This is a genomic window from Flexivirga caeni (genome assembly GCF_003724155.1).
Lineage (GTDB): Bacteria > Actinomycetota > Actinomycetes > Actinomycetales > Dermatophilaceae > Flexivirga > Flexivirga caeni.
Genome location: NZ_RJJQ01000007.1, coordinates 56,936 through 170,099 on the forward strand (window position 1 = coordinate 56,936; position 113,164 = coordinate 170,099).

109 protein-coding genes, 1 tRNA gene and 1 pseudogene (2 of these 111 cut by a window edge) are annotated in these 113,164 nt (G+C 68.4%); 41 read left to right on the forward strand and 70 right to left on the reverse strand.

Annotation, left to right across the window (positions count from 1 at the left end; genetic code table 11):
- The 11 genes in view from EFY87_RS08260 to fdhD are tightly spaced (at most 58 nt apart) and all read right to left on the reverse strand, a layout consistent with a single transcriptional unit that may run on beyond the window.
- Positions 1-193 carry the start of a MerR family transcriptional regulator gene (locus EFY87_RS08260; RefSeq protein WP_123271005.1) on the reverse strand. Its footprint begins 407 nt before the window's first position, so only the first 193 of its 600 coding nucleotides appear in the window; it begins with the start codon at positions 191-193; its stop codon lies beyond the left edge, outside the window.
- A gap of 14 nt (positions 194-207) precedes the next feature.
- A complete protein-coding gene (locus EFY87_RS21125) occupies positions 208-330 on the reverse strand; it encodes a hypothetical protein (protein ID WP_281276181.1) in 123 nt (40 codons plus the stop codon).
- A 41-nt stretch (positions 331-371) separates the two neighbouring features.
- A complete protein-coding gene (locus tag EFY87_RS08265; protein ID WP_123271155.1) occupies positions 372-860 on the reverse strand; it encodes a bifunctional nuclease family protein in 489 nt (162 codons plus the stop codon).
- A gap of 10 nt (positions 861-870) precedes the next feature.
- The gene (ftsR, locus tag EFY87_RS08270) at positions 871-1,551 is read right to left on the reverse strand and encodes a transcriptional regulator FtsR (RefSeq protein WP_123271006.1); all 681 of its coding nucleotides are present in this window, start codon (positions 1,549-1,551) and stop codon (positions 871-873) included.
- Positions 1,548-2,027 (reverse strand): FHA domain-containing protein, encoded by a 480-nt coding sequence (locus EFY87_RS08275; RefSeq protein ID WP_123271007.1) that lies wholly within the window; start codon positions 2,025-2,027, stop codon positions 1,548-1,550. Before EFY87_RS08275 ends, ftsR begins: the two co-directional genes overlap by 4 nt.
- Before the next feature lie 56 nt (positions 2,028-2,083).
- Positions 2,084-2,473 (reverse strand): glycine cleavage system protein GcvH, encoded by a 390-nt coding sequence (gene gcvH / locus EFY87_RS08280; RefSeq protein ID WP_123271008.1) that lies wholly within the window; start codon positions 2,471-2,473, stop codon positions 2,084-2,086.
- 58 nt (positions 2,474-2,531) lie between these two features.
- Positions 2,532-3,278 carry a DUF881 domain-containing protein gene (locus tag EFY87_RS08285; RefSeq protein ID WP_123271009.1) on the reverse strand — a complete coding sequence of 249 codons (747 nt, stop codon included), beginning with the start codon at positions 3,276-3,278 and terminating at the stop codon, positions 2,532-2,534.
- Between the two features lie 9 nt (positions 3,279-3,287).
- Positions 3,288-3,620 carry a small basic family protein gene (locus EFY87_RS08290; RefSeq protein ID WP_123271010.1) on the reverse strand — a complete coding sequence of 111 codons (333 nt, stop codon included), beginning with the start codon at positions 3,618-3,620 and terminating at the stop codon, positions 3,288-3,290.
- Entirely contained in the window at positions 3,617-4,531 is a 915-nt protein-coding gene (locus EFY87_RS08295) for a DUF881 domain-containing protein (protein WP_123271011.1), read from the reverse strand. Before EFY87_RS08295 ends, EFY87_RS08290 begins: the two co-directional genes overlap by 4 nt.
- A complete protein-coding gene (locus EFY87_RS08300) occupies positions 4,528-5,118 on the reverse strand; it encodes a CDP-alcohol phosphatidyltransferase family protein (RefSeq protein ID WP_123271012.1) in 591 nt (196 codons plus the stop codon). The genes EFY87_RS08295 and EFY87_RS08300 overlap by 4 nt, the downstream gene beginning before the upstream one ends.
- A 45-nt stretch (positions 5,119-5,163) precedes the next feature.
- Positions 5,164-6,030: a formate dehydrogenase accessory sulfurtransferase FdhD gene (gene fdhD, locus EFY87_RS08305; protein ID WP_245988543.1), complete on the reverse strand. Its 867-nt coding sequence runs from the start codon at positions 6,028-6,030 to the stop codon at positions 5,164-5,166.
- 113 nt (positions 6,031-6,143) lie between these two features.
- Here fdhD and EFY87_RS08310 point away from each other — a divergent pair, with 113 nt between their 5' ends.
- The 5 genes from EFY87_RS08310 to EFY87_RS08330 all read left to right on the forward strand — a co-directional run bounded on the left by EFY87_RS08310 (position 6,144) and on the right by EFY87_RS08330 (position 10,743).
- A complete protein-coding gene (locus tag EFY87_RS08310; protein ID WP_123271013.1) occupies positions 6,144-6,647 on the forward strand; it encodes an HNH endonuclease in 504 nt (167 codons plus the stop codon).
- A gap of 79 nt (positions 6,648-6,726) precedes the next feature.
- Entirely contained in the window at positions 6,727-8,262 is a 1,536-nt protein-coding gene (locus tag EFY87_RS08315) for a S53 family peptidase (protein ID WP_123271014.1), read from the forward strand.
- A 44-nt stretch (positions 8,263-8,306) separates the two neighbouring features.
- Entirely contained in the window at positions 8,307-9,746 is a 1,440-nt protein-coding gene (locus tag EFY87_RS08320; protein ID WP_123271015.1) for an amidohydrolase family protein, read from the forward strand.
- A gap of 90 nt (positions 9,747-9,836) precedes the next feature.
- A complete protein-coding gene (locus EFY87_RS08325) occupies positions 9,837-10,139 on the forward strand; it encodes an NIPSNAP family protein (protein ID WP_123271016.1) in 303 nt (100 codons plus the stop codon).
- A gap of 10 nt (positions 10,140-10,149) precedes the next feature.
- Complete coding sequence (locus EFY87_RS08330; RefSeq protein ID WP_123271017.1) at positions 10,150-10,743, forward strand: RBBP9/YdeN family alpha/beta hydrolase; 594 nt, start codon at positions 10,150-10,152, stop codon at positions 10,741-10,743.
- Here EFY87_RS08330 and EFY87_RS08335 read toward each other — a convergent pair.
- A complete protein-coding gene (locus tag EFY87_RS08335; RefSeq protein WP_123271018.1) occupies positions 10,665-11,186 on the reverse strand; it encodes a hypothetical protein in 522 nt (173 codons plus the stop codon). The genes EFY87_RS08330 and EFY87_RS08335 overlap by 79 nt on opposite strands.
- Positions 11,187-11,741: 555 nt before the next feature.
- A complete protein-coding gene (locus tag EFY87_RS20285; RefSeq protein ID WP_158607554.1) occupies positions 11,742-12,107 on the reverse strand; it encodes a hypothetical protein in 366 nt (121 codons plus the stop codon).
- Between the two features lie 212 nt (positions 12,108-12,319).
- On the opposite strand from EFY87_RS20285, the gene EFY87_RS08340 reads away from it, so the two are divergent.
- The 4 genes from EFY87_RS08340 (at position 12,320) to EFY87_RS08355 (ending at position 16,478) form a co-directional block, all read left to right on the forward strand.
- A complete protein-coding gene (locus tag EFY87_RS08340) occupies positions 12,320-12,643 on the forward strand; it encodes an SDR family oxidoreductase (RefSeq protein ID WP_158607555.1) in 324 nt (107 codons plus the stop codon).
- Between the two features lie 75 nt (positions 12,644-12,718).
- Positions 12,719-13,519, forward strand: a complete 801-nt coding sequence (locus tag EFY87_RS08345) for a 3-keto-5-aminohexanoate cleavage protein (protein ID WP_123271020.1) — start codon at positions 12,719-12,721, stop codon at positions 13,517-13,519.
- The gene (hglS, locus tag EFY87_RS08350; RefSeq protein WP_220093564.1) at positions 13,516-14,904 is read left to right on the forward strand and encodes a 2-oxoadipate dioxygenase/decarboxylase; all 1,389 of its coding nucleotides are present in this window, start codon (positions 13,516-13,518) and stop codon (positions 14,902-14,904) included. Before EFY87_RS08345 ends, hglS begins: the two co-directional genes overlap by 4 nt.
- 176 nt (positions 14,905-15,080) lie before the next feature.
- Complete coding sequence (locus EFY87_RS08355) at positions 15,081-16,478, forward strand: HNH endonuclease signature motif containing protein (RefSeq protein ID WP_123271022.1); 1,398 nt, start codon at positions 15,081-15,083, stop codon at positions 16,476-16,478.
- Positions 16,479-17,018: 540 nt separating this feature from the next.
- Here EFY87_RS08355 and EFY87_RS08360 read toward each other — a convergent pair.
- The 10 genes from EFY87_RS08360 to xerD all read right to left on the reverse strand — a co-directional run bounded on the left by EFY87_RS08360 (position 17,019) and on the right by xerD (position 25,521).
- Positions 17,019-17,092 (reverse strand) — tRNA-Pro (locus tag EFY87_RS08360).
- 66 nt (positions 17,093-17,158) lie between these two features.
- Positions 17,159-18,607 carry a ribosome biogenesis GTPase Der gene (gene der, locus EFY87_RS08365; RefSeq protein WP_123271023.1) on the reverse strand — a complete coding sequence of 483 codons (1,449 nt, stop codon included), beginning with the start codon at positions 18,605-18,607 and terminating at the stop codon, positions 17,159-17,161.
- A 33-nt stretch (positions 18,608-18,640) separates the two neighbouring features.
- Positions 18,641-19,300: a lysophospholipid acyltransferase family protein gene (locus EFY87_RS08370; RefSeq protein WP_123271024.1), complete on the reverse strand. Its 660-nt coding sequence runs from the start codon at positions 19,298-19,300 to the stop codon at positions 18,641-18,643.
- Complete coding sequence (cmk, locus tag EFY87_RS08375; RefSeq protein ID WP_123271157.1) at positions 19,275-19,967, reverse strand: (d)CMP kinase; 693 nt, start codon at positions 19,965-19,967, stop codon at positions 19,275-19,277. The genes EFY87_RS08370 and cmk overlap by 26 nt, the downstream gene beginning before the upstream one ends.
- The gene (locus EFY87_RS08380; protein ID WP_342769108.1) at positions 19,960-21,105 is read right to left on the reverse strand and encodes a prephenate dehydrogenase; all 1,146 of its coding nucleotides are present in this window, start codon (positions 21,103-21,105) and stop codon (positions 19,960-19,962) included. The genes cmk and EFY87_RS08380 overlap by 8 nt, the downstream gene beginning before the upstream one ends.
- Entirely contained in the window at positions 21,102-22,016 is a 915-nt protein-coding gene (locus tag EFY87_RS08385) for a pseudouridine synthase (protein WP_123271025.1), read from the reverse strand. The genes EFY87_RS08380 and EFY87_RS08385 overlap by 4 nt, the downstream gene beginning before the upstream one ends.
- The gene (gene scpB, locus EFY87_RS08390; RefSeq protein WP_123271026.1) at positions 22,013-22,642 is read right to left on the reverse strand and encodes an SMC-Scp complex subunit ScpB; all 630 of its coding nucleotides are present in this window, start codon (positions 22,640-22,642) and stop codon (positions 22,013-22,015) included. The genes EFY87_RS08385 and scpB overlap by 4 nt, the downstream gene beginning before the upstream one ends.
- Complete coding sequence (locus tag EFY87_RS08395; protein ID WP_123271027.1) at positions 22,639-23,550, reverse strand: segregation and condensation protein A; 912 nt, start codon at positions 23,548-23,550, stop codon at positions 22,639-22,641. The genes scpB and EFY87_RS08395 overlap by 4 nt, the downstream gene beginning before the upstream one ends.
- Positions 23,551-23,555: 5 nt before the next feature.
- Positions 23,556-24,410: a ParA family protein gene (locus EFY87_RS08400; protein WP_281276182.1), complete on the reverse strand. Its 855-nt coding sequence runs from the start codon at positions 24,408-24,410 to the stop codon at positions 23,556-23,558.
- A 187-nt stretch (positions 24,411-24,597) separates the two neighbouring features.
- Complete coding sequence (gene xerD / locus EFY87_RS08405) at positions 24,598-25,521, reverse strand: site-specific tyrosine recombinase XerD (protein ID WP_281276183.1); 924 nt, start codon at positions 25,519-25,521, stop codon at positions 24,598-24,600.
- A gap of 57 nt (positions 25,522-25,578) precedes the next feature.
- Between xerD and EFY87_RS08410 the strand changes: the two genes are divergently transcribed.
- The 3 genes from EFY87_RS08410 to EFY87_RS08420 all read left to right on the forward strand — a co-directional run bounded on the left by EFY87_RS08410 (position 25,579) and on the right by EFY87_RS08420 (position 31,543).
- Positions 25,579-26,199, forward strand: a complete 621-nt coding sequence (locus tag EFY87_RS08410; protein WP_123271028.1) for a hypothetical protein — start codon at positions 25,579-25,581, stop codon at positions 26,197-26,199.
- 109 nt (positions 26,200-26,308) lie between these two features.
- Positions 26,309-30,145 (forward strand): Pls/PosA family non-ribosomal peptide synthetase, encoded by a 3,837-nt coding sequence (locus EFY87_RS08415; RefSeq protein ID WP_220093565.1) that lies wholly within the window; start codon positions 26,309-26,311, stop codon positions 30,143-30,145.
- A 90-nt stretch (positions 30,146-30,235) separates the two neighbouring features.
- Positions 30,236-31,543: a M1 family metallopeptidase gene (locus tag EFY87_RS08420; RefSeq protein ID WP_245988544.1), complete on the forward strand. Its 1,308-nt coding sequence runs from the start codon at positions 30,236-30,238 to the stop codon at positions 31,541-31,543.
- Here the strand turns inward: EFY87_RS08420 and hisS are convergent, their stop codons facing one another.
- Positions 31,544-32,881: a histidine--tRNA ligase gene (gene hisS, locus EFY87_RS08425; RefSeq protein ID WP_123271030.1), complete on the reverse strand. Its 1,338-nt coding sequence runs from the start codon at positions 32,879-32,881 to the stop codon at positions 31,544-31,546.
- Between the two features lie 8 nt (positions 32,882-32,889).
- Positions 32,890-33,585 (reverse strand): MBL fold metallo-hydrolase, encoded by a 696-nt coding sequence (locus EFY87_RS08430; protein WP_123271031.1) that lies wholly within the window; start codon positions 33,583-33,585, stop codon positions 32,890-32,892.
- 212 nt (positions 33,586-33,797) lie between these two features.
- Here EFY87_RS08430 and EFY87_RS08435 point away from each other — a divergent pair, with 212 nt between their 5' ends.
- The 3 genes from EFY87_RS08435 to EFY87_RS08445 are packed head-to-tail and all read left to right on the forward strand — an operon-like array spanning position 33,798 to position 37,146.
- A complete protein-coding gene (locus EFY87_RS08435; protein ID WP_245988545.1) occupies positions 33,798-34,469 on the forward strand; it encodes a peptidylprolyl isomerase in 672 nt (223 codons plus the stop codon).
- Complete coding sequence (locus EFY87_RS08440) at positions 34,466-35,848, forward strand: DUF349 domain-containing protein (RefSeq protein ID WP_123271033.1); 1,383 nt, start codon at positions 34,466-34,468, stop codon at positions 35,846-35,848. Before EFY87_RS08435 ends, EFY87_RS08440 begins: the two co-directional genes overlap by 4 nt.
- Positions 35,845-37,146 (forward strand): M18 family aminopeptidase, encoded by a 1,302-nt coding sequence (locus EFY87_RS08445; RefSeq protein WP_123271034.1) that lies wholly within the window; start codon positions 35,845-35,847, stop codon positions 37,144-37,146. Before EFY87_RS08440 ends, EFY87_RS08445 begins: the two co-directional genes overlap by 4 nt.
- A 10-nt stretch (positions 37,147-37,156) precedes the next feature.
- Here EFY87_RS08445 and EFY87_RS08450 read toward each other — a convergent pair whose 3' ends face one another.
- Positions 37,157-37,585, reverse strand: coding sequence for a hypothetical protein (locus tag EFY87_RS08450; RefSeq protein ID WP_123271035.1), 429 nt, complete (start codon positions 37,583-37,585; stop codon positions 37,157-37,159).
- Between the two features lie 83 nt (positions 37,586-37,668).
- Between EFY87_RS08450 and EFY87_RS08455 the strand changes: the two genes are divergently transcribed.
- The 3 genes from EFY87_RS08455 (at position 37,669) to EFY87_RS08465 (ending at position 44,220) form a co-directional block, all read left to right on the forward strand.
- Positions 37,669-40,695: an ABC transporter permease gene (locus tag EFY87_RS08455; protein ID WP_158607556.1), complete on the forward strand. Its 3,027-nt coding sequence runs from the start codon at positions 37,669-37,671 to the stop codon at positions 40,693-40,695.
- A 2-nt stretch (positions 40,696-40,697) separates the two neighbouring features.
- Positions 40,698-41,423 (forward strand): ABC transporter ATP-binding protein, encoded by a 726-nt coding sequence (locus EFY87_RS08460; RefSeq protein WP_123271037.1) that lies wholly within the window; start codon positions 40,698-40,700, stop codon positions 41,421-41,423.
- Positions 41,424-41,529: 106 nt separating this feature from the next.
- The gene (locus EFY87_RS08465) at positions 41,530-44,220 is read left to right on the forward strand and encodes an ABC transporter permease family protein (protein ID WP_158607557.1); all 2,691 of its coding nucleotides are present in this window, start codon (positions 41,530-41,532) and stop codon (positions 44,218-44,220) included.
- A gap of 164 nt (positions 44,221-44,384) precedes the next feature.
- Here the strand turns inward: EFY87_RS08465 and EFY87_RS08470 are convergent, their stop codons facing one another.
- From EFY87_RS08470 to EFY87_RS08485, 4 genes are all read right to left on the reverse strand, one after another.
- A complete protein-coding gene (locus EFY87_RS08470; protein ID WP_123271039.1) occupies positions 44,385-45,656 on the reverse strand; it encodes an ATP-binding protein in 1,272 nt (423 codons plus the stop codon).
- Positions 45,657-45,869: 213 nt separating this feature from the next.
- On the reverse strand, positions 45,870-47,372 hold the full coding sequence (gene glpK, locus EFY87_RS08475) for a glycerol kinase GlpK (protein WP_123271040.1): 1,503 nt from the start codon (positions 47,370-47,372) through the stop codon (positions 45,870-45,872).
- Between the two features lie 10 nt (positions 47,373-47,382).
- Positions 47,383-48,225 (reverse strand): MIP/aquaporin family protein, encoded by an 843-nt coding sequence (locus EFY87_RS08480; protein WP_123271041.1) that lies wholly within the window; start codon positions 48,223-48,225, stop codon positions 47,383-47,385.
- A 59-nt stretch (positions 48,226-48,284) separates the two neighbouring features.
- Entirely contained in the window at positions 48,285-50,012 is a 1,728-nt protein-coding gene (locus tag EFY87_RS08485) for a glycerol-3-phosphate dehydrogenase/oxidase (RefSeq protein ID WP_123271042.1), read from the reverse strand.
- Between the two features lie 173 nt (positions 50,013-50,185).
- Between EFY87_RS08485 and EFY87_RS08490 the strand changes: the two genes are divergently transcribed.
- Together EFY87_RS08490 and glpK (EFY87_RS08495) are read left to right on the forward strand one after the other, a co-directional pair.
- Complete coding sequence (locus EFY87_RS08490) at positions 50,186-50,956, forward strand: IclR family transcriptional regulator (RefSeq protein WP_123271043.1); 771 nt, start codon at positions 50,186-50,188, stop codon at positions 50,954-50,956.
- A complete protein-coding gene (gene glpK / locus EFY87_RS08495; protein ID WP_220093566.1) occupies positions 50,953-52,467 on the forward strand; it encodes a glycerol kinase GlpK in 1,515 nt (504 codons plus the stop codon). Before EFY87_RS08490 ends, glpK (EFY87_RS08495) begins: the two co-directional genes overlap by 4 nt.
- A gap of 3 nt (positions 52,468-52,470) precedes the next feature.
- Here the strand turns inward: glpK (EFY87_RS08495) and EFY87_RS08500 are convergent, their stop codons facing one another.
- The 8 genes from EFY87_RS08500 to ruvC form a co-directional block, all read right to left on the reverse strand.
- Positions 52,471-54,780: a RelA/SpoT family protein gene (locus EFY87_RS08500; RefSeq protein WP_123271045.1), complete on the reverse strand. Its 2,310-nt coding sequence runs from the start codon at positions 54,778-54,780 to the stop codon at positions 52,471-52,473.
- Positions 54,781-54,825: 45 nt separating this feature from the next.
- Positions 54,826-55,371, reverse strand: a complete 546-nt coding sequence (locus tag EFY87_RS08505) for an adenine phosphoribosyltransferase (RefSeq protein ID WP_342769109.1) — start codon at positions 55,369-55,371, stop codon at positions 54,826-54,828.
- On the reverse strand, positions 55,358-56,512 hold the full coding sequence (secF, locus tag EFY87_RS08510) for a protein translocase subunit SecF (protein WP_123271047.1): 1,155 nt from the start codon (positions 56,510-56,512) through the stop codon (positions 55,358-55,360). Before secF ends, EFY87_RS08505 begins: the two co-directional genes overlap by 14 nt.
- Positions 56,512-58,563, reverse strand: a complete 2,052-nt coding sequence (gene secD, locus EFY87_RS08515; protein ID WP_245988546.1) for a protein translocase subunit SecD — start codon at positions 58,561-58,563, stop codon at positions 56,512-56,514. The genes secF and secD overlap by 1 nt, the downstream gene beginning before the upstream one ends.
- Positions 58,564-58,926 carry a preprotein translocase subunit YajC gene (locus EFY87_RS08520; RefSeq protein WP_123271048.1) on the reverse strand — a complete coding sequence of 121 codons (363 nt, stop codon included), beginning with the start codon at positions 58,924-58,926 and terminating at the stop codon, positions 58,564-58,566. It lies immediately after the preceding gene.
- 131 nt (positions 58,927-59,057) lie between these two features.
- Positions 59,058-60,167 carry a Holliday junction branch migration DNA helicase RuvB gene (ruvB, locus tag EFY87_RS08525; protein ID WP_425459357.1) on the reverse strand — a complete coding sequence of 370 codons (1,110 nt, stop codon included), beginning with the start codon at positions 60,165-60,167 and terminating at the stop codon, positions 59,058-59,060.
- The gene (gene ruvA / locus EFY87_RS08530) at positions 60,164-60,757 is read right to left on the reverse strand and encodes a Holliday junction branch migration protein RuvA (RefSeq protein WP_123271050.1); all 594 of its coding nucleotides are present in this window, start codon (positions 60,755-60,757) and stop codon (positions 60,164-60,166) included. Before ruvA ends, ruvB begins: the two co-directional genes overlap by 4 nt.
- On the reverse strand, positions 60,754-61,287 hold the full coding sequence (ruvC, locus tag EFY87_RS08535; protein ID WP_123271051.1) for a crossover junction endodeoxyribonuclease RuvC: 534 nt from the start codon (positions 61,285-61,287) through the stop codon (positions 60,754-60,756). Before ruvC ends, ruvA begins: the two co-directional genes overlap by 4 nt.
- A gap of 311 nt (positions 61,288-61,598) precedes the next feature.
- Here ruvC and EFY87_RS20885 point away from each other — a divergent pair, with 311 nt between their 5' ends.
- Together EFY87_RS20885 and EFY87_RS08550 are read left to right on the forward strand one after the other, a co-directional pair.
- On the forward strand, positions 61,599-62,102 hold the full coding sequence (locus EFY87_RS20885) for a hypothetical protein (protein ID WP_245988547.1): 504 nt from the start codon (positions 61,599-61,601) through the stop codon (positions 62,100-62,102).
- A 74-nt stretch (positions 62,103-62,176) separates the two neighbouring features.
- The gene (locus EFY87_RS08550; RefSeq protein WP_158607558.1) at positions 62,177-63,115 is read left to right on the forward strand and encodes a phosphotransferase; all 939 of its coding nucleotides are present in this window, start codon (positions 62,177-62,179) and stop codon (positions 63,113-63,115) included.
- A gap of 18 nt (positions 63,116-63,133) precedes the next feature.
- Here EFY87_RS08550 and EFY87_RS08555 read toward each other — a convergent pair whose 3' ends face one another.
- Positions 63,134-63,526, reverse strand: a complete 393-nt coding sequence (locus EFY87_RS08555; protein WP_123271053.1) for a PPOX class F420-dependent oxidoreductase — start codon at positions 63,524-63,526, stop codon at positions 63,134-63,136.
- 127 nt (positions 63,527-63,653) lie between these two features.
- On the opposite strand from EFY87_RS08555, the gene EFY87_RS08560 reads away from it, so the two are divergent.
- Together EFY87_RS08560 and EFY87_RS08565 are read left to right on the forward strand one after the other, a co-directional pair.
- Positions 63,654-63,893: a FitA-like ribbon-helix-helix domain-containing protein gene (locus tag EFY87_RS08560; RefSeq protein WP_123271054.1), complete on the forward strand. Its 240-nt coding sequence runs from the start codon at positions 63,654-63,656 to the stop codon at positions 63,891-63,893.
- Positions 63,890-64,306: a type II toxin-antitoxin system VapC family toxin gene (locus EFY87_RS08565; protein WP_123271055.1), complete on the forward strand. Its 417-nt coding sequence runs from the start codon at positions 63,890-63,892 to the stop codon at positions 64,304-64,306. The genes EFY87_RS08560 and EFY87_RS08565 overlap by 4 nt, the downstream gene beginning before the upstream one ends.
- Here EFY87_RS08565 and EFY87_RS08570 read toward each other — a convergent pair.
- From EFY87_RS08570 to pdxT, 4 genes are all read right to left on the reverse strand, one after another.
- Positions 64,303-64,878 carry a hypothetical protein gene (locus tag EFY87_RS08570; protein WP_148043290.1) on the reverse strand — a complete coding sequence of 192 codons (576 nt, stop codon included), beginning with the start codon at positions 64,876-64,878 and terminating at the stop codon, positions 64,303-64,305. The genes EFY87_RS08565 and EFY87_RS08570 overlap by 4 nt on opposite strands.
- Positions 64,835-65,710: a serine hydrolase domain-containing protein gene (locus EFY87_RS08575; RefSeq protein ID WP_123271057.1), complete on the reverse strand. Its 876-nt coding sequence runs from the start codon at positions 65,708-65,710 to the stop codon at positions 64,835-64,837. The genes EFY87_RS08570 and EFY87_RS08575 overlap by 44 nt, the downstream gene beginning before the upstream one ends.
- Positions 65,711-65,718: 8 nt before the next feature.
- On the reverse strand, positions 65,719-66,489 hold the full coding sequence (locus tag EFY87_RS08580) for a YebC/PmpR family DNA-binding transcriptional regulator (RefSeq protein ID WP_123271058.1): 771 nt from the start codon (positions 66,487-66,489) through the stop codon (positions 65,719-65,721).
- A 90-nt stretch (positions 66,490-66,579) separates the two neighbouring features.
- A complete protein-coding gene (pdxT, locus tag EFY87_RS08585) occupies positions 66,580-67,167 on the reverse strand; it encodes a pyridoxal 5'-phosphate synthase glutaminase subunit PdxT (RefSeq protein ID WP_123271059.1) in 588 nt (195 codons plus the stop codon).
- 300 nt (positions 67,168-67,467) lie between these two features.
- Between pdxT and EFY87_RS08590 the strand changes: the two genes are divergently transcribed.
- The 3 genes from EFY87_RS08590 to EFY87_RS08600 all read left to right on the forward strand — a co-directional run bounded on the left by EFY87_RS08590 (position 67,468) and on the right by EFY87_RS08600 (position 71,933).
- Entirely contained in the window at positions 67,468-68,514 is a 1,047-nt protein-coding gene (locus EFY87_RS08590) for an LGFP repeat-containing protein (protein ID WP_220093567.1), read from the forward strand.
- A 10-nt stretch (positions 68,515-68,524) separates the two neighbouring features.
- Positions 68,525-69,613 carry an LGFP repeat-containing protein gene (locus EFY87_RS08595; RefSeq protein ID WP_123271060.1) on the forward strand — a complete coding sequence of 363 codons (1,089 nt, stop codon included), beginning with the start codon at positions 68,525-68,527 and terminating at the stop codon, positions 69,611-69,613.
- 193 nt (positions 69,614-69,806) lie between these two features.
- Positions 69,807-71,933 (forward strand): MMPL family transporter, encoded by a 2,127-nt coding sequence (locus tag EFY87_RS08600; protein WP_123271061.1) that lies wholly within the window; start codon positions 69,807-69,809, stop codon positions 71,931-71,933.
- 417 nt (positions 71,934-72,350) lie between these two features.
- Here the strand turns inward: EFY87_RS08600 and EFY87_RS21130 are convergent, their stop codons facing one another.
- Positions 72,351-73,550 (reverse strand): peptidoglycan-binding domain-containing protein, encoded by a 1,200-nt coding sequence (locus EFY87_RS21130; protein ID WP_123271062.1) that lies wholly within the window; start codon positions 73,548-73,550, stop codon positions 72,351-72,353.
- 694 nt (positions 73,551-74,244) lie between these two features.
- Between EFY87_RS21130 and EFY87_RS08610 the strand changes: the two genes are divergently transcribed.
- On the forward strand, positions 74,245-74,535 hold the full coding sequence (locus EFY87_RS08610) for a hypothetical protein (RefSeq protein ID WP_220093568.1): 291 nt from the start codon (positions 74,245-74,247) through the stop codon (positions 74,533-74,535).
- 37 nt (positions 74,536-74,572) lie between these two features.
- On the opposite strand, the gene EFY87_RS08615 is transcribed toward EFY87_RS08610, so the two are convergent.
- From EFY87_RS08615 to EFY87_RS08640, 6 genes are all read right to left on the reverse strand, one after another.
- A complete protein-coding gene (locus tag EFY87_RS08615) occupies positions 74,573-76,582 on the reverse strand; it encodes a vWA domain-containing protein (protein ID WP_123271064.1) in 2,010 nt (669 codons plus the stop codon).
- Positions 76,572-77,900 carry a bifunctional metallophosphatase/5'-nucleotidase gene (locus EFY87_RS08620; RefSeq protein ID WP_123271065.1) on the reverse strand — a complete coding sequence of 443 codons (1,329 nt, stop codon included), beginning with the start codon at positions 77,898-77,900 and terminating at the stop codon, positions 76,572-76,574. The genes EFY87_RS08615 and EFY87_RS08620 overlap by 11 nt, the downstream gene beginning before the upstream one ends.
- Complete coding sequence (locus EFY87_RS08625) at positions 77,897-79,318, reverse strand: sigma 54-interacting transcriptional regulator (protein WP_220093569.1); 1,422 nt, start codon at positions 79,316-79,318, stop codon at positions 77,897-77,899. The genes EFY87_RS08620 and EFY87_RS08625 overlap by 4 nt, the downstream gene beginning before the upstream one ends.
- Before the next feature lie 47 nt (positions 79,319-79,365).
- Positions 79,366-79,746 carry a DUF779 domain-containing protein gene (locus EFY87_RS08630; protein WP_123271067.1) on the reverse strand — a complete coding sequence of 127 codons (381 nt, stop codon included), beginning with the start codon at positions 79,744-79,746 and terminating at the stop codon, positions 79,366-79,368.
- A 78-nt stretch (positions 79,747-79,824) separates the two neighbouring features.
- Entirely contained in the window at positions 79,825-81,348 is a 1,524-nt protein-coding gene (exaC, locus tag EFY87_RS08635; protein WP_123271068.1) for an acetaldehyde dehydrogenase ExaC, read from the reverse strand.
- A gap of 98 nt (positions 81,349-81,446) precedes the next feature.
- A complete protein-coding gene (locus EFY87_RS08640) occupies positions 81,447-82,706 on the reverse strand; it encodes a sigma-54-dependent transcriptional regulator family protein (protein WP_123271069.1) in 1,260 nt (419 codons plus the stop codon).
- A 77-nt stretch (positions 82,707-82,783) separates the two neighbouring features.
- On the opposite strand from EFY87_RS08640, the gene EFY87_RS08645 reads away from it, so the two are divergent.
- The gene (locus EFY87_RS08645; RefSeq protein ID WP_123271070.1) at positions 82,784-83,578 is read left to right on the forward strand and encodes a deoxyribonuclease IV; all 795 of its coding nucleotides are present in this window, start codon (positions 82,784-82,786) and stop codon (positions 83,576-83,578) included.
- A gap of 28 nt (positions 83,579-83,606) precedes the next feature.
- Here the strand turns inward: EFY87_RS08645 and EFY87_RS20900 are convergent, their stop codons facing one another.
- Entirely contained in the window at positions 83,607-84,359 is a 753-nt protein-coding gene (locus EFY87_RS20900; protein WP_245988548.1) for a VOC family protein, read from the reverse strand.
- Positions 84,356-84,829, reverse strand: coding sequence for a globin domain-containing protein (locus EFY87_RS08655; protein ID WP_123271071.1), 474 nt, complete (start codon positions 84,827-84,829; stop codon positions 84,356-84,358). Before EFY87_RS08655 ends, EFY87_RS20900 begins: the two co-directional genes overlap by 4 nt.
- 130 nt (positions 84,830-84,959) lie before the next feature.
- Between EFY87_RS08655 and EFY87_RS08660 the strand changes: the two genes are divergently transcribed.
- From EFY87_RS08660 to EFY87_RS08670, 3 genes are read left to right on the forward strand one after another with little or no spacing between them, the layout of a single operon-like run.
- The gene (locus tag EFY87_RS08660) at positions 84,960-85,916 is read left to right on the forward strand and encodes an alpha/beta fold hydrolase (RefSeq protein WP_123271072.1); all 957 of its coding nucleotides are present in this window, start codon (positions 84,960-84,962) and stop codon (positions 85,914-85,916) included.
- Positions 85,917-85,959: 43 nt separating this feature from the next.
- Positions 85,960-86,484, forward strand: a complete 525-nt coding sequence (locus tag EFY87_RS08665) for a GNAT family N-acetyltransferase (protein WP_158607559.1) — start codon at positions 85,960-85,962, stop codon at positions 86,482-86,484.
- A 2-nt stretch (positions 86,485-86,486) separates the two neighbouring features.
- Positions 86,487-87,437: an LLM class F420-dependent oxidoreductase gene (locus tag EFY87_RS08670; RefSeq protein ID WP_123271074.1), complete on the forward strand. Its 951-nt coding sequence runs from the start codon at positions 86,487-86,489 to the stop codon at positions 87,435-87,437.
- A gap of 10 nt (positions 87,438-87,447) precedes the next feature.
- Here the strand turns inward: EFY87_RS08670 and EFY87_RS08675 are convergent.
- From EFY87_RS08675 to EFY87_RS08720, 10 genes and pseudogenes are all read right to left on the reverse strand, one after another.
- Positions 87,448-88,366: pseudogene (locus EFY87_RS08675) on the reverse strand (IS5 family transposase).
- 209 nt (positions 88,367-88,575) lie between these two features.
- On the reverse strand, positions 88,576-88,890 hold the full coding sequence (locus tag EFY87_RS08680; RefSeq protein WP_123271075.1) for a MazG nucleotide pyrophosphohydrolase domain-containing protein: 315 nt from the start codon (positions 88,888-88,890) through the stop codon (positions 88,576-88,578).
- 136 nt (positions 88,891-89,026) lie between these two features.
- Positions 89,027-89,371 (reverse strand): type II toxin-antitoxin system PemK/MazF family toxin, encoded by a 345-nt coding sequence (locus EFY87_RS08685; protein ID WP_123271076.1) that lies wholly within the window; start codon positions 89,369-89,371, stop codon positions 89,027-89,029.
- A complete protein-coding gene (locus tag EFY87_RS08690) occupies positions 89,365-89,613 on the reverse strand; it encodes a ribbon-helix-helix protein, CopG family (RefSeq protein ID WP_123271077.1) in 249 nt (82 codons plus the stop codon). Before EFY87_RS08690 ends, EFY87_RS08685 begins: the two co-directional genes overlap by 7 nt.
- Before the next feature lie 71 nt (positions 89,614-89,684).
- Complete coding sequence (pdxS, locus tag EFY87_RS08695; protein WP_123271078.1) at positions 89,685-90,578, reverse strand: pyridoxal 5'-phosphate synthase lyase subunit PdxS; 894 nt, start codon at positions 90,576-90,578, stop codon at positions 89,685-89,687.
- 228 nt (positions 90,579-90,806) lie between these two features.
- Positions 90,807-91,382, reverse strand: a complete 576-nt coding sequence (locus EFY87_RS08700) for a hypothetical protein (RefSeq protein ID WP_123271079.1) — start codon at positions 91,380-91,382, stop codon at positions 90,807-90,809.
- Positions 91,382-92,542 carry a glycosyltransferase family 4 protein gene (locus EFY87_RS08705; RefSeq protein WP_245988549.1) on the reverse strand — a complete coding sequence of 387 codons (1,161 nt, stop codon included), beginning with the start codon at positions 92,540-92,542 and terminating at the stop codon, positions 91,382-91,384. Before EFY87_RS08705 ends, EFY87_RS08700 begins: the two co-directional genes overlap by 1 nt.
- An 8-nt stretch (positions 92,543-92,550) precedes the next feature.
- Entirely contained in the window at positions 92,551-93,510 is a 960-nt protein-coding gene (locus tag EFY87_RS08710) for a phosphatidylinositol mannoside acyltransferase (RefSeq protein WP_123271081.1), read from the reverse strand.
- Positions 93,507-94,142 (reverse strand): phosphatidylinositol phosphate synthase, encoded by a 636-nt coding sequence (gene pgsA, locus EFY87_RS08715; protein ID WP_123271082.1) that lies wholly within the window; start codon positions 94,140-94,142, stop codon positions 93,507-93,509. The genes EFY87_RS08710 and pgsA overlap by 4 nt, the downstream gene beginning before the upstream one ends.
- Positions 94,143-94,178: 36 nt before the next feature.
- A complete protein-coding gene (locus EFY87_RS08720; protein ID WP_123271083.1) occupies positions 94,179-94,724 on the reverse strand; it encodes an HIT family protein in 546 nt (181 codons plus the stop codon).
- 89 nt (positions 94,725-94,813) lie between these two features.
- On the opposite strand from EFY87_RS08720, the gene EFY87_RS08725 reads away from it, so the two are divergent.
- Positions 94,814-95,248, forward strand: a complete 435-nt coding sequence (locus EFY87_RS08725; RefSeq protein WP_123271084.1) for a nitroreductase family deazaflavin-dependent oxidoreductase — start codon at positions 94,814-94,816, stop codon at positions 95,246-95,248.
- On the opposite strand, the gene EFY87_RS08730 is transcribed toward EFY87_RS08725, so the two are convergent.
- Positions 95,245-95,736: a GNAT family N-acetyltransferase gene (locus tag EFY87_RS08730; RefSeq protein ID WP_158607560.1), complete on the reverse strand. Its 492-nt coding sequence runs from the start codon at positions 95,734-95,736 to the stop codon at positions 95,245-95,247. The two genes, EFY87_RS08725 and EFY87_RS08730, sit on opposite strands and share 4 nt — an antisense overlap.
- A gap of 183 nt (positions 95,737-95,919) precedes the next feature.
- Here EFY87_RS08730 and EFY87_RS08735 point away from each other — a divergent pair, with 183 nt between their 5' ends.
- The gene (locus tag EFY87_RS08735; protein ID WP_123271086.1) at positions 95,920-96,315 is read left to right on the forward strand and encodes a VOC family protein; all 396 of its coding nucleotides are present in this window, start codon (positions 95,920-95,922) and stop codon (positions 96,313-96,315) included.
- Here the strand turns inward: EFY87_RS08735 and EFY87_RS08740 are convergent.
- From EFY87_RS08740 to EFY87_RS08750, 3 genes are all read right to left on the reverse strand, one after another.
- Complete coding sequence (locus EFY87_RS08740) at positions 96,246-98,090, reverse strand: MerR family transcriptional regulator (protein WP_123271087.1); 1,845 nt, start codon at positions 98,088-98,090, stop codon at positions 96,246-96,248. The genes EFY87_RS08735 and EFY87_RS08740 overlap by 70 nt on opposite strands.
- A 10-nt stretch (positions 98,091-98,100) precedes the next feature.
- Positions 98,101-98,889 (reverse strand): alpha/beta fold hydrolase, encoded by a 789-nt coding sequence (locus EFY87_RS08745; protein ID WP_245988550.1) that lies wholly within the window; start codon positions 98,887-98,889, stop codon positions 98,101-98,103.
- Between the two features lie 62 nt (positions 98,890-98,951).
- Positions 98,952-100,202, reverse strand: coding sequence for an ATP-binding protein (locus EFY87_RS08750; protein WP_123271089.1), 1,251 nt, complete (start codon positions 100,200-100,202; stop codon positions 98,952-98,954).
- A gap of 67 nt (positions 100,203-100,269) precedes the next feature.
- Between EFY87_RS08750 and EFY87_RS08755 the strand changes: the two genes are divergently transcribed.
- Positions 100,270-101,529, forward strand: a complete 1,260-nt coding sequence (locus EFY87_RS08755) for a tetratricopeptide repeat protein (protein WP_123271090.1) — start codon at positions 100,270-100,272, stop codon at positions 101,527-101,529.
- A gap of 81 nt (positions 101,530-101,610) precedes the next feature.
- Here EFY87_RS08755 and thrS read toward each other — a convergent pair whose 3' ends face one another.
- Together thrS and EFY87_RS08765 are read right to left on the reverse strand one after the other, a co-directional pair.
- Positions 101,611-103,590 (reverse strand): threonine--tRNA ligase, encoded by a 1,980-nt coding sequence (gene thrS / locus EFY87_RS08760; protein WP_123271091.1) that lies wholly within the window; start codon positions 103,588-103,590, stop codon positions 101,611-101,613.
- A 163-nt stretch (positions 103,591-103,753) separates the two neighbouring features.
- A complete protein-coding gene (locus tag EFY87_RS08765) occupies positions 103,754-104,836 on the reverse strand; it encodes a serine/threonine-protein kinase (protein ID WP_158607561.1) in 1,083 nt (360 codons plus the stop codon).
- A gap of 225 nt (positions 104,837-105,061) precedes the next feature.
- Here EFY87_RS08765 and EFY87_RS08770 point away from each other — a divergent pair, with 225 nt between their 5' ends.
- The 5 genes from EFY87_RS08770 (at position 105,062) to EFY87_RS08790 (ending at position 110,937) form a co-directional block, all read left to right on the forward strand.
- The gene (locus tag EFY87_RS08770; protein ID WP_245988551.1) at positions 105,062-106,351 is read left to right on the forward strand and encodes a cytochrome P450; all 1,290 of its coding nucleotides are present in this window, start codon (positions 105,062-105,064) and stop codon (positions 106,349-106,351) included.
- Positions 106,348-107,487: a glycosyltransferase family 4 protein gene (locus EFY87_RS08775; protein ID WP_123271094.1), complete on the forward strand. Its 1,140-nt coding sequence runs from the start codon at positions 106,348-106,350 to the stop codon at positions 107,485-107,487. Before EFY87_RS08770 ends, EFY87_RS08775 begins: the two co-directional genes overlap by 4 nt.
- Before the next feature lie 79 nt (positions 107,488-107,566).
- Positions 107,567-109,531 carry an aconitate hydratase gene (locus tag EFY87_RS08780; RefSeq protein ID WP_123271095.1) on the forward strand — a complete coding sequence of 655 codons (1,965 nt, stop codon included), beginning with the start codon at positions 107,567-107,569 and terminating at the stop codon, positions 109,529-109,531.
- Complete coding sequence (locus tag EFY87_RS08785) at positions 109,521-110,126, forward strand: endonuclease (protein ID WP_123271096.1); 606 nt, start codon at positions 109,521-109,523, stop codon at positions 110,124-110,126. The genes EFY87_RS08780 and EFY87_RS08785 overlap by 11 nt, the downstream gene beginning before the upstream one ends.
- Before the next feature lie 88 nt (positions 110,127-110,214).
- On the forward strand, positions 110,215-110,937 hold the full coding sequence (locus EFY87_RS08790) for a GAF and ANTAR domain-containing protein (RefSeq protein ID WP_123271097.1): 723 nt from the start codon (positions 110,215-110,217) through the stop codon (positions 110,935-110,937).
- A gap of 21 nt (positions 110,938-110,958) precedes the next feature.
- Here the strand turns inward: EFY87_RS08790 and EFY87_RS08795 are convergent, their stop codons facing one another.
- A complete protein-coding gene (locus EFY87_RS08795) occupies positions 110,959-111,762 on the reverse strand; it encodes a SigB/SigF/SigG family RNA polymerase sigma factor (RefSeq protein ID WP_123271098.1) in 804 nt (267 codons plus the stop codon).
- Between the two features lie 175 nt (positions 111,763-111,937).
- On the opposite strand from EFY87_RS08795, the gene EFY87_RS08800 reads away from it, so the two are divergent.
- Positions 111,938-112,207, forward strand: coding sequence for a DUF7218 family protein (locus EFY87_RS08800; protein ID WP_123271099.1), 270 nt, complete (start codon positions 111,938-111,940; stop codon positions 112,205-112,207).
- Here EFY87_RS08800 and EFY87_RS08805 read toward each other — a convergent pair.
- Positions 112,185-113,164, reverse strand: the 3' portion of a protein-coding gene (locus EFY87_RS08805) for an enolase C-terminal domain-like protein (protein ID WP_158607562.1). Its footprint extends 190 nt past the window's final position; only the last 980 of its 1,170 coding nucleotides appear in the window; its start codon lies off the right edge, out of view — the gene reads right to left on this strand; it ends in the stop codon at positions 112,185-112,187. The two genes, EFY87_RS08800 and EFY87_RS08805, sit on opposite strands and share 23 nt — an antisense overlap.

The following is a 113,164-nucleotide window of genomic DNA, read 5'->3' on the forward strand; positions in this document are numbered from 1 at the left end:
GGCCGGTGCGTGCCCAGTAGTCGAGCTGGCGGTAGGTCACGCCGGCCGCGCCACACACCGCAGGGCCCCGATAGCCGATCTGCTCGGTCATCTCCTCGGGCAGGTCATGCGGGAAGAGCGCTTCCTGCATGGGCGCCGGCACGTTGGAACGCACCTCGTGCGCTTCACCCTTGCTGACCACGACATCCTCCATCACTCACTGCTTCATCAGACCTGGAACATCGGGTCCGGTGCGGACCCGAACATCAGGCCGCGACACGCGCATGATGCTCCGCCACGGTATGGCGCCATACCCGCCGAATCAACGACCGCTGCGCGTGTCGCGACCATCGATTCAACATTAAAGTTCACCTTGAACGTTAGAGAAGAGCTCATGGCTCGCTCGGGCCCTCGTCGTGAGATTCAAAGTCCTCGGCCGACACATTGTCGAGAAATTCGCGGAACTTCTCGACTTCGTCGTCCTCCTCGACCGGCACGTCGACGCCGGCCTCGTCCAGCACCTCGTCGTCGACGAAGAGCGGCACCTGGGCACGCAGGGCGACCGCCACGGCGTCGGACGACCGCGAACTGATGCGCGTGTCCTGGTCGATGACGAGTTCCGCGAAGAAGACGCCTTCTTCCATCCGGGTGATCACGACACTCGACAGGGTGTGGCCCAGACCGGTGAGCACATCCAGCAGCAAGTCGTGCGTGAGCGGTCGCGGCGGGGTGACACCCTGTTGGGCGTAGGCGATTGCGGTGGCCTCCGGGGCGCCGATCCAGATCGGGACGTACCGCTCGCCGTCGCGCTCGCGCAACAGCAGGATCGGTTTGTTGGTCGGCATCTCGACCCGCACGCCCATCACGTCCACCTGTTTCACGGACACCACGCTACTCCCGGGCGAGGTCCGCCCGCACCAGCGCGAGATGCAGCTCCAGGCATTGCCGCACCAGCTCTTCGGTGTCGAAGTCGTGCGACGAGCCGGCGAGGCCGCCGACCAGTGCTGCCTCCCGTTCGGCCGCCAGCCGGAACGGGCGCAGGTGGCGTGCCTCGAGCCCGTAGGAGAACAGCGTGGCCGCAGCGTGCGCGACGTTCAGATCGAACCCGGTGAAGAGCTTCTCGCCGTCGGCGTGGATCAGCCCGAAGGATTCGAGGTCCACCAGCGCCCGCGCATCGAGGCCGGTCGCCCGTTGCAGTTCGGCGCGAGTCAGCCGCACGTGCGGCTCGGCCGCTTCGTCGCGGGACGCCACCGCCAGGGCCGGATCGGTGGTCTGCGCCGGTGCCTGCGGCAGCTCGTCCTGCTCCGCCGGGCGCAACCCGCGATCGTAGGCGTCCAGCGCTTCCGCGATCACCTTCAGCGGCCAGTACTTGTCGCGCTGGCACTGCAGCACGAAGCGCAGCCGGTCGACATCGCGCTCGGCATACCGGCGATAACCGGATGCGGTCCGTTCGGGAGAGACCAGGCCCTGGGCGTCCAGGAAACGCACCTTGGACAGGGTCAGGTCCGGGAACTCCTCCTGCAACTGGGTCAGGACCGCGCCGATGGACAGACCGGGCGCCCCGGTGGTCACGACGTCGGTGCGCCGTAGAAAACCAGGCGGAACTTGCCGACCATGACCTCGTCACCGGTGCGCAGGTCCTGTGAGTCGACCAGCGCGCCGTTGACGTAGGTGCCGTTGAGCGAGCCGACGTCGGTGACGGCGTAACCGGCGTCGGTGCGGCGGAAGACCGCGTGCCGGCGCGACACGGTGACGTCGTCCAGGAAGATGTCGCTGCTCGGGTGGCGTCCGACACTGACCTCTGCGTCGTCCAGCAGGAAGCGGGCGCCGGCGTTGGCGCCACGCAGTGCCAGCAGCAACGCCGTGCCGGGACGCAGCGCGTCGATGGTCGCCTGGTCCGTCGCGGACAGGCGGACGTCGGAGCTGACGCTCGGGCGTGCCGCCGCGCCGTCGGTCGCGGAGATGCGTGCGGTCGCGTCGCTCCCGATCTCCTGCGCCGGCGTTGCGGCGACGTTCTCGGGTGAGAAGCCGCTGTCGTCGTTGCTCATGGACTCCACCTCGGGGGTCGTGGGGCCGGGATCTGTCGGAAAGGTCGATCGTACGCTCAGGTCAGTGTCGCCTTGTAGGCGTCCACGTCCTGCAGCCCGGCCAGCGCCCCGTCGTCGGCCAGCTTCAGCTCGTACATCCAGCCCTCGCCGTACGGGTCGTTGTTGACGAGTTCGGGCGTAGCGTCCAACTGCTCGTTGATCGCGGTGATCTCCCCCGCGAGCGGCGCGTAGAGGTCGCTGACCGACTTGGTCGACTCGACCTCGCCACAGGCGTCGCCGGCCGCGACGGAGTCGCCGACCGCGGGCAGGCTCACGTAGACGACGTCACCGAGTGCGTCCTGCGCGAAGGCGGAAATGCCGACGCGCACGACGCCGTCACCGCGGTCCTTCACCCACTCGTGGTCGGAGGTGTAGCGAAGGTCGGCAGGGTATTCCAGGTCGCTCATGAGTCTCCTTGGACACGAAATGGATTCGGGCACAGCCGGGTGCGGACGTCCCGGGTCACTAGTTGTCAGGCTGAGCGTAACGAGGGCTGGTCGCGGGCCGCAACGCGGTCACCGCAACCCGCGACTCGGATGTCACCACGGGCGTGGCGTGCAGTTGCTTCAGTCCGTCGACCACGCCGCCGGGGATCGCCATCGCGGTCGCCATCGTGTGCGGGTCGCCGATCGCCACGATGACGTATGGCGCATGCACCGTGGTGCCGTCGATCACCATCCCGGTGCCGCCGGATGCGGCGAAGTAGGTGGCGGCGATTACCCGCACCCCGTTGATCTGCATCGCCTCGGCGCCCGCGTCGCGCAGCTCCTCGACCGCGTTGAGTATGTCGCTGGGTCGCACGTTGTTGCCGGGGTCGCCGATGGTGAGGCGGATCCCGGGGCCGGTGGCGGGCAGCGTTCCGGCGAGGATGCCGAGGGTCTCCAGCCGTTGAGTGGCGGCCTGCAGCGCGGCCTGGTCGCCGGTGCCCGATTCGAGCTGCTTCTTGGTGGCAGTGAGCTCGTCCGCCTCCTTGCTCAGCTTCAGCGACTGCTGGTTGACGCTGTCGAGCAGCGCGACCAGGTCCTCCTGGCGCAGATTTTCCAGCCCGGACGAGCGGGTCTCGTGCACCTGCGCCACCATGGCGAAGCCGAGCAGCATGGCGAGCACGCAGATGTAGAGGTTGGCGCGGGTGAGGCGTGGCCGGCCGGCACGCCACAGTCGCGCCCAGCCGGCGCGGACACTCTCCTCCCGCTCGCGAGCCGGGGCGGTCATCGGTGTTGCCTACGCATGGAACAGGTGCCGGCGGATGGCGGCGACATTGCTGAAGATGCGCACGCCCAGGACGACCACCACGCCGGTGGACAGCTGGGAGCCGACGCCGAGTTGATCGCCGAGGTAGACGATGAGCGCTGCCACGACCACGTTGGACAGGAACGACACGACGAACACCTTGTCGTCGAAGATCCCGTCGAGCACCGCGCGCACCGCGCCGAACACGGCGTCGAGCGCGGCGATCACCGCGATCGGCAGGTAGGGCTGCAGCCCGAGTGGCACGTCGGGGTGCAGGACGATGCCGATGACGAGACCGACGAGCAGGCCGATGGCCGGGATCATGACCCTCCTCGGGACGTGGACGGTGCCGGCTGCACCGACGCGTGAGCGAGTGGTGCTGTCACCGCGGCCGGGAGATCGACCGCATCCTTGGTCGCCAGGTCTTCCCGGATGCCGTAGTCACTCACCAGGGCACGCAGGTAGGCGCCTCCCGAATCCGCGCGGAAGCTGTCGGCGACGCCGGGACCACCGATCACCGAGATGGCGTATGGCGGGCTGAGCGCCCGGAAGTTGACGAGGATCGCCTGGCCGGCGAAGCGGATCGCGGTCTGCGTGGTCAGCCGCTGGCCGTTGATCGACACCGCCTCGGCGCCGGCCTCCCACAGCCCGTTGACGACGATCTGCAGATCGGTCGAGGTCAGGCGCCCGGTGTCGGACGTGTCGGTGCGCGGGTTGCCCTGCGCATCGGTGCCGGCGCCGGCGGCGTCGTTGACGGTGAGCACCAGGCCCGGGCCGTGTGCGGGCGCCGAGCCGGTCGTGAGCTCCAGCGTCGTGAGCCGCTTCGCCAGCGAGGTGTCGTGCTGGCGGGTGAGTGCGGCTTCCTGCAGCCGGCTGATCTGCCGCCGCGTCGTGTCGATGGTCCGGCTGTCGGCGGCGATGTCGTGCTGCCGCGCCCTGATGCCACCGATCAGCTCCGTCCGGCGGGAGTCGGTGGCGGCCTGCGGCACCCGCAGCGCGTGAGCCGCCACGGCCAGGCAGGCACCGATGACAACGAGGGTCACGATGAGCAACGGCGAGCGCAGCCCGGTCGAGGCCGGCTTCCCCGCTGCCGCACGCCTGTCCGCAGCCGCCTGGTAGCCGGGGTCGAGCGGGGTCCGCATCAGGTTGTTGATCAACGACATCGACCAGGCCGGATCGGCCGCGGGCGCGGGCGGATCCGTCGCCCCGTCGGTGGGTCGCTGCGGCGAGGTCATCGAGCCAGCGACTGCGTCGCCCGCCGGACCATGCCGCGCACCTGGCCGACATACATCACCCCGGCGAGCCAGTAGAGGACCGTGCCCCACCACACGAACGACCAGCCGATCGGCCGGGCCGTGTGCCCCCACGGGTTGTCGAGGCTGCCGAGCAGCACCAGGGGGAAGCCGTAGATGAGGCAGAAGGTGGCCGCCTTGCCGACGAAGTGCACCGGCGGGATCGGCAGGTGGTGTTTGCGCAAGGCCGGGCCGAGCGCGAAGACCATCAGCTCGCGCAGCACGAGCAGGCCGACCAGCCACCACGGGATGATGTGCTTCCAGGCGAGCGCGAAGATCGTCGACAGGATGTAGAGCCGGTCGGCGGCCGGGTCGAGGAGTTGCCCGAGGCGGGTGACCAGGCCGTACTTGCGGGCGATCTTGCCGTCCAGGTAGTCGGTGACACCGGACGCGGCCAGCACCCAGAGGGCCCACAGCCGGTGATCGGTTGCCATCAGCCATAGGAACACAGGGACACCGATCAGCCGGCCGATCGACAGCAGGTTGGGCACTGTCCAGATCTGCCGGTAGAGCGGCGTCGTGTCGGTCACGGGTCCCAGGTTAGGTGAACCCGCCAACGGTGCGGACGCGGCGCGCTACGGGAACGCCACCCGGCCGGGGTGGCTGCACACCGTCAGCCGGCGGCCGCGGGCGTACGCGATCAGGGTCACGCCCAGCCGCTCGGCCGCTTCGATCGCGAGGCTGGACGGCGCCGAAATACACGCGAGCACGGGTATGCCGGCCATTGCGACCTTCTGCACGATCTCGAACGACGCACGCGAGGACACCATCGCGATGCTCTGCCCGGTCGGATATGCGTGGAGCAGCGCCCAGCCGGTGATCTTGTCGACCGAGTTGTGGCGGCCGATGTCCTCCCGGATGACGACCGCATCGCCCGTCGGCCCGAACAGCCCGGCGGCGTGCACTCCCCCGGTGCGTTCGAAGATCGGCTGGCCGTGCCGGAGCAGGTCCGGCAGCTCGGCGATCCGCCCGGCCGGCACGAGAGGACCGTCCGCGCTGAGCGCTATTGCGTCATACGCAGGGGAACGGGCGATGGCGTCGATACTGGTCTTCCCGCACAGCCCGCAGCCGCCGTGCGACACGAGACTGCGCTGGGCGGTCGCAGGGACACCGGAGCGCGAACGCAGCTGCAACTGAAGGACGTTCAGCACGGTCGTGTCGGCGCAGTAGCGCGCGGCGAGCACGTCGTCCGCGCCGGTGATGATGCCTTCGGCCTGCAGCAGTCCGTGGGCGAGCTCGATGTCGTGACCGGGGGTGCGCATCGTGACGGTGAGCACCTCGTCGTCGACCCGGATTTCGAGCGGCTCCTCCACCGCGACGGTCTCGACGCGGGAGCTGACCCCGTGGTCGAGATCGATGCGCACGACCTTGTGCCGGCTGGTGATCCGCCCCATGTGTGCCGCCATACCTCCGCCCGGTCGTCCGCCCGGGCGACGGACCACGCCCATGCAGGATAAGCCTCCCTTCCAGGAAATTCGGCAGCTGTTCGCCAATAATGGGATGCAATCGCGCTCCGATGCGGTGACCATTTCCAGGTGGTGGAAGGAGGTCAACTATGTCGGTCCTGGTCCTGAACGCGGGTTACGAGCCGTTGCACACGGTGTCGGTCAAGCACGCCATGAACATGCTCTGGCGCGGCGTCGCAACGGTCGAGGAAGCGCACCCGGAGGAGACCTTCGGACCCTTCCCGAAGCCGACCGTGCTGCGGTTGCTGCGCTACGTGAAGATGACCTGGGCCTACGCCAAGCGCGGCGGCCTGAAGCTCACCGAGGAGAGCGTCAAGATCACCTGGGAGCAGTTCTCCCGCGGGACGCCGGTCTACAGCCAGGCGGGTGTGCTCAAGCGCGACCACGGCCAGTGCGGTTACTGCGGTCTGCCAGTGGCGACGACGATGGACCACGTCCTGCCGAAGTCGCGCGGCGGCGCCACCGACTGGGAGAACGCCGTCGCCGCCTGCGTGCCGTGCAACCAGCGCAAGGCCGACCGCACGCCGGAGGAAGCCGGCATGCCGCTGCTGTGGGAGCCGTTCGTGCCGACCCGCGAGGACCTGGCCTGGTAGCCGGCGGCCGTATGACGAGGCACAACTCGGCACGGGCGGAACGCTCCGGTTGTCGGTGGGTGCGGACATACTCGATGGCATGAACATCGAACTGGTCGAACTCCCCGGCAGCGTTCGTTCCACGTGGGCCGGCGCCCTTGCCGACCTGTCGCCGGAGACCACCGTCGTCGCCACGCTCGTGCTCCGGCGACGGGGCGCGCTCCCGCCATACCAGCCCGGGCAGGCGCCGCTGACCAGCAGCGAACTGGCCGAGCGGTATGGCGCCGACCCGGCTGACGTCGCCGCCGTCCGGGCGGCCGTCACGGAGGCAGGACTCACGGTGCTCGGCGAACGTCCGGAGTCCCGCACCGTGCGGGTGTCCGGGCCGGCGCCGGTGATCGCCGCGTTCTTCGGCACGCAGCTGCACGCTGCACACGAGTCGAGCGGCGACCGGACATGGCGGGTGCGCGACGGCGCCCTGTCCGTGCCGGCTGCGCTGCGCGGGGTGGTCACCGCGGTGCTCGGACTCGACAACCGGCCGCAGGCTGCTACGCGCCACATCGTCGCCGATCCGAAAGCGGTCGCCACGTCATACACGCCGCTCCAGCTGGCCACGATCTACGGCATGCCGCAGGCCGACGGCACCGGGCAGACGATCGCGATCGTCGAGCTCGGCGGCGGCTTCGGGCAGTCCGATCTCGACACCTACTTCAGGGGTCTCGGGCTGGCGACGCCGACAGTCACCGCGCGGGAGGTCGACGGAGCGAAGAACACCCCGGGCCGGGCCCCGCAGGGTGCCGACGGGGAGGTGCTGCTCGACATCGAGGTCGCTGGGGCAATCGCCCCGAAGGCGTCGGTCGTGGTCTATTTCGCACCCAACACCGACGCCGGCTTCCTCGACGCGATCACGGCCGCGACGCATGCCTCCCCCGCGCCGGTCGCCATGAGCATCTCCTGGGGCCAGAGCGAGGACCAGTGGACCGCGCAGGCGCGCACCGCCATGGACGACGCGTTCGCCGACGCCGTCGCGCTCGGCATCACCGTGACCGTCGCCGCCGGCGACAACGGCAGCGCCGACAACGACACCAGCGGCAGCGGCACGCACGTCGACTTCCCGGCGTCGAGCCCGCACGTGCTCGGCTGTGGTGGGACGTCCCTGCATGCCAGCGGCGGTCGGGTGCAGAGCGAAACCGTCTGGAACGACGGCGGATCCGGCGGTGCGACGGGTGGCGGAGTGAGCGATGTCTTCGCCCTGCCGGCCTGGCAGTCGGCCGCGGGCGTGCCGCAGCCCACCAGCGCCACGGGCGGGCGGGGCGTGCCCGATGTCGCCGGAGACGCGGACCCGCAAACCGGTTACCAGGTCTACGTGGACGGCAGCGCCACAGTCATCGGCGGCACGTCTGCGGTGGCGCCGTTGTGGGCCGGCCTGATCGCCCGCATCGCACAGGTCACCGGCAAGCGGCCCGGTCTGGCCCAGACCGCGCTGTATGCCGGTGTTGCCCCGGGCAAACCGGTCACCGCGCTGCGCGACATCACGTCGGGCAGCAACGGCGCCTTCTCGGCCGGCCCGGGCTGGGACGCGTGCACCGGCCTCGGCGTGCCGGACCCGTCGACAGTCACCGCATTCGGCGGCTGAGACGTCCTGGACGCCCGCACCGCCGGGCACCAGGATCGGGGTCCATGACACGCACGCTGTTCACCGCGCCCCACATCGTGGCGTTCCAGGACGACGGCCATCGCCTGCTGCGCGACGGCTGTGTGGTGATCGAGGACGACCGCATCGTCCATGTCGGGAAGACGTATGACGGATCGGCCGACGTCATACGGCACCTGCCGGACCGGATCATCACGCCTGGATTCATCGACACGCACTCCCACCTGCACACCTCGCCGATCGACAAGTCGGTGCAGGAGGACTACGGCCCACGCCAGTTCTGGTTGACCGGACTGATCGAAATCCTGCCGGCGGAGGACGCCGGGCTCACGCAGGCTGGCATGCGCAGCTGCGTCGACTACTCGCTCATCGAACTGGCGCGCTCCGGCACCACCACGGTGCTGCATCTCGGCGACGAGGCGGAATATGTCGCCGAGCGCCTGGACGCGGTGGGCCTGCGCGGGTATGTCGCGCCGTCGTTCCGCTCCGGCCGCTGGTTCACGCCCGACGGGCGACGGGTCGACTACGAGTGGGACGAAGCCGCTGGGCGTGCGGGGCTCGACCGGGCCGTCGATTTCATCTCCGCCCACAACGCGGAGCAGGACGCGCGGGTCCGGGGCTTCCTCGGCCCGGCCCAGGTCGACACGTGCACCGCGGAGTTGCTGCGCGACACGAAGCAGGCCGCACGCGAGCTGGGGGTGCCCGTGTCGTTGCACGCGGCGCAGGGCGTCTGGGAGTTCCAGGAGATGACCCGGCGGCACGGCCGCACCCCGATCGAGTGGCTCGCCGACATCGACTTCCTCGGCCCGGACACAGTGCTCGGCCACGCAATCTTCGTCACGGGGAACAGCTGGGTCAATTTCGCCGGGGACGACCTCGGCCTGCTCGCGAGCAGTGGCACCTCGGTGTCCTACAACGCCTGGTGTTTCGCCCGGCGCGGCATCCTGATGGAGTCGTTCCCGGAGTATGTCGAAGCCGGTGTCAACATGTGCCTCGGCACCGACACCGCACCGCAGTCGATGCTGGAATCGCTGCGCTGGACGGCGATCTCCGGGAAGATCACCTCGCGGCGGGCCGACACCTCGACCGCGAAACGGGTCTTCGACGCGGCGACCGTCAACGCGGCGAAACTGCTCGGTCGTGACGACCTCGGCAGGATCAGCACCGGCGCGAAGGCCGACCTGCTCTTCTGGCGCACCGACTCCTTCGGCATGGCTCCGCTGCGGGACCCGATCCGCAACATCGTCTACTACGCCCAGCCGTCCGACCTGGCGGATGTGCTGGTCGATGGTGTTCCGGTGGTCGAGGACGGCACGGTGCTGCGGACCGACTCCGCAGCAGCAGCCCGCGGGGTGCAAGCGGCCGGTGAGCGGGTATGGCGCCACTGGCACGAAGGCGACTGGGCGGGCCGAACACTCGACGAGGTGTCGCCGATGACGCTCCCGGAGTTCGCTGAGCCTGAGTGACGGCATACTTCGGCGGCCACCGAAGGCTTCCGGACGGATGCTGTGGCGATGAGGGTGCCGCCGAGGCGTCCCGTACCGGGAGGCTGCGCCATGATCACTTGCTGCATCCAGTATCGGATCGACCCGCTGCAGGTCGCTGCATTCGAGGAGTACGCGACCCGCTGGGCGCCGATCATCGAGCGATGTGGTGGGTCGCTCGTCGGTTACTACTTGCCGAAGGAGGGCGCGACCGACTTTGCGCTCGCGTTGATCGACTTCGAGTCGCTCGCGTCATACGAGGCCTATCGGGCGCGCCTGGCCGCCGACCCGGACGCGCGGCAGAACATCGCGGACGTGTCGGCAGCCGCGGCGATCCGTGCCGAGAGCCGGTCGTTCCTGCGGCGCGCGAATTGAGTTCGATGCCATGCGCGGCTTCCTGCTGCTGCACGGCTACGGCAACCACCGGCCACGCGGTCACTGGCAGCGGTGGCTGGCCGGGCAACTGCGTCACCGCGGCGAGCGAGTCCGCTATCCGCAACTCCCGGATCCGGACGACCCGCAACCAGCCGCCTGGCTCGACGTGCTCGACGCGGAGTTGGACGAGTTGGGCAACGAACGCGTCGTCGTGTGCCACAGCCTGGCGTGCAGCCTCTGGTATCTCGCGGCCTGCACCGGCCGGCTGAGCCGTCCCGCGGATCGCCTGCTGCTGGTCGCCCCGGCGAGCCCTTCGGTGCTGAGCGAGCTGGGGCTGGCGCGGTTCGCGCCAGAGCTCTGGAAGGCGAATGTGCTTGCCGCATCGGCGCGTTCATCGGTCCGGCTCGTGGCGTCCGACAACGACCCCACCTGCCCGGAGGCGCCTGCCGCCGAGCTCTACGGACGTCCGCTTGGGCTGGACGCCGAGACGCTGCCCGGCGCCGGACACCTCACGACCGCCGACGGTTACGGTCCGTGGCCCGCCGCGTTGGGCTGGTGCCTCAACCCCGCAGCTCGGTTCGCCAGCGGGGCGCCGGGCAGCTGAGTCGTCAGACGCCCTGTCGCGTCAAGGGTTCGAGCAACTCGACGACGTCTGCTCGGCCGAAGTGGCGCGCCCAGCCGCGCCTCGGCAGCACCCAGCGCCACCAGCTGCTCGGCGATCTCGCAGCGGCCATGCAGCCGCGCGAGGCCGACCGGCGTGTAGCGGCGTCGGGGAGCGACCTCGGCGAACCTGCTGGTGATGTCGACGCCGTGGGCAGCACCCAGCGCCACCCGCGCACGCTGGTCGTGGGTGATCGCCCAGGCGAGCAGTCCGCGCAACAGGTCCGCCGGGGACGCGAGCGACTCCCCCAGCAACCGGTGCCACGGACCGTTCGTGTCACGGCCCAGGCCGTAGCCGAACAGCAGCACCAGGTGGTCGTCGCGGGCGTCGAACATCCGGTTGTACAGCGTCTGCTCGTCGTTCGGATCCGCGCCAGCGTCGAGCAACGCCCCGGCAAGAGGTATGGCATGCGGGTGCTCCGTGTCGGCGTGCTCGCCACCGCCGAACCCCTGTCAGCACCGTGAACGGGGTCGGCAGTCCGTGCCAGAACCGGGCGTCATTCGGGTCGGCACCAGCCTTGAGGAGTAGGCGTGCGGTCTCGAGGGTTGCGTCTCTGCCGATGCCGGGGTCGTGGCGGGCATACGCCTGATAAAGCAGCGGCGACCAGCCGTGCGGACCGCCGGTCGATGTCGCAGCGGAGCGCCGTGCCGCGAGATGCCGGCGCACCGCGCTCCCGTCGGCGCACGCTGCTGCGACATACAGGTTCTCCGCCGGGAGTCCGGGATGCGCGGCGAGCAGTAGCTTCGCGGTGACCGGGTCAGCGGGGTGGTCGCCGCTGACCGTCAGGCAGGCGGCGCGCAGGAACTGGTCCGCCACCGGCTCTCCCGTGGGTGGGGGTCGGTCGGGGTTCCACCGTTTCGCGGTGACGACCTGCACGTATCGGCGCAGCCCGTTCCAGGTGGCGAATCCGTGCTCGCGGGCCAGCACGAGTTGCGCGGCTGTCAGCGGGAACGTCTCTGAGGCAGGTGACGCTGGATGGGCGCGACCAAGTCGTTCGAGCGCGTCGGGGTCGTGAGCTCGCGCGGCACGCTGCAACTCACGCGCCTGCGTGCGGAGCTGGTCGAGGTCTGGGTCCACGGGTAGCGTCCTGGGGTAGCGAGGCAGTCGCCAACGCAACCTCCTTCCGTGGTGCCGACCGGTCCGACCAGGTAGATGCTCTCCTTCAGCCGCTCTGCCTGATCCGCGCGGGAAAGCGACTGCCGGCCGGCACGCCTGGCGACTTCGGCGTCCTCCACAACACCGTTGCCCGGGGTGGGATCCGCGTCGAGCGACTTCGAACCCGCATTGTCGCCGGGATCGTCGATCATGGGCGCACCCTCCAACTCTCGTGTCCGTGCCGCGCCATACCGCGGGCCCGGCCGGGCCCGCTCAGGACGACAGCGGACAGTAGAACACCAGACCGCTGCTCATTGTTTGTCGTAGACGACCGCGCGGCGCTCGCGCGCGTCGTTGGATCGCACGCGCACGACTGTGGCGCGATCATCGGATCGCCACTTCTCGTGGTCAATTGGCTTCGATAGTGCACCAACCGGCTCGTCATCATCTCTGCGAGCGGACCACTCAGGGCGCCAGTCAGCTGCTGGCGAAGGCTGCGGCCGCCGACTTCGCTCCGTACGGCATCCGCGTGAACTCCGTGCCCGGCAGAGTCATTGATGCGACCGAGCAGAACCGCGACCTCATGCGGACCCCGGAGAGCATCGCGCCGTTCGTCGAGGCCATCCCGCTCGGGTGGGTGGGGCAGGCAGTCGAGGTTGCTCGGGTCGTGCTCTTCCTGTCGAGGGACGAGGCCTCGTATGTGGCCGGTGCGGAGATCCTCGTGGACGGCGGATACATCGCGGTCTGACTGCAGCCGGTTCTCGACGGGACTGCGAACTGCATCCGGCTCGGGCACGACGTGCCGGGGTGCAAGAGTGGTGGCATGTTTCTGCAGGCGTGCCTCAATGGCGCTCGTCGGCCACCCGAACATCCGGCAATCCCCGTCTCACCCGGCCAGGTGGCTGCCGACGTGCTCGCGGTCGCGGCAGCCGGTGCGGAGTCGATACACGTGCACGTCAAGGACGAGGACGGTGCGGACACGCTGGCGGCTGCACCACTGGCACGGGTGCTCAGCGCGGCGCGAGCCTGCGCACCCCGCCTGCCGATCGGTACGACGACCGGAGCCTGGGCCGTCCCGGACCCGGCACGCAGAGTCGCTGCCATCAGGTGCTGGACGGCCCAGCCGGACTTCGCGTCCGTCAACTGGCACGAGGACGGAGCTGACGACGTAGCGAAGGCGCTCCTCGATCAGGATGTCGAGATCGAGGCCGGACTCTGGCATCCCGCGGCAGTTGGCAACTGGTCGAAATCACCTGTCCGCGAACGCTGCTCACGCATCCTGCTCGAAATCCCGGACGGGCCGGGCACGGACGAGACCGTCGCGATCGCTCGGCAGTTGCTGACTCTGATCGAACATGCCACGGGTGACCGCATCCCGGTGCTGCTGCACGGCGAGGGGACGAGCTGCTGGCCGGCGTTGCGCGAGGCCGTCCGGCTCGGCCTGCCCACCCGCATCGGGCTAGAAGACAGCCTCGTCCTTCCCGACGGGAACTCAACACCCGACAATGCTGCGCTGGTCAGAGCCGCCCGTCGCATGATTGAGGCGGCCCCATCCCGGCCGGACGAACGGACACGGACGGCCCACGTTTCTCCATCGACCCGAGGGACAGGAATGCGACCATGACCATGGTGACGAGCACGCGGCTGCGCACTCGGTTCGCTGCCGCACTGTCCGGGCTCTATGGTCGCGAGGTGCCGGCCTATACGACGCTGGTCGAGGTCTCGCGCCAGGTCAACGAGGACGTCCTGTCGGCCGGTGGTCCTGCCGCTGGGCGCCTCGGCGGCGCGCACCGGGTCACCGCAGAGCGGCATGGAGCCATCCGGGTCGGCAGCCCGACCGAGCCGGCCCAGGTCGCCCGGATCTTCGGTGCGTTCGGTATGACGCCAGCGGGCTTCTACGACCTGCGCGACGCCCGTCCGGAGCCGATCCCCGTCATCGCCACCGCATTTCGGCCCGCTGACCCCGCCGAGCTCGCGCAGAACCCGTTCCGGGTCTTCACCTCGATGCTCGTCCCGCAGGACCGCAGGTTCTTCGACGCCGATCTGGAGCAACGACTGGTCCGCTTCATCGACCAGCGGGAGTTGTTCTGCCCGGAGCTGCTGTCCCTGGCGGACCGGGCCGAAGCAGAGAGCGGGCTCGAGGAAACCGACGCAACCCGCTTACTGGATCTGGCGACCGCCGCATTCGCGCTGTCAGCCGACCCGGTCGATCGGGCCTGGTATCACGAGCTGGAACGAGTTTCCGCGGTGGCTGCAGACATCGGCGGAGTCAGCACGACGCACATCAATCACCTGACGCCACGTGTTCTGGACATCGATGACCTTTACCGCCGGATGCAGGCCCGAGGGATCGAGATGATCGACCAGATCCAGGGGCCGCCGCGATGGAACGGTCCCGACGTCCTGCTGCGGCAAACCTCGTTCCGTGCGCTGGCGGAGGCCCGCCGCTTCCGCGAGCCGGACGGGTCGATCAGCAGCGGTGACCTCCGTGTCCGGTTCGGCGAGGTCGAGGCCAGAGGGATCGCGCTGACCTCCCGCGGCCGGACGCTGTATGACGAACTGCTGGCCGAGGTGGATCGCCGGCTCGCCGATGACCCGGTGGCCGTCCCGCAGCAGGTTGCGGCGCAGGTCTGGTCGGAGGGTATGCCGCACACCGAGACTGCGCTGCATTCCCAAGGCCTGGGTTTCTTCACGTACTCGCTCACCGCCAGTCGGCCGGCCGGCGGAGCGCCGCTCGACCTCGCCATGCTGATCAACACCTGTGCGGTGACGTTGCACCCGATCGTCTATGAGGACTTCCTGCCGCAATCCGCCGCAGGGATCTTTGCCTCCAACCTCTCCGGCAACGGCAGCGTCGACCAGGACCGCGGCGGCGCGCCACGCGACATGGCCTGGCTGTCTGCCGCGATCGACCGTGAGGTCCGTGACCCCAACCTCATCTACCAGGCGCAGACCGATGCCTCGCTCCGCGCCCTGCGGGAGACGTTGCGCATCCCCGACCTCGCCTGACGATCGAGCCCACGAGCGACGCTCACGACGCTCGGCATGGCCGGCTGATGCACCTCGCGGCGCCTGCTATCCAGGAGGGTTCGGAAATAACTCTTATAGAACTCTTGTGCTATCAGGGTGCGTTCAAGTAAACTACAGGTACGGTGAAAAATACTGAACGGCAAGGAGGTCCGTGTATGACGACCAACAATCCCGGGCCTCTGCTGCCCGGCGAGGTTGAGGTTTCGGGAGCACGCGGCGGTGACGTTTCCGGCGACATTGACGGTATGCCGACCATGTCCGATGTGACGCCCGCTCCGGTGGTGCCGGGTCGTGCTGCGGAGATTCTGGAGATGGCTCGGGAGTTCCGAGCCGCTCTGGATGAGGTACCGGGTGCGTTGTACCAGCTCGGGGAAGAAGGACTGTCGGACCTGATGACCCATTTGATGGGCGTGCATGTTCGTGCTGCGCAGGTGGCGACGGTGGTGGTGGCGGAGGCCCATATTCGGGGTGAGGTGAACACGTCGGTGTCGGCGTCGGGGGTGCAGTGGATCACCGCTCACGCGGTCGAGGCGGGCACGATGGTGGAGCCGCGGGATGCGAAGACGATGGCCGTGGTTGCCGAAGCCTACGGCGACCGCCGCAATGCCGTGGTGGCGGATGCTGTCCGGGAAGGCAGATGCACCCTGGCGGTGGCCCGGGCGGCGTTGTCGAACACGGACAAGGTGGCCCCGGTGTTGCCGGGCGCGTCGCGGGATGAACTGTTGGGTCACTTCCTGCACCTGGATCCGGCGTTGGGGTCTCGTGGGGTGTCGGCGTTGACGCGGATGATCATCGCCCAGTACGCCCCCGACACCCTCTCCGCGCAGGACGCGAAACTGGAGGCAGTCGAAACCTTGAGCTGGTTCACGACGCCGACGGGGATGACCCGCCTGACCGCAGAACTCGCTCCCGCGAGTGCGGCGGTGATGAAGTCCGCGATCCTGGCCCTGTCGGCACCCCAACCAGTCCCGTGCGATGAACACCCGAGTGTGACGGTGGCGGATGAGCGGACCCCGGGGAAACGTCGCGCGGACGCGCTCACCGAACTGATCACCGCCGCCGCGAAGGTGCTGGCCGGGGATGCGTCTCCGACCGGTGCGGCGGCGACCGCGCTGGTCACGATGGACCTGGATGTCCTGACCGAGGGTGTGGGGCATGGCCAGGTTGTGGCGACCGGTGACGTCCTGGATGCGGGTGCCGCCCGCCGGTTGGCGTGTGATGCGCAGGTCATCCCGATCGTCCTCGGCGCCCGGAGTGAACCCCTTGATGTGGGGCGCAAAGAGCGGCTGGTCACCAAAGGCTTACGCACCGCCGTCATCACCCGGGACCACGGGTGCACCTTCCCTGGGTGTGACCGGCCACCGGGCATGTGCGAAGTCCATCATGTGAACCCATGGTGGGCCGGCGGGGAAACGTGTTTGATCAATTCGGCGATGTTGTGTGCTTTCCATCACCACCTGGTCCACCGGCTGGGTCTACTCGCGGCCGTCACCGCGGCCGGGGTGTGCTGGGACTTGACCCCCGACCGGATGCCCACCCGCGACGCAGCCTGAGCTAGCGCCACCACCGCAGCCTGAGCAGCACGGCCCTGGCAGCGCACCTGCCCGAGCAGTGCCGGACCAGCTGCCTGAGCGGCACCGGACCAGTTCGGCAAGCCTGGCCCCTGCAGCGCCTGACGCTGGCCGGCGAGGATCCCGCAGCCTGCCCCGCCAGGCCAGTCAGGACCACGTCTCACCGAGCGGGGTAGAACCCGCCGACCGGCATACGACCTCGGGCTGCGCGCTCCTCTCGCCGAGCGGGGTAGAAGCCCACCGAACGGGGTACAACCACGCACACTCAAGCACCGGATATCTACCCCGCCTCGACACCGAAGTACCCCGCTCGGCGAAGAGCCCGTGTGCCGCCGCGCCCACGGTGGCACTCCCGGACGAGAAACTGCCAACCTGACACTGTCGCGAAGCGTCGCTGGTGAGGGGTCAACATCCTGAACTCCGGAGGTCAGGAAAGAGGTCAACCACAATTGCAACGCCCTGCCACTGAGAGCGAATCTCCCCCAGAAACAGGAAAACCGTTGCAACGCAACGGTTTCTCTGTCGGGATGACAGGATTTGAACCTGCGACCCTCTGACCCCCAGTCAGATGCGCTACCAAGCTGCGCCACATCCCGTTGCCCCTTGGGGGGCGACCGAAACGATATCGCACGACCTACCGTGCGACCCAATCGGCAGCCGCCTCAGCGGCGCCGCTTCTCGCGCACCCGCACGGAGACCTCGATCGGCGTGCCTTCGAAGCCGAACTCCTCGCGCAGCCGCCGCTCCAGGAAGCGCCGGTAGCCCGCCTCGATGAAGCCGGATGCGAAGACGACGAACCGCGGCGGCCGGGTGGACGCCTGGGTGGCGAAGAGGATGCGCGGCTGCTTGCCGCCGCGGACCGGGTGCGGGTGCGCGGCGACGACCTCGCCGAGGAAGGAGTTGAGCCGGCCGGTGGGCACGCGCTGGTCCCAGGAGTCGAGTGCGACCTCCAGTCCGGGCACGAGTCGGTCGACGTGCCGGCCGGTCATCGCGGAGATGTTGGCGCGCGGTGCCCACGAGACCTGGGACAGATCGCGCTCGATCTCCCGCTCCAGGTAGTGCCGGCGTTCCTCGTCGAGCAAGTCCCACTTGTTGAAGGCGAGCACCAGCGCCCGGCCCGCGTCGATCACCTGCTGCACGACCCGGATATCGGCCTCGGCAATGTTCTCCTCAGCGTCGATCAGGACCACGGCGACCTCGGCCTTCTCGATTGCCGCCTGCGTGCGCAGCGACGCGTAGAAGTCGGCGCCCCGGGTCAGGTGCACGCGGCGGCGGATGCCGGCCGTGTCGACGAATCGCCATGGTTTGCCGCCGAGTTCGATCAGTTCGTCGACCGGGTCACGGGTCGTGCCGGCGACGTTGTCGACGACGACGCGGTCCTCGCCTGCCAGCTTGTTGAGCAGCGACGACTTGCCGACGTTGGGGCGGCCGACGAGGGCCACGCGGCGTGGCCCTCCGCGCTCGTATGCCGCAACGGCCGACTTCTCCGGCAGCACCTCCAAGAGCGCGTCCAGCGCGTCACCGGTGCCGCGGCCGTGCAGCGCCGAGACCGGCCAGGGCTGACCCAGGCCGAGCGACCACAACGCAGCCGCTTCGAGTTCGGTCTTCTGGTCGTCGACCTTGTTGGCGACCAGCACGACCGGACGGCCCGATCGCCGCAGCAGCCGCACGACCGCTTCGTCGGTGTCGGTCGCGCCGACCTTCGCGTCGACGACGAAGAGCACCGCGTCGGCGAGCTCGATCGCGACTTCGGCCTGCTCCGCAACCCTCAGGTGTATGCCGCTGGCGTCGACCTCCCAGCCGCCTGTGTCGACGAGGGTGAAGTTGCGCCCGGACCACTCGGCGTCATACGCGACCCGGTCGCGCGTGACGCCCGGGATGTCCTCGACGACGGCCTCCCGGCGACCGAGGACCCGGTTGACCAGCGTCGACTTGCCGACGTTGGGCCGGCCGATGATGGCGACCACGGGTCGGCCGGGCTGCTCGCCGTCGTCGGCTGCGTCGAGACCGTCAGTCGCCAGTAGCGCGCGGTCCTCTTCGCTGAGGTCGAAGTCGTCGAGCCCGACTCGCAGGGCCTTCTCGACCGACTCGTCGTGGGGGGAATCAGACATTGGTCCATCATCCCTGACAACGGGCGCAAACCGTTATTCGGGCGTGCCCTCCGGCAGCGCGAGGCCGGTTTCGCGGGTCGCCGCCTGCACGTGCGCAGCCAGCCGGGCACGCAACTCCTCGGTCGAGAGTCGCAACCGCTCCCGGCCGGGCACCCCGCGGTGCTTCTCCAGCGTGAACGCGTCACCGACGACCACGCGCACGCGGCCGCGCAGCTTCGGCCACGAGTCGCGCCCGCCGGTGCCCTTGGTGCCCAGCACCGCGACCGGCACGATCTGGGCGCCGGTCGCCTGTGCAAGGAACGCGGCACCCTGCTGCGCAGTCTGCACCGCTCCCCCACCGCGGGTGCCCTCGGGGAAGATGCCGAGTCCGCCGCCGCCTGCCAGCACCTCGCGCGCTGCGCCGAGGGCGTCGCGGTCGGCGCTGTTCTGGTCGATCGGGATCTGGCCGGTGGCTCTCAGGAACACACCCCACGCGGACGAAAAGTAGGACCGCTTCACCAGGAAGCGCAACGGCCGCGGGGTGAAGATGAAAACCATTGGGCCATCGAGGAATCCAACATGGTTGGACACCACGATGACCGGACCGGTAGCCGGTACGCGCTCCTCATGCAGGGGCTGCACGTCATACAGCAGGTGGGCGAGCCGCACACCCAGCCAGCGGGCTCCATCAACCAGCCGTGGTCGATAGGTCATCGGTGGCCTCCTTCACGACGTGGAGCACGGCGTCGACGGACTGGGCGAAATCGATGTCGGACGTGTCGATGGTGACCACGCCGTCGGCGGCCGTCGTGAACTGCGAGACCGTCGAGTCGGTGCGGTCACGGTCCACGATCTGCGACCGTGTCGCCTCGGTGGCCACACGCAACTGCCGGGACCGGCGCTGCATCCGCGCATCCTCGCTGGCCGTCATCAAGATCCGCACCGCCGCATCGGGGGCAACAACCGTGGTGATGTCACGCCCCTCGGCGACACAACCGCCGGTCGCCGCGCATCCCTCGGCGATCAGGTCCCGTTGGCGTTGCTTCATGTTCGCGCGCACGTCGAGGTTGGTCGCGACCCGCGACACCACCGAGGTCACTGCGTCTTCGCGGATCTCGCGGTCGATCCGCCGGTCCCCGACCCCGACCGACGGAGCGGCGGGATCCATGCCCATCCGCAGGTCGAACGTTTGCGCGTGCGCGCTGACCGCTGCGGAGTCGTCAAGGTCGATCGCCGAGGCAACGCAGGACCACGCCAGCGCCCGGTACATCGCGCCCGTGTCGAGATAGCTGATGCCCAGTCGCGTCGCCACGGTCTTCGACACGCTCGACTTCCCCGTCCCCGACGGGCCGTCGATCGCAATGATCAGCGGGTCATTCATGAACACTCCATCCCTTCTCCTCCAACACTTCTCGCAGTCGATCGAGCGCCGCGGGAACCACCGACAGCTCGATCAGACCGACCATCGCGCCGACCCCGTGCTCCATGCGCAGGTCCTCCAAGTTGATGCCCGCGTCACCCACGTCGTTGAAGAGCCGCGCGAACGACCCCGGCTCGTCCGGGATCGGCACGATCACCGTCGCGTAGTTGGTCGGCGCCGCCCCGTGCTTGCCCGGAATCCGTGCGTGGCCCAGCTGACCGTCGGAGATCAGCCGCGCCACAGCACCGCGCGAGCCGTCCGCGGAAGCCTCGCCAGCCAACCCGGCCAGTGCCGCCGCAACGGTTGTCAGCCGGTCAATGACCCGGTTCAGCACCGGCGCCACCGCCCCCGCGTTGCCGGCGAGGATCTGGGTCCACAACATCGGATCACTGGCCGCGATGCGGGTGACGTCACGAATTCCCCCGCCGGACAACGCAATTGCATCCTCGGGCAACTCCCGCAACTGCGCGGCCACCACGGACGCCGCCAGTTGCGGAACATGGGAAACCACGGCTACCGCCGCGTCGTGCTCGGCCGCCGGCATGGTGGTGACTGCTGCGCCGGTGGCCGTCGCCAACTCATGGACAGCCTCGACCGCTTCCGGATCGGACTCGGGCAGCGGGCAGATCACCCAGGTGCGCCCCTCGAAGAGATCCTGCTGCGCCGCCACCGCACCGGAACGCTCCCGGCCCGCCATCGGGTGGCTCCCGACATACCGACGCAGATGCCCGGGCTCGGCCAGGGACCGTATGTCGTCCGCGACGCGTTCCTTCACGGAGGCGACGTCGGCAACGACCGCGTTCGGCCAGCGCGTCAGCTGGCCGACCACCACCTGCGCCGCCACGTCCGGCGGCGCCGCCACCAGGATCACGTCGGCGGGTTCGCCGTCGGCGACGACACCCGCGCCGAGATCGGCCGCCAGCGCCTGTGCAGTCGGCGACGGATCGGTCAACAGCACACGAAAACCCTTGTGAGAGAGCGCAAGACCGATGGACGCGCCGATCAGTCCGGTGCCGACGATGCGGACGGTTGAGCGGTTCGGCCTCGATACGCCTCCCCCGCTTCGCCCCTCCGGCACGCGACCAGCGCTGGTGCTCACAGCCCGGCCGCCTTGTAGAGCCCGGCGACCTCCGACTTCGTGAGCGGACGCAGCTTGCCGGGGCGCAACTCGCCGAGGTGCACGGGGCCGACGTCGGTGCGCGATAGGGACTCGACCGGGTGCCCGACGGCTTCGAGCATGCGGCGGACGATGTGCTTGCGCCCCTCGTGCAGCACGACCTCGACCAGCGCCCAGCCGGGCGTGGAGTCGACGACTTTGAACGAGTCGACCGCGACCTTGCCGTCATCGAGTTCGACCCCGCCACGCAACTGCTTGCCCAGGGTGCGCGGCACCGGCCCGGGAATCATCGCGACATACGTCTTGGGCACGCCGTACGACGGGTGCTGCAGGCGATTGGCCAGCTCGCCGTCGTTGGTCAGCAGCAACAGGCCTTCGGTCTCGACGTCGAGCCGGCCGACGTGGAAGAGGCGCTCCTTGCGCTGCTCGACGTAGTCGCCGACCGACGGGCGTCCCATGTCGTCGCTCATCGTCGACACGACCCCGAGCGGCTTGTTGAACGCGAGGTAGACGCGTGACTCGTCCAGCTGGACCCGCTCGCCGTCCACGTGCACCGTCTGGCGCAGCGGATCGATGCGAACCCCGAGTTCCTGCACGACGTTTCCGTCGACCTGCACGCGGCCCTGCCGGATCAGATCCTCGCACACCCGGCGCGAGCCGACACCGGCCGCCGCGAGCAGCTTCTGCAGCCGCACGCCGTCCGGGTCGTGCACGTCGATGTATGGCGCAGCCGCCTTCGCCGGCTGCCCGTTCGGCCGCCGCTGGCTCGCGCCCGTCCGGGTCCGGGCCGGCCGTCCCGCGCCGCCGCTGCGACCGGCACCGCCGGAGCGTCCGCCGTTGCCGTGACCCCGGGCTGCGTTGCCCGACTGATTGTTTCGTCTGTTGCCTGTCATCCGTGTCCCTGCGCGATCAGTTCGTCCACCACATCTGCGTCCGGCAGGTATGGCGCCAGTGCCGGCAGCTCGTCGAGCGAGGAAAGCCCGAGTCGCTGCAGGAAGTAAGGGGTCGTGCCATACAGCATCGCACCCTGCTCGCCCTCGGTCCCGATCTCGACGATCAGGCCACGGGTGAGCAGCGTCCGCACCACGCCGTCGACGTTCACGCCCCGCACCGCGCTGATGCGCGAACGCGAGATCGGCTGTCGGTAGGCGATCACCGCGAGCGTCTCCAGCGACGCCTGCGTAAGCTTGGCCTGCTGTCCGTCCAGCAGGAACTTCTCCACGGCCGGGGCATAGTCCGGACGGCTGTAGACCCGCCACCCCTGGTTGATGCAGCGGAGCGTGAATCCACGCTGCTGCTGGGCGTATTCGCGTTCCAGCTGCTCGATGATCTCGGTCACATCGGGCTCCGGCAGCTCCAGCGCAGTCGCGAGCTCGTGCGCCGTCACCGGCTGGTCGACGACCATCAGCACCGCCTCGATGGCGCTGCGCGCGCCGCCGGGCATCGCGTCCAGGTCGAGCGCCGGCTGTTCCTCGGCGGGTGGGTCTGCTGTGCGCGGGTCGTCGCGCTCGTCGGTCATCGCTCCTCCTCCGTCGTGCTCTCCCCCGGTCCGGCAGCGCCGTCCGCGGTGTCGTGGTCGAGTTCGTCGAACTCGGCGCTCACTTCGACCCGGCCACGTTCGTCGCCGGTCCAGTGCACGATCAACTCCCCCAAGGCTTCCGGCTGATCCATGGTGATCGCCGACTCCTTGTAGAGCTCCAGCAACGCGAGGAAACACGCCACGATCACCAGGGTCGAGTCCGCGTCCGCGACGAGCGAGCGGAAGCTGGCTTGCCGCCGGTCGCGCAGTTCGGCGATCACGATCGCGGCCTGCTCGCGCACGCTGACCGCCGGGGCATGCAGGTGGGTGAGGCCGACGGTCGGTTCCGGGCGTGGCGTCATCGCGTTCGCGGCGATCCGCGCCAGCTGGTCCGGCGTGACGTTCATGATCAGCTCGGGCAGTAGCTTCGCGAACCGCTCCTCCAGGCCCGCCTGCCGGGCCGTCATCCGGCCGGCCGACGCCATCCGCTCGGCGAATTCGGCGGAGACCTCCTTGAACGCGCGGTATTGCAACAGCCGGGCGAAGAGCAGGTCGCGTGCCTCGATCAGCGCCAGGTCGTCGTCATCGTCCGCGCGCAGGTCGGGCAACAGCCGGGCAGCCTTGATGTCCAGCAGCGTCGCGGCGATGAGCACGAACTCCGACGCTTGGCCGAGGTCCCAGTCGGCCTGCTGCTCCTGGGCGGCACGCAGGTGGGCGATGAACTCATCGGTCACCTTCGCCAGGGCGATCTCGGTGACGTCCAGCTTGTGCTTGGAGATCAGCCCGAGCAGCAGCTCGAACGGCCCGGAGAACACATCCAGGTGCACCTCGAACGGCGCGGCTACTGCGCGACGAGTGAGGACCCCGCCGGGCACCGCCTCGGCGGGTGCCGCAGGGGTGAGGCTCATCGGACTCAGGCCGCGTCGCCGCGCGCGACCAGCTCGCGGGCGAGCTGGCGATATGCCTCGGCCGCACCGTGTGCCGAGGCGTACGTGGTGATCGGCTCGGCGGCGAGGGTCGCGTCCGGGAATTTCACCGTGCGGCTGATGACCGTATGGAAGACCTTGTCGCCGAAATGGTCCACGACCGACCGGATCACGTCGCGGCTGTGCAGCGTGCGGCCGTCATACATGGTGGCGAGGATGCCGTCGATCTCCAGCCGCGGGTTGAGCCGGTCGGTGACCTTGTCGATCGTCTCGACCAGCAGTGCGACACCGCGCATCGCGAAGAACTCGCACTCCAGCGGGATCAGCACCCCATGGGCGGCGGTCAGCGCGTTGACGGTGAGCAGCCCGAGCGAAGGCTGGCAGTCGATGAGTATGACGTCGTAGTCGTCCAGCACGGGGCGCAGCACGCGGGCGAGCACCATTTCGCGAGCGACCTCGCCGACCAGTTGCACCTCGGCCGCCGACAGGTCGATGTTCGCGGGCAGCACGTCGAGGTTCGGGTCGACGGTGTGCTGGATGACGTCGTGGATGTCGTCGTCGCGCGACACCAGCAGGTTGTAGACGGTGGTGTCGAGCTCGTGCGCCCGGATGCCGAGGCCGACGGACAGCGCACCTTGCGGGTCGAAGTCGACGAGCAGCACCTTGCGGCCGTATTCGGCCAGGGCAGCACCGAGGTTGATGGTGCTGGTGGTCTTGCCGACGCCACCCTTCTGGTTGCACATCGCGATGACGCGCGCCGGCCCGTGGCTTTTCAGCTCCGGTGGCTTGGGAAAGGTGGGCAGCGGGCGCCCGGTCGGCCCGATCTGCTCCTTCGAACTCACTGCGTGCTCCCGTTACTCGTTCGGCCTCTCGGCGATCGCGATCCAACCTATTACATCGGCGCGCACCTCGCCGCGCGCGGTCGTACCGGGGCCGCGCGCGGCGAGGTGCGGCTTCCTCACCGAGCGACGGCGAGATTGCACCGTCGCTCGGCGAAGAAGCCGTCATTCACGAGATCTCGGGGAGGCGTCACCTCGCGCGGGGGTGTGAGCTGGCGAATACCTCGCGCAGCTGCTGGACGGTGACCATGGTGTAGATCTGCGTGGTCGTGACCGATGCGTGGCCGAGCAGTTCCTGCACCACGCGCACGTCGGCACCGCCGTCCAGCAGGTGGGTGGCGAACGAGTGCCGCAGCGTGTGCGGGCTCAGGTGTCCGGGCAGGTCCGCGCGCGCCGCTGCCGCCTGGATGATGTTCCACGCGGACTGTCGCGAGAGCCGGCCGCCGCGCTGGTTGAGGAACAGCGCCGGTGTGCCTGCGCCCTTCGCGGCGAGCGCCGGGCGCGACCGCGTCAGGTATGCCGTGAGCGCGTCTCGCGCGTAGCGACCGAGTGGTAGCACGCGTTCCTTGCCGCCCTTGCCCAGCACGCGCACCGACGCGGACGCGAAATCGAGGTCGTCCACGTCCAGGCTCACCGCCTCGGTGACCCGCGCGCCGATGCCGTAGAGCAGCTCCAGCAGCGCCCGGTCGCGCAGCGATGCGGGCGTGTCCCCCACACTCGCCGCGGCCAGTAGGCGCTCCACCTGGTCCAGCGGGATCGCCTTGGGTAGCCGGCGCGGCGGTTTGGGCGGCGCGACCGCCGCGGCGACGTCCTGCGCGGTGTCGCCCTCCATGGTCAGGAACTTGTGGAAACCGCGCACCGCGACGAGTGTCCGGGCCGCCGAACTCGCAGCCAGCGGTGGGTGGTCGGGGTCGCCCTCCCGCAAGGTTGCCAGGAAGTCGGCGATGTCGAGTTCGGTGACCTGGGCAGGGTCGTCGATCTGCCGGGACGCCAGATGGTCGGCATACCTGCGCAGGTCGCGCTCGTAGGCGCGCAGCGTGTGCCGCGACGCGCCGCGCTCCACCCGCAGGTGATCCAGCCACCCGCGCATCGCCCGCTGCACCGCAGAACTCACGGAACGACACTCTCACGCGCAGCGTCTGCACCACGTGACGGGCCAAGGAGGACACCGGTGAAGCTCTATGCCGAGCGGCGATCGCGGGCTGCACGTCAGCTGGCATACGACGTGGTCACGGTGCTCTGGGTGGCCTGCTGGGTATGGCTCGGCCTGCGCGTGCATCAGCAGGTCTCCGGCTCCCAGGGCGGCGCCCGCAAGATCGAGAAGAGCGGCGGGGACCTGGCCGGTCATCTCCACGATGCCGCGAGTGTCCTGGGGCACGCACCGCTGATCGGCACGCAGGTGCGGAGGCCGATCGACAGTTCGGCCCGCGCGGCGACCTCACTGCAGCACGCGGGCGGTGAGCTGGCGGACAATCTCGGAAAGCTCGGCGCCGCAATCGGTTTCGAGGTCGCTCTGGTGCCGGTCCTGGTGGCGGTCCTCGGCTGGCTCGTCCTGCGGATCGGCTACGCCCGGCGCGCGGGCCGGGCCACCGCCCTCGCCGCACAGGAGAGTGGCTCGGACCTGCTCGCGCTCGCTGCGCTCAGCCGGCTTCCGGCGGATGCTCTGGCCGCGCTGGGCTCCGGACTGACCGCCGGGTGGCGCGACGGCGACCCCGGGGTCATCGACGCGCTCGCCGCGGCATACCTCGACCATCTCGGGTTGCGAACGAGCGCCCGAACTGCGGAGCGCTGACCGGACCCGCAACCCGGAGTTCACGGGCACGCCGCCCGAAGTTCAGCGATTCTTCCCCGCACCCGGGAGAATGTGACCGACCACGCCACTGCCCCGCCGGAGGAACTCGGTGACACTGCACCGCGGACGGTTCGCGGCTCCTGCGCGCACCCTCGCCGACATCTTTCGCGAGACCGTCGCGGAATGCCCCGACGCACCGGCACTCGACAACGGCGCGGCCGTGCTGACCTACGAAGAACTGGCCGAACGCGCCGACGAGGTCGCGGGCCGGCTGACGGAGGCCGGCATCGGGCGCGGCGACCGGGTCGGCGTGCGCATCCAGTCCGGCACGCTCGACCTGTATGTCGCGATCGTCGGCACCCTGCTCGCGGGGGCGGCATACGTGCCCGTCGACGCGGACGACCCGGATGAACGCGCCGATCTGGTCTTCGGCGAGGCCGGCGTGGCCGGCGTCCTCACCGACGATCTGGCACTCGGCATACGCCGCCCCGGAGATCCGCGACCGGACGCGGCACCCGAGGTCACCGACGACGCGTGGATCATCTTCACCAGCGGCTCGACCGGCAAGCCCAAGGGCGTCGCGGTCACCCACCGCAGCGCGGCCGCGTTCGTCGACGCCGAGGCCAGGCTCTTCCTGCAGGACCATCCGATCGGCACCGACGACCGCGTCATGGCCGGGTTGTCGGTCGCGTTCGATGCCAGTTGCGAGGAGATGTGGCTCGCCTGGAGGTATGGCGCCTGCCTCGTCCCGGCACCCCGGTCACTCGTGCGCAGCGGCATGGATCTCGCGCCGTGGCTGGTGGCCAACGACGTCACGGTGGTCTCGACGGTGCCGACGCTGCTGGCACTGTGGCCGGCCGACGCGCTCGCGAAGGTGCGCCTGCTGATCCTGGGCGGCGAGGCGTGCCCGCCGGAACTCGCCGACCGCTATGCGACGCCCGCGCGGGAGGTGTGGAACACCTACGGCCCCACCGAGGCGACCGTCGTCGCGTGCGCCGCACAACTGCACCCCGCGGAGCCGGTGCGCATCGGACTGCCGCTCGACGGCTGGGATCTCGAGGTCGTCGACCCGACGGGACAGCCGGTGGCGGACGGTGCGACCGGCGAGCTGATCATCGGCGGCGTCGGTCTGGCACGCTACCTCGACCCGGTCAAGGACGCCGAGAAGTACGCACCCATGCCGACACTCGGCTGGGAACGCGCCTACCGCTCGGGCGATCACGTCGTGCGCGATCCGGCCGGGCTGTTCTTCGCCGGCCGGATCGACGAGCAGATCAAGCTCGGCGGCCGGCGCATCGAGCTGGGTGAGATCGACTCGGCACTCACCGCGCTGCCCGGTGTCGGCGGTGGCGCCGCGGCGATCCGTACGACCGGGTCCGGCAGCAAGATCCTGGTCGGCTACGTCACCCTCGACGGCGATTTCGACCTCGCCACCGCGATGACACGGCTGCGCGCCGAACTCCCGGCCACAATGGTGCCGCGGCTGGCCGCCGTCGACACGCTGCCGACCCGCACCTCGGGCAAGATCGACCGCGACGCGCTGCCGTGGCCGGTCGCCACCCTGCGCGCCGGCGGCGAACAGCGCCAGGAACTTACCGGCACGGCGGCGACCGTCGCGCAGCTGTGGCTGGACGTGCTCGGTGCCGTGGTCGACTCCGGCAAGGACGACTTCTTCGAGCTCGGCGGCGGTTCGCTGACCGCGGCACAGATGGTTTCCCGGCTGCGTGCCCTGCAGCCGGAGGTCACCGTCGCCGACATTTACGACCACCCCACGGTCGCCGCCCTTGCGGCGCACCTGGACGCGATGAGCTCGCCCGCCAACGTGCGCGACCGGGAGGTGCCCCCGACACCCGCGAAAGCCCAAGCGGCGCAACAGTTTGCGCTGCTGTGCACCCGAACCCTCGCGGGTCTGCGCTGGGTCACCTGGGTGCTGCTGGGGGTCCGCATCGCCGGGCCGCTGCTCGACCGGCTCCGCTGGCCGGTGCCGACGGCGCCATGGTGGCTGGTGATCGTGCTGGCCGCGATCTTCCTCACCCCGGTCGGCCGGATCCTGGTGTCGGCCGGGCTGATCCGGGTCACGCTGCGCGGCATCGGCCCGGGTGTCTATCCGCGCGGCGGCAAGGTGCATCTGCGGCTCTGGCTGGCCGAGCGGATCCACGACGACTCGGGCGCGACCGGCTTGTCCGGCGCGCCGTTGATGACCTGGTACGCCCGCCTGCTCGGCGCGAAGATCGGCCGGGACGCCGACCTGCACAGCCTGCCGCCGGTGACCGGCCTGCTGCGAGTGGGCCGCGGCGCCTCGATCGAGCCGGAGGTGGACCTGAGCGGCCACTGGCTCGACGGCGACCGGCTGCACATCGGCACCGTCACCATCCGGCGCGATGCCCGCGTCGGCACCCGGTCCACGCTCACCCCGGGCTGTGTCATCGGTCGCCGCTCCGAAATTGCCGCTGGATCAGGGGTTTTCGGCGAGGTGCCGGATGACCAGTTCTGGTCCGGCGCGCCGGCCAGACGCTCGGGCCGGGCGCGCGGCGCCTGGTCGGAGACGCATCCGCCGCACCGGCCGGTCTTCGCCTGGCTGTATGCCGCACTGGCGATCGTGATCAGCGGCTGTCCGGTGCTCGCCACCGCCTTCGGGGTGTGGATCGGGCTGCTGGTGCAGGGGCACCGCCACGTGTGGCCGTTCGGTGTGCTGTCGGTCGTCGCCGGCGGGGTCTGCGGCATCGCGATGCTCGCCGTGCTGGTCTGGGCACTGGTGCGGTTGCTCGGCGTCGGGCTGCAGCCGGGCCACCACCCGGTGCACAGCTGGCAGGCGCTGCGCGCGTGGGGCACGCTGCGCACGATGGACGAGGCGCGCGGCTGGCTCTACCCGATCTACGCCAGCACCCTCACGCCATACTGGCTGCGGGCCCTGGGCGCGAAGATCGGCGCCGAGGTGGAGGCCTCGACCGTGCTGCTGATCCCCAAGCTGGTGACGGTCGGCGACCGCGCCTTCCTGGCCGACGACACCCTGGTCGGCCCGTACGAACTGGCCGGCGGCTGGCTGCGCACCGAGCGGACGAAGGTCGGAAAGCGTTCGTTCGTCGGCAATTCCGGCATGACGGCACCAGGTCGCAAGCTGCCCAAGGGCAGCCTGGTGGCGGTGCTGTCCGCCGCGCCCGGACGGGATGACAAGCCGAAGTCGGGGACCTCCTGGATCGGCAGTCCCCCGGTGCGGCTGCGGCGCACGGCATCCGAAGGCGACGACTCGCGGACCTACCGGCCAGCCGGCCGGCTCAAGGTGGCGCGGGCGCTGGTCGAGGTGTGCCGCCTCATCCCCTGGCTCGGCGGCTTCGCGCTCTCGGCGGCCGCGGCGCTGCTCTGGCTGTGGCTGCAGGACCACTGGGGGCTGTGGGTGCTGTTGCTCGGCGGCGTCACCCTGATGGTCGGCGGCGCGATCGCGTCCGGGGTCGCCGTGGCCGCGAAATGGCTGCTGGTCGGCCGGGTCCGGCGCGGGGAGCATCCGCTGTGGAGTTCGTTCGTATGGCGGGGCGAGCTCGCCGACGCGTTCGTCGAGCAGCTCGCGGCACCCTGGCTCGCGCGGGCCTCCACGGGCACGCCGGTGCTGAACCTCTGGCTGCGGGCGATGGGTTCGACGATCGGCCGCGGCGTCTGGTGTGAGACCTACTGGCTGCCGGAAGCCGACCTGATCGAGTTGCGGCCCGGGTCGACGATCAACAAAGGCTGCGTGGTGCAGACCCACCTCTTCCACGACCGCGTGTTGTCGCTCGACACCGTCAAGCTGCGCACCGGCGCCACCATCGGACCGCACAGCGTGATCCTTCCGGCCGCCGAGCTCGGCCGGAACTCCACCGTCGGTCCGGCCTCGCTGGTGATGCGCGGCGAGACGGTGCCGGACAAGACGCGCTGGGTGGGCAATCCGATCGGTCCGTGGGCGGATGAGTAGCACAGGAACGGCCGGGGTCCCCGCGAAGTATCGGAGCGAGGCACGAGCGGAGAACTTCGTGGGGTGGAGCGCATGGTTGTATGGGCGCTCGTGAGTAGTCAGCCAACCGCCGATCCCTACCTGCCCGGCCACGGAGACCCGCGTTTCACCGTCGATCACTACGACCTGGAGTTCGACTACGCGATCGTCGGCAACCGGCTGTCCGGCAAGGCGACACTCACCGTGCGTGCCCTGGCGGACGACCTCGACACGCTGACGCTGGATCTGCATGCGCTGAAGGTGGTTTCGGTGCGCGGCTCGCGACTCAAGCGGCATACCCACCACGGCCGCCGCCTGGCACTCAAACTGGCCGAGCCGCTGGCGGCGGGGGCGACGGCGAAGTTCACCATCGCCTATCGCGGCGTGCCGCGGGTCGTCCCCGACAAGGTCGGCGAGGCCGGCTGGGAGGAGCTGGAGGACGGCGTCATCGTCGCCTCCCAGCCCGGTGGCGCCCCGTCCTGGTTCCCGTGCAACGACCGCCCGGACGCCAAGGCGACCTATCGCATCCAGCTCGCCGCGCCGTCCGACTACTACGTCGTCGCCAACGGGGTGCGCACCGGGCGGCGGCGCACGTCGAGCCAGACGGTCTGGACCTACGAGCAGCGCGAACCGATGGCGCCATACCTCGCCACCGTGCAGATCGGCCGGTATGCCGAGCACGAACTCCCGGGCGCACGGGTGCCGCTGTCGGGCGTGGTCGCCCCGGCGCTGCGCAGCCGGTTCGACGACGCGTTCGCCGACCAGCCGCGGATGATGGCGACGTTCGAGAAGCTCTTCGGGCCGTACCCATTCGCCAGTTACCGTGCCGTCGTCACCACCGACGAGCTGGAGATTCCCCTGGAAGCACAAGGGCTTTCGGTGTTCGGCTCCAACCTGCTCAGCCGGGACTGGGACGCGCAACGGCTCATCGCCCACGAGCTCGCACACCAGTGGTTCGGCAATGCGGTCACGTTGCGGACGCTGCGTGACATCTGGTTGCACGAAGGATTCGCCTGCTACAGCGAATGGCTCTGGTCGGAGGCGGCCGGGCTGGAGACCACTGACCAGCGCGCCCGCGTGCACTGGGGCCGGCTGTCGGAGCTGAAGCAGGACCTCGTGCTCGGTGATCCCGGTGTCCACGACGTCTTCGACGACCGCGTCTACAAGCGAGGAGCGCTGGCATTGCACGCGATTCGCCTCACCGCCGGGCACGCGACGTTCTTCGGGCTCGCGCGCGCCTGGGTCGAGCGGCACCGCTACGGCAACGTCACCACCGACGACTTCACCGCACTGGCCGGCGAACTGTGCGGGCCGTCCATCGCCGCGCTGATCGACCAGTGGGTCTACCAGGAGCCACTGCCGCCGCTGCCGGCCGCGTAGTCACTCGCGGGCGGCAGGCAGCACCAGCGACGGCCGCAGATCCTCGGCGGGAGGCGCCCACCTCGCGGCGTCGACGGGCACCTGCTCGCCACTGCGGATGTCCTTGACCTGATCGCCGTCGGCGCCGGTGAACCACACGAACGGGATGCCGCGCCGGTCGGCGAACTGAATCTGCTTGCCGAACTTCGCCGCCTTGGGCGCCACCAGCGTCGGTATGCCGCGGGCCCGCAGCGCCGCCGCCACCCGCATCGAGTCACGGCGCGACTCCTCGTCGTTCACGGCGACGAGCACCGCGACGGGTGTCTCCCGCGACGCGGTCAGTCCCCGCTCGTCCAGCAGCAGTCCGAGCAGCCTGGTCACGCCGACCGAGATGCCGACCCCGGGGAAGGTGCGCTTGCCGTCGCTGGCGAGGGCGTCATACCGTCCGCCGCCGCCGACCGACGGTGCGCCCTCCTCGCCGGCCAGCCGGATCTCGTAGACGGTGCCGGTGTAGTAGTCCAGGCCGCGCGCGATCGTCAGGTCGGCCAGCAGCAGCCCCGGTGCGTGCTCCGCGGCCGCCTCCATCACCGCGCTGAGCTGCGCCAGGCCCTCGTCCAGGACGGGGTGCTCGACGCCGAGCGCGCGCACCTGGTCCGCGAACGAGGTGTCATCGGCCTGGATCTGAGCCAGCGCCAGGCACGCATCCGCGTGCTCCGCCGCCAGCCCGGCATCCTCGATCAGCCGGTCGCGCACGGCAGCTGCGGGCAGCTTGTCGAGCTTGTCCACGATGCGCAGGACGATGGTGATGTCCTCGATGCCGAGCCCGCGGTAGAAGCCCTCGGGGATCTTGCGGTTGTTGACGTGGATGCGGAACTCGCCGACCGGCAGGCGGGAGAACGCATCCGCGACCACCAGCGGCAGCTCGACCTCGTAGTGGAACGGCAGCTTTCCGGTGTCCACGATGTCGATGTCGGCCTGAATGAACTCGCGATAGCGCAGTCGCTGGGGACGTTCGCCGCGCCATACCGGCTGGATCTGGTAGCGCCGGAAGGGGAAGGTGAGCTTGCCGGCGTTCTCCAGCACGTAGCGGGCGAACGGCACCGTGAGGTCGAAGTGCAGCCCCATCGCGGGGTCGTTTCCGCCTCCTCCGCTCACCGGGCTGACGCCGTAGATCTCCTTGTCCGCGTCCTCCCCCTGCCCGCCGAGCCGATCCAGCGGCTCGACGGCGCGAGTGTTGATCGAGGCGAAACCGTGCAGCTCGAAGACCTCACGCAGCGTGTCCAGGAACTGTTGCTCAATGATGCGCTGGGAGGGCAACCGCTCGGGGAACCCGGAGAGCGGCGTAACCGTGTTGGCCATGAATTTCCTTACAGGTTCTGCAGATACGGGTTGATGGCGCGTTCGCGCGCCATGGTGCTGCCGGGGCCGTGGCCGGGCAGCACCAGTGCGGTGTCGGGCAGCGTGAGCACGACGTCCCGCAGTGACCGGGTCATCGCCGCGCCGTCGCCGCCGGGCAGGTCGGTGCGTCCGATGGAGCCCGCGAAAAGCGTGTCGCCGGTCAGCTGCGTCGAGGTGACCTCCGACTCCGGCGGCAGCCCGTCCGGGATCTCATCGATGCCGAAGAGCACCGACCCCTCGGTGTGGCCGGGCGTATGTCGCACCTCGAACGTCATACCCGCCAGGTGCAGCGTCTCGCGGTCGCGGATCTCGACGACGTCGGACGGCTCGGTCCAGGTCGGCGCCTTGCCGAACTGCTGCTCGAACATCGCGATCAGTTCCGGACCGAGCGAGGAGAGCGGGTCGGTCAGCCGGTAGCGGTCCTCGGAGTGGATGTAGGCGCCGACCGCGCCGCCGCAGACCGGAGTCACCGAATAGACGTGGTCGACGTGCCCGTGCGTCAGCAGCACCGCCGCCGGCCGCAGCCGCAGCTCGGCGATCGCGTCCCGCAGCGTCTCGACGACCCCGATGCCCGGATCGACGATGACGCACTCCTCGCCCTGCCCGGGCGCGATCACATAGCAATTGGTGCCGAAAACTGTCGCGGGAAAGGAGGCGGTAAGCACCCGGCGAGCCTATCGGGAGCCCGGCGGGGCCGCCGACGACGTATCGGCGGGAGACTATCCAGTGGAAATCCATGACGGACCGCATAGACTTACCGACGTTTGCCGCCGACCCCTGCTTGCGTGCGCTCGTCACGGGGAGAACCTGCCGAGGAGAGCCACTCTTGCGTCTGATCCGGACACGGTCCGTCCTGGGCGCGGCGTGCCTTCTCACGGTGACCGGTGTGACCGGGTGCGGGTCGAGCACGAGCAACCCAGGCGTCGGCAGTGCGTCATCTTCCGGCACCCCGAGCGTCGGCGTGTCCGGCACGAGCCTGCGCTGCTCGAAACCACCGGCCCCGGCACAGTCCGCGCCGCAGCTGAAGCTGCCGTCCAAGAAGGCTGCCGAGGGCAGGACGTTCACCGCCGTCGTGCAGACGACGTGCGGCAACGTCACTTTCCGGCTGTATGGCGCGAAGGCCCCCCAGACCGTCGCGTCCTTCCTGCAGTTGGCCGGTGGCTATTGGGACAACAGCCCCTGTCACCGGCTGACGACGCAGGGCATCTACGTCCTGCAGTGCGGCGATCCGACCGGCACCGGCAGCGGTAGCCCCGGCTACGTCTTCGGCATCGAGAACGCACCGGCCGATGGCGACTACCCGGCCGGCACCGTGGCCATGGCACGCGGGAGCAGCCCGGACAGCAACGGCGGGCAGTTCTTCATCGTCTACAAGGACACGAAGCTGCCGGTCGACAGCGGCGGCTACTCCATCTTCGGCAAGGTCACCCACGGGATGAAAGTCATCAACGCGGTGGCCGCAGCCGGCACCAACAGTCCGACGGGCGACGGCGCCCCAGCCCAGCCGATCAGCATCCTCAAGGTCACCGTCACGGAGAAGAAGGCATGAACGAGCGACCCGAACAGCCCACAGACGCCGCGGCGGCCAAGCCGGCTGCGCCGTCACCGGCATCCATCAAGCCGCACCGGCCCACCCCGGCGGCCCCGCAGGCACCGGTTGCGGCGCCTCTCGTCACGAGCAACTCGGCGACCTTCGGCCGGGTCGCCGAGGACGGGACGGTCTTCGTCCGCACGCCCGACGGCGACCGCGAGGTCGGCTCCTACCCGGATGCCACGCACGCGGAGGCGCTCGCCTACTTCGCGCGCAAGTATGACGAGCTGGCCGCATCGGCACACCTGCTGCTGCAGCGAGTGGTGCAGACCGACCTGTCGGTGCACGACGGGCAGGACGCGCTGCGGTCGCTGCGCGAGCAGGTCGGGTCGGCGCGTGTCGTCGGCGACCTGGCCCACCTGGACGCGACCGTGGAGCAGATCGCGACCGCCCTGAAGGCAAAAGCTCAAGTTGAAGGTGAGGCTCGCGCGGCGGCCCGCGCCGAGGCCGCGGCCGAGCGCGAGAAGCTGGTCGCGGAGGCCGAGCAGCTCGCTGCGCAGCCGCCGAACAAGATCCAGTGGAAGTCGAGCACCGCACGAATGCGCGAGCTGCTGGATGAATGGAAGACGCTGCAGCGTTCCGGCGCCAAGCTGGACAAGCCGACTGAGAACGCCCTGTGGCAGCGTTTCAGCCACGCCCGGAACAGTTTCGACAAGACCCGCCGCACGCACTTCGCCAAGCTCGACGAGGAGCACAGCGAGGTGAAGGCACGCAAGGAACGCCTGATCGCCGAAGCCGAGCGACTGTCGGCGTCCAAGGACTGGGGTCCCACGGCCACGGCGTTCAAGCGGCTGATGAGCGAATGGCGTCAGGCGGGGCGCGCCTCCCGGTCGGACGACGACAAGCTGTGGGCCCGGTTCAAGGCCGCACAGGACGCGTTCTTCGCGGCCAAGGATGCCGTCGCCGCCGAGGAGAACAAGGAGTTCGAGGCCAACCTGCAGGTCAAGGAGCAGCTGCTCAAGGAGGCGCAGGCGCTGCTGCCGGTGAAGAACCTCGGCGCCGCCAAGGCGGCGCTGCGCGGCATCCAGGACCGGTGGGATGCCGCCGGCAAGGTGCCGCGCAGAGACATGACCCGCATCGAGCAAGCCATGCGCAAGGTCGAGCAGACCGTGCGCGACGCCGAGGATTCGAAGTGGAAGAAGTCCGACCCGGAGCTGACCGCCCGCGCCCAGTCGATGGTCGACCAGCTGGAGAAGGCGGTCGCGGATCTGCAGGCCGAGCTGGCCACGGCACGCGCAGCAGGCAACGAGAAGAAGATCGCCGAGCTGCAGGACTCGCTGCAGGCCCGACAGGCGTGGTTGCAGCAGGCCCGCGGAGGGCTGCGGGGCGCCAAGTGACGCGCGCCGACACGACCGGGTATGAGGCCGGCGCCGGCCTGATCGACTACCTGGATGCGTCGCCGACCCCGTTCCACGCATGTGCACAGTCGGCCCGGCTGCTCACCGCTGCCGGGTTCCGGCAGGTCGCCGAGACCGAGGCGTGGCCGGCCGAGCCGGGCGGCTACTTCCTCATCCGCGGCGGGTCGCTGCTGGCCTGGTCGACGCGCCACTCCGCCGGGCCGACGACGGCGATCCGGCTGGTCGGCGCGCACACCGACTCGCCGAACTTCCGGATCAAGCCGCAGCCCGACCTCGCGCGGGCGGGCTGGCAGCTGCTGGGCGTCGAACCGTATGGCGGGCTCATCGCGCCCAGCTGGATGGACCGCGATCTCGGGCTCGCCGGGCGGGTCGCCGTCCGCGACAGCGGCGGGGTGAGCGAGCGGCTGTTCCACGCCGCGGAGCCATTGCTGCGGATCTCCCGGCTCGCCATCCACCTGGACCGCTCGGCGCGCGAGGGCGAGCAGCTCAACCCGCAGCAGCACCTCGTGCCGCACTGGGGGCTGGGGCAGCACGCCGGGGACTTCACCGGCTACCTCGCCGATCAGCTACAGGTCGCCGAGAGCGACGTGCTCGCTTGGGACGCCATGACGTTCGACCTGCAGCCGGCCGCGTTCTTCGGGCGCGACCGGGAACTCATCGCGGGCGCGCGCATGGACAACCTGGCGACGTCATACGCCGGCACGGTCGCCCTCATCCGGGCGCACGACGCAGCGCCCGCCGCGCCGACCACCCAGGTGCTGGCGCTCTTCGACCACGAGGAGATCGGGTCGGTGTCCGAGCGGGGGGCCCAGTCCGCACTGCTGATGACGACCTTGGAGCGGATCACCCATACCCTCGGCGGCGGCCGTGAGGAGCTGCACCGCGCACTCGCGGCCAGCGTCATCGCGTCGGGTGACATGGCGCATGCCACGCACCCCAACTACGCGGACCGGCACGAGCCGCAGCATCAGATCGCGATGAACGGCGGTCCGGTGCTCAAGGTGAACACCAACCTGCGGTATGCGACGGATTCGGTGGGTGCTGCAGCATTTTCGCTGGCCTGCGAGCAGGCGGGCGTGCCGGTGCAGCGGTTCGTGGTGCGTTCGGACCTGCCGTGCGGCTCGACCGTCGGCCCGATCACCTCGGCGCTGACCGGGGTGACAACGGTCGATTTCGGCGCACCCACCCTGTCGATGCATTCGGTGCGTGAACTGGTCGGCACGCAGGACCAGCGGATGTATGCCGACGCCCTCACGGCGTTCCTCTCCCCCGCCTGACCGCTCGCGATCAGCTCGCCAGCGCGCCCAGCAGGTCGTCGCCGGCGAAGACCTGGATGCGGCCGCGGGTCGCGAGGTGGATCGGCCATCTCGGGTGCCGGTCGCGCATCGCCATCGTCAGCGCACCTGCCCACCGGCGGTCACCCTCGGTCATCTCGGTCGGTCCCGGCCGGGAAAGCAGCATGGGCACCTGCGCCACGCCGATCTCCTCGTGGACGCGGCCGACGAGGTCGGCGATCGCCTGCACGTCGCGCTGTGCCGGCAGCATTGGTAGGTCGTCGATCGGCACCAGCAGGTTGGACTGCTGCCCTTCCTCGTCGAGGAAGATCAGCCACAGCGAACGACGCTCGAACCCGTCGTCGCCCATGAGGTCCTCCCATCGGTCGAAGAGATCGCTCTCGGTGCGGATCGGTCGGGTGCTTTCCGGTGAAATAGTCATGCCACGAGAGCATGCCCCGACTCGCCATACCCCCGCAGAAGTTATCCACAGGGACCACGTCGGCACGACGCCCACGGCGGTCGGTGGCGAGTTCACCTGACCCGTTCCGGGCTGAGAGTGGTGGTGCGACCGCCGGGACTGCGTCGAACCCCTTGACAACCTTATCGAGGGAGAGTAGTTATGCTATACGGATTGAACGTCCCGGAATTCCTCCGGATCCTTCAGTTGCAGGGAAAAGATCGCGTTTCTTGGAATTTCTCGCGGCCAAGCGGCTGGTATTGAGAGAAATTGGGGATGGGGACCAAGTGGGGTTGCTGGAGATCGTCTGGGCTCAAGTAATTCGACGCGGCTCGCGTTCGCTGGCATTGTTTCTGGGGTTGTTGGTGGCGTGTGCGGGATTCACGGTGTTGACGGCGCAGTCGCGCTCGCAGGAGTTGGTGACGCGGGGGAAGGTGACGACGGCGGGCCGGTCGGCGTATGACATTTTGGTTCGGCCACAGGGCGTACAACTGCCAATGGAGAAGAAGGGTGGCCTGGTGCAGGCGGGGTTCCTGAGTGGGATTCATGGCGGGATCAGCCTGGCGCAGTGGCATCAGATTGAGAAGATTCAGGGGGTTGAGGTTGCGGCGCCGGTGGCGGTCATCGGGTATGTCGTTCCCCGGGTTGCCGTGCCAGCGGCTAAGCACGTCAACCTGAATCCTGGTAACGGGTCAAAGCTGTTCAGACTTGACACGACCTGGCACACCGATAACGGTGCCAGCACGGAGGACGGTCGACCGTCATTTCTGTATGTCACGTCCGGGAACCTCACGACGAATGCCACCCAGAGCATTGCCTACCAGACAATTGATGGCGTCCGTCGCAAGATTCTCGCGGTTCCTACGACGAACCAAGTCACAGTCCACTCTCCGCCGACCCAGGTAAGCGCGCTCACGAAAACGCAGTACGAGTCCATCGTCGCAGGGGACGGACCGCAGAGCGGAAGTGCGCTGGGCGCGGTGGTCGGATTTCCGTTTCTTCTTGAAGCGGTCGATCCCGCGGCCGAAGCGAAGCTGGCCGGCTTGAAGGGAGCGATGGTCTCAGGGAAATATCTGGGTTCAGGAAATATCTCGACGGCGGTGGTTGGAGGTCAGTCGTCGCAGCAGGTTCCTGTGGTGGTGGCGTCATCTCCGGCGACCCATATATCTCTCTCCTACAAGATTCAGGAGTTGTCGAGCTCAGCGGTGCGGCATGTGCAACTCGGCAAAGGATTTGATTCTTTGTTGAACTCGCCAGGAGTGACTGTCGGGTCTGGTTCATTCAACCAAGACGCGGCATATCAGGAGCTGCTGCGAGCCATGAAGAATCCAGGATCAGCGCTTGGGGACACGGGCTTCGCAGCACGCGACTTGTCGGACATGTATGTTGCGGGACCGACGTCGTATACGGGCAAGTCATTGAGTGGCGCCAAGGTTCTCGCAGCTCAACCACAGCGAACGAACCTTGGCGTGTGGCAGGAGCCGCCGGCCGGCGGTGGGAGTTTCACCATTGGGTCCATTGTGCCGGCGGGCGCGGACGACACCGCTTTCCGGAACCTGACAGGCTATCAATGGGACACCACCAATACCAGTCGTCTCGGAAGCCCCACGGTCGCCTATCAGGGAACATTTGATGCGTCGAGGCTGCCGGGGTATTCGGCGTTGACGCGGGTGCCGTTGGGGACGTACGCGTCGACGGTGGTGACTGGGGCGACCGCGAAGGACCGCAAGATCCTGGGTGACAAGGCGTTGCCGCCGTCGCCGAATATTGCCGGGTATGTGCAGCCCGCGCCGTTGATGATCACGTCGTTGTCGTCGCTGCCGGCGTTCGAGTCGGGGTCGGCGTTCTGGAACCCGGTCACCACAGACAAGCCGGGCACAGCGGCGTCCCCAGTGAACGCTGCGGCTCCGATTTCCAGCATCCGGATCCGCGTCAACGGGGTCACCGGGGTGGGTGCCGCGTCGCGGGCAAGGGTCCGGTTGGTGGCACAGCAGATCGAGGCGAAAACCCACTTGCTGGTCGACGTGACGATCGGGTCTTCCCCGGCCCCACAGACGATCGTGTTGCCCGCGGGCGAGCACGGCCGGCCACAGTTGACGTTGCACGAGAACTGGGTGAAGAAGGGTGTCACGGTCGCGATCCTGACCGCGGTCGACAAGAAGTCAGTCGCGTTGTTCCTGCTGGTGCTCGTGGTGTGCGCCCTGTTCGTGGCCAATACGGTCGCGGCGTCGGTGCGCGCACGCCGCACCGAGCTGGGGGTGCTGGCCTGCCTGGGCTGGCGCAAGTCACGGCTGGTGGCGCTGGTCGGGATCGAGATCGCCGGTGTCGCTCTGGCGGCGGGGATCGGCGGCGGTCTGATCGCGTGGGCAGCCGGGTCCGCCTTCGGGCTGCCGGTCAGTCCCGGCCGGGCTGCCCTGGCCATACCGGCCGCGCTGATCGTTGCCCTGGTTGCCGGTGTCATCCCGGCAGTTTCCGCGGCCCAGGCATCGCCGATGGAAGCGGTCCAACCCCAGGTGTCCGTGCCACGGCGGGCGTCCAGCCCGCACACGGTGATCGGCCTGGGCTGGGTCAACGCCACCCGCCGACCCGGCCGGTCGGTGCTGGCCGCGGCAGGGCTGGCCATCGCCGTGGCCGCGCTCGGAGTCATCGCGGGCATCCTGACCGTGTTCCGCGGCAACGTCGTTGGCACCCTGCTCGGAAACACCGTATCGGTGGAAGTTCGCGGGTCGGACAAGGCCGCCGTCATCGCGATCCTGATCCTGGCCGGGATCGGAGTCGCGAACGTGTTGTTCCTGGAGATCCGGGAACGCGGCACCGAACTGGCGACCTTGCAGGCGATCGGCTGGCGCGAATCGGACCTGACGGCACTGCTGCTGACCGAGGGGGTACTGATCGGGGTAGCCGGCAGCGTGGTCGGTGCCGGACTGGCACTCGTCATACTCGCCGTCGTCATCGGGTCCCTGAGCACCGGTCTGGTGTGGTCGGTCCTGGTGGCCGCCCTGATCGGGATCGTGATCAGTGTCGCCGCCACCATCCCTCCGGTCGCGACGATCCGCCGGTTGCCGACCGCGACCCTGCTCACCGAGGAATGACGATGACCACACCGACACCCGACACGGCCACCACCGGCACCGGCGACAGCGGCCAGGTCGCGGTACGCGTGCGTGGCCTGATCAAGAAGTTCGCCACCCTGGACGCCACGATCACCGCCGCCGACGACATCGACCTGGACATACCCGCCGGGTCAATCACCGCGGTCACCGGCGCGTCCGGGTCTGGCAAGTCAACCCTGCTGCACCTGATCGGCGCACTGGACGCGCCCGACGCCGGCACGATCGAAGTCTTCGGCACCACGGTCAGCCAACTCCACGGGCGTGCCCTGGCCGACTACCGCGGATCCATCGGATTCGTGTTCCAACGATTCAACCTGTTGCCCACCCTGACCGTGCTGGACAACGTGACCGCAGCCGCGTTACCCCGACACCGCCGCCGCGCCGACACCAAGGAGCGCGCCCACGACCTACTCGCAGCGGTCGGCCTCAACGGCCGCGAACACACCCTGGCCACCCGGTTGTCCGGCGGGCAGCAACAACGTGTCGCGATCGCCCGTGCCCTGATCAACGAGCCGAGACTGCTACTGGCTGACGAACCCACCGGCAACCTCGACTCCACCACCGGGACAGGCATCGTCGAACTGCTCTTCGACCTACGCGAACAACGCGGCACGACCATCCTGTTCGCCACCCACGACCCCACGCTCGCACGACGCGCGGATCGCACCATCAGCATCAAAGATGGGCAACTTCAAGGCCGTGAGTAGGCCGGGCCGACAGTTGTCTTCAGATGGGAACTCCCCGCATGCGCGCCGCCTGACTCTGGAAGCGGCACGTGAGCGGCGGGGCCACCTACAACGGCTGCTGTCACCGATGATCCGTCGCGAGAGGAACCGTGGCGAGTCCGGCGACCAGATGAACCTCGCGGCCATCGCGCGGCGGCATCGTTTCGGACAATCGGTGCTGTTCGCGGTGACGGTGTGTCTGCTGGTGGCGACGGCAGCGGTGGATCCGTTGCTGACCCGGTCGTTCGGTGCGGCGTTGGTGTCGTTTCACGAACACCAGCAAGGCGTCGCGGGTAGCTCCGTGGTGCTGCAGTCCGGCGGCATGGTTCCGCTCCCCGTGAAGCAGCTGGAGCACGCAGTCGATGCACGTGTGCGGGCGGTGACTGCCCAGCCGATCGCATCGAGCACCGCTCTGATCAATGACCTGGCCAACGTTGACGAGGTCCGGCTGCAGCACACGGACGGCCAGTGCGCTCACGTGCACATCATCCGAGGACGCTGCCCGACAGCGCGCAACGAGGTGATGGTTTCGCAAGCAGCGGTCAGCCAGACCACCCGACTCAAGGTTGGAGCGTCAGTGCCCGTGTCGGGTGCCTACGGATACCCCACCGCGTACCACCCGAATCCGCGAAAGACGCTGCGGATCGTCGGCATCTTCACTGCCTCGGATGCTGACCCGTTCTGGGGCGGTGCCTCCATCGGTGACTACGTGCCGCCCGCACAGGCCGGCATTCCCGGCCCTGTCGAGTACTGGCTCACCGATAGTGCCACCTTTTCGGGGCCTTTGCCCGTGGCTCAAGGGTTCCCGATCGTGGTGGACCCGGCCACGTTCAGCTGGCTCGGGATCACCCACACACTGTCCTATCCGGTGAATCCGGCCAAGCTGACTCCCGCCCGGTTGACGGCCGCAGTGGCCGGCATACAAGCTACAGAAGACACGGTCGGTACCTCCGTCAGCGTGACCGAATCACTCTCGGCGGTCTACACCGCGGTCCGGGTGGACCTTCACCAAGTGGGTCAGATCCTGCCGTTCCTTCTGCTGCAACTCGGCCTGGTCCTGCTGATCCTGCTGGTGCAGGTCACCTCATACTTCGCGACCGTCCGCCGTGGCGAGGCGGCCGTGCTGAAGATGCGGGGCAACGGCACAGCGGGGATCCTGCGACTGGGCGCGCAAGAGTTCGCGCCCGCAGCCAGCGCCGGCGTGGTCGGCGGGCTGGCCCTCGCGTATGTCGTGGACGGTCTCGTCCGCCACTTGTGGTTGCCAGGAACCGTTGCGGCGGCATGGGATTGGACCGCGATGGTGGCAACATTCGCGGCTGCAGCACTCGCCGGCGTCGTGTGGCTTTCCTGCTGGTGCCTGATGGCGCGCGAGTCGATCAGTTCGCTGTTACGGTCGCGACCCTCCCTGGGGCATCGGGCGCATGTGTCGACCCCGGCCGCGGTGCTGGGGGTGATGTGCGTGAGCGGGGTTGCGCTGACCGTGACGCATAACCTGACTGGTGCGCCTGTCCAGCTGGCACCTGTGCTGCTGGCAGGGCTGGTCGCGATCGCGCTCGGCGCGCTGCTCCCCCCGCTCGCCGCGTGGCTGGTGCGCAGGTTGCTCCGTCGCAGACGAGCCGCGGGCGCTCTCGCGGTCGCGCAACTCTCCCGCCGCGCCGGAGCATCGACCGCAGTGGCCACGCTGATCATCACCTCGGCCTTGCTGACGCTGAGCGTGAGCCTGTTCGCACGCGCCGCCGACAACCGCGCCGCACGCGCGGCCGCCGATCTGGGCGCTGCCGCCGTGGTGAACGCGACGGTCGGCGCCGACGTCATGAACGGGCAATCCTTCATGAACGCCGTCGACGCGGTGGACCCGCACCACCGCTATTTCACCCCCGCAGTGCAGATCAACGCTTCCTCACCGACGAGCAACACCACCATCGGAGTTGTCCCCGCACAAATGGCATACATCGGCACCCGCGTTGGCTTGTCGCGACGCATCCCCTGGTCCGCACTCGCCACCGGCGGGCCAGCGTCGCGACCGAACGCGCTCATCGCGACATGGACCACGAATGCCGCTGTCGGATCGACGGTTGCCGCCCCGACAATGGATGATGCCAACGGCCTTTACCACGTGGTGGGGGCTGCGCCATACATCCCAGGAGTGGGCGCCAGCACGATCGTCGTGGACCTCAGGACGATGTTGAGCGCGGGCGACCGCCAGGACAACCTGTCCTACCAGGTCTTCTCAGCCACCCAGGACCCGCGGCGATTGGCGACACTCCAATCCGCTTTACGCACAGCAGGATTCGCATCCACCCAGGTGCGCACAACACAGCAAGTCCGCGCCGGGTACGCCGCAACAGCGACCGCATGGGCAACGAACCTGAGCATCGTGGTGTCCGCGCTGTCCGTGCTCGCAGCCCTGACGAGCGTCGTACTCGTCGCAGTCGCCTCCAGAGCTGACCGCCAACGCGACCTGCGCGCATTGCGCACCGGCGGAATCTCCCAGCGGGTCCTGCAACGAGCGACCGTAGACGAGTTCGTCCTCCTCGCGTTGGCCGGCAGCGTGATCGGTGCGCTCACAGCGCCCGTCGCGGCCTGGCTGACCGGACCCACCATGCTCTGGTGGTCGACACCACCCGCGCAACCCCTGACCCGAACCAGCTTCCAATGGCAATCCGGCGCTATCGCCGCGCTCAGCCTGATCGTGCTCCTCGTGCTCGTCGGCACCGTGTTCGGCACACGGCTGGCACGATCAGTCGGCACAGAACCCCAAGGCCACGGCGCGAAGTGACCAACCTGGCGAGCGCAAGGGAAGCGTCCTGACCAGTCCGCACTGACACCCACGAGAGCATGCCCCGACTCGCCATACCCCCGCAGAAGTTATCCACAGGCAAGCGCCCCGGCAGCGTCCGCTACAGCAGTCAGCGCCGGCCCGTCCAGCTCGCCGCGGTGTGCCTACGGACCGAGGAGGGCGAGCGGGATAACTGCGATGCCGTCCTTGCGGCGGTACGCGCGCTGCCCGGTGCTGAGCACCGCGGCATCCATCAGGCGCGGTCCGACTTGCTGCTTCAACCAGCGCAGGTGTTTCACGTCGTCGTCGCCAATATTGTCCGACAGCTTCACTTCGAGTGCGACGAGGTTGCGATCGTCCGTCTCGACGATGATGTCGATCTCGCGGTCGCCGTTCTTGGTGCGAAGATGACCGACACGGGCATCTATAGCGTCGGCATAGGTGCGGACCGACTGGACGGCGAGCGACTCGAAGAGCGCGCCGAGCCAGGTGCCAGTGCTCGGAGTAGGCACCGCACCTTCACCCATCAGGAGCCCGTGTGCGCCGACGCCGACCATACGGGCCGCCAGCGCTGGGTCGACGAGATGGTGCTTCGGCGAAACGGTCAGGCGTTTCAACGGCGCGAAGGTGGGGATCCACGCCTCAACCGGGTCGAGGATGAAGAGCCGGGTCAAGTGCTCCCGGTATCCGTCGACGGTCGCTCGGGCCGGCTTGTCCGGCTCCCCGACAGTTGCCGCGTCGAGGATCTTCGTGTAGTCGGTTGTCGAGGCGGTCGCGGCGCCATACGCGCGCAACCAGGCACGGAGAGTTGCAGGGCGCCGGACAGTGACACCGTTCTCCGTGAGGTCGTGGTCGACGATGCGCGTGAGGTAGCCGTCGAGTTGACGATCACGGTATCTAGCCTCGAGGCTCCGGATTCCGGGGAATCCGGAACTGAGGATCTCCTCGACGTAGTCCCGGAGTGCCAGCCTGGTCGTTCCCGCGATCGTCGCCGTGCCCGCGTGCAAGTCCCGCAGTGACACCGTTGGCTCTTGGATGCCCCGCTCGCTCAGCGACATCGGCCGCATGGCAAGACGGATGATCCTGCCCGCGCCGCTGTGGAGTCGCGCGCCTGGTGCGACACCCGCGGAGCCAGCGAGCAGGAACCGACCTGCCGCCAACGGATCCTCATCGACCGCAGCTCGCACGCGATCCCAGACGTGTGGCTCCAGTTGCCACTCGTCGATGAACACCGGAGGCTCTGCGTTGACGACCATGTTGTAGTCGCCATGAACGATGGCTCGGATTTGCGGGTCGGTGAGCGACAGCACCGTCCGAGCTCGTCGATTTCCGGTTGCGGTCTTGCCGACACCCTTGGCACCCTCGAGCGTCACTGCGGCGATTCCACCCAGCACGTCATCGAGGACGGTGTCGATGACTCGAGGCTTATATCGCATCTCGCCAACTTAGCATCTGGTCGGCTTTGTACTAGGCATTTCGTCGCCTCTGAACTAGGCATCTCGTCGCCTCTGAACTAGGCGTTTCGTCACACCAAGTCTTCACAGACACCCACGAGAACGTGCCCCGACTCGCCACAGGCAAGCGCCCCGGCAGCCGGCAGGAGCGGATCCCAGCAGCCGCCGGGGCGCGCGCCACGGACAGGATCGAGCTCAGTCGATGTCCACCCAGTCCAGAGTCCGCTTGACGGCCTTCGACCAGCCCGCGTAGCCCTCGGTGCGCTCCTGGTCGCTCCACTGTGGGTCCCAGCGCTTGGATTCGTTCCAGTTCTGGACCAGGTCCTCCTTGGTCCGCCAGAACCCGACCGCGAGGCCGGCCGCGTAGGCGGCGCCCAGCGCGGTGGTCTCCGCCACGACCGGCCGCGAGACCGGGACGCCGAGGATGTCCGCCTGCAACTGCATGCACAGGTCGTTGGCGGTCACGCCGCCGTCGACCTTCAGCACGTCCACGTCGATGCCGGAGTCCTTCGCCATCGCGTCGGCCACGTCCTTGCTCTGGTAGCAGATCGCCTCGAGCGTGGCGCGGGCCAGGTGCGCGTTGGTGTTGAACCGGGACAGCCCGACGATCGCGCCTCGCGCGTCGGCTCGCCAGTAAGGCGCGAAGAGCCCGGAGAACGCCGGCACGAAGTACATCCCGCCGTTGTCGGGCACCTGCCGGGCCAGCACCTCGATCTCCGAGGCACCGGAGATGATGCCCAGCTGGTCGCGCAGCCACTGCACCGCCGATCCGGTGACCGCGATCGAGCCTTCCAGCGCATACACGGCCGGCTCGTCGCCGAACTTGTAGCACATGGTCGTGAGCAGGCCGCTCTCGCTGCGCACCAGCTCGGTGCCGGTGTTCATCACCATGAAGTTGCCGGTGCCGTAGGTGTTCTTCGCCTCGCCGGGCTTGAAGCAGACCTGCCCGACGGTCGCCGCCTGCTGGTCGCCCAGGTCGCCGGTCAACGGGACTCCGGCGATGCTGCGCAGCGTCACCTCGCCATACCCGCTCGGATCCGACGACGGCCGGATCTGCGGCAGCATCTGCCGCGGAATGTTGAAGAACGAGAGCAGTTCCTCGTCCCAGTCCAGGGTCTCCAGGTTCATCAGCATGGTCCGGCTGGCGTTCGTCACGTCCGTGACGTGCGACTGGCCGCCGGTGAGGTTCCAGATGACCCAGGTGTCGGTGTTGCCGAAGATCGCGTCACCGCGTTCGGCAGCCTCACGGACACCGTCCACGTTCTCCAGGATCCACTGGATCTTGCCGCCGGAGAAGTATGCCGCCGGCGGCAGGCCCGCCTTGCTGCGGATGACCTCGCCCCTGCCGTCATTCTCCAGCGCACGGGCGATGCGGTCGGTCCGCGTGTCCTGCCAGACGATCGCGTTGTAGTAGGGGCGGCCGGTATGGCGATCCCACACGATGGCGGTCTCCCGCTGGTTCGTGATCCCCACCGCCGCCAAGTCGGATGAGGAGAGCCCAGCCGTGTTCAGTGCCGTCTGGATGACCGAGGAGGTCCGCTCCCAGATCTCCACCGGGTTGTGCTCCACCCAGCCCGCCTGCGGCAGGATCTGCTCGTGTTCGAGCTGGTGTTTGGCCACTTCGTTGCCGCCGTGGTCGAAGATCATGAACCGGGTGCTGGTGGTTCCCTGGTCGACCGCGCCTACATAGTCTGCCATTGCGTGTCTCCTAGTTACTGTGAGGGCGAGTGAGTGCTTCGTCGACGTCGCCGGGCTCCTGCGCCTGGTCGTCGTCGGGCAGCGCATTGAGGTATGGCGCCAGCCCGAACTTCCAGAGCGCACCGCCGACCAGTGCGCCGATCAGCGGGGCGATGATCGGGACCCAGAAGTAGAGGTTTCCGTATTGATCGGACCACGCGTGGGAGTAACCGGTCAGGAACGACGCGAGCCGCGGGCCGAAGTCACGGGCCGGGTTGATCGCATACCCCGCGTCGGTGCCCCATGCGAAGCCGATCGCGACCACGATCAGGCCGATGATGAACGGCGCCAGGTTGGCCACGTGCGGCGTGTTCTTGGCGGCGGTCACCGCGAAGATGAGGAACACGAGGATCGCGGTGCCGATCACCTGGTCGCGGAACGCACCCCACTCGTGCACCGGCAGGCTGCCATTGCCGGGCAGGGTGGAGAAGATGCCCTGCGACTTCAGGGTGTGTCCGGGGTCGAACTTGCCGATCACCTCGGTGTAGTTCCAGCGCACGATCAGGGCCGCGACGAACGCCCCCGCAGTCTGCGCGAGCGAGTAGGGCAGCACCTTCTTCCAGGAGAATCCCCCGAAGACGGCCTGCGCGAGCGTCACCGCCGGGTTCAGGTGCGCGCCGCTGATCCGGCCCGCCACGTAGATTCCGAAGGTGACACCCAGACCCCAGGCCCAGGCGATGCTGTCGTGTGCCCCGATTCCGCCGGCGACCACCTGGGCGACGACGCCCACACCAAACAGGATCAGGATGAATGTTCCCAGGAACTCGGCGACCAGTTCGCCGGTCAGGGTGTCTTTCTTGATGAGTCCGGCCATGCGGCCATCTCCTCGCTATCAGAGGGTTGTAATGCGGTCTGGACTGCAGGTAGCCGGTGTCAGCGTGTTGCCACCACCTTCCGCAACCCGTGTCGCACCTCGGGGGCCTTGAGTCGAGCAACGTCGCTGTCGGCGTCGTTGTCGAGGGTCTGCGAGAGCCGCTCGGCCTCCACTCGCGCGACGTAGCTGTCGACCTCGCGGTGAGTCGTCTCGTCGTCCCAGCCCAGCACCTGCGCCATGATCTCGGCCGCCTCCTGCGCGCAATCGGCACCCCGGTGCTTGGTGTCGATCGAGATGCGGGTGCGCCGGGCCAGCAGGTCGTCCAGGTGCAGCGCGCCTTCGTCGGTGACGGCGTACTTCAGTTCGGCACGCAGGTACTGCTCCGCCGCGGTCACCGGCTTCAGCAGGCTCTCGTCGTCCTCTGCCAGGGCGAGCACGTCGTGCAGCATCGAGCCGTAGCGGTCGAGCAGGTGCGTGATCCGCCAGGTCGGCAGGCCGCACTCGGTCGCGAGCTCGTCGGTCAGGTTCTGCATGGCGGCATACCCGTTGGCGCCCAGCAGCGGGGTGCGGTCGGTGACCGATGCGGCGATCGAACCCAGGTCCTCCTGCGTCGCATCGACCGCATCCTTGGCCATCACCCGGTAGGTGGTGTACTTGCCGCCGGCGATCGAGACCATCCCCGGGTGCGGCCGGGCCACCGCGTGCTCGCGGGACAGCTGCGAGGTCTGCTCACTTTCTCCGGCCAGCAGCGGACGCAGGCCGGCATACACCCCGAGGATGTCGTCCTTGGTGATCGGCGAGGCGAGCACCGTGTTGACATGGTCCAGGATGTAGTCGATATCGGTGGCCGTCGCCGCCGGGTGCGCGAGATCCAGGCCCCAGTCGGTGTCGGTGGTGCCGATGATCCACTCCTGCTGCCACGGTATGACGAAGAGCACCGACTTTTCCGTGCGCAGGATCAGCCCGACCTCGCCGGCGATGCGATCGCGCGGGACCAGGATGTGCACGCCCTTGGACGCGCGGACCCGGAACCGGCCGCGGCCGCCGGTCATCTGCTGCAGGTCGTCGGTCCACACCCCGGTGGCGTTGATCAGCACCTTGCTGCGGACCTCGGCGGTGCGGTCGGTCTCGACGTCCCGGATGACGGCACCGACCACCCGGTCGGCCTCCTTGAGCACCTCGACGACCTCGGTGGAGTTGCGCACGTGCGCTCCGTAGTACGCGGCAGTCCGCGCGACGGTGAGGGTATGCCGCGCGTCGTCGGTCTGCGCGTCGTAATAGCGCACGGCGCCGACGAGCGCGTCGGACTTCAGGCTCGGGAAAAGCTTCAGCGCCCCGCCGCGCGTGAGGTGCTTCTGCCGTGGCACCGAGCGAGCGCCGCCCATCTGGTCGTACATCGCCAAACCGGTTGCCACGTAAGGACGTTCCCACCCACGATGGGAGAGGGGGTAAAGGAACGAGACCGGATGCACCAGGTGCGGCGCGATGGTGGTCAGCATCAGCTCTCGTTCGTGGAGAGCCTCGGCGACCAGGCTGAAATTCAGCTGCTCCAGGTAGCGCAGGCCACCGTGGAAGAGCTTGCTGCTGCGCGAGGAAGTGCCGGAGGCGAAGTCCCGGGCCTCCACCAGACCAGTGCGCAGGCCACGCGTCGTCGCGTCGAGGGCGGCGCCGCACCCGGTCACCCCACCGCCAACGACCAGCACGTCGAACTCGCCCGTGGCCAGTTCGTCCCACGAACGGGCGCGTTCCTGGACATCGAGTTTCGCGCTGAACGGCTGTAAGAACATGGGTCTCCATTCCCTCGCAAGTTTGCGGCGCCGGTGACCGTCGTCGGTGAACCGAAGGTGATCGGGGTCACCTCGACGCCGCTTCGACGCTATGTGCAGTGCGCCACACTGCACCAGAGCCGGCGTTCGGCATCGCCGAACGCCGGACCCAGATGGCCGCTTAGGATAGGTCGGTGGCGAAGTCCGTGCAGTCGGTCCTGCGAGCGGCGAGCATGCTGCGGCTGATGGCCGCGGAGGTGGAGCCGGTCACCCTCAAGGATGTCGCCACCGGGCTCGGGCTCGCCAAGGCGACCGCGCACGGCCTGCTGCAGACGCTGGTGGAGGTCGGTTTCGTCCGGCAGGACGAGGCCGGGCGCTACCTGATCTCCGCTGACCTGCCCGAACTCCACTCCGACCAGCTCGACCTGAACGAATTGCGGTCCATCGGGCTCAACTGGACCGACGCGCTCGCGGCCCGCACCGGCGAGTCGGCCCGGCTGGCCGCCTTCCGGGACGGTGCGATGGTCGTGGCGCACCACGTGTTCCGGTCCCGCCCCACCCGGCAGCGCCTGCAGATCGGCAGCGCACTGCCCGTGCATGCCACCGCCTTGGGGAGGGTGCTGCTGGCCTTCGACCCCGGTGCCGCCCGCAGCATCCAGGGCCGCGAGCTGGAACGCTTCACCAGCCGCACGATCACCGACCGCACCCGCCTGATGGCCGGCCTGCCTGCGGTGCGGGAGCAGGGCTGGAGTTTCACGCTCGGCGAGGACGAGCCCGGCCTCGCCGCGATCGCGGCTCCGGTGCGCGACCGCGGCGGTTACGTCATTGCTGCTGTGGAGGTGCACGGCTCCGCCGACGACGTGTGCGAGCGGCGCGACCAGCCGCGCGCCGAGCATGTCGCCGAGGTGGTCAGAGCGGCCCGGCGCATCTCCGCGCTCGTCGGCCGGGAGGGCCGGTCACCATGATGACCTCGGGTTTCGTCGCTTCCATCGACCAGGGCACCACCTCCACCCGCTGCGTCGTCTTCGACGCACACGGCCGGATGGTCGCCCTCAGCCAGCAGGAGCACCGGCAGTTCTATCCACAGCCGGGTTGGGTGGAGCACGACGCGGCAGAGATCTGGGAGCTGGTACGCGTCCTGCTGCCCGAGGCGATCCGCGACGCCGGGATCGACCCGAGCCAGGTGAGCGCGTTGGGCATCACCAACCAGCGTGAGACGGCCGTGGTCTGGGACCGTCATACCGGCAAGCCGGTGCATCGGGCCATCGTGTGGCAGGACACCCGGACCTCCGGCCTGCTGCCCAGGTATGCCGCCCAGGCAGCATTCATCACCGACCGGACCGGGCTACCCCTCTCGAACTACTCCTCGGCCCCGAAACTCCGCTGGCTCTTCGACCACCATCCCGAACTCGCCGGTCCCGCACGCGCCGGCGACCTGCTCTTCGGGACCATGGACAGCTGGCTGGTCTGGAATCTCACCGGCGGCGTGGCCGGCGGTCGTCACGTCACCGACGTGACCAACGCCAGCCGGACGATGCTGATGAACCTGGACACCCTGGACTGGGATGAGGACCTGCTCGCGATCTTCGGGCTCCCGCGGCAGTTGCTGCCCGAGATCGTGCCGTCGATCTGCGACGTCGGCACCGTCGCCGATCCGGTGCCCGGCCTGCGGGTCACCGCGCTGATCGGGGATCAGCAGGCGTCGCTGTTCGGGCAGACCACCCTGGATGCGGGCGAGGCGAAGTGCACCTTCGGCACCGGCAGTTTCCTGCTCTTCAACACCGGCACCCAGCCGGTGCGGACCGACGGCGGACTGATCACCACCGTCGCCCACCAGCAGCAGGGACAGCCGGCCGTCTACGCCCTGGAAGGCTCCATGGCCGTCGCCGGCGCGCTGGTCAAGTGGTGCCGGGACAACCTGGGGCTGATCCGGTCGGTCGCCGAGATCGAGACGCAGGCGTCCACCGTCACGGACAACGGCGGCTGCTACATCGTGCCCGCCTTTGCCGGGCTTTACGCGCCGCACTGGGACAGCAACGCGCGTGGCCTGATCGTCGGGCTGACCGGGTTCGTGACCAAGGGCCACCTGTGTCGTGCCGTTCTGGAGTCCACCGCATGGCAGACGCGCGACGTCGTCGAGGCGATGAACCGCCACGCCCCGGTGCCGGTCTCCCGGCTGATGGTGGACGGCGGTATGACGGCCGACAACCTGCTCATGCAGATCCTGTCCGACGCCCTGAATGTCCCGGTGCTACGGCCGATGGTCGCCGAGACCGTGGCCCTCGGCGCGGCATACGCTGCCGGCATCGGTGCCGGCGTCTGGCCGGACCGGCGTGCCTTGCGCCAGCACTGGCACCTGGCCGGGGAATGGACGCCGAACTGGAACGACCGCGACCGCGAGACCGCCTGCGCGGGGTGGCAGCACGCCGTCGACGCCGCGATCTACTGGGGCCGCCGGACCGGCGACGAGGTATGACGCCTAGCCGTGTGCCACGGCCTCGGCGCTGCGGTGCCCGGACCCGGTGATCCGGTAGACGTCGAAGACGCCGTCGATCTTGCGCACCGCCTTGATGACATGTTCGAGGTGGCTGGGGTCGCCCATCTCGAAGGTGAATTTCGAGATGGCGACGCGGTTGCGGGTGGTCTGGACCGACGCCGACAGGATGTTCACCGCCTGGTCGGACAGCACCCTGGTGACGTCCGACAGCAGCCGGTTGCGATCCAGCGCCTCGACCTGCAGCTGCACCAGGAAGACCGACGCAGCCGACGGCGACCAGGCGACGTTGATCAGCCGCTCCGGCTGGGCGAGCAACTGCTCGGCGTTGGTGCAGTCGCGCCGGTGCACCGACACGCCGTTGCCGGTGGTGACGAAACCGATGATGTCGTCTCCCGGCACGGGAGTGCAGCAGCGCGCCAGCTTGACCCAGACGTCGTCTGTGCCGACGACGGTGACACCCGGGTCGGCCGCGGACGCCCGCCGGTTGCGCCGCACCGGGTTGGTCGCCTCGGCGAGGTCCTCAGTCGTGCCGTCTTCCCCGCCGAGCATCGAAACCAGTTGCTTGACAACGTGATCCGGGGATACGTGACTGTCGCCGATGGCGGCATACAACGCATCGATGTCGTGATATTTCAGCCGCTCGGCGACTGCCGTCAGCGACTCGTGCGACATCAGCCGCTGGATGCCCAGCCCCTTCTTGCGGATCGTGCGCGCGAGGGCGTCCTTGCCGTTCTCGATGGCCTCCTCGCGGCGCTCCTTGGAGAACCACTGCCGGATCTTGTTGCGCGCCCGCGGGCTCTTGACGAAGCCCAGCCAGTCGCGGCTCGGTCCCGCGCCGTCCGCCTTGGAGGTGAGGATCTCGACGACGTCGCCGTTCTCCAGCGGGCTCTCCAGCGGGACCAGCCGGCCGTTGACCCGGCCGCCGATCGTGTGATGCCCGACCTCGGTGTGCACGGCATAGGCGAAGTCGACCGGGGTCGAGCCGGCGGGCAGCCCGATGACCGATCCCTTGGGGGTGAACACGAAGACCTCGCGGGATCCGACGTCGAACCGCAGCGACTCCAGGAACTCCCCCGGATCCGCCGTCTCCCGCTGCCAGTCGAGCAGTTGCCGCAGCCAGCTCATGTCGTTGACCGGCCCGGCGTCGCCGTCACTGTCACCGGCGCCCCGCTTGGCGTCCTCCTTGTACTTCCAGTGCGCGGCGACACCGTATTCGGCCCGGCGGTGCATCGCGAAGGTGCGGATCTGGATCTCGACCGGTTTGCCTTCCGGGCCGATCACCGTCGTGTGCAGCGACTGGTACATGTTGAACTTCGGCATCGCGATGTAGTCCTTGAACCGCCCGGGCAGGGGGCTCCACCGCGAATGGATCGTGCCGAGCACGGCATAGCAGTCGCGCACCGACTCCACCAGCACGCGCACCGCGACGAGGTCGTAGATGTCCTCGAAGTCGCGACCGCGGACGATCATCTTCTGGTAGACGGAGTAGTAGTGCTTCGGCCGGCCGGTCACCGTCGCCTTGATCTTGGCGGCGCGCAGGTCGGCAGTGACCAGATCGCGCACCCCGCTCAGGTACTCCTCGCGGGCCGGGGCACGGTCGGCGACCAGGCGGGCGATCTCGTCATACACCTTCGGGTAGAGGGTGGCGAAGGACAGGTCCTCCAGTTCCCACTTGATGGTGTTCATGCCCAGCCGGTGGGCCAGCGGCGCGTAGATCTCCAGCGTCTCGGTCGCCTTGCGCTGCGCCGACTCCGCGGAGACGTAGCGCCAGGTGCGGGCGTTGTGCAGCCGGTCGGCCAGCTTGATGACCAGCACCCGGATGTCCTTGGCCATCGCGATGACCATCTTGCGGACCGTCTCAGCCTGGGCGGCGTCGCCGTAAGTGACCTTGTCGAGCTTGGTGACGCCGTCGACCAGCATCGCGATCTCGTCGCCGAACTCGGCGGTCAACTGCTCCAGGCTGTATGGCGTGTCCTCCACCGTGTCGTGCAACAGCGCTGCGGCCAGCGTCGGTGGCGTCATACCGAGCTCGGCGAGGATCGTCGCGACTGCTAGCGGGTGGGTGATGTAGGGGTCGCCGGACTTGCGCAGCTGCCCGCGATGCGCCTTCTCGGCGATGGTGTAGGCCCGGTCGATGACGGCCAGGTCCGCCTTCGGGTGCGTGGCGCGCACGATCGCGAGCAACGGCTCGATCTCGCGGTTGGTGCTCGGCCGCGGGGCGCCGAACCGGACAAGCCGGGCACGCACGCGCGACGCGCCGGACGGGTTGCTCGTGCGCTCGTCCTGGCTCATTCCGCGAGTGTAATCGGCGGTGCTGACCGCGCTGGACGAGGTGACTCAGTCGACGAGGATCGCCCGGACTTCGCGGCCCGGCAACTGCTCGCGCCCGGCGAGGAAGCCAAGCTCCAGCAGCACTTCGATGCCGACGACCTGCGCGCCCGCGCTCTCCACGAGCCGGCATGCGGCGGCCGCGGTGCCGCCGGTTGCCAGCACATCGTCGACCAGGAGCACCCGCGGGCCGGACTCCGTCGCGAACGCATCCGCGGTCACCTCGATCGTGGCCGTGCCGTATTCGAGATCGTAGGTCTGCGAGTGTGTTTCGCCGGGCAACTTGCCCGCCTTGCGGATCGGCACGAACCCCAGCGACATCCGCTGGGCCAGGGGTGCGCCGATGATGAACCCGCGTGCCTCGATGCCGGCGACGACGTCGACCGTGCCCGACCAGCGGTCCGCAATGTCTTGCAGCACCAGCGCGAACGCGTCCGGGTCCCGGAAGAGCCGGGTGAGGTCCTTGAACATCACGCCCGGCTGCGGGAAGTCGGCCACCTCGCGCGTGTGCGCGGCGAGGATCTCGGCAGCGGTCATCGGCTCAGTCGTCGTCACGTTTGGCGAGCGGGTGGATCTCCCGGCGCCGTGTCTTGGTCGCCATCGCGGTGGCCGCGGCCTTGGCCCGCTCGGGCTCGATGACGCCCGACACGGACTCTCCCGGCGTGTGCTGGTCGCGGGTGCCCGTGGTGGCCAGCACGCTTGCCTGGCTGGTCTGGAACGCCTTCGCGCGCCGGTTCAGCTCCTTGATCGACGTCTCTCGTTGCCGCAGGGACACCAGCAGCGGGGTCGCGATGAAGATCGAGGAGTAAGTGCCGACCGCGATGCCGAAGAACAGCGCGAGCGCTAGGTCGAGCAAGGTGCCGGGGCCGAGCAGGAAGATGCCGACGACCATGATCGCGGTGATCGGCAGCAGCGCCACCACAGAGGTGTTGATCGAGCGCACCAGCGTCTGGTTGACGGCATAGTTCGCCGCCTGGGCGTAGGTGCGGTTGCCCTGCCTGATCGCTTCGTCGGTGTTCTCGCGCACCTTGTCGAAGACGACCACCGTGTCGTAGATCGAGTAGCCGAGGATGGTCAGGAAGCCGATCATCGTGGCCGGCGAGATCTCGATGCCGGTCAAGGCGTAGATGCCGACGGTGAAGAACAGGTCGTGCACGAGGGCGATCAGGGCCGCCGCCGCCATGGTCCAGGTGCGGAAGTAGACCGACAGCAGGATCGCCAGCAGCAGCAGGAAGACGATCAGCGCCTGGATCGCCTTATGTGTCACCGAACTGCCCCATGACGGGCCGATGAACTGCGTGGTGACCGAGTTCGCGCCGACGCCGAACTCCTTGGCCAGCGCCGTCGCGACCTTGTCGGTGTCGGTCGAGGTGCCGTTGCCCAGCTTCTTGGACTGGACCTCGATCGTGCTCGCGCCGGCCTTCGTGACCTCGAGGTTCTCGTCGGAGCCGACGGCCTTCTGGACGGCGGTGCGGGCCCGCTGATCGAAGTTCGAGGTGTCCTTGACCTGGGCGACCGACACCTGCGACCCGCCCTTGAACTCCAGGCTGAAGTTCAGGCCGCGGCCGAAGATGCCGATCGCCGCGATGACGAGAAGGACGGCGGTCAGCAGGTACCAGGTGCGCCGGCGACCGATGAAGTTGATCTGCCGGCGACCGGTGTAGAGGTCATTGCCGAACTGCGCGAAGCTGGCCATCAGGCCTCCCCTCCTGAAGTGGCGGAAGCAGCGCCTGCGGCCGCCTTGCGGTCAGCGATGGTGACGCGTCCGCGGCCGGCATACGTGACCCCGCGGGCACCCAGCCGGTCCGGATCGAATCCGGACCACTTGTGGCCGCCCCCGAAGAACGTGGTGCGGGCCAGCAGGGTGAGCACCGGGTGGGTGAACATCATCACGACGAGCAGGTCGACGACGGTCGACAGGCCCAGCGTGAACGCGAACGCCTTCACGTTGTCCTCGCTGAGCACGTAGAGCACAGCGGACGCGAGGAAGTTGACCATGTCCGAGATGATGATGGTGCGCCGGGCACGCTTCCAGCCGGTCTCGACAGCGGCCCGCAGGGGCCGCCCGGATCTGACTTCGTCTCTCACCCGCTCGAAGTAGACGATGAAGCTGTCGGCGGTGATCCCGATCGAGACGATCAGACCGGTCACACCGGCCATGGTGAGACGGAACCCGGCGGTCGTGCCGAGGAGCACGACGAGGCCGTAGCTGAACACGCCGGCGACGCAGAGGGACGCGACCGTCACGAAGCCGAGCATGCGGTATTGGAGCAGCGAGTAGACGACCACGAGCAGCAGGCCGATGAGACCGGCGAGGATGCCCTTCTGCAGCTGATCCGTCCCCACCTGCGGGCTGACCTGCTCGGACGTCAACTCCTTGAAGGAGAACGGCAGCGCGCCATACTTCAGCTGGTTGGCGAGTTCTTTGGCGCTGCTCTGGGTGAAGTTGCCGGTGATCTGGGCCTGACCGTCGGTGATCGCCGAATTCGTGCGCGGGCTGGACAGCACCGCGCCGTCCATGGTGATGGCGAACATGTTCTGCGCGGAATTCTGGCCGTAGCCGAGCAGCCGCTCGGTCACGTTCGCGAACGCGCTCTTGCCCTTGCTGTCGAACGAGAGGTTCACGGCGATGGTGCTGGTGGCGACGCCCTGCGAGTTCGTCTCGTTGCCCCAGGTCGCGCCCGAGATCTCCTTGCCGGACACCTCGACCGGCCCGAGCAGGTACCGCGTCATGCCGTCCTGGCTGCACATGACGTCGGCCTGGTCGGCCGGCGCCTGCGCGGCCACCTCGCGCCACTTCTCCGCCGCGGGGCCGGAGACGTGCTGCGACTGGGTGCACGGGAAGTTCGCGAGCAACTGGGTGTAGGTCTCGCCGGCCGTCGCCATACCGTTCTCGACCCAGATCTGGTCGACGGGCATGTCGCCCCAGGCGGTGTCACTCGCTGAGGTCGGCTCCGGGCGAGCACCCGGCAGCTGTCGTTGCGGGGCCGTCGGTGTCGGGGTGGGCGTCGCTGTCGCGGACGAGGTCGGGCTCGACGAGGACCTGTCCGTCGAGGACAGGGACGCTGTGGTCTTCGGGGAGGGCGTCTTGGTGTCGGCAAGGTACGCCTGCGGGAGTATGTCGTTGGCGCCCGACGAGGTGCTGCTCGCGCTCGATCGCGGGGAGCTGCTGGGTGACGCGGAGCTGGTGGGTGAACCGGACGAGGTCGCTCCCGACGACGCCGAGCTGCCGGACGAAGCCGGCGCGCTCGACGTCGGCGACGAACTCGCGGACGGTTTGGTGGTCGTGGGCGCGGCCATCTGCGTGCAGGTCTGGCCCTGCAGGTAGCCCGGATCTGCGCTGTTGCAGACGATCACTGCCCGGAACGCCAGTTGTGAGGACTGCGCGAGGGCATTCAGGGTGGCCTGGCTCGGGTTGCCCGGCAACGACACCACGATCAGCGAACTGTTCAGCGTGGAGATCTGCGCCTCGGACACGCCGTTGCCGTTGACGCGGTTGCGGATGATGTCGACGGCCTGGTCGACCTGGCCGGCGCTGACGTGCTGGCCCTTGCCGACGATGGGCTGCAGGGTGATCTGGCGGCCACCTTCGAGGTCGAGGCCGAGCAGGGGCACCCACTTGCCCTTCGGGTGCGCCCACTGAGAGGCGCCGGCGATTCCGGCATACAGGGCAACGCCCAGCAACAGGAGGATGGCGAGGACTCGTCGCGGACTCAGTCCGCCGGATCGGCGTGCTCGGGTTGCCACCTACTCGGCCTTCGTTTCGGGGTCGTGATCGTCGTGCTTCTTCAGATCCACCGGCTCACTCGACGGGGTGTCCTGGGCGGTCTCGGCAGGCGCGGGGCGACGACCGCCGCTGCGGCGGAACACCTGCTCGCGAGGGACGATCGCCTGTCGCACGAAACGCAGGTTGACTCCGGGTGAGACTTCGATCGTGCCGACCTGGTCATCGAGGGCTACGAGCGTGCCGAGCAGACCTGACGTGGTGCCGACCTCGGCGCCGATCTTCACCTGGTCCTGTGCAGCGGACATCTGCTGCTGGCGCCGGCGCTGCGACCAGAAGAGCCAGCCGAGCAGCAACAGGGGCAGCAGGAGGAACAGGTCGCTCATGGCAACTCCGGTGCGTACATGAAAAAAGTCAGTCCTTGAGGTTGGGGGGGTCCGAGCAGCATCAGCGGCCGACGGACGAGTCTAGGTGAGTAACGTCGCCGGGTAATGCCCGGGTTCCGGCGCGGCGTGGCTCATCCGCCGAATCGGCCGCTTTCGTCGTCCAGCGGCAGCGGTATGGCGCCCGGCACCGCGGTCTGCGGCGCGGCCAGACCAAGGTGCTCCCACGCCTGCGCAGAGGCCGCCCGGCCGCGCGGGGTGCGCACCAGGTAGCCCTCGCGGACGAGGTAGGGCTCGGCGACGGTCTCGACCGTGTCGGGCTCTTCCCCGACGGCGACCGCGAGCGTCGACAGCCCGACCGGTCCGCCACCGAACCGGCGGCACAAGGCCTCGAGCACTGCGCGGTCGAGGCGGTCGAGGCCGCTCTCGTCGACGTCGAAGAGCGCGAGCGCCGCCCGGGCCGAGTCACGGTCGAGCACACCGGTGCCGTGCACCTGCGCGTAGTCGCGCACTCGTCGCAGCAGCCGGTTGGCGATGCGTGGTGTGCCGCGCGACCGGCCGGCGATCTCGGTGATTCCCTGCTGGGTGGAGTCGATGCCGAGCAGGGTGGAGTTGCGGGTGAGGATCTGTGCCAGGTCGTCGGCGCTGTAGAAGTCGAGGTGCCCGGTGAAGCCGAACCTGTCGCGCAACGGCGCAGGTAGCAGGCCCGACCGGGTCGTCGCACCGACGACCGTGAACGGCGGCAGTTCCAGCGGTATGGCGGTGGCACCCGGACCCTTGCCGACCACGACGTCGACCCGGAAGTCCTCCATCGCCAGGTAGAGCATCTCCTCGGCCGGGCGCGCCATCCGGTGGATCTCGTCCAGGAAGAGCACCTCGCCCTCGGCCAGCGACGACAGGATCGCGGCCAGGTCACCGGCGTGCTGGATCGCCGGGCCGCTGGTGATGCGGATCGGCTGTTCCAGCTCCGCGGCGATGATCATCGCCAGCGAGGTCTTGCCCAGGCCGGGCGGCCCGGATAGCAGCACGTGGTCCGGCGGGCGTTGCCGACGGCGAGCGGCTTCCAGCAGCAGGCCGAGCTGATCGCGCACGCGCGGCTGTCCCGGGAAGTCGGCGAGTCGCTTGGGCCGCAGTGCCGCCTCGACCCGGCGTTCCTCCGCGTCGCCGCCGGGGTCGACGATGCGCGCCGTGGCGTCATACGAGCCGTCCTGCTCGACTTCCATCTCATCTGCCACGCCGTTCATCGTCCCAGCTCACGCAGCGCGGCCCGCAGCAGTGCAGACACCTCGGTGACCCCCGGGTCGGCCGCGGCGACCTTCGCGACCGCGTCGTCTGCCTGCTTGGCCGACCAGCCGAGCCCGACGAGCGCCTCGCTGACCTGCCCGTGACCGCCACTGGTTGCGGCGACCTGCGGTTGTGGGGCTTCGGAGGCGACCGGGCCGACCTTGTCCTTCAGCTCCAGCACGATGCGCTCGGCGCCCTTCTTGCCGATACCGGGGGTCTTGACGAGTGCTGCGACGTCGCCGCCGGCGATGGCGGCCCGGATCTGGTCGGGACTGGCAACTGCCAGCATTGCCAAAGCAATTCGCGGACCGACACCGCTGACTGTCTGGACGAGTTCGAAGAGGTCACGTTCGTCGGCGGAGGCGAAACCGTAGAGAGTCAGGGCGTCCTCGCGCACCACGAGAGTGGTCGCCAGAGCTGCCTCTCCCCCGGTGCGCAGCGCAGCCGCGGTGCCAGGTGTCGTGTGGGTGAGCAGCCCGACTCCGCCGACGTCGACGACGACCTGGTCGAGTCCGGCGTGCAGCACCGTCCCGCGCAGCGCAGCGATCATCGGCGGGCTCCCGTGGTGAGGCGCTGCCGGGCGACGGCAGCGGCGATGCGGTCCTGGGCGCCACCGCGCCATACCTGGCAGATCGCGATGGCAAGGGCGTCGGCAGCGTCGGCCGGCTTCGGCGTGGTCGGCAGCCGCAGGATCCGCGTCACCATCGAGGTGACCTGCGCCTTGTCGGCGCGGCCGTTGCCGGTCACTGCGGCCTTGACCTCGCTCGGTGTGTGCAGCGCCAGCGGCAGGCCGCGGCGTGCAGCGGCCAGCATAGGTATGGCGGAGGCCTGCGCAGTGCCCATGATCCCTTTGATGTTCGCCTTCGCGAAGACGCGCTCCACGGCCACCGACTCGGGTTGGTGGCGCTCCATCCACTCGTCGATCTCGGTCTGCAGGCTGAGCAGCCGCTCCGCCGGGTCGTCGGTGACCGGTGTGCGCACCACCCCGACCGCGATCATCCGCACCGGTTGCCCGATGCCTCCCTCGACCACGCCGAGACCGCACCGGGTCAGGCCGGGGTCGACTCCGAGCACTCGCACAGCGGGGCAGCTCCTTGGGGTTGGGGGTCCGACATATGTTCGGGCGCTGCCAGCTTAGGCGGCGGCACCGTCATACCAGCGAAGGCGGGCGCGGCGAGTCGCGGGCCGGCTCCGTGACGCAAGCCTCGACCGTCGAAGGTTACGTACGCTCCGGACGACTTTCCCGTCCGCAAGCCTCGACCGTCGAAGGTTACGTACGCCCCGGGCGACCTTCGCGTCCCAAACCTCGACCGTCGAGGGTTACCGACCGCTGATCGGAAAAAAAGCCACCGTTTGCGGCACCCGATGCGGCACGTCAGTACCGTGAGATGATGGAGGTCATTGGGATCGACCCGCGGGACCAGATATGGGAAGTTGACCCGCCGAAATATCGCGTCTACTTCCACGGCGCCGGCGGAGTGTCAGATGAGTATGAACTGTCGGGCGTCGACATCGACACGGTTATGGCGTGGGCGAACCTCAATCGCGAAGGCCGTACCTTCGTGATCTACGCGTGCGTCCCGGCCGGCGACGGCCAAGTCGGACTCGTCCGCCTGGCCGGGTACGACCCCAATGATCCTGCTGCCAAAGACTGCATACCGGAACCCTTTCCACTGCCGACAGTCTTGGCCGTCGATGAGGAGTTGTTCACCGCCGTCGCCGATCCCGGCCAGCCCGGCGCATGGCACCTGACGTGGGTCAGCGGGCCAAACGCCGGGTACGGCTACACCACGCGCCGCTCAGATCACCAATGGGCCGACCCTCCGGACCTCATAGACGGCGCACGCGCATTCCTCGCCGAGATCAATCCCGAGACCGGGTACCTCGAAGACTGATCGAAGATCTCGGACCTCGCAGCGCCAGCGGAAACTCCCTCGCATCGGGATCATCGAACCGCCAGGGTGGTGCCGTGTCGACGAACCATCGCCTGCAATGGGCTGCTCTCCCCGTCCACATCCGGGAGCTGCTTGCTGACTGCGTCGGCTCCGCGGTTGTCGACTTTACTTCGGCCACCAGCGGATACTCCCCAGCACTCGCGGGAGTCGCCACCCTGGCGGACGGCCGCTCGGTCTTCATCAAGGCTGCCTCGCCTGCGCAAAACCCAGACACGCCGGACATCATGCGAACCGAGGCCGACAACAACCTCAAGCTCAAGCACCATCGTGCGCCCGCACCACGGCTCCTGGAACGCATCGACGACGGCACCTGGGTGATCCTCATCTTCGAGGCGATCGCCGGGCACACACCCGGCGCGCCGTGGAACGACCACGACCTCTCGGCCGTGCTCGACGCACTCGATCTCGTCCGCACGCTGCCCGTCACGACGCTGCCGGCAGCCGCGACAGTCTTCGGGACCATATTCGGTGGGTGGAACCGGCTGCGCGACCACGACCCGGCATGGGAAAGCGGACTCGACGACGCCAACATGGTGTGGTGGCAGCCACGGCTCGACGAACTGTGCTCCCTCGAAAGGGCGAGCCTGGCCTCGATTGCAGGCGACAGCTTCGTCCACGCAGACATCCGCAGCGACAACACCCTGGTCACCGAGGATTCCTCAGCTGTCTTCGTCGACTGGACGACCTGCTGCCGGGGCGCAAGCTGGCTCGACATCGCGAGTATGGCGGCCTCGGTGTCGTTGGAAGGCGGGTCGCAACCTCAGGAACTGCTTGCTCGCAGCAGAGTGGACATCTCGTCCGAAGATCTGATCGCGTTCGTCACAGGCATGTCCGGCTACTTCGTGCATGCAAGTCGCTGTCCCCCGCCGCCCGGAATGCCCACCGTTCGAGATCACCAACGTGAGAAGGGCGTCATCACGACGACCTGGCTGCGCCAACTACTGAATGGCTAACTCCGCGCGGATCTGCATTCAGAGCATGTTGGTGATGCGGTCGGCCTCGATCGTGACGACCAAGCGCGCTTGCTCCCGGCCGCCGTACCAGGCATAGGGCTTGCCGGTGTATTTGTGCGCCAGCGCGTTGATCGAGTCGATGCCGCCTTCGGTGGTCATCGTGACAACGCGGCCGCGGATCTGCGCGAAAGCCGCGGGAGTCCGCGGATCGGAGACAGCGACCGCGACATGCGGATCGCGGGCGAGATTCTTCGCCTTCTGCATCCCGTCGACGATGTTGATCACGACGTGACGTCCGTCGGTGTCGACCCACGTCTGCGTCAGTTGCGGCGATCCGTCGGGCATGACGGTCGCGACGTAACACAACGCGGGTGTGCGCAGCAGCTCGATCACGTTCTCGGGCAGATCCATTCGGGCCCTCCTGTCACTGGCTTGTGGTCCGGATGCTACGTGGTCGGCGTGACAACGCCCGACGCCGAAGGGTCTCCTCCAGCCACACTGCTATCATTTTCTCACACTGATAGCAGAAGGGGGCGCCGTGCCCGCCATCACGATTCGCAACCTCTCGGCGGAGACCCACCGGGCGCTCAAGTCCCGCGCTGCGGCACACGGGCGGAGCACCGAGGCGGAGGTGCGCGCGATCCTGGCTGACGCGGTGTCGGTTCCCGAGGGCGCCGGCTTGGGCACCCGGGTGAGCCGGATCGCCGCGAAGGCCGGTGGGTTTGACCTGGAGATCGCTCGCTCGCCCGACAGCAGCGATCCAGTCGATCTCACGTGATCATCCTCGACACCAACGTCGTCTCCGAGTTGATGCGCGCCCACCCACAGCAGTGCGTTATTGACTGGACCGACCGGCAGGCACCGGAGACGCTCTATCTGACGACGCTGAACCTGGCAGAGATCAGGTTTGGCATCGCGGCACTTCCGCGAGGAGCCAGGCGGACCAGGCTCGCCGCCGCGTTCGAGAACGGCATCAGGCCGCTCTTCGGGGATCGAATCCTCGGCTTCGATCAGCCCGCTTCGATCGCTTATGCCAGCCTGCGGGCGGATGCCCGCACCCGCGGCCTGGCGGTCGGCGATGCCGACACACTCATCGCCGCCATCGCGCTGGCGCACCGATTCGCCGTCGCCACACGCGACGTCGCGCCGTTCGAGGCGACCGGGCTGCAGGTAATCGATCCGTTCGCCTAGCCCGGCTGGATGCTGTGCTGTCCAGGGCCGCAGCCGTGCAGCGGCTGCTCGCGCCAGCGCAGTTGGGCCGTGCCTGCTCCGCGGTCGGCGACCAGCTGTATGACGTGCGGCGTGCGAATCATCCGCAACTCCGCGCGGAACCGGCCGCTCACCCAGCCGCCGGCGCTGCGGAACGGCACGCCCGGGTCACCCTTCCATTCCCCCGCGGCCCAGGTGCCCTTGCCGACCGGAAGCTCCCACCGCCGTTCCCCTGCATGGAAGACGGCGACCCACCCGTCATCCGCGATCTCGATGGACACGGCATCCACCTTCGGTGCCGCGTCGCCGCCGTCGCGGACCAGCCGGGTGGTGTCTGTCCCCGAAGCGTCGTCACCGGGGATACGGACCGCAGCACACGAGAGCCGACCGGCCAGTTCCTCGTCGGCAGTGCACGAACCGCCCGCGTCAAGGCCCGGCAGCAGGTGGTCCCACGCGGCGTCCAGCACGGCCTGCATCTGGGTCGTCTCCGCGGTCATCGCGAGCACCGCGTCATACTCCGGCAGCACCACAGAACTGACCGAACGCGCCGTCACCGCGAAAACCGTTGCGGCACAACCAGAACTGATATCCGTAGCCATGACCCCAGTCGAACGTCGGCTCCTCCACGCCCGGCCGGCGGTGCGCGCCGTCGTTGGGCATCTGGGGGCTCGTCGCCTCCTCGATCCAGCCGGCCGGGACCAGTTGCCGCCCGTGCCACTCGCCACGCTGCAACAGCAGTTGCCCGAGCCGGGCGATCGCGTCGGTCGGCAGGTGCAGCCCCGAGAAACCGAGGTCGTGGCCGTGCCCGTCGGTGAGCCACGCGGCAGTGTCCACCCCAAGCGGCTCGAACAGCCGTGGCCGCAGGTAGTCCAGCAATCGCTCGCCAGCGGTCTCCTGGATCAGCCGCGCAACCGTGTAGGTCGCCAGCTGGTTGTAGGTGAAGACGCTGCCGGGTGCCTGCTCCGGCGGCATCCGCAGGAACGCGGCGAGCCAGTCGTCCGCGGCCAGGTGGAACGCCGGGTCGTCGAGGTGCCCGGTCGCCATCCGCAGGCAGTCGCGCACGGTGACCAGCCGCCAGTTGTCCGCCACGTCGGGCGGCACGAGGTCCGGCACCAGGTCCACGATGCGATCGGTGAGCCGAAAGCGGTTCTCCTGCACCGCGATCCCTGCAGCAACGCTGACGAAGCTCTTGCTCAGCGAGTAGAGCAGGTTGAGCTGCCCCGCCTCGTATGGCGCCCAGTGCGCGTCAGCGACCACCGCCCCGTGCCGCAGCAGCATCAGGCTGTGCGCCTCAATACCGGCGGTCGCGAGAGCGTCGAGGAAATGGCCGACAGCCGCGGCGTCGACTCCCTCTGCTGAAGGTGCCGACTGCCGCAACTCGTGCATCGCCGGGCTCAGTCCTCCGCCTCGAGCTCAGCAAGCACGGCGTCGGGGACGTCGCCGTTGGCGTAGACGTTCTGCACGTCGTCGCTGTCCTCCAGCGCCTCGATGATGCGGAACATCTTCTTGGCGCCATCCTTGTCCAGCGGGACCTCTACGGTCGGCAGGAACGAGGAGTCCGCGGAGTCGTAGTCGACGCCCGCGGCCTGGAGCGACTCTCGCACGGAAACGAGATCCGTTGCCTCCGAGACGATTTCGAAGGATTCGCCGATGTCGTTGACTTCTTCGGCTCCCGAGTCGAGCACGACCTCGAGCAGGCCGTCTTCGGTCGCCTCGCCCGTCGGCTGCTTCTTGGGGACGATCACGACGCCTTTGCGATGGAACATGAACGCGACGGAGCCCGACTCCCCCATCGACCCGCCGTTCTTGCTCAGTGCGGTGCGCACCTCGGCGACGGCGCGGTTCTTGTTGTCGGTGAGGCACTCGATCAGCAGGGCGACGCCGCCAGGCGCATACCCCTCATAGGTCAGCGCTTGATAGTCGGCGCCCCCGGACTCGGCACCGGAGCCGCGCTTGACCGCACGGTCGATGTTGTCGTTGGGCACACTCGACTTCTTCGCCTTCTGGATCGCGTCGAAGAGCGTCGGGTTGCCGGCCGGGTCGCCACCGCCGGAGCGTGCCGCGACCTCGATGTTCTTGATCAGCTTGGCGAACAGCTTGCCGCGCTTGGCATCGATCGCTGCCTTCTTGTGCTTGGTTGTCGCCCACTTGGAGTGACCACTCATAAACCTGTATCCCTCGTTAAGACTGTCCGTGCTGCTGGCTCGACCTGCAATGCTATCGCCCGGCGCGGACGGCCAACCGCTGCGGCTCGCTCAGCGCTTCGCCATACCCAGGAAGTAGTCGTGCACGCGGCCGTCACCGGTCACTTCGGGATGGAACGACGTGGCAAGGAGGTTCCCCTGCCGGACGGCCACGACCCGGCCCGCTGCCGGCCCCGACGCGACCGTCCCGAGCACCTCGACGTCCGCGCCCACCGACTCGACCCACGGTGCCCGGATGAAGACCGCGCGCACCGGGTCGCCGGGGATGACCGGCATGACCAGATCCTCCTCGAAGGAGTCGACCTGACGGCCGAACGCGTTGCGGCGCACCGTGACGTCCATCCCACCCAGTGTCTGCTGGTCGGCGGTCGCGTCCAGCACCCGGTCGGCGAGCAGGATCATCCCGGCGCAGGAGCCGTATGCCGGCAGGCCCGCGCTCAACCGCTCACGCAGCGGATCCCGCAACTCGAAAGCCCGCAGCAGCTTGTCCATCGTGGTCGACTCGCCGCCGGGCAGCACAATCCCGTCAAGCCCGTCGAGTTCCGCCGGACGACGCACCAAACGTGTTGTGGCTCCTAGCGATTCGAGACACGCAACATGTTCGCGAACATCGCCCTGCACCGCGAGGACACCAATCATCGGATTCACGCCGCCCAGGGTCCCACAACCCCTTTGCACCCTCCCCTTCGGCCAGTGACGGCTTCCTCGCCGAGCGACGGCGCACTGGGACCGTCACTCGGCCCAATGACCGTCAGTCGGCGCGACTGTCGCCATACCGGCAAGTAGCTGGGAAATCGTTTACTGAGAATTGACCATACGTTGGTTGTGAGATGCCTGTCAGTGGGGCTAGAGATGGACTGCCCCGCCCGAATCACCTGCGGCGCGTGGGTTTTCACTCTCCGGATCGCACCCCGGTCCGGCCACCCCGGAAGGCTTCGCATGCCCCACAGATCCACCCGCAGAGGCTTGGCCACCACGGCCGTCCTCTGCGCAACGCTCGCCGTCACCCCAGCCGCACTCGCGAGCGGCAGCGCCAACCACAACTCCCCGATCGGCCACGTGCCATTGACCGCGATGAGCAGTGCGCAACTGCGCGCGCTCAGTTGCGGGGGCATCCCCGCCGGCGCCGACCTCAATGTCACCCGCAAGGTCTACGAGGTCGGCCAGGCACGCAACCTGCCGCCGATCGCAATGCTCGCAATGTTCGAGTCCGGCTGGGTCGAGTCGCACATGAACAATCTCGGCTGCGGCCAGGAGACGTCCGTCGGCGTCTTCCAGCTGCAGGACTTCAACGGCAGCTACGCGCAACGCAAGGACGTCGTCTACTCCACCAACTGGTGGATCAACACCGCAAACAGCCTCGGCATCCAGAACTACCACGACGCGGGCACGCTCGCCGCCGACGTCGAGCGGCCGCGGGAGGACCTCCGCGGCCGGTATGGCGAGGCGCAGTCCACCGCACAGAACCTGATGAACCAGGCGATGCAGCCGTATGGCGAGATCGGCGCGAAGTATGCCGCGCTCGGCGGCGCGGGTGGCGAGGTCGGGCCGCTGGTGCGCGCCGAGGAAGCCGCCAAGATGGGCGGCCGCTTCCAGTTGTTCAAGAACGGCATCATCATCTGGTCGGCAGACACTGGCGCGCACTGGATCCACGGCGACATCCTCACCAAGTTCTGGGCGACCAACTCCGAGACCGCGTGGGGCTTCCCGACGATGGACGAGCTGGCTGCGCACGCCGCTCCGGACGGTACGACGGGGCGCTACCAGTACTTCCAGAACGCGTTGTTCTTGTGGTCCGAGCCCACGGGAACGCACATCATCCACGGCGAGATCCTCAAGGCATTCGAGGCGAACGGTCGCGAGGCCGCCCTGGGCTACCCGATCACCGACGAGGCGGACGACGGCCACGGCGGCCGGGTCCAGCAGTTCCAGAACGCGACCATCGACTGGACGGCCGCCGGTGGCGCCGTCGTCACCAAGAAGTGAGGCATGCGCGATGAGAGACCATCTCGACCCACGATCGGACCATTCACCCAACTCGGCCGGCCTCCTCGTCCCTCGTGACGCGGCCGGCATGTCCCGGCGTTCGTTCGGCAAGTTGCTGGGCATCGGCGCGCTGTCGGCGGGCGCACTGGCGACCGGTGAGACCGTCTTCGCTCAATCTGCCCATGCAGCAACGGTTTCCGGGCCACCAATCGGTCGCGGGGAAGTCATGCTGCGATCCTGGGACTGGATCAACCGGCACATCCCGTACTCGCAGTCGGCATACGCCACTGAGGCCGGCGGCTCGAAGACCTACCGGCAGGACTGCTCCGGATATGCCTCCATGTGCTGGCGGCTGGACACGTCATACGCGACCTTCACCTTCGGCGACCGGCTCGCCACCCTGCCGAACTATGCCGCGCTGCAGCCGGGCGATTGCCTGATCGACCGGCCCCACCACATCGCGATCTTCGCCGGCTGGTCCGACGCCGCGCACACGCAACCGGTCATGCACGAGGAATACGACTACGGGCACCCCGCCGAGCAGCGCACGTGGGCCAATTGCCGCAGCTACGAGGCGGCCCGGATCACCAACCTGGACATCCGCATCCCGTATGGCGTGATCGCCGACAAGTGGAACGCACTCGGCGGTGCCTCCGGCCCGCTCGGCCCGTCGGTCAACGACGAGTTCGACTCCAAGCGCGGCGGGCGTTTCCGTGACTTCCAGAACGGCATGATCATCTGGCATCCGAACGTCGCCTATGCCGTCTACGGCCGCATTCTCGCCGAATATCGCGGCAATGGCTCCGAGGGTTCCTGGGGTTTCCCGACGATGGACGAGGCCGATGCCGCCGCATCGCCGAAGGGCACGAAGGGCCGCTACCAGTACTTCGAGAGCGCGCTCATCCTCTGGTCCGAGCCGACCGACGCCCACCTGGTCCACGGCGAGATCCTCAATGCCTTCGAGTCGAACGGGCGCGAGGCCAAGCTCGGATACCCGCTGGCCGACGAGGAAGCCGACGGTGCGGGCCGCAAGCAGCGCTTCGAGTCCGCGACCATCCATTGGACCTCATCGGGTGGCGCCATCATCGGGCCCGCCTGAGCACCTGGGGCTCAGTCCCGGCCCGGAATCGTCTACGACCCGGGCCGGGGCACCCCCTACGCCCCCATGAGAACAACTCACAAAATGGGTGTTGCCCACGGCAAGGCGTGACTACACTTGCGATATATCGCGAAATAGAGAGAACCTAAGCATCTCTGATCGCGAAGTCACAGATTTCCGGAGGGGTCATCGGATGGATCATCGATTCGCGGCACTGGTATGTGGTCGTCGCAGTAAATATGTCGTCCTGGTGGTCTGGGTCGTGGCGCTGCTCGCGCTGGGCCCACTCGCCGGCAAATTGTCGGGCGCACAGGACAACCAGACATCATCCTGGTTGCCCGCGAGTGCCGAATCAACGAAGGCGTTCGACCAGCTGGGATCGTTCGTCGATCGCGACAGTCTTCCTGCCATCGTGGTCTATCACCGCGACGGCGGGCTGACCGCAGCGGATCGTGCGAAGGCGAAGGCCGACGCGGCGGCATACCGGACGAATACCCCGCATCTGGCAGGTCCGGTCGTCGGCCCGATCCCGTCCAAGGACGGAACGACGCTGCAAACCCTGGTGCCGTTGCACATCGACCCGAAGTCCGGCTGGAACGACCTCCCAACCACGGCGAAACAGCTGCGCGCGACGGCGACAGCCGGAGCGCACGGTATGGCGGTCCACCTCGGCGGGCCGGTCGGCTTCGGAGCCGATCAGGCGGACGCGTTCTCCGGCATCGACGGCACGCTGCTCTTCGGCACCCTCGGCATCGTGATCGTGATCCTGTTGCTCACCTACCGAAGTCCCGTGCTGTGGGTCCTGCCGATCCTGAGCGCGGGCGTCGCGCTCACGGCGTCGCAGGCGTTCATCTACCTGCTGGTCGACCACACCGGGCTGACCGTCAACGGGCAGAGTTATGGCATCCTCACCGTGCTCGTGGTCGGTGCCGGCACCGATTACGCGCTGCTACTCGTCGCGCGGTACCGCGAAGAGTTGCGCAGACACGAAGACCGCCACAAGGCAATGGCTTTCGCGTTGCACCGATCCGGCCCGGCGATCCTCGCCAGTGGCAGCACCGTCATGCTCGGCATGCTGTGCCTGCTGGCCGCGGAAATGAATTCGACCAAGGGACTCGGCCCGGTCGCAGCCCTCGGGATCGTCTTCGCGCTCCTGGCGATGACCACGCTGCTTCCCGCGCTACTCGTCACGGTCGGCCGCTGGGTCTTCTGGCCGCGACGCCCGACGTACGGCAGCCCCGAACCGACCCAGAGCGGCCTGTGGGCACGGGTCGGCGCGTTCATCCGTCCGCGACCTCGCGCGGTGTGGCTGGTGACCGGCGGGGTGCTCCTGTTGTGCACGCTGGGACTCACTCAGCTCAACTCGCACAGCCTGTCGTCCGCGCAGAGTTTCACCGGCACCCCGGACTCGGTCGCCGCCGCGAGGGTGCTGCAGAGCCACTACGCGGGCAACGAGACCGACCCGGTCTACGTGCTGGTCGACAGCGCACGTTCGGGTGAGGTGAGCCGGCAGCTGTTGACGGCCGGCTTCTCGCCGTCCGCGAAACCGATCGTGCGAGGCGACCGCACCCTGTTGCAGACCTCGGTGTCCGGGGACCCCTACGGTTCCAGCGCTTTCGGACAGGTCCGCGAGATCCGGAAGGTCGCCCACGGCATACCCGGGACACATGCGCTGGTCGGCGGCACCACTGCCGTGACGTATGACGTGCAGCACGCCACCGATCACGACAGCCGCGTCATCATCCCGCTGACGCTGTTGGTGGTGCTGCTGATCCTGGCCGTGCTGCTGCGGGCGATCGTCGCACCAATTGTGCTGATCCTGACCGTGATCCTGTCGTTCGGTGCCGCGCTCGGGCTGTCGTCCCTGGTGTTCCACTTCGTCTTCGGTTTCGCCGGGACGGATCCGTCGCTGCCCCTCTTCGTCTTCGTGTTCCTCGTCGCGCTGGGCATCGATTACAACATCTTCCTGATGACGCGGGTGCGCGAGGAAGCACGAGAGCACGGCACCCGGCGGGGAGCGATCGTCGGACTCTCCGCGACCGGTGGCGTGATCACCTCCGCGGGACTCGTGCTCGCGTCGACCTTCGCCGTGCTGGGGACCCTGCCACTGGTGGCTTTCGCGGAGATCGGCTTCGCGGTCGCCCTCGGGGTGTTGCTCGACACCATCGTCGTACGCGCCGTGCTCGTCACGGCGCTCACGCTCGACATCGGCCCGCGCATCTGGTGGCCGGGCAAGCTGCGACTGGTCTCGGATGCAACCGACGAACAGATCGCGTCGGATGCGGAGCGCGACCGGGTGCCTGCCCCCGTCCACCATTGACGGCTCCGATCACCGTTGACGCTCGACACCACAGTCACCGCGATGAGAAAAATGAGGCCCACAAGCCACTGTCGATCGATCCATGTCGGTCATCAGCGTGATCGAGATCCCGATGACTGCTGCGGTGACCCAACCGAGCAGTCCGCCGGCAATTGCTTGGTGAGCATGGCGATTTTCCCTTTGTCCGTTGACAGGACCAGGGTAGGGCGAAGACATGCCTCCGGATCTCCGATCAGTCGCGTACGGCGCGTTCCCGTCCCCGCGGCCGTCATGATCGACCGGGCACCCTGCCCTTCGCCGACTGACGGCTTCCTCGCGAGTCCGGCGACGAGGGCCAGTCCGCACGCGAGCCGGAACCTCCCGAGGGATTCGGTTGCCGAAACCTGCTGAAACAGAACCGGTTCCGGCACCCGGACATCAGCCCTGGACGTATTGCAGCCCGACCGCCGACTCGAGATCGGCGCCGGCCGCGTGCAGCGAGACGTCCCACGTGTTGTCGCCGACGACTCCGTCCGCGGTGACGCCGCCCCACTTCTGCAATGCCTTCACTGACGCCGCGGTGTTCGGCCCGAACTTCCCGTCCACACCGTGCGGAGTGGTGCCCCACTGCCCCGGCGCGCCATTGGTGAGGACCTGTTGCAGACTCTTGACGACTGCTCCGCTCGATCCCTGCAACAGGGTCGGCATCGGCCCGCCGTCGGGCAGGTGGGCCCAGGTCACCGGCCCGGCCACGCCGTCCGCTGTCAGGCCGTTCGCCTGCTGAAACTGCTTTACCGCGCTCGTCGTGCCGGGTCCGAACACGCCGTCGACGACGATCGACGGGTTGGGCGTGCGGTGCAGTGCTCGTTGCAGCCTGCGGACGGCCGTGCCGGTCGCGCCTGCGGAGATGGTGGGCTGGCCCGGATTCGGGCTCCGGCGCACGGTTGTCGTGGGCGTGCGCAGCCAGGCCTCGGCGGTGATCGCCTGCATCGATGGCACGTCGATGATGCCGATCGTGTTCCAGGTGAACATCGCATATCCCTGCGTCCCGGCGCTCAGGTTCGATGGCACGCTCACGCCCAGCTGCTGCGCAAGCCAGCCGAATGTGCCGTAACCACAGAGGGATACGCAGTGGTCCTCGTTGGAGTCGGGCGTGAACCCGGTCGCGAACCAGCCGGTGGTGCCATCGGTCGACTGCCAGGCGCCGTCGAGCTGGTCGGCCGCGACACCGAGCTTGACCGGCCCCTGCGCGATGGCGCTGCGCACGTTCGCGGGGTTCGTCCAGTCGACCGAGACGTGCGAGCCGTCGCCATACAGGCTCGGGCTGAGGTAGAACCCGTCGGATTGCATCCAGGTGAGCACGTCGACGAGGTATGCGCCCTCCAGCACGCCGTGCAGGGTGGCCCAGGCAATGACGGAGGCGTCGGGAACGAAGACCTCGGGCTGGTGGCAGGCCTTGGCGAACGCTTCCTCCGCGGTGACGCAGTCACCGTGAACGTCGTTGCCCCACATGGAGATCCGCTGCGGCACGACGATGTATGACGGGGGCGCGCCGGCTTCGGTCAGATGCGGACGGGCGGCGGCCAACACGCTGCGCGGGGCCGGTCGCGCGCCACGCTTCGGAGACTGAACAGGCATGGTGCACTCCTTCGATGAGGCGCCCGGCCGCGCCGGGCTTGGTCTGCTGACCCACCAAGAAGGAGGTCCGGCCGGGGACGGTGATACCGGGACAGCACTGCGCCGGGCCCGCCGGACTGCCGAACGCGGGCGAGCCTCTCTCGGCCGGCGGATACCTGACTCCTCAACGAGTGATCGTGTAGGTCGTCATCGTCTCGGCAGGCTCGCAGCACGGCAACGTCGAGTTCAGCGTCGTACAAGGGAGTCTGACGTAGTCGGCCTTCGATTTCGGCACCGTTGCGCACAGCCATCGGGTGAGGCGCGTCCCTGTGAGTACGGCGGTCGACGAGACACACGCACGACGCCGGCGGCCGAGGGGCCAGCCGTTCCGCAGCGTCCATCCAGCGTGGCGCCCTGCTCGCCGGCTGCGAAACCCGCGCCGGCCACCAGGGACTGGAAGGTCGGATCGTCGTCGCGCAAGCTGACCTCGACGACTCATACGTGTGGCTGTCGATCAGCTGCCTCGCGCATTGCCAGACCGTCTGCGGGGCAACGGTTCCCAGCGCTGGCGCGACGACTGGATGGACCTGCCAGCGATCGTCGTGCCAGCGCGTGACGAGCACGCCTGCGACCGGGCCGCCGTCGTACAGCCAGAAGCGGCCTGCCTCCCCTCGGATTCGGACTTCGCACCATGTTACCGCGGTACCTTGGTCCCATGACAACAAGTTTTGCCAGGGTTCAGCTCGGCGTCCGGATGGAAAAGAACCTCGTGAAGGTGCTCAAAGGGCTCGCCGATTTCAACGACGAGTCACTCGGGGAACTACTGGAGCGGATCGTGCTGCACTCGTTCGAGCCGGTGCCCGGCGACGAGGGCGAGTCCTGCGCGAGCCCGCACAGCAAGCGTCAGCTCGAGGTCATCCGCACGCTGCGGAAGCTGTATGACGTGCGCGACGACTCGCACGCCAGCCGTGAGTTCCCGCGCGACGACTCGGCGAGCGACGCCTGACGTTGCCTCGGCCCCCCTGCTCGCGACCAGCGCCTGGTCAGCTCACCCAGCCGCCGCGCCAGCCCCAGCCCCCCAGATCCCGGTAGGTCGCACCGCCCTGCCGGCCGCCGAGATAGCCGCCGACGACGGCAGCGCCCAGGTCGTCCAGTTCGGGTGCGACGACCCGCCCGTCGGCACGGCGAGCGAGCTGGTCGACGAATCGAGCCAGTCCGGGGTCTTCGCCCAGCCGGAAGATCGTCGTCTGGGCACCGAGGCGCACCGCGGTGTCCAGCTCGCGCACGGTGTAGGCGATGGTCAGCGGATGCGGCGGGTAGTCGAACCAGGCCTCGCCGTTCGGCTCCAGGTGCGCGGTCGGCTCACCGTCGGTCACGATGAGCAACACCGGCTGTGCGTTCGGGTGACGGCGGAAATGCTGGTTCGCCAGCATGAGCGCGTGATGCAGGTTGGTGCCCTTGTCCCACTCGGCCGACAGCGCGGTGAGCGTGTCGATGTCCATCGACTGCGCGTGCCGGCCAAAACCGATGAGTTGCAACGTGTCCCCGCGAAAACGCGTCTGGATCAAGTGGTGCAGCGCGAGAGCGGTGCGCTTCATGGGGACCCATCGCCCGTCCATCGCCATCGAGAAGGAGGTGTCGACGAGCAGCGCCACCGCCGCCTGGGTGCGCGCCTCGGTCTCCTGCACCTCGACGTCGGCGATGGTCAGCAGCCGGTCGTCGGCACCGCTCGCCCGGCGCAGCACAGCGTTCGTAAGGGTGCGCGTCACGTCCCACGGCTCCGTGTCGCCGAACTGCCACTCGCGGCTGGCGCCGGTGGGCTCCCCCGCCATACCGGCCCGACGGGCGTCGCGCGACCCGGCGCGCCCGTTCAGCCGAGTCGCCACATCCTTGAGCAGCGTGCGACCCAGCTCGCGCATCGCGCGCGGTGACAGCTTCAGCTCACCGCTGGAATCCTTTGTCAGATAACCCCGTTCGCGCAGCGCCCGCTCCAGCTCGGCCAGGGTCCGCGCGTCGGCAGCAGCCTCGTCGCCGAGCTGGCGCGCGAGCGCGTCGAGATCCAGATCGTCCATCTGCGCGCCGGAATACTGCTGCGACAACTGCTCCGACAGCTCGTCCAGCTGCGCCAGGTCCTGTATGACGCCGGTGCCGTCGCCGAGCCCCATGCCCTGCTGACCGCCGAACTCCTCCGACCCGGACCAGTCCTCGCCGGGCCGCAACCCCTGCAGGTTCGCGTCCAGCTGGGCCAGCTGCTGCATCAGCTCGGGTGACCCGAACGCCTGCTGCGACAGCTGCATCAGCTCCTCGCGCTGTTCGGGGGTCATCGAGTTGAGCATCCGCTGGGCGGCGGCCGCCCGCTGCGCGAGCGAGTCGAGCAATTCGTCGATGTTCTGCGGGTTTTCGGGGAAGAAGTCCCCGTGCTTCGCCATGAAGTCGGCGAACTGCTGGTCGGTATCCTCGCCGCGGGCGTGTGCTTCGAGCAGCTGGTTGAGGTCGCGCAGCATGTCGCCGATGCGCTGCCGGTCCTCGTCGGTCGCTCCCTCCAGCGCCTGCTTCATCCCGGCGAACCGCTGATCGAGCAACTCACGCCCGAGCAGGTCCTTGATCTGGTCGTACTTCTCGCGGGCTTCGCTGCTGCGCCACGGATAGTCGGCGAGCTCGTTCACCGCGGCCGCCGTCGACGGCGGGAGGTTCTCGATGCGCACTTCCGCGAAGCGGGCATCGTCGTCCAGGTCGCGAGCCAGCTGTTTGCGCTCGGCGAGCACCGCCTCGTCGAGCAGCTTCTTGATGTCGGCGAAGGTGCCGTCCAGGTTGTGCTTGGCGAGCAGTTCCCGGCGCTTCTCGGCGATCTGGCGGGCGAGGTCGTCCAGCCCGCGCTGCTGGCGGCCACCGCGGCGCAGGAATTCCCGCATCGCGTGTTCCGGGCTGTAGCCGGCCATCACGTCCTCGCCGATGGCGTCGAGCGCCTCGGCGAGGTCGACGGGTGGTGCCAGCGGGTCGGGGCCGCCGGCATACCGACCGTAGCGTGACCGATGAGTGTGCTTACGTGCCAACGAGATACGCCTCCAGGATTTCGGGAAGTATGTCGGGCGTGTGCAGGACCAGATCGTCCGGTTCGGCCGTGAACAGCCCGCCGTATGTCGACAGCTCGATGTCGCACCCCGTGACCCGATAGACGCGGTCGTCGCGCACCCGCTCGCCGCCGACCAGGACCTCACCGTCGGTGATCTCGGCCCCGACCATCACCAGCTTCCCGAACGAGCGGCCGCGCAGGAAGCGTGGCGACCTCGCGGCATTCTCATCGGTCGCGCCGGACAGCGCCATCCGGCGCAGCTGCGCACCGGTGACGGTCGCAGTGGCGGCATTCGCCGGCGATGAGGTCAGCGCCCACAGGTCGCACCGGCGCACAACGCCCGTGGACAGGCCGGCGTCCAGCTGGGCCGGGAAGATCACCCCGACGTCCGCGGGATGCCGCGCCAGCAGTGCCGCTGCCATCAGGCGCGCTGCGCCACCACCGGTCAGCGGGTCGAAGTCCGCGCCCTGCGAGGATCCGATCGGCTCGGCGAGCCACTGCTCCAGGTCGCACTCGGCAGCCGAAACCTCTTGCAGCACAGCAGGATCCTGCGGACCGCCGGACGCGATCTCCTCGACCGTCATCGAGACGACCTCGACCCGGCCGTCCTCGATCTGCACTCTGACCCGACCGAGATGCTCGGCGTAGTTGCCCGCCTGCACGATCGGTAGGCCGGCCCGGTCCCCGTCCGGCAGCAGGGTGTGCGTGTGTCCGCCGACGATCAGATCGACCGCGCCGCGGGCATCCCACGACAGTGCCCGGTCCAGGTCGACCCCGCAGTGACTGAGCACGACAACGACGTCCGCTCCTTCGCGGCGGACCTGTCGCGCTGCGCGATCGACGCACTGGAACAGCCCGAACTCCTGCATCCCGAACGACCCGTAGACCGACGCCGGCACGGTGATGCCGATGACCCCGACCCGCACCTCCCCCGCGTCGATCAGTCGGTATGGCGCGACTCCCGGCAACAGTCCGCCGTCGACGCCCAGATTCGCCAGCACTGGAGGGGAGCCCAGTGCCTCGGCATACCTCGGGAGCACCCGCGGCCCGTAGCGCATCAGCCCACCGTTGCCGGGCACGGCGACGTCAACGCCGGCGGCACGCAGCGCTCGCCACCCGGACGTGCCATAGCTCAGGGCCGACAGCCGCACGCTCGACTCCTCGATGTCACCACCGTCCATGAGCAGCACCGGATGTTCGGCCTCGGCGCGAATCTGCTTGGCCCGGTGGGAAGCTCGCGCCAGCGCGGCATACCGGCCGTGGACGTCGTTCCAGTGCAGGATCTCCAGCGTCGTCATACGCCGTCCTCGCCGTAGACGGTGTTGCCGTCCTCGTCGGACTCCTTGCTGACCTGCTTGACCAGGTAGAGCCCCTCCAGGGCGAGTTCGACCGCCGCCGCACGTTCCCCGGCCGTGAGGGCGCCGAGCCGCTCGGCGATCTGGTCGTAGAGGTCCGACTCCCCGAGCACCGGCAGGTCGCCGAGCACCGCGCCGGCGCTCACCTGTTCACCCGTCGTCACCTGTGCACCATGCTCCAAGGCGCACACCAGCAGGCCGAGGTCTATGCCGCGCAGCCGGCTGCGTGCCGTGTCGGCGGTCGCGAGCCGCAGCAAGTGCTCCAGGATCGCCTCCTCCCGGCCCTCGTGGCCGGTCTCGAACTCCACCTTGCCGGCGAGCACATCCAGGGCGGTGCCCAGGTCGATGACGCGGGCCACCGCCTCGTCCTCACCTTGCAGAGTCGCCCGGTGCAGCGCCGCGGCAGCGACTGTCTCAGCCGCGGCAATCGCGAAACGCGCTGATACGCCGGACCGTTGGTCCACGGCAGTGGATTCGCGCAGGCCCCGGGTGAAGCGTGCCAGGATCTCCACGAGGTATGACGGGACCGTCGCGACCAGCTGCGCTTCCTGCTCGATCACCGCCATTTCGCCTTCGACCTCGAGCGGGTAGTGGGTGCGGATCTGCGCGCCGAAGCGGTCCTTCAGGGGGGTGATGATCCGGCCGCGGTTGGTGTAGTCCTCGGGGTTGGCGCTGGCGACGACGAGGACGTCCAGCGGCAGACGCAGCGTGTAGCCGCGCACCTGGATGTCGCGCTCCTCCATCACGTTGAGCATCGCGACCTGAATGCGTTCGGCGAGGTCGGGCAGCTCGTTGATCGCCACAATGCCGCGGTGGGCGCGCGGGATCAGCCCGAAGTGAATGGTCTCCGGATCGCCCAGGCTGCGGCCTTCCGCAACCTTCATCGGGTCGACGTCGCCGACCAGGTCGCCGACGGAAGTGTCTGGTGTTGCGAGCTTTTCGGCGTACCGCTCACTGCGATGCCGCCACGCGACCGGCAACTCGTCGCCGAGTTCGGCGGCTCGCCGCCGGGATGCCGGGGTGATCGGCTCATAGGGGTGTTCGCCGAGTTCGGAGCCGTCGATGACCGGCGTCCATTCGTCGAGCAGCCCGACGAGGGTCCGCAGGACGCGGGTCTTGCCCTGGCCGCGTTCGCCGAGCAGCACCACGTCGTGGCCGGCCAGCAGCGCGCGCTCGAGTTGGGGCAGCACGGTGTCGTCGAAGCCCTGGATGCCGGGCCACGGGTCGTCCCCAGCGGCGAGCCGCGCGACCAGATTGCCGCGCAACTCCTCCCGGATGGTCCGCTGCCGGTGCCCTGCGGCGCGCAGTTCGCCGACGGTCGAGATGGTGGGTGCAGGTGTCGAAGTGGTCGAATCCGTCACCACACCAACGCTACGCCTCCATCTTGGAGCGCCTCGGGGGGTTCGGCTCAGCCCTGCCGCCCAGCGTCCGGCGCGCAGACGTCCGAACGCGTGAGGAAGCGGTAACCCGTCGGCCCCTCCAGCGAAAAGCCCGCCCCACGGCCCTTGACCAGATCAATGGTCAGCTCCGTGTGCTTCCAGACTTCGTACTGCTCGCCGGAGATGTAGACCGGCACCGGCTGATAACCGTCGCCGACCGCGAGATCGCCCAAGTGCACGTCACGCTGCCCGATGCGGTATTCGCCCTGCGGGTAGCACATGGGGGACGAACCGTCACAGCATCCGCCCGACTGGTGGAACATCAGCGGGCCGTTCTCATCGATCAGTTGCCGAAGCATCCGGGCTGCGTCTTCGGTCACCTCGACCCCGGCCGTGTGTTGGTCAGTCATCGGAATCGCTTCCCTTCTCATGGCGTTCGCCCGCCCCGCCATCGTATGGCGGAACGGGCGAACGACCGGATCACCGGCTTAGAAGAAGCCGAGCTTGTTGGCGCTGTAGGAGACCAGCATGTTCTTGGTCTGCTGGTAGTGGTCCAGCATCATCAGGTGGTTTTCGCGGCCGATGCCGGACGACTTGTAACCGCCGAACGCGGCGTGTGCCGGGTAGGCGTGGTAGCAGTTCGTCCACACCCGGCCGGCCTGGATCTCGCGGCCGGCACGGTAAGCCGTGTTGATGTCGCGGGACCACACACCGGACCCCAGGCCGTAGAGCGTGTCGTTGGCAATCGACATGGCGTCGTCGAAGCCGTCGAACTCGGTCACCGACAGCACCGGGCCGAAGATCTCTTCCTGGAAAATCCGCATCTTGTTGTTGCCGACGAAGATCGTGGGGGCCACGTAGTAGCCGCCGGACAGGTCCCCGCCGAGGTCGACGCGCTCACCACCGGTGATGATCCGCGCGCCCTCCTTGGTGCCGATGTCTATATAGGACAGGATCTTCTCCAGCTGGTCGTTGCTGGCCTGCGCGCCCACCATGGTGTCGGTGTCGAGCGGGTTGCCCTGCACGATCGCCTTGACCCGCTCGGTGCCGTCGGAGAGGAAGGAGTCGAAGATCGACTTCTGGATCAGCGCCCGGCTCGGGCAGGTGCAGACCTCGCCCTGGTTGAGCGCGAACATCGCGAAGCCCTCGAGCGCCTTGTCGTAGAACGCGTCGTTGTGCGCGGCCACGTCGTCGAAGAAGATGTTCGGGCTCTTGCCGCCGAGTTCCAGGGTCACCGGGATGAGGTTCTCGCTGGCGTACTGCATGATCAATCGGCCGGTGGTGGTCTCACCGGTGAACGCGACCTTGCGGATCCGGTTCGACGAGGCGAGCGGCTTGCCCGCCTCCACGCCGAAACCGTTGATGATGTTGAGAACTCCGGCCGGCAGCAGATCGCCGATGAGTTCGGCCAGCAGCAAGATCGACGCGGGGGTCTGCTCCGCGGGCTTCAGGACGACGCAGTTGCCGGCGGCCAGTGCCGGCGCCAGCTTCCAGGTTGCCATCAGCAGCGGGAAGTTCCACGGGATGATCTGCCCGACCACACCGAGCGGCTCGTGGAAGTGGTAGGCGACGGTGTCGTCGTCGATCTGGCTGATGTGTCCTTCCTGGGCACGGATCGCTGCCGCAAAATAGCGGAAGTGGTCGACCGCGAGGGGCAGGTCGGCCGCCAGGCTCTCGCGTACCGGCTTGCCGTTGTCCCAGGTCTCACCGACGGCGAGCATCTCGAGGTTCTGCTCGATGCGGTCGGCGATCTGCAACAGGATGTTGGAGCGTTCGGTGACCGAGGTCTTGCTCCATGCCGGGAAGGCGGCCCACGCGGCGTCGAGCGCCTTCTCGACGTCGGCCTCGGTCGACTGGGCGATCTCGGTGAACACCTTGCCGTTGACCGGCGAGATGTTCTCGAAGTACTTGCCGGTCGCCGGCGGCACCCAGTCGCCACCGATGAAGTTGTCGTAGCGGGACTTGTACGAAACGGGGCTGCCCGCTTCGCCCGGTCGCGCGTAAGTAGTCATCTGGAGGTCCTCCTGGCGGATCGTTTCGTCGCACAAGCACCATTGCCCTGCGTGTGATCCACGTTACGTGGCGCAACGTTGCACGAACGTTGCGTTCGTCACCTTCCGCGCAAGTGGGTGACTCGTGCGCTGACGGTGTCGCTGCGCGGTGACCGCGGGCCCATCAGCGACTCGGCGGTCTCCCACAGTTGCAGGTCGTCGCGCCCGAAAGCCGTATCGGCAAAACGTAGTAACAGGTCTGAATCCCCGTGTGCCAGCACGGAATTGCGCATCCGCAGATGCAACTGATCCCTGATCTGTATGACGCCAGGTGCCTCGGACTCCGGCAGCACCGGGCCGCGATAGGCAGCGACCGCTGCACCGATCTCGCCCCGGTCGAGGTGTTCGCGCACTTCCGCGACGTCGCTATGGATGTGGCCCGCCAGCCGGTATGGCCGGGACACCAGCATGCCTGAGGGGAGCAGGCCGCGCAGCCGCGACACCTCCGCCCGCAACGTCACCGAGGGACGGTCGTCGTCGGTCAGTTCGACGGAAAGCTGACCGGCCGACATACCGCCGGTGGATTCCGAGAGCAGCAGGAGCAGTTCGCTGTGCCGCAGCCCGAAGCGGCGCAGGCTGTCTCCGCTGGACAGGGTCGCTCCGCTCCCGCCGAGCACGGTCAGGCGGTGTCCGCCGGAGCGCCACGGCGAGTCCTGCATCGTCAGGCCAGATGTCAGGCGGCTGATGCGTAGCTGCGCTTCGACCGCGGCGACCGTGGCGCTCACCAGTGCGAGGCTCTGCGGCGCGGCCGCCTCGTCGCCCCCGGTCAGGTCGAGTGCACCGAGCATCGCACCGGTGTCGGGATCATGGATCGGCGCCGCCGAACAACTCCACGCCGTAGCCTGGCGGACGAGGTGCTCGGCACCCCGGATGCGGACCGCGCGATCGATCGCGAGGGCCGTGCCGGGTGCGTTGGTTCCCGCGGCCTGCTCGGTCCATTTGGCGCCGGGAAGGAAGAGCATCGTCTCGGCACGAGCCCGCAACGTCGCGTCACCTTCGACCCACAGCAGACGTCCGGCCGCGTCGCTGACGGCGACGAGCAGGCCCGCCTCGGCGGCACTGTCGGTCAGCAGCGAACGGATCAGCGGCAGTGACGCGGCGAGCGGATGGTTCTCCCGAAGTGACTCGAGGGCGGAGTCGCCGAGCGGCTCCTGCCGCAGCTCGGCCTCGGGGTCGAGTCCGTCGGTCAGCGAACGCAACCACGACTGATAGACCTCAGGGCGCACGGCGTGCCGCTCGCGCCGCTCCAGAAAGGCCTCGCGGGCGCGTTCCACCGCGCGACGGTCGTCGCCGAGAGGCTGCGGTCGCGAGCGGACCATCACTCCACGGTAGTCGCCCGCGCGCGGTCTGCCCCGGCGTTCGCTGATTGTCGTCCCCTGTTCGTACGCTGGCCGGTATGACGCAACGCATCGGCGCACATGTCGACCAGCAGGACCCCATCGCGGAAGCAGCCGCGCGCGGCACCACGGTCGTGCAGTTCTTCCTCGGCGACCCGCAGAGCTACAAGGGACCGGTCGTCGCGTATGACGGCGGCGCCGCCAAACTGCGCGCCGACGCGGAAGCAGCCGGAGTGACGCTCTACGTCCACGCGCCATACATCATCAACGTCGCCACGCTGAACAACCGCATCCGCATCCCGAGCCGCAAGCTGCTGCAGCAGCACCTGAACGCGGCTGCGGAGATCGGCGCTACCGGGCTGATCGTGCACGGCGGGCATGTGAACAAGTCCGACGATCCGGCCACGGGTTTCGACAACTGGCGCAAGGCGATCGAAGCCACCGATTGCAAGATCCCGTTGCTGATCGAGAACACCGCCGGCGGCGACAACGCGATGGCCCGCCACCTCGACCGGATCGCCGGTGTGTGGCGGGCGATCTCACGCGCGGAGGGGCACGAGCAGGTGGGATTCTGCCTCGACACCTGTCACGCCTGGGCGGGTGGCATCGCGCTTGCGGAGGCGGCCGAACGCATCCACGACATCACCGGACGCATCGACCTGGTGCATGGCAACGACAGCCGCGACGGCTTCGACTCCGGCGCCGACCGGCACGCCAACCTCGGTGCGGGACAGATCGATCCGGACGAACTGGCCGCCGTCGTCCGCGCCGCGGGCGCGCCCGTCGTGTGCGAGACGCCCGGCGGCGCCGACGAGCACAAGGCGGACATCGCTTGGTTGCGCGACCGGCTGTAAGGCCCCAAGATTTTCGCTCGGTCGGACCTCAGTCCGCGTGGCTGACCATGTTGACGACCGTGCCGTCGGGGGCCTGCACGAAGAAGCGCCGCACACCCCATTCCTCGTGGGTCAGCGGGTGCACGATGCGATAGCCGCGGCGTTGCGCTTCGGCGTATGCCGCGTCGACGTCCGCGACGTGCACGGAGATCGCCGAATCCACCGGCGCTGTGGCGTCGCGCGTCACCAGCTGAACCGCCGCACCGGTCTGCGGCGCGCTGCGATGCGCGACCCAGCCGAGGTTGAAGCCCTCGTCGGTGAGGCCGAGGAAGTCGCGATAGAAACCGGCTGCCTCGGGGATGTCGGCGACCGGCAGATTCACCGTGAGGTCGCGCGCGAGTCCGGGGGCTGATGGGCGGTCCGCCTCCGCGGGCTGGTTGAACATCCACCGGTGCCCGAACGGGTCGTGCAGCACCGCGATCCGGCCGTGCGGCGTGTCCTCCGGCTCCCGATCGATCTGCGCCCCCACCGTTTCCGCCCGCCGGACGACGACGTCCACCGCGGACGTCTCGACGTGCAGCGAGACCGCGCTGCCCCGCGTCGGGTTGGGCGCGGCCACCCCGGCACCGTCGAACTGGTCGGACAGCATGAAGCATCCGTCCTTGCCGATCGTCAGCTCCACGTGCCCGATCCGTCCGTCCTCCATCACGATCGGCTCGAAAGACACCCGTGCGCCGAAAGCGCTGCGATACCAGTCGATTGCGGCGCGTGCATCCGCGACGCAGAGGTATGGCGTGATCATGCCTCAGCTCCTCGATAGGTGACCGTCCCATCCCAATTCCACTGCGGCAGCGACAGATCCGCGGGGACGTCGTCGGCCGACCGGTGATAGCGGTACATCGGATGCCAGGTCGCCCACCTCCAGTAGTCCAGCACCGCCTGATAGGCCTCGGGGGCCGCGTCCAGACCGGCGTCCTGCAGTGCGGCCGCGAAGCAGTCGACGGCTCGCTCATTCATCTCGTCGTGCTCGCCGTTGCCGCTGTGGATGCGAACCACGTGAGTGTGGCCGCCATACGTCTGCGTGTAGCGGGGCGGCCCGCCCAGTGCCTCGCCGAGGTATGCCGCGAGCCGGTCCACGTGATCCGGCTCCGTCCCGCCGTGGAAAGCGTGTCCCACGACCGGATCGGCCATCGCCCGCTCGTGCCAGGCCGTCGCGATGTGTGTCATACCGGCACCTCCGCCGGCTGCTTCGAAGATCGACTGCTCTGTCATGGCGTGCTCCCGGGTTGTCCTACATCCCCGTCAGTCTCTCGCATCGCGGGCGACACGCGGAGGGCTCGATGTCAACTCGCCGCTACCGATCGGTAGCCGGACGGGCGTTCAACTGGTTGAATCGCTTCCTATGAAGGCCTCTCGCCGGGTGCGGTTCGTGGACGTGCACGGGCACCGCCGTGCCTACGTCCTGACCGGGCACGGCCCGGCGCTGCTGCTGCACGGCGTGGCGTGTGACCACACGACCTGGGACCGGGTCATCCGACCGCTGTCGCGCGACTACACGGTCATCGCTCCTGACCTGCTCGGTCACGGCCAGTCGGCGAAGCCACGTGCTGACTACACGCTGGGCGGTTTCGCCAACGGCATGCGAGATCTGTTGTCCCTGCTGGAGATCGAACGCGCCACCATCGTCGGGCACAGCTTCGGCGGCGGGGTTGCGATGCAGTTCGCCTACCAATTTCCCGAACTCACCGAACGGCTGGTGCTCGTCGCGCCGGGTGGCCTCGGTCCGGAGGTCAGCCCGATCATCCGCGCTGCGACGCTGCCCGGATTCGAGCAGGTCATGGGTGTGCTCACGCTGCCGGGCATCCGGCAGGTCAACACTGTTGGGCTGCGCATCGCACACGCGGCGCGTCTGCCGGGCACGCGTGACATCGACGAGATCGCCACCGTCTACGACAGTTTCCGCGATCCGCAGACACGGGCTGCGGCACACCACGTGCTCCGCGCCGTCGTCGACCGGCACGGGCAGGTCGTGACCATGACCGACCGTGCATACCTGACCGAGTCAATGCCACTGTGCGTGATCTGGGGAGCCGAAGACCCGATCATCCCGGCATCGCAGGCGGACACCGTTGCCGAGCTCGCCCCCGGCGCCCGCGTCGAAATCGTCGAGGACAGTGGGCATTTCCCCCACCGGGACCATCCGGAGGAGTTCCTGCGCATCGTGCGGGACTTCCTGGCGTCGACACGCCCCTCGGCATACGACCGAGAGCGGCTGCGCCACTTGCTGCGCACCGGTGCCCAGCGCCCCGTCCGGCGCGCGAGAGCCGGTCAGCGGCCGGTCGCTCCGCTCACCGGCTGACCGCCCCGGGCGACCACCCCGGCCGGCAGGTACGGTGCGGCGAGTGGACCTCGTCATACGCGACCGGCAGGACGCCGACCTGCCCGCGCTGGCCGACCTGCTCGAGCGCCAGCAGCCGCAGACCCGCTATCCGTTCATCTGGCCGTTCCCGCGGCCGATCGAGGAATTCCTGAAACGACCGACCGAGTTGCGCTCCTGGGTCGCGGAACTGGACGGGGAGCTCGTCGGGCACGTCGCCGTCGAGCGTGTCGAAGACGACCCGATCGGGCGGTCCTGGGCGGCCGCGCACGGGGCATCGATTGACGAACTCCGTTGCGTCGGAGTCTTTTTCAGTGACGTCTCCAAGTCGGGCCAGGGCATCGGATCACGGCTGCTCGCGCTGGCCACCCAGGTCGCGCGGGCCGAGGGTTATCCGGTGCTCGACGTCGTCACTGCGCACCGGGTCCCGATCGACCTCTACCTGCGCCGCGGCTGGCGGATCATCGACACCGTCCAGGCCCCGTGGCACCCGGAGACCGACCTGCCCATTCACCTGATGATCCTGCCGAGGTCGGCGAGTAGCGTTTAGGTATGACGAAACTGGGTTACCAGATCCCGAACTTCAGCTATCCCGGCGTCGCCGTCGACCGGATCTTCCCGACCGTCGTGCAGCAGGCGAAGGAAGCGGAGGCCGGCGGATTCGACACGGTCCTGGTGATGGACCACTTCTATCAGCTGCCTGCACTGGGCGACCCGGACGAGCCGATGATCGAGTGCTATGTCCTGCTGTCGGCGCTCGCGCAGCACACCACCCGAGTCCGGCTGTCCGCCCTGGTCACCGGCAACACCTACCGCAACCCGACACTGCTTGCCAAGGAAATCACCGCGCTCGACGTGGTCTCCGGCGGCCGGGCTCAGCTCGGCATCGGCGCGGGCTGGTACGAGCTCGAACACGACTCTCTCGGCTACGAATTCGACACCTTCACTGATCGGTTCGAGCGACTTGAGGAGGCGCTGCAGATCATCCTGCCGATGCTTCGAGGCGAGCGGCCGACCTTTCAGGGGAAGCGATACCAGGTCCGCGATGCGATCAACTCGCCGGCACCGCTACGGCCCATACCGGTGATGATCGGGGGTGGCGGCGTCCACAAGACGTTGCGCATGGTCGCGCAGTATGCCGACGAGTCCAACCTCATCTGCGCCAAGGACGAGCTGCCGGCCAAACTCGCGGCGCTGGACGAGCACTGCGAGCGGCTGGGCAGGGACCGTGCGCAGATCACCGTCAGCTACCAGACTTCGGCGTGCATCGCGCCCACCCGGGAGCAGGCGCAGCGCGAATTCGACGACTACCTGGAGCGCACGCCACGAGCGCAGACGCGCGCCGCATCGGTGATCGTGGGCTCGTCGGACGAAGTCGCCGCGGCATACGCCGATCTGCTCGCGATCGGCATCGACGGCATCACCGTCAACGCTCCGGCCAACGGCCACCTCCCCGGCCGGGTCCAGCTGCTCGGAGAAACCCTCGCGCCGCTGATCGGCTAGAGCGTGTCTCTTAATGTGTTTTGAGGTAGATGATGCTGGCTGCCAGGAGGATGCCGCCGAGGAAGGTGCGGGCGTGTTTGTCGTAGCGGGTGGCGATGGCGCGCCATTGCTTCAGGCGTAGGTAGCTGCGTTCGACGGTGTTGCGTTTCTTGTAGGTGCCGGGGTCGAACTTCGGTGGCCTGCCGCCGCGGCTCCCGCGTGCCTTGCGTTGCGCGACCTGGTCAGACCGTTCGGGGATCGTGTGCGCAACCCGGCGGTGTCGCAACGTGTTTCGCGTGGAGGGATGCGAGTACGCCTTGTCCGCCAGCAGCCGGAATCCGGTTCCCCGACCCGCAGCTTTGCGGTCATCCAGCAACGGCACCAGTTGCGGGTTGTCTCCGGCCTGGCCCCCGGTCAACCGCACCTGCACCGTGGCCGTGGCCTGATCGGCCAACGAGTGGATCTTGGTCGATAGCCCGCCGCGGGAGCGACCCAGAGCGTGATCAGCAGGCTCGGACGGCAAATTCTTGTAATTCGATCCTGCCCCCTGTGTCCCGGTCAGCGTCCGCGCCGGGCACCTCGGTCACTGAATCATGCCGGGCACCGGCAGCGTGCTGGTGCGCGCGCACGATCGTGGAGTCCACCGCCAGCAGTTGCTCGACCCGGTGACCGGCATCAGCTGGCAGCAGCCCGGCCTGCTGGGCCGCGTCCATAATCTGCTGGTAGGTGCCATCGGTTGACCAGCGAAAATGCCGCTTCCACACCGTTTTCCACGGCCCGAACTCGGCAGGCATATCCCGCCACGGCGACCCGGTGCGGTACCGCCAACAGATGCCTTCCAGCATCGTGCGGTGATCAGCCCACGGCCGTCCCCGACGACCTGACGACGACGGCAGCACCGGTTCCACAACTGCCCAGAACTCATCCGAAATCTGTCCCTGACGCACCATGCATCCCACGCTCCCAGGACAACCACCCCACATTTGGGAGACACGCTCTAGGCCTGCGCAGGGCGATACCATCATGGACGGGCAGCCGCAGGCGTCAACAACCGGCCCGAGTGGGCAGGTGAGTCGCTCTCATTTCCGACGACGTCTGTCATGAGGCCAGGCACCTCGGGCAAGAACTTCAGAGAGACCCGCCCGATGGGCAACAACGCTCAGATCGCTGCGCTACTCGGCCATGTGCGGTCCGCGTTGATTGCCATCTTCATCCGCGCAGCCGATTCGACGTCGATATCGGTCGCGTTCGCGAGGGCGCACAGATTCCAGATCACGTCGAAGATCTCATGGCCGAGGGCCACCCGTGCGGAGGCTCTGTCATCTGCGGAAGCCTGCTGGTAGGCGGTCAACGCATCAGCGACCTCGCCGGCTTCCGCCACAACGTGCAGCATCCGCGCGGCGGAATCTGCCTGATCCCAGCCGTGCGCGACGGACAGCTGTCGGGCGTTCTGGCAGATCTCGTCAAGCGTCATCACCTGACGATAGCGAGCATCTCGGGCAGCAGTCGGCGCGTTGCTCGCCGAGATGAGCGGGGATCACTGACTGGTGCCCCCTGGACGCACCGGGAGCCTGACTTTCTCAGCTGCAGTAGCTCACGAGGGCCGAGCGTCACAGATCCACTACCCGCCGCAGACCGGCATCGACCGCATCCATCAGACTGTCCGGAAGTTCCACGCCCGTGTCGTCAAGGTCGGAGCGGTCAATCGTCATCGGCTGCGAGACATTGACCACCGAATCCTTCGGCAAGCCGGAGGCCAGCGCCGGGACGAAAACGTTGCCTGGGTGCCTTGCCAACGCCGTGTTGGACGTGATCGGCAGAACGACCACGGTAGAGATTCGCGACGCGTTATAGCGGTCGGACTGCACGATGACGGCCGGTCGGCGCTTAGCCGGGGCGCTGCCCCGGGGTTCGCCGAAGTCGACCCAGCACACCTCCCCGCGCCGGATCACCATTCGTCCGAAACGATGACGAGGCGGGCATTCGCGGTATGACGCAACTGAGCGGACTCATCACCAGGCTGCCCGACCTCATCGATCGCATCGTTGATCTGCTCAGTCAGGTCCGCGTCAGCCAACGCGTCCGCGTATTGCTCGGCCGCGCGCCGGTAGAACTCCGACCGGGTCATCCCGTGCCGTTGAGCAACGCGGTCGAAACGCTCCGCCTCGCTGTCCGGGAGACTGATCGCCGTCTTCATGTCCTCCAGTATAACTTTTTATACCCGGAGCCATCGCGAACTACTCGCCGAGGCAGCCTCCGGCGGTCCGCTCACCAGCCGCGCTCGGCGAGCCGGTGCGGCTGCGGAATCTCCTCGACATTGATGCCGACCATTGCCTCGCCGAGACCACGCGAGACCTTGGCGATGACGTCCGGGTCGTCATAGAAGGTGGTCGCCTTGACGATCGCCTCGGCGCGCTCGGCGGGGTTGCCCGACTTGAAGATGCCCGAGCCGACGAAGACGCCCTCGGCACCGAGCTGCATCATCATCGCGGCGTCCGCCGGGGTGGCGATGCCGCCCGCGGTGAAGAGCACGACCGGGAGCTTGCCGGCCTCGGCAACTTCCTTGACGAGTTCGTATGGCGCCTGCAATTCCTTTGCCGCGACATACAATTCGTCCTCGGGCAGGCTCCCCAGCCGGCGGATCTCCTGCCGGATCTGCCGCATGTGTGTGGTGGCATTGGAGACGTCTCCGGTGCCGGCCTCACCCTTGGAACGGATCATCGCCGCACCCTCGGTGATGCGGCGCAGGGCCTCGCCGAGGTTGGTCGCACCGCACACGAACGGCACGGTGAACTCCCACTTGTCGATGTGGTTGGCGTAGTCGGCAGGCGTCAGCACCTCGGACTCGTCGATGTAGTCGACGCCAAGACTCTGCAGCACCTGCGCCTCGACGAAGTGACCGATGCGTGCCTTGGCCATCACGGGGATCGAAACGGCCGCGATGATGCCGTCGATCATGTCGGGGTCGCTCATCCGGGACACCCCGCCCTGCGCCCGTATGTCGGCAGGCACCCGCTCGAGCGCCATGACCGCGACGGCCCCGGCGTCCTCGGCGATCTTCGCCTGGTCCGGCGTGACGACGTCCATAATGACGCCGCCCTTCAGCATCTCCGCCATACCACGCTTGACTCGGGCGGTGCCGGTCTCTGCCACGTTCGTCACTTCGAGGACTCCTTGTTCACGTCTGGATACCGTTCCAGGATAGAGCCGTCAATCGGCAGCTTCATGCCAGCCAAGCCTTCATGGCACTTTTCGGCCACGGCGCGCTCCGGCCACGGCTGACCGGCCCTCTTGATTGATCGGACCCCTTACGCAATGAGCGGACCCCATACCCGGGCCGGATTGTGGGTCCGCTCGTTCAGTTGTGGGTCCTCTCGATCGGGAGCACGGTCAGAGCCCGTCGGGGAGACGGTCGTCGAACTCGATGACCGACGGCAGCGCGGTGTGGCCGGCGAGCCGGAGGAAGCGCACCGGTGGCCGGTGCCGCAGGCGGCGCACGTCGCGCACGGCGTCATTGTGAAACCGGCGGGCGATCTCAACCCGCTGGCCGGCCGACCGCAAGCGCTCGACCACGTCCGGCCACCCGGAGTTCTCGTCGCGCAACTCGGCGATGACGTCCGGCGTGAGGGTCGTGCAGATGACCTGGGTGAGCGTCGACTCGACGGCGGCCCGCTGGTCACCGATGCCGTCGGCACGCAACTCCTCCCCCGGCGACGTGCTGTCCGCAGCATCGAGTGAGGCACTGGCCGCGTCCGCCAGCAGCGCCGAGCTCGCCGGGTCGAGTGCCCCGGAGCCGGCGACCTCGCGCACCACCTCGGCCCGCCGCACCAGCTGGGCGTCCAGCGCCGACACCGACCCTTCGACCTTGGTGTGCAGCCGGTCCAGCCGCGCGGCCGTGTAGGAGAGATACCACGCGACCAGCGCGACCAGCGCGATGACGAAGGCGGTCCAGGCGACCGCTCCCATCAGCTGCGGCCCCGCAACGCACGCTTCGCCCGGCCGGCCGAAATCGTACGCACGGCATACGGTCTCGCGGCGCGGCAGGTCTCGTAGACATCCATCACGTCGGCGGAGACCCGGTCCCAGTCGAACTCGCGCGCACGGATCGCACCGCTGCTCGACAGCGCTGTCCGCAGGCGCGGATCACGCACGACGCCCAGCACGGCCTGCGCCAGCGACTCCGCATCCGCGGTCCGGAAGAGCGCGCCCGCAGTGCCGCCGAGCACGTCCGCGAACGACGGCAGGTCGCTCGCCACGACCGGCACGCCCGCGCTCATCGCCTCCACCAGGATGATCCCGAAACTCTCCGAGCCGGTGTTCGGCGCGACATACGCGTCCACCGAGCGCAGCAACGACGCCTTGTCCGGTTCGCTGACCATGCCGAGGAACTCGGTCGCCGCTTGCACCGTAGCCGGCGTATGCCGCATCAGGTCCCTCGGATCGCCCGGCCCCGCGACCAGCAGCCGCAGTCCCGGCATCGCATGCAACAGCGCCGGCATCGCCTCGAGCAGCACCGCCAGTCCCTTGCGCGGCTCTTCCAGCCGGCCGAGGAACGCGATCGTCGGCCGCTGGGCCGTCCCCTGCCAGTGCGGTGCGAGCGGTGCCGACGCAAAGCGGTCGACGTAGACACCGTTCGGGATGATCACCGCGTCGGCGGTGCCTTCGTGCCGGTGAATGGTGCGTAAAGCCTCTGGTGACACCGCGATCCGGCCGCTGAGCTTCTCCAGTTGAGGGCCCAGCACCGGCATGATCGTCAGCAACGCACGCGACCGCATCGTGCTGGAGTGGAACGTGCCGACCACCGCACCGTCGGCGGCCATCATCGCCAGCATCGAGACGCTCGGCGAGAACGGTTCGTGCACGTGCAGCACGTCGAACTCGCCCCGGTCGATCCACCGCGCGACGCGCGCCGCCGTCACCGGGCCGAAGAGCAGCCGGGCCACCGAACCGTTGTAGGGCACCGGCACCGCGCGACCGGCCGAGTCGACGTATGACGGCAGGTCGATGTCCTCGTCGGCCGGCGCCAGCACCCGCACGTCGTGTCCCTGGGAGAGCAGCCGCTCGGCCAGGTCACGCACATGGAACTGCACCCCGCCGGGGATGTCGAAGGCGTACGGGCTGACCATCCCGATCCTCATACCGCCCCCGAGGCATCCGCGCCAGGCAATCGGGGTCCCCGTGAAGCATCCCCGCGAGGGGCCACGAAGATGCGCTGCATCATGTGCCAATCCTGCGTGCGCTCCCTGATCGTCTCCCCCAGCGAGTCCACGCACTGCTGGGTCATCGCGCGCACCTGTTCCTGGGCGGAACCTTCCGCAGGAGGCAGCACCCGCGGACCGAACCGTGCGACGACCCGGTGTGCCGCGCGACCCGGGATCGGCTCGTAGCTGATGGCGAGTGGGAAGAGCGCCGCGCCGGTGTCCAGCGCCAGCCGGGCCGGGCCGATCGCGGCGCGGCTCGGGTGCCCGCACAGCGTGACGTCGACCCCGGTGCGGGTCAGGTCGCGGTCGGCCAGCAACGGGACGAACCCGCCTCGCGAAATTGCTTCTCGCAATTGCGGATAGACGTTGTCGCCGCCCGTCAACGGCAGGATCCGCATGCCGAGCGACTCGCGGAATTCGACGAATGCGTCGAAGACCGACTCGGGCTTGAGGCGCTCGGCGACGGTCGTCACCGGCGCGAAGTGATAGGTCGCCCAGGCGCCGCAGTGGTCCCAGTTGCCCAGATGCCCGAGGAAGAGGATCAGCGGCTCACCGCGGTCCAGGACCGCCTGCGCCTCGGCGTCGTGGCCGGTCAACCGGATCCGCTCGGCCAGGGTCTCTGGTGTCTCACGCGGCAGCCGGAACGCATCGCACCAGTAGCGCAGGTATGACGAAACGCCCTCGCCCACCAACTGATCCAGCTCCTGGGGAGACAGTTCCGGCCGGACCGCGGAGTAGTTGGCGCGCATCTGCTCGACGGAACGGCCACCCCGCCGGTGCATGGTGCGTGCGACTCGATCGAAGAGGCCGTATGCCGCGCGCTCCGGCATCCGGCATACGAGCCGCCAGGCTGCGCGATAGGCAAGGCCTTCGGCGTGGTCGCGCAGCGTCACTTCGGCAGTTCCCCGGCACCGTCCAGCGCCTGCCGGCGCACGGTGAGCATCCGCTGAAACACGGTGATGAGGCTGGCCACCGCGAGCAAGGCGAGGACGACACCGAGCACTGCGGTCGGCAGGTGCAGCCAGTGAATGCCGACAAGTCCGGTGGTGACCAGCACCGCGACAAGGCGCTCGGACCGCTCCGCGATGCCAACGTTGGCCGTCATCCCGAGACCTTCGGCTCTGGCCTTCGAGTAGGACACGACCATGCCGAGGATCAGGCAGGCGAGCGCGAGACCGGCCATCACCAGATTGTTGCCGCGCCCGGCGTACCAGAGTACGAGCGCACCGAAGATCGCCGCGTCGGCGACCCGGTCGAGGGTCGAGTCGAGGTAGGCGCCCCAGACGCTGGAGCGGCCCGACATACGTGCCATGTTGCCGTCGAGGGTGTCGGAGAAGATGAACACGGTGATCACGACGGTGCCCCAGAAGAACTCTCCGCGCGGGTAGAACGCGAGCGCACCAGCACAGACTCCGAGCGTGCCGACGACCGTGACGATGTCGGGCGAGACGCCCAGCCGCAACAGCAGTTTGGCCAGTGGCGTGAAGAACTTGGTGATCGCCGCCCGGGCGTAACGGTTGAGCATGGTGCCGTCAGGTTACCTGGCGGCACCCCGTGGGGCTCAGTCCCGCGGCCAGGCGTCGGCGAGTCGCGCCCTGGTGTCCGCGAGCAGCACCGGCAGCGCTTTGGTCTGCGCGACGATCGGCAGGAAGTTGGAGTCGCCCGCCCATCGCGGCACGACGTGCTGGTGCAGATGCGCGGCCACGCCCGCGCCGGCGACCTCCCCCTGGTTCATCCCGAGATTGAAGCCATGCGGCGCGGATGCAGCGGCGAGCGCCCGGACGGCCCGCTTGGTGAGCGCGGTGAACTCCGTCGTTTCCTCGTCGGTCAGGTCGAGGTATGCCGGGATGTGACGATTCGGGCAGATCAGCAGGTGGCCGGGGTTGTAGGGAAAGAGGTTGAGGATCACGAAGCAGGTTGTGCCGCGGTGCACGATGAGGGCTTCCTCGTCAGTCCTGCCCTGTGCCGCGCAGAAGGGGCAGGCACCGTCGTCGTCATGTTCGGGTTTGTCGGACTCGATGTAGGCCATCCGGTGTGGCGTCCACAACCGCTCGAAGCCGTCGGGCACCCGGGCGAAGTCGGCTTCCGACTCTATCTGCTGCGGCATACCGGCGATCGTATGCCGCACCCGGCCGGAACATCCGCAGCCGCCTCGTGGTTGCCTGAACGGAACGCCCGACCGACGAAGGAGACGACATGCCGCTGCAGGGTGAGTACGCCGAGGAAAAGACCCCATGGGTCAAGGACCAACTCGCGACGATCGACGAGACCGGCACGACCGAATCGGTCGGTATCAAAGGCATGCAGGTCGTCGTGTTCACCATGCGGGGCGCGAAGAGCGGCAAGTTGCGCCGGGTGCCACTGATGCGGGTGGAGAAGGACGGCGTGTATGCCGCGGTGGCTTCCAAGGGCGGCGCGCCCGAGCACCCCGCCTGGTACCACAACATTCTCGCTCACCCTGAAGTAGAGGTTCAGGACGGCACGGCCCACCATGACGGGATTGCCCGGGAGATCAGCGGCGCCGAGCGGGACGAGTGGTGGGAACGGGCCGTCGCGGCCTACCCGCCATACGCCGAGTATCAGGAGAACACCGACAGGCAGATCCCGGTCTTTCTCATCGAGCCGGTCTAACTGCCGGGCAGCCGGTCGGTCAGCACCAGCTGCATGAGCGTGTCCTGCGGGCTGCCGAAGCCGGCCCGGCGGTAGAACGCCCGCGCCTGGTCGGTTGCGTTGAGTTGCACGCGATAGAGCCCGCTGTCGACGCTCCACCGGATCACCGTGTCGAGGAGTCGGGCGCCGACGCCCTGGCCCTGCAGGTCCGGCACGACGAACAGCCGGCTCAGGTGCAGCCATCCGCCGGCGCCGTGGCGCAGACTCGGAAGGCTGCGGGCCACCACCCCCACAGCGAAACCCACCGGGTCGCCGTCGGCGCGCCGAGCCAGCCACGCCGGGTAGTGGTCTGCGTCGGACGACCAGGCGTCCGCGAACTCGTCGAGGAAGCCGGTGCGCGGTGGCGCGCCACCGTCCCGGTCCCAGCGCAGGTTGAGGGCGGCCATCGCCAGCGCGTCGTTGCGGTCGGCGCATCGCGCGATGCCGATCTGGCCGGGTTGTTCGCTCACGAGGGCAGTTTTCCACGGCGAACGCGGTTTCGCGCCGCTCGGCGGCATCTTGAGGATCACCTTCCCTATACGGACGCCACCATCCGTATAGATCCGTAACCAGCCGTCCGATCGGCCAGTTCACGGCGCCCACCGGCCTGGCCTAGCGTCGAAAGCACCACATCGCCGTCCTCGGAGGCTGCCATGCCGTTCCCCGCCCTGACCCACGTCGCCATCACCGTGACCGACCTCGACGCCAGCACCCGCTGGTACAACGCGCTGTTCGACACGTCTCCGGCCGTCGACGAGGACGAGGAGTCGGGCACCTTCCACCACGTCGTCTATGCGCTCGACGGCGGCACGCTCTTCGGGTTGCACGCCCACACCGAACCCGGCCCGACGAGCACGTTCAACGAGCGCAGCACCGGCCTGGACCACATCGCGTTCGCGATCGGCCGCGACGAACTGGACGGCTGGGCGGCCCGGCTCGACAAGCTCGGTGTGCAACACAGCGACATCAAGCACGCCGGTTACGGCTCGGGCATCTCATTCCGGGACCCCGACAACATCGCCCTGGAGTTCTTCGCGCCGCCTGCGTAGGGCGCGCCTGCGATCGGCTCGGCCACCAGATCCTCGCCCGGCAGGTCCATCCGCAGCACGACGTCGCCCGGGTGCAGCCGTTCGTCAGCGCGATAGAGGTCCAGCAACTGGCGCTCTGCGGCCAGGTCCCCGGTGTCGGCGCGCACGAGCAACCCGGCGACCTCGTCGATCAGTTGCGCATCCTGCGCGTTGCTCCCCGGACCGCCCATGCATCCCCAGTTGTCCCAGAGCAGCAACTCGTCGCCGAAGCGGTGCGCAACCTCGCGCACGACGTAGTCGCGCACGAACCACGCGCCCCGCGCGACGGGCACGGACGGGTCGACGCCGTACGTCTCGACGTCGATCGTGCCTGCGCGATGCGCCCGCCATACCTCGGCGGCGGTGTGAAAACCACTGCCAGCAGTGATGTCTCGCGGATCAGCAAGCGCGGCACTAGCGGCGTCCACTTCGGGGTCGAAGCGCACCCACCGCTCCCCCAGCCACACTTCGGGGACGACGTGGTCATGATGCCAGCCGTTGACGAAGTAGTCGACGAAGCCGACCCGCGAACGCGCCAGTATGCCGTGCTGTCGCAGGATCGCGACACTCAGCAGCGTGTGGTCCCGGCAGCAGCCCTGCACCTTCGTCGTGGGTTCGCGCGGCTCGCTGAGTGGTGCCGGGTGCCGGCTCTGGTCGATCTCCAGGGTGCGCTCGATCCAGCGGGCATGTATGTCGGGGACCGACTCGGCCGGCAGGTCGTGCCCGGACGCCCGGTAGTGCACGATGAGGTTTCGCGCGACCGCGGACACGTCGTCGAGGTCGGTAGGCACCGCGTCCAGCAAGGCTCCAAAGCGCCCAGGGTCGCTGTATGCCGTGTGCCGCGAGTGGTCGACCACGGCAACCGCATCGAGTGCATTCATGACTGGATTCCGTTCTGTCGTCGTTGTTTTCGCGAAATAATTGTCAGTGCGCGCCGTCTCCGGCCAGCGGCTGCACAATGTCGGCCAGGTGCTCGACACCGGGGCTGCCATCCCAATCGCAGATGTAGCGCTCACGGGCTGCCCCGGCGAGGCGGAGCCCGTCGGAGGCCTTCGCCACCGCAGCGTGGACCTGGACGATCTGTGGATAGCTGCACAGGTCGGACCCGATCTCGGCATACAACTGCTCGCCGGCGGGTTCGATCCGCACGCTGATCTCGGACGTGGGGGTGGAACGAGACCCTCGAACGGCACGCAGATCTCGATCGGCCCGTCGCTGTCCGGACTCACCATGCCGTGATAGATCACCCAGAACTCGGCGGTCCGCGTCGCATCGTGCGCGGCCAGGTGCTCGGAGATAGCGCGGTCCGCGTCGCCGCTGAAGCAGTCGACCAGGTCCGGCTGGAGCACCCGCCGGGTGATCGACGCAACCGTCCGTTCGGTCACCGTGCGCGACTGCACCACGATGTCGGCCCGGTGCACCTGGTGAGTCGTCAGGTCGGCGAGCAGGAACTCGACGATGCTCTGTTGCTCCTGGCGCAGTCGTTCGTGTTGTCGCCACCATTCGTGGAGGCGTTCCGCGGACAGGGTGTCGTCGGGCGCGTCCACGATCCGGCGCACGACGGCGAGCGGGGCACCCGCTCTGCGGAGCATGGTGATGCGCTGGGCGCGCAGCAGTTGGTGCAGTCCGTAGTAACGATAGCCGGTCCGCTCATCGATCCGGCGCGGCAGGAGAAGGCCCGAATCGGCATACAATCGCAGGGCTTTGGAGCTCAAGCCGGTCTTGCGACCGAACTCTCCGGCGGTCATGTCGTCCATGCGAGGAGTCTCAGCCTCGCCCCTGGGGCGAAGTCAAGAAGTCCGTGACGCGCGCGGTGACCTCGGCCGCGAACTCGTCGAAGAAGCCGTGCCGGCCGGTCGGGTGCACCCACACCTCGCTGCCCGGAATCAGGTCGCCCAGGGCGGTCGCGGTGACGGCGGGCGCAAAGACGTCATGGACACCGTGCAGGATCAGTGTTGGCGCCATGATCTGCGAGAGGCGTTCAGCCGCATCGTGTTTCGCACTCATGCGCAAGTGACGGCTCGCGTCGCGCCGACTGATGGCCGGGTCGCCGAAGAGATGGCGTGGGACGCGCTGATAGCCGCCGCGTGCAGCCACCCATTCCGGTGTGTAGAACAGGTCGACCGTCGTGCGCAGCCGCGCGTCGGCATCCGGGCTCGCGAGCGCCAGGCGCACTTCGCGGCTGCGCTCGGTCGCCACCGCGCCGCCGGGCGTCGTGCAGGCGAGCACCAGCCCCCGGACCAGATCTGGCCGTGCAATCGCGAGTTCCTGGGCGATCCGGCCGCCCATCGACGTGCCGTAGACGAACGCGCTCCGCGCTCCGAGTGCGGTCAGCACCGCTGCCGCGTCTGCAGCGAATTGCCGCGTGGACCAGTCGGTTTCGTCCTCGGCCTCGCTGTCGCGTTGGAGTCGCGCCGTGTCCCCGGTGCCGCGATAGTCGAAGGTGACGGTGAAGAACCGGTCGGTCAGCAGCGGCCGCACGTGCTGCCACCACCGGTGTGAATTCGCCTGACCTTGCAGCAGGAGCAGCCTTGGCGCACCCCGAGTGCCCTCCACCTGGTGTGCGATGCGCGCACCAGGTGACCCGGGTCGTCCCGCGCAGCTTCATCTGCGGGGATTCACCGCTTCCGCCGCTTCAGGTAGGCGGCCAGCTCGTCATACGCACCCGACTCGTTGCTGTAGAGCGCATAGTTCTTCGCGGTCTCGAGCCACTCTCCGATGCTCGGGCGCACCTGGACGCTCGCGTCCGTGAGTATCCGCTGCGTGATCGGCTGCAGGGTGCCGCTGCTCATCGACGCGGACATCGCAGTCTCGGTGGCCTGCTCGCAGACCAGTGCCAGATCCGCGCCGGAGAAACCGTCAGTGCGCTGGGCGAGCTTGCCGACGTCGACCTGGTCGACCGGCTTGCCCTTCAGGTGATAGCTCAGGATCGCTGCGCGTGCGGCCAGGTCCGGCGGCAGGACAAGGACCCGGCGGTCGAACCGCCCGGGCCGCACGAGGGCGGAGTCGATGTCCCACGGATGGTTGCTGGCCGCGAGGACGAAGACGCCGTCGTTCTGCGAGGACGCGCCGTCGAGCTCGGTCAGCAACTGGTTGACGACGCCGCGCATCGCCGAACCGCCGCGCTGCTGGCTGCGTTTGAGCCCGAGCGCATCCACCTCGTCGAAGAAGAGAACGCACGGCGCATTGCGACGGGCCGCCTCGAAGATGCCGTGCAGATTGCGTTCGCTGTTGCCGATGAACATGTCGAGCACGTCGGAGAGCCCGACCTCGTAGAAGCTCGCGCCGAGTTCGCCGGCCAATGCGCGGGCGATGAAGGTCTTCCCGCAGCCCGGCGGACCCCACAGCAGCAGGCCGCCGCGCAGCGACTTGCCGAACTGTGCGCTCAGCCCCGGGTTGCGCATCGGTGCAAGGAAGGAACTCTGCAGCCGCTGCTTAACCTCGTCCAGCCCGCCGACGTCGGCCAGCGTGGCCCGCGCTGCTTCGAGCCGGCCGATCTCAGGCTCCTCCAGCGCGGCACTGTCCTGCCAGTCACCGATCAGTTCGTCGGCGGTGTCGGGAACGGCGAGCGCCGGAGCAGGTGCAGCCGGCTGGTCCGTGCCGGCTGGGCGCGGTTCGAGTGCGTCCGCCATCCGCCCGTACGCCGCAGCCCGCGCGTCGTCGCCGCTCGCCTGCGCGGCAGTGGCCGCGATCCGCAGCGCGCCGACATCGTCCGGCCGCGCGGCGAGCACCGTGGTCGCCTCAGTCAGTGCTTCGGCTGCACGTCCCGCGTCGAGCAGCAGTTGCGCCAAGTGCGTCCGCACCGCATGGTTGTGCTGATCGGCCGCGAGCGCCGCCCGCAAGGCATCAATCACGGGTTCGGTCGACATTTGGGGGACAATACCGGACACCGGCCCCGCACCCGCGGCGGCCAGCGACTACTCCAGGGGACTGGGAATGCCAGCAGGTGAGGACGACGGGCACCTCTTCCTTGCCCGGGGCACGCAGCTGCTTGAGCTCGGGCGCGCACGTGAAGCCGAGCATCAGTTCCGGCAGGCCCTGGTGCACTCCCCCACGGATCCGGTCCTCAGCATGCGACTCGCGCAGGCTCTGCTGATCCAGGACCGGTATGACGAAGCGGCCGCGGCCGCGCAGCGATCGCTTGCCGCCGCCCCGGACAACGCCTTCACCCTGCTGATGCTGAGCGGCGCCGAAGCCGGGCGTGGCCGGCGGGCGGTCGCGCTGGACGCCGCCCGTGAGGCGGTGCGCCTGGCTCCGTTCAACCCGGCGGCGCATCGACAGGTCGGCGCCCTGCTCATCAACTCGGGGAAGGAACGCGCCGCGCTTCCGGCGCTGCTGCGCGCCCGCGAGCTCAATCCGTCATACGTCGGAGCGGCAACCTCCCTGGCGCTGGCCCACCTGCGGTTGCGGCAGTATGACGAGGCCCGCACCCACGTCACGGACGCGCTGCGGCTGGACCCGCAGGACCCGACCGCGCATCTCGTCTTCGGCCTTCTCGAGTCCAGCGCGGGCAGCTCGCGCCAGGCGGTGCGCGCCCATCGCGAGGCGCTGCGGCTCGACCCCAGCAACCCGGTGAACCGGGCGAGCCTGGTCCAGGCGCTGAAGAACCGCAACCCGGCTTATCGATGGCTGGCCCGCTACGCACGCTGGCGTCAGTCGCTGAGCGCGGGGGCGCGCAAGGCGTTGCTGGTCATGCCGCTCGTGCTGCTCTTCCTGCTGCGCCCGATTGCGCAGACGACGTTCGCCGGCGTCGTCATCGTCCTGCTGCTGGTTGCGTCGTTCCTCTCGTGGTCGCTGGACCCCGCGATGAACCTGGCGCTGTGTCTGGGCCGGGATCGCGCCTTGCTCGAACCACGGGTGCGGCGCTCGGCCACGCTGTTCGGCGTCTACGCCACCATAGGGGTGGTCTGTGCGATCTGGGGCGTTGCAGCTGGGCGGATCCAACTCGGGGTCACCGCAATCGGTTTCGCCATCTGGGCGGTCACTGCCGGCTACGCGCATCAGGCAGCGACGCGTGTTCTCAGGTGGGTCGCCGGCGCCCACGCGGTGGGCGCGGTGCTGCTCGCAGTCGTGGCCTGGCTGGCGGCGACCGGCTCGACGGCGTTTCCGCAGTGGCTCGTCCTCACCTCGCTACTCGGCGCCCTGCTCTGTATGGCGGAGGTCGCCCGGCTCCGCCGCCCGCAGCACACTCGGTGAACCGCACCTGGTGCAGCCCCCAGGGCCTCGAGTCCGTGGGGGCTGCACCTCGTCCAACTCACGAGGTGGTGCGGAGGTTCCCTACACCTGGCGCTTGTCGCGGATCGCGGCCTCGATCTCGCTGATCGCGTCGGCGACCGGCACCCCGTTGCGCTGCGAGCCGTCCCGGAAGCGGAACGACACTGCGCCCGCGGTCCGGTCGTCCTCGCCGGCGATCAGCATGTAGGGCACCTTCGACTTGCTGGCGTTGCGGATCTTCTTGGGGAAGCGGTCGTCGGAGTCGTCGAGTTCGACGCGAATCCCCTTGTCCCGCAGCTGGTCCAGCACTTCGGAGAGGTATGGCGCGAACTCCTCGGCGACCGGCACGCCCAGCACCTGCACCGGTGACAACCACACCGGGAAGGCACCCGCGTAGTGCTCGACCAGCACCCCGAGGAAGCGCTCGATCGACCCGAACTTGGCCGAGTGGATCATCACCGGCTCCTGCCGGGTGCCGTCGGGCGCCTGGAACTCCAGCCCGAAGCGGTGCGGCTGGTTGAAGTCGTACTGGATCGTCGACATCTGCCAGGTGCGGCCGATCGCGTCGCGCGCCTGCACCGAGATCTTCGGCCCGTAGAACGCGGCGCCGCCCGGGTCGGGCACCAGCTCCAGCCCCGACTCGGTCGCGACCTGTTCCAGGATCGAGGTCGCGGTCTCCCACTGCTCGTCGGAGCCGATGAACTTGTCCTTCTTGTCGCCCTCGGTGTCGCGCGTGGACAGCTCCAGGTAGAAGTCGTCCAGGCCGAAGTCGCGCAGCAGCGACAGCACGAAGCCCAGCAGGTGCCGGATCTCGTCGGGCGCCTGCTCCGCGGTCACGTAGGAGTGCGAGTCGTCCTGCGTCATACCGCGCACGCGCGTCAGACCGTGCACGACACCCGACTTCTCGTAGCGGTAGACCGAGCCGAATTCGAAGAAGCGCAAGGGCAGTTCGCGGTAGGAGCGTCCGCGCGACCGATAAATCAGGTTGTGCATCGGGCAGTTCATCGCCTTCAGGCGGTAGTGCGCGCCCTCGAATTCCATGCCCGGGAACATCGTGTCCGCGTAGTAGGGCAGGTGGCCGCTGGTGTGGAAGAGACCGTCCTTGGAGATATGCGGCGTCCCGACATACTGGAAGCCCTCCTCAATGTGCCGGCGGCGGACGTAGTCCTCCATCTCCCGCTTGATGACGCCCCCCTTGGGGTGGAAGACCGGCAGGCCGGAGCCGAGTTCCTCGGGGAAGCTGAACAGGTCGAGCTCGGCGCCCAGCTTGCGGTGGTCGCGCTTCTCTGCCTCGGCGAGCCGGTCGAGGTAGGACTTCAGCTCGTCCTTGCTCGGCCAGGCGGTGCCGTAGATGCGCTGCAGTTGCGGGTTCTTCTCGGAGCCGCGCCAGTATGCCGCCGCCGATCGCATCAGCTTGAAGGCGTTGCCGATGATCTTGGTCGACGGCAGGTGCGGCCCCCGGCACAGGTCACCCCAGGCGACCGAGCCGTCTCGCCGCACGTTGTCGTAGATGGTCAGGCCGCCCTCTCCGACCTCCGCGTCGGCGCCCTCGGCCACGTCGCCGGCCTTCGACTTCAGCCCGATGAGCTCCAGTTTGTAGGGCTGCGAGGCGAGTTCGGCGCGGGCGTCGTCGTCGCTGATGTCGCGGCGGTGGAACGTCTGACCCTCATTGATGATCTTCTGCATCGCCTTCTCGAGGGCCTTCAGGTCCTCGGGCGTGAAGGGGGTGTCGACGTCGAAGTCGTAGTAGAAGCCGTCGGTGATCGGCGGCCCGATGCCGAGCTTGGCGTCCGGGTTGACCTGCTGCACCGCCTGCGCGAGGACGTGCGCTGCCGAATGGCGCAGCACGTTCAGCCCGTCGGGCGAGTCGACCGGCACCGGCTCGACCAGCGCACCGGCCGGGACCTGGCGGAAGAGGTCCTGCAACTCGCCATCGACGGTCATCGCCACGATGCGGCGGTCGTCGCCGAAGAGCTCCGTGCCCGTCGTGGCCTGCTCGACCCGGCGACCTGCGGCGGTGGGGGCGGCTCGACCTGCTGACACGGGTGTTCTCCTTCGGTATGGCGGGGGTATGCCGTGCCGCGGCACGTCATACAACACGGTGCCCGGCGACTCCGCCGGGCCTTGCCAGATTATCCGGCGCGTGACCCTCACGCGACGTCAGGCTGCACCGTCATACCGGTGGCCACGAGAATCCGGCCCGGGCTCAGCTGACCGCGACCGCCCAGGCCAGCACGATGACGCACAGCACGCCCAGCACGATCGCGGTGATCCACAGCCCCCGCGGCGCGCCGCCCGGTCCCGTGACCGGCGAACTCACCGGCACACTCACCGGCGCGGTCATCGCCCACGAGGGTTCGGGCACCGGTTGGGGCATCGCGTGCGTCACGGACGCCGCCAACGCTTGCGCGGGCGCCTGTTGCGACCGCGACGGCGCCGGTGTCGCGGACGAGCGCGGCTGGCGCATCGCCGCCCGCGCGGCGTCCATCAGCTCCGGAGCGCTGGCCGGCCGCTGCGCCGGGTTCTTGGCCAGTCCTGCCCGGACCACCCGGTCCAGCGACTCGGGCAGGTCGTCGCGGTGCAGCCGCAAGGACGGCGGCGGCTGCTGCAGGTGCGCGGTGATCAGCTGCACCTGGTCGTCGGCGACGAACGGTTTGCTTCCGGTCAGCCCCTGATAGAGCACGCACGCCAGCGAATAGACATCGCTGCGGCCGTCCTGGTGCGCTCCCAGCTCGAACCGTTCGGGCGCCATGTAGGACGCGCTGCCCACCACCTGACCGGTCTGGGTCAGGTCGTGCTGGCTGACGCTGGCCGCGATGCCGAAATCGACGAGGTGGGCGAAACCGCGCGGGTCGACCAGGATGTTGGACGGTTTGACGTCCCGGTGCACCAGGCCCGCCCGATGGGCCGAGTCGAGCGCGTCGCCGATCTGGCTGAGCAGATCGAGCGTGCGCTCCACCTCCAGCCGACCGCGGTCGAAGAGCTGGGCGAGATTGCGGCCCTCGACCAGCCGCATGTCCAGGTAGAGCCGGCCGTCGATCTCGCCATACCCGTGGATGGGTATGACGTGCGGGTCGGTCAGCCGGGCGACGATCGCTGCCTCCTGCTGGAACCGGGCGCGGTATTCCTCGTCCGCCGCCGTCGCCGGATGCATCACCTTCAGCGCGACGTCACGGCCCAGCCGCGTGTCCGTGGCCCGCGCGACCTGACCCATGCCGCCGGTGCCGATGACTTGGTGCAGCAGATAATGGCCGAACACCGCCGCACTCGCGCCGTCCGTGCCGGTCACCGCACCACCCCACGGACCGGCTGCACTCCAACGATCACGCGCCCAGGTTAACCGGCGTGCACAAACCCCGGTCGTGGTGTGAGCGTGCCGCGACGACAGAGGCATACTTGTCGGTTACCGTTGTATGGCGAATATCCCGGGCACGGAGACCGGGCGAATCGCACAGCGGCATCCCGGGAATCCGCCAGCCCAGGACCGCCATACCAACCCCAGGAGACGACCACGGTGAACGCGACGACCTCGATCCGTCGATGGGTTGCGCAACGACTGATGTCGACGGCGGCTGCCGGCCGGTCCTCCGGAATCAGCGGGCTGCCCGTGCTCCCCAAGAAGCTCACCATGCCGCTGCGGCGGGACGGCATGAACCCGGTGCCCGCACTGGCCCGGATGCGTGACGAAGATCCGGTGCGCCGCATGCGTCGCGTCTTCGGCATCAATGTGTGGCTGGTCAGCGGCTACCAGGAGGCCAAGACGGTGCTGGCCGACACCACGAGCTACAGCACCGACATCCGGCCGCTCCTCGGCGTCGGCACCGACGCCCGGATCGGCGGACTGGGGTTCACCGACCCGCCCGAGCACACCCGGCTGCGCAAGATCCTGACCCCGGAGTTCACCGTCCGCCGGCTCACCCGCCTGCAGCCGGCCATCGATCGCATCGTCACCGAGCGCCTGGACGCGATGGAGCACGCCGGCCCGGTCGTCGACCTGGTGCACGAATTCGCCTTTCCCATCCCGTTTCTGGTCATCTGCGAACTGCTCGGCCTGCCGATCGAGGACCGCGAACCATTCCGCAAGCTGGGCACGGCGCGCTTCGATATCTCCACCGGCGGCGCCAACGCGTTCGGCGCGATGTCGCAGTCGCGGGCGTTCCTGCAGGACACCGTGACGCGCCAGCGTCGCGACCCAGGGGACGGGCTGATCGGGCAGATCATCCGCGAACTCGGCGACGAGGTGAGCGATGAGGACCTGGGCGGGCTCGCCGACGGCGTTTTCACCGGCGGCTACGAGACCTCCGCCAGCATGCTGTCGCTGGGCACTCTCGCGCTGTTGCGCGACCCGGACAGCTATGCCATGGCCGGGCGCCGCGAGACCGTCGACGACGTCGTTGCCGAGTTGCTGCGCTACCTGTCGGTCGTACAGATCACCTTCCCACGCTTCGCCAAGAACGACATGGAGCTCTACGGAAAGCAGATCACGAAGGGCGACGTGCTGATCGTGTCGCTCTCCGGCGCCAACCGAGACAACGCGCTCGGCCCCAACCCCGACGCATTCGACCCGCTCGCCGACCGGCCGTCACACCTCGGCTTCGGGCACGGCTTCCACCGCTGTGTCGGCGCCGAGCTCGCGCGGATGGAGTTGCGCTCGGCATTCCTCGGCCTCGTGCAGCGATTCCCGCAGCTCGAGCTCGCCATACCCCCTGAGCAGTTGAGGTTCCGCGACCTGTCGATCGTGTATGGCGTGGACGCGCTTCCCGTGCGGCTCAGTCCCGGCACGACTGCGCAAGTCTCCGCATGAGGATCGTCCACGTCGCCGACTCGTTCCCGCCGGACGTAGGCGGCATCGAACGGCAGGTCGAGGCACTCGCCCACGCCCAGCTCGCCGACGGGCACGACGTGTCGGTCATTACCGCGGTCAACAAGGATGGCCCCCAAGGCGGCGACCTCGACGTGCACCGCGGTCTGCGCACCCGGTGGCTGACGATCGCCTTCCCGTCGTTGAACCACCGGATGGTTGCGAAGGTGCTCGACCGCGGGGACGTGGACGTCGTGCACGCACACTTCACTGTCGCCTCCCCCATCGCCATTTACGTCGCGCGGGCCGCGAGCCGGCGTGGCATCCCGGTGGCCGTGACTGTGCACTCCGTGTGGTGGAAGGTTGCGGTCGTCCACCGGTTCGTCAGCGGCGTGTTCTTCGGCCCGAGCCGGTTGCGGGTCGTCTACTCCGGGGTGAGCACGATGATCGCCGGACACATCCGCCGCGTCTACCCGCGTGCCGGCGACGTGTCGATCGTCCCGAATCTGGTGGACACGCAGTGGTGGGCGCCGCAGTCGCCGTCGAAGCACCGCGCCGGTCAGCCCGATTTCCGCGTCGTCCTCGTCGGCCGGCTGAAGAAGCGCAAGCACATCGACGAGTTCATCGAGATCCTGTCGCAGGTGAAGGCGAAAGTCCCTGAGGGCACTCAGGTTTCGGTGTCGATCGTCGGCGCCGGACCGCGGCACGACGATCTGCGGCAGCAGGTCGAGCAACTCGGGCTCGACTCGTGGGTCGAGTTGCTCGGTCACCGCACCCCGGAACAGATCCGGGACCTGTTGCACGAGTCGGATCTCTTCGTCGCACCCTCACGCCAGGAGGCGTTCGGCATCGCCGCGCTGGAAGCACGCAGCGCCGGCGTGCCGGTGATCGGTTACACCTTCACCGGGCTCGCCGATTTCGTCGAGTCCGGCGTGGAAGGCCTGCTCGTCGACGACGCGGACGATATGGCCGACGGCCTGGCGAAGCTCTTGGTCGACGGCCAGCGCGTGGAGCGTCTCAAGGCGTCGACCCGGAGCCGGCCGCCGGCAGTCACCTTCGACGATGCGATGCGCGCCACCTACGCCTTCTACGATCGCGCCCGCCGCGAACTCGGCGGGCGGCGGTCTTCCCGCGACTGACGGCTTCCTCGCCGAGCGACGGCGAAATCACGCCGTCACTCGGTGAATGCGCCGTCACTCGCGCGGGTATGACGTCGACATGGCCTTCAACGTCACCCAGCAGCTGATCAGTGACCACCTGGTGTACGGCGATCTCACGCCAGGGGAGGAAATCGGGCTGCGCGTCGACCAGGCTCTCGTGCAGGACGCAACCGGCACGATGGTGATGCTCGAACTGGAGGCGCTCGATCTCGACCGCGTGCGGACCGAGATCGCCGTCCAATACATCGACCACAACCTGCTGCAGGAGGACGAGCGAAACCCCGACGACCACGCGTTCCTGCGCTCCGCGGCGGGGCGCTTCGGATTGTGGTTCTCCGGGCCGGGCAATGGCGTCTCCCATCCCACCCACCAGCAGCGGTTCGGCCGTCCGGGCGCGACCATGGCCGGCTCGGATTCGCACACCTGCGCCGCCGGGGCGCTCGGCATGCTCGCCATCGGAGTGGGCGGCCTGGACGTCGCCATGGCGCTCGCCGGTGAGCCGCTCTACGTGCGGATGCCGCAGATCTGGGGAGTCGAGCTCACCGGGGAGCTGCCCGACTGGGTGTCCGCGAAGGACGTCGTGCTGGAAATGCTCCGCCGGCACGGAGTCAAGGGCGGCGTCAACCGGATCATCGAATACCACGGGCCCGGACTCGACGGGCTCACCGCGATGGACCGGCACGTGATCGCCAACATGGGTGCCGAACTTGGCGCAACGACAACGGTTTTCCCATCCGATGCGGAGGTCCGCCGTTTCCTCGCGAGTGAGGATCGGGAGGATGTGTGGCGAGAGCTCGTCGCCGACGACGGCGCGTCATACGACCTGGAAGAACACATCGACCTGTCGTCGCTGGAGCCGCTCATCGCCAAACCGTCGTCGCCCGGCAACGTTGTCCCGGTGCGGGAGGTCGCGGATGAGCCGGTCGCGCAGGTGGTGATCGGGTCGTCGGCGAATCCGGGTCTGCGCGACTTCGCCGTCGTCGCCGAGACGTTGCATGGCCGGTATGCCGACCCCGGTGTCTCGGTCGACGTCAACCCGACGTCCCGGGAGATCCTGCAGGACCTCGCCAAGGGCGGCTGGCTGTTTGACCTGGTCAGCGCGGGCGCGCGCGTGCATCAGTCCGGCTGCCTCGGATGCATCGGCATGGGCCAGGCGCCCGCCACGGGCCGCAACAGCCTGCGCACGATGCCGCGCAACTTCCCCGGCCGCTCCGGCAGCCACGAAGACTCGGTGTGGCTGTGCTCGCCCGAAACCGCTGCGGCAGCGGCCTTGACCGGAGTGATCACCGACCCGCGAGAGCTCAGCCACGAGCAGGGCATCGCCTACCCACACCCGAAGCTGCCCCAGCGCGCCAGCGTCAACACGGCGATGCTCGTCAAGCCATTGCCGGCGGAGCAGGCGCGCGACGTGAAGCTGGTCAAGGGGCCGAACATTTCCAGCCTGCCCGACTTCGACGCATTGCCGGCCGACCTGGAGGTCCCGGTCGGTTTGATCGTCGGCGACGATGTCTCCACCGATGAAATCCTGCCGGCGGGGGCCAAGGTGCTTCCTTACCGGAGCAACATCCCGAAGATCTCCGAGTTCGTCTATCACGCAGTCGACCCGGACTACGTCGAGCGGGTGACGGCACTGCGCGAGGACGGTGGCCACCTGATCGTCGGTGGCGACAACTACGGACAAGGGTCCTCGCGCGAGCACGCGGTGATCGCGCCGCGCTACCTCGGCTTGCGGGCGGTGATCGCGAAATCGTTTGCGCGGATCCATTGGCAGAATCTCGCGAATTTCGGCATTCTCGCACTGGAGTTCGACGACCCCGGCGACTGCGACGACATCGAGCTGGGCGACACACTCATGCTGCCCGGGTTGCGCGACGCGATCCAGCGCGGGAACACCGTCGAAGCGACCAACTCGCGCGGCGAGGCGTCATACGAACTCAGGCACCGGCTGTCACCCCGTCAGGTGGACATGGTGCTTGCCGGCGGCCGGATTCCGTTGCTCCGAGGGCAGATCGATGCCGGCTGAGGCGAGCGAACTGCGTCGTAAATACGGCGAGACCTACGCCCAGGAGGCGGGCATCACGCTGCGCGACAAGCCAGCACCACTCTTTCAATTGTTAGTGCTGAGCTTGCTCTTCTCGGCACCCATCAGCGCGCATGTCGCGACCGCGAGTGCCCGTGAACTGTTCAGCGCAGGGTGGCGGACACCGCGAAGGATGCGCGAGGAGTCGACGTGGCAGCAACGTGTGGACGCGTTGGGCCGCGGCGGTTATCGCCGGTATGACGAGAGCACCGCCCGCTACCTGGACCACCTGTGCGACAGGTTGCTCGGAGACTACGGCGGCGACCTGCGTCGGCTACGCGACGAAGCAGGCGGCACTCGTGATCAGATCGAGCGTGGGCTGCAACGCTTCGAACGCATCGGTCCAACAGGTGCGGCAATCTTCTGCCGCGAAGCACAAGGGGTATGGCCCAGCCTGCAGCCGTACTTCGACACGCGAGCACTCGATGGCGCGAAACGAGCGGGCCTGTCGCCTGATCCGGCGGTACTCTCCGCGACGGTCACGCCGGACGATCTACCCTCGTTGGCGGCGGCACTCGTGCGGGTCGATGTGAGCTGACGGCCTATTCTGAGCGACGGCGCAACGACACACCCTCGTAGCCGCCTGACACGCCCGCTAATGCCGCACCGAACGACAGGACAGACACATGGATGCCCGCGAATTCGCCCAGTTGGCAGCGCAGTTCGATGCAGCCGAAACTCCGGCAGCAACCGCCGACGAGGTCGTGGAGCAAGGGCGGTTGCTGCTCGGCGCCGACCACGCCGGCATCAGCCTCATCGAGACCCGCCATCGGCTGCGCACCGTCGGGACGGACGACCCAGTGGTTCTCAAGGCCGACGGGTTGCAGTATTCCCTCGAGGAGGGGCCGTGCTACTACGGCGCCTGGAACAGCGACACGTTGTCCAGCGACCGGATCGATGCGGACGAACGGTGGCCGTCCTGGGGCCGCGAGGCAGCAAAGCTCGGGCTGGTCAGCGCCCTGGCCGGTGAACTGTCCGGCATGGACGGACGACGCCTCGGCTGCCTCAACCTCTACTGGCAGTCGCCCCGGGAGTTCAGCCGCGACGACCGGTCATACGTGCAGATCTTCACCACCCACGCTGCCATCGCGCTGGCTTCGTCGTTGCGCGATGCACAACTGAACATTGCCCTCGATGCGCGCAAGGTCATCGGTCAGGCGCAGGGCATCCTGATGGAGCGGCACGCACTGCGCGCCGAGCAGGCGTTCGACGTGCTCCGGCGCTACTCCCAGGACCACAACATCAAGCTCCGCGAAGTTGCCGAGTTCCTCGTGTCACACCGCGAATTGCCCACCAGCCGTGCCGAATACGAAGCGCGGCTGCCCGAGACGACTGCGGCTGAGGGCTGAGCGCAGGCGGGGCAGGCAGGTTCACGACGCGGCGCGCACAGGGTCCTGCGCTGGGGCAATGGCGGCGCGCAGCCGACGGAGTATGTCGGAGAGCAGCCTCGACACCTGCATCTGGCTGACCCCGATCTGTGCCCCGATCTGCTGCTGGGTGAGATTGTCCACGAACCGCAGGCGCAGGATGAGTTTCTCCCTCGCCGGGAGGTCACGCAGCACCGGCCGGAGCGCCTCGAAGGTTTCGATGCGCTCGAGGTCGGGCTCCAGCCGGCCCAACGTATCGCCGAGTGTCGTCCCGGCGTCATACTCGATCGGCGCGTCCATCGACCGGGCGACATACTGGCCGTCGACGGCGCGGGCACACGCGACGTCCTCGACCGAGAGACCCATCGACCGGGCGATTTCGGCCGTCCCCGGTTCGCGCCCGAGTGCCTGGGTCAACTCCTCGGTGCAGGAGCGCACGGTCAGGCTGCGTTCCTGCAGCTGGCGGGGCGGGCGCACCGCCCAGCCATGGTCCCGGAAGTGGCGCTTCAGCTCCCCTGTGATGGTCGGGACGGCGAACGCCACGAAGCCCGACCCGCGATCGGGCTGAAACCGTCGCACGGCCTGGACGAGGCCGAGTAGCGCTACTTGTTCGAGGTCCTCCCGCTCGAGCCCCCGATTGTCATACCGGTGCGCGATCGAGGTGGCGAGCGCGTGGTGGTCCAGCACCACCTGGTGGCGGAGTCTGGCCGCCGCCGCGTGGTTCGCGCGGCGCGCTTGCTGGAGGAGTTCCTCCGCGGACGACCGCCCGTCGGGCGAGATGGGAAGAACACCTGCTGTGTGCGGCATGGATCATCGCTTTCACGAGAAACCACACCGACCACTGGGCTCGAGCCGGCACGTGTCCTTCACCCTGGCACACCTGGCGGACGTCGGCAAGGCGGCACGCGAGGGTGTCGAATCTCCCTGTGCCGGGTATGTCCTGGAGTGACAACCCAGAACACTCACCACGGAGGTCGCAGAGATGCCCACGAAGAAGCCCGGCCCTTCGGTCAAGGACGACGAGCTCTACGAGAAGCTGCGCGACGAGGGGAACAGCAAGGAGAAGTCGGCGCGCATCGCCAACGCTGCCGCACACTCATCCAGGTCGGACGTCAGCCACAGGGGCGGGAAGAGCCCGTCCTACGACGACTGGACCAAGGACGATCTCTACCGGCGCGCCGCAGACATCGGCATCCGAGGCAGGTCGTCGATGTCCAAGGCCGAGCTCATCACCGCTCTCCGCAATCACTGAGCCGGCGGAGACGCTGCTCGTCGAGCGATCGGACCGTGCCCTGTCCTGTTGAGGCACCGTCGACGGCGAAGCGGGACACGTCCTTCAGCCGATAGCCGTGGCCGGGTGCCGCGGGGCGACTCGCTGTCAGCCGGCCGTCGCGCACGACCGGCGCCCCCTCGAGCAACTGGGCTTCGACAGCGACGTGGTCGCTGAACCACTCGACGTGGCGAAGGTGGTCGTCCGCCATACCGAGCGGAAGATGCAGTGCCGGAGCACAGTTGGCGGAAACCGGGACGTGCGCGGCCCGAGCGTATGCCGCGCAGCGGCGCCATCCCGTGAACCCGCCGCACCGGGTGACGTCCAGCTGCACGCAGTCGACGGCGTCACACATCGACCTGGCGTCCGACACCTCGGCGATGTGCTCGCCGGCAGCAACGTCCAGCCCCAGCACGCCGCGCAACTGCGCGAGACCGCGCATGTCTTCCCCGGATACCGGCTCTTCGAACCAGGTCACGCCCAGGATGTCCAGGTCCTGGCCCACCCGCAGCGCCTGGCCACGTGAGTAGGCACCGTCGGCGTCGACCATCACCTGCGCCGCGCCGCGCACCCGGGTGACGACCCGCGCGACCCGGACGCGGTCGCGCGCAACATCATGGCCCGCGTTCTCACCGATCTTGATCTTGACCGCGGGGCAACCCACGGCGAGCCACTCGTCGACCTGGGCGTCCAGCTGGTCGAGACTCATCGAGGTGAACCCACCGGATCCGTAGACCGGCACCGACTCGCGATGCGTCCCCCAGAGTTCCGTGATCGGCAGGCCCAGACTCTTGCCGCGCACATCCCACAATGCGATGTCCACCGCGCTGATCGCGGCCATCACGATCCCCCGGGTGCCCAGATCGCGACAGGCCCGGCGCATCCGTTCCCAGAGTCGCGACGGGCTCGCCGGGTTCTGACCGACCACCTGCGGCGCCA

Bases quoted from the DNA above. Each gene is read 5' to 3' on its own strand.
- EFY87_RS21125 (WP_281276181.1), bottom strand. From the start codon at position 330: ATGGTCGCGACACGCGCAGCGGTCGTTGATTCGGCGGGTATGGCGCCA.
- EFY87_RS08275 (WP_123271007.1), bottom strand. From the start codon at position 2,027: ATGAGCAACGACGACAGCGGCTTCTCACCCGAGAACGTCGCCGCAACG.
- gcvH (WP_123271008.1), bottom strand. From the start codon at position 2,473: ATGAGCGACCTGGAATACCCTGCCGACCTTCGCTACACCTCCGACCAC.
- EFY87_RS08285 (WP_123271009.1), bottom strand. From the start codon at position 3,278: ATGACCGCCCCGGCTCGCGAGCGGGAGGAGAGTGTCCGCGCCGGCTGG.
- EFY87_RS08290 (WP_123271010.1), bottom strand. From the start codon at position 3,620: ATGATCCCGGCCATCGGCCTGCTCGTCGGTCTCGTCATCGGCATCGTC.
- EFY87_RS08295 (WP_123271011.1), bottom strand. From the start codon at position 4,531: ATGACCTCGCCGCAGCGACCCACCGACGGGGCGACGGATCCGCCCGCG.
- EFY87_RS08310 (WP_123271013.1), top strand. From the start codon at position 6,144: ATGTCGGTCCTGGTCCTGAACGCGGGTTACGAGCCGTTGCACACGGTG.
- EFY87_RS08315 (WP_123271014.1), top strand. From the start codon at position 6,727: ATGAACATCGAACTGGTCGAACTCCCCGGCAGCGTTCGTTCCACGTGG.
- EFY87_RS08320 (WP_123271015.1), top strand. From the start codon at position 8,307: ATGACACGCACGCTGTTCACCGCGCCCCACATCGTGGCGTTCCAGGAC.
- EFY87_RS08325 (WP_123271016.1), top strand. From the start codon at position 9,837: ATGATCACTTGCTGCATCCAGTATCGGATCGACCCGCTGCAGGTCGCT.
- EFY87_RS08330 (WP_123271017.1), top strand. From the start codon at position 10,150: ATGCGCGGCTTCCTGCTGCTGCACGGCTACGGCAACCACCGGCCACGC.
- EFY87_RS20285 (WP_158607554.1), bottom strand. From the start codon at position 12,107: ATGATCGACGATCCCGGCGACAATGCGGGTTCGAAGTCGCTCGACGCG.
- EFY87_RS08345 (WP_123271020.1), top strand. From the start codon at position 12,719: ATGTTTCTGCAGGCGTGCCTCAATGGCGCTCGTCGGCCACCCGAACAT.
- hglS (WP_220093564.1), top strand. From the start codon at position 13,516: ATGACCATGGTGACGAGCACGCGGCTGCGCACTCGGTTCGCTGCCGCA.
- EFY87_RS08355 (WP_123271022.1), top strand. From the start codon at position 15,081: ATGACGACCAACAATCCCGGGCCTCTGCTGCCCGGCGAGGTTGAGGTT.
- der (WP_123271023.1), bottom strand. From the start codon at position 18,607: ATGTCTGATTCCCCCCACGACGAGTCGGTCGAGAAGGCCCTGCGAGTC.
- EFY87_RS08370 (WP_123271024.1), bottom strand. From the start codon at position 19,300: ATGACCTATCGACCACGGCTGGTTGATGGAGCCCGCTGGCTGGGTGTG.
- cmk (WP_123271157.1), bottom strand. From the start codon at position 19,967: ATGAATGACCCGCTGATCATTGCGATCGACGGCCCGTCGGGGACGGGG.
- EFY87_RS08385 (WP_123271025.1), bottom strand. From the start codon at position 22,016: ATGACAGGCAACAGACGAAACAATCAGTCGGGCAACGCAGCCCGGGGT.
- scpB (WP_123271026.1), bottom strand. From the start codon at position 22,642: ATGACCGACGAGCGCGACGACCCGCGCACAGCAGACCCACCCGCCGAG.
- EFY87_RS08395 (WP_123271027.1), bottom strand. From the start codon at position 23,550: ATGAGCCTCACCCCTGCGGCACCCGCCGAGGCGGTGCCCGGCGGGGTC.
- hisS (WP_123271030.1), bottom strand. From the start codon at position 32,881: ATGGCCAACACGGTTACGCCGCTCTCCGGGTTCCCCGAGCGGTTGCCC.
- EFY87_RS08440 (WP_123271033.1), top strand. From the start codon at position 34,466: ATGAACGAGCGACCCGAACAGCCCACAGACGCCGCGGCGGCCAAGCCG.
- EFY87_RS08450 (WP_123271035.1), bottom strand. From the start codon at position 37,585: ATGACTATTTCACCGGAAAGCACCCGACCGATCCGCACCGAGAGCGAT.
- EFY87_RS08460 (WP_123271037.1), top strand. From the start codon at position 40,698: ATGACCACACCGACACCCGACACGGCCACCACCGGCACCGGCGACAGC.
- EFY87_RS08465 (WP_158607557.1), top strand. From the start codon at position 41,530: ATGATCCGTCGCGAGAGGAACCGTGGCGAGTCCGGCGACCAGATGAAC.
- EFY87_RS08470 (WP_123271039.1), bottom strand. From the start codon at position 45,656: ATGCGATATAAGCCTCGAGTCATCGACACCGTCCTCGATGACGTGCTG.
- glpK (WP_123271040.1), bottom strand. From the start codon at position 47,372: ATGGCAGACTATGTAGGCGCGGTCGACCAGGGAACCACCAGCACCCGG.
- EFY87_RS08480 (WP_123271041.1), bottom strand. From the start codon at position 48,225: ATGGCCGGACTCATCAAGAAAGACACCCTGACCGGCGAACTGGTCGCC.
- EFY87_RS08485 (WP_123271042.1), bottom strand. From the start codon at position 50,012: ATGTTCTTACAGCCGTTCAGCGCGAAACTCGATGTCCAGGAACGCGCC.
- glpK (WP_220093566.1), top strand. From the start codon at position 50,953: ATGATGACCTCGGGTTTCGTCGCTTCCATCGACCAGGGCACCACCTCC.
- EFY87_RS08500 (WP_123271045.1), bottom strand. From the start codon at position 54,780: ATGAGCCAGGACGAGCGCACGAGCAACCCGTCCGGCGCGTCGCGCGTG.
- secF (WP_123271047.1), bottom strand. From the start codon at position 56,512: ATGGCCAGCTTCGCGCAGTTCGGCAATGACCTCTACACCGGTCGCCGG.
- EFY87_RS08520 (WP_123271048.1), bottom strand. From the start codon at position 58,926: ATGAGCGACCTGTTCCTCCTGCTGCCCCTGTTGCTGCTCGGCTGGCTC.
- ruvB (WP_425459357.1), bottom strand. From the start codon at position 60,167: ATGAACGGCGTGGCAGATGAGATGGAAGTCGAGCAGGACGGCTCGTAT.
- ruvA (WP_123271050.1), bottom strand. From the start codon at position 60,757: ATGATCGCTGCGCTGCGCGGGACGGTGCTGCACGCCGGACTCGACCAG.
- EFY87_RS20885 (WP_245988547.1), top strand. From the start codon at position 61,599: ATGGAGGTCATTGGGATCGACCCGCGGGACCAGATATGGGAAGTTGAC.
- EFY87_RS08555 (WP_123271053.1), bottom strand. From the start codon at position 63,526: ATGGATCTGCCCGAGAACGTGATCGAGCTGCTGCGCACACCCGCGTTG.
- EFY87_RS08575 (WP_123271057.1), bottom strand. From the start codon at position 65,710: ATGCACGAGTTGCGGCAGTCGGCACCTTCAGCAGAGGGAGTCGACGCC.
- EFY87_RS08580 (WP_123271058.1), bottom strand. From the start codon at position 66,489: ATGAGTGGTCACTCCAAGTGGGCGACAACCAAGCACAAGAAGGCAGCG.
- pdxT (WP_123271059.1), bottom strand. From the start codon at position 67,167: ATGATTGGTGTCCTCGCGGTGCAGGGCGATGTTCGCGAACATGTTGCG.
- EFY87_RS08590 (WP_220093567.1), top strand. From the start codon at position 67,468: ATGCCCCACAGATCCACCCGCAGAGGCTTGGCCACCACGGCCGTCCTC.
- EFY87_RS08595 (WP_123271060.1), top strand. From the start codon at position 68,525: ATGAGAGACCATCTCGACCCACGATCGGACCATTCACCCAACTCGGCC.
- EFY87_RS08600 (WP_123271061.1), top strand. From the start codon at position 69,807: ATGGATCATCGATTCGCGGCACTGGTATGTGGTCGTCGCAGTAAATAT.
- EFY87_RS21130 (WP_123271062.1), bottom strand. From the start codon at position 73,550: ATGCCTGTTCAGTCTCCGAAGCGTGGCGCGCGACCGGCCCCGCGCAGC.
- EFY87_RS08610 (WP_220093568.1), top strand. From the start codon at position 74,245: ATGACAACAAGTTTTGCCAGGGTTCAGCTCGGCGTCCGGATGGAAAAG.
- EFY87_RS08620 (WP_123271065.1), bottom strand. From the start codon at position 77,900: ATGACGACGCTGGAGATCCTGCACTGGAACGACGTCCACGGCCGGTAT.
- EFY87_RS08630 (WP_123271067.1), bottom strand. From the start codon at position 79,746: ATGACTGACCAACACACGGCCGGGGTCGAGGTGACCGAAGACGCAGCC.
- exaC (WP_123271068.1), bottom strand. From the start codon at position 81,348: ATGACTACTTACGCGCGACCGGGCGAAGCGGGCAGCCCCGTTTCGTAC.
- EFY87_RS08640 (WP_123271069.1), bottom strand. From the start codon at position 82,706: ATGGTCCGCTCGCGACCGCAGCCTCTCGGCGACGACCGTCGCGCGGTG.
- EFY87_RS08645 (WP_123271070.1), top strand. From the start codon at position 82,784: ATGACGCAACGCATCGGCGCACATGTCGACCAGCAGGACCCCATCGCG.
- EFY87_RS20900 (WP_245988548.1), bottom strand. From the start codon at position 84,359: ATGATCACGCCATACCTCTGCGTCGCGGATGCACGCGCCGCAATCGAC.
- EFY87_RS08655 (WP_123271071.1), bottom strand. From the start codon at position 84,829: ATGACAGAGCAGTCGATCTTCGAAGCAGCCGGCGGAGGTGCCGGTATG.
- EFY87_RS08660 (WP_123271072.1), top strand. From the start codon at position 84,960: ATGAAGGCCTCTCGCCGGGTGCGGTTCGTGGACGTGCACGGGCACCGC.
- EFY87_RS08670 (WP_123271074.1), top strand. From the start codon at position 86,487: ATGACGAAACTGGGTTACCAGATCCCGAACTTCAGCTATCCCGGCGTC.
- EFY87_RS08680 (WP_123271075.1), bottom strand. From the start codon at position 88,890: ATGACGCTTGACGAGATCTGCCAGAACGCCCGACAGCTGTCCGTCGCG.
- EFY87_RS08685 (WP_123271076.1), bottom strand. From the start codon at position 89,371: ATGGTGATCCGGCGCGGGGAGGTGTGCTGGGTCGACTTCGGCGAACCC.
- EFY87_RS08690 (WP_123271077.1), bottom strand. From the start codon at position 89,613: ATGAAGACGGCGATCAGTCTCCCGGACAGCGAGGCGGAGCGTTTCGAC.
- EFY87_RS08700 (WP_123271079.1), bottom strand. From the start codon at position 91,382: ATGGGAGCGGTCGCCTGGACCGCCTTCGTCATCGCGCTGGTCGCGCTG.
- EFY87_RS08705 (WP_245988549.1), bottom strand. From the start codon at position 92,542: ATGGTCAGCCCGTACGCCTTCGACATCCCCGGCGGGGTGCAGTTCCAT.
- pgsA (WP_123271082.1), bottom strand. From the start codon at position 94,142: ATGCTCAACCGTTACGCCCGGGCGGCGATCACCAAGTTCTTCACGCCA.
- EFY87_RS08720 (WP_123271083.1), bottom strand. From the start codon at position 94,724: ATGCCGCAGCAGATAGAGTCGGAAGCCGACTTCGCCCGGGTGCCCGAC.
- EFY87_RS08725 (WP_123271084.1), top strand. From the start codon at position 94,814: ATGCCGCTGCAGGGTGAGTACGCCGAGGAAAAGACCCCATGGGTCAAG.
- EFY87_RS08735 (WP_123271086.1), top strand. From the start codon at position 95,920: ATGCCGTTCCCCGCCCTGACCCACGTCGCCATCACCGTGACCGACCTC.
- EFY87_RS08740 (WP_123271087.1), bottom strand. From the start codon at position 98,090: ATGGACGACATGACCGCCGGAGAGTTCGGTCGCAAGACCGGCTTGAGC.
- EFY87_RS08750 (WP_123271089.1), bottom strand. From the start codon at position 100,202: ATGTCGACCGAACCCGTGATTGATGCCTTGCGGGCGGCGCTCGCGGCC.
- EFY87_RS08755 (WP_123271090.1), top strand. From the start codon at position 100,270: ATGCCAGCAGGTGAGGACGACGGGCACCTCTTCCTTGCCCGGGGCACG.
- EFY87_RS08775 (WP_123271094.1), top strand. From the start codon at position 106,348: ATGAGGATCGTCCACGTCGCCGACTCGTTCCCGCCGGACGTAGGCGGC.
- EFY87_RS08780 (WP_123271095.1), top strand. From the start codon at position 107,567: ATGGCCTTCAACGTCACCCAGCAGCTGATCAGTGACCACCTGGTGTAC.
- EFY87_RS08785 (WP_123271096.1), top strand. From the start codon at position 109,521: ATGCCGGCTGAGGCGAGCGAACTGCGTCGTAAATACGGCGAGACCTAC.
- EFY87_RS08790 (WP_123271097.1), top strand. From the start codon at position 110,215: ATGGATGCCCGCGAATTCGCCCAGTTGGCAGCGCAGTTCGATGCAGCC.
- EFY87_RS08795 (WP_123271098.1), bottom strand. From the start codon at position 111,762: ATGCCGCACACAGCAGGTGTTCTTCCCATCTCGCCCGACGGGCGGTCG.
- EFY87_RS08800 (WP_123271099.1), top strand. From the start codon at position 111,938: ATGCCCACGAAGAAGCCCGGCCCTTCGGTCAAGGACGACGAGCTCTAC.